Here is a 113755-nt window from a genome sequence, read left to right on the forward strand (position 1 = left end):
GGCGAGCACCCGCCGTACCCGTTCCGCGCGCTCGTCCTTGCCGAGTCCGCTGCGGCGCAGGGAGAACGCGACGTCCTCCGCGACGGTGGGCATCACGATCTGATGATCGGGATCGGTGAAGACGAATCCCACGCGCCGGCGCACCTCGCGGGCCTTGCGGGCGGTGTCGAGGCCGTCCACCGTCACCGTGCCGGAGGTCGGGACCACCAGTCCGTTGATCATGCGGGCCAGAGTGGACTTGCCGCTGCCGTTGGCACCGACGATCCCGACGCGGCGCTCGGTGAGGGTCACGTCGATGCCGTCGAGGACGGTGCGCTCCCCGTAGGCGTGCCCCACCTGCCGGAAGCGGATCTCGCTCATGCGGTCGTGCCCGGCGCGACGTCTACTGCGCGGGATCGACGGCCGGGCGCGCCGGTGCGCTCGGGCTCGACAGGGCGGGGTAGGCGCGGTGCACCTGCGCGGCGACGACCGCCGCCACGACGGCCTTGAGCAGGTCACCGGGCAGGAAGGTGGCGTTCGCGCTCAGGGCCGCCCACAGCGTGAGATCGGTGCGCGCGAGCATGCCGGCGATCCCGAACACGTAGAGCACGACGATGCCGCCGAGCACGTTGACGGCGATGCCCGGCAGCACCCGGTAGCGGGGCAGCATGCGCGCCGAGAGCCAGCCGATCACCGCGACGGCGGGCAGCCAGCCGAGCAGGAAGCCGACCGTGGGACCGGCCAGCGCGGTGAGGGTGGTGCGTCCCCCCGCGAGCACCGGCAGCGCCAGGCCCAGCACGATCACCGTCGCCACCGACAGCACGCCCTTGCGGACGCCGAGCAGAGCGCCGGCAAGCATGACGCCCAGTGTCTGCAGCGTGATCGGCACGCCCGACGAGCCCACGGTGATCTGTCCGGGCAGGCCCAGGGCGATGATCAGGGCGGCGAACACGGCGATCTGCGCCAGGTCGCGGGCGGGCGTGCTGCGGGTCGAGGACACGATTCTCAGCCTTCTGACGAGGGGACCGAACCTGTCGAGGGTATGCCGCCGCGGCGTGCTCCTTGTCACCACCCCGCTCCGGGCCGGGCCCCCAACGGTGCCGCCCCGGCCTCGGGGTAACCACCCATCTTTCCCTGATCTCTGCGTTGACCTGGTGTTTTTCGATGCGGGGAGTGTCAGGATCGACCTCGAACGGCAACGAGGCAAGGAGTAGGCGATGTTCTGGAAGATCGTGGGTGTGGTGGCGCTGGTGTGGATCGCTCTCGTGGTGATCGGGGCGCTTGCGGAGCACCTGTTCGGAATTCTCGTGGTGAGTGCGCTGATCTTCGGCGGCTACATGGTGTACAAGGCCGTGAGCGGCAGCAAGGACGATCACATCACCCGCGTGTGAGGTGACGCCGGCTCATCTGCGCAGCAACTGTGCGACCAGCCGGCGTCCCTGCCCGAGCGACACGTCGGGCAGATACGCATGCCCGACGGCGAGTCCGATCGTGGGCAGTGCTGCAGCGTCGGGGAAGACCATGTACATGGGCCGGTGCTGCGGCTGGAACTTCGCCTTGAAGGCGAGCAGGGACCGGAATCCGTAGACCGGTTCGAGGGTGCGGCCCAGCAGATCGAGCAGCGCGTCGAGTGCGCCGCGGTCGAATGCGTCGGCGGCCGGGTCGGTTCCGGCGAGCGGCGCGCCGGACAAGCTGAGGAACTCGAGACCCTCCTCCTGCGCGGACATCGCGGCGGAGGCGATGAGGAATTCCATTGCGGGACGGAATCCGTCCGAGCGGCGGCGCATGAAGTCCAGCGTCAGACCGACCAGGGCGCCGTCCCGGTAGACCGGCAGCCACGAGGTCACCGCGTGCACGCGGTCGTCCGCGTCGATCGCCAGGAGCAGCCGCACCTCGGGGTCGCGCAGTTCTTCTAGCCCACCGAGGGTGAAGCCCATCTCGGGGAGGCCCTTGTCGGCGACCCACTCCTCGGAGATCTCCACGATCTGTTCCGTCACCGCCAGCGGAGCCTCCGTGAACGTCGTCCACCGTGCCTGCACTCCGTCCTTGACGGCGCGGTTGAGCGCGGTGCGCACGTCCTGGAACTTCTTGCCCTTGAAGGCGAGGTCGGGCAGCGCCACGACCGTCTCCTCGGCTACCCGCAGGCAGCTCCAGCCGTGGTCCCGGGCGATCGCGGCGGTGCCCTCCCCGACGGAGTAGAAGCACGGGGTCCAGCCGTTGCCGAGACAGTACGTGGCGAACTCGTCGACCGCCCGCTCGAGGTCGGCCGGATCGCCCACGGGGTCACCGGTGGTCAGCGCGACACCCGAGTGCACCCGGTAGGCGACGGCGTGCCGGCCGTCGTCGGTGAACCAGTACCGGTTGCCGCTCCACGTGGTCATCCACGACAGGGACCCTCCCCCCGGGTGGTGCAGCAGCGCGCGGACGCGAAGCTCGTCGCGGGGATCGTGCCCGACGGCCGGGACCACGAAGCTGCGCAGCATCAGCAGGCAGAACGTGACCCACACGAGGACTCCGACCCACTCGAACAGCAGCGTGGCGGGCGACGTCAGCGGCAGCACGGGCGGTTCGAACAACTGCAGGTACACCGGCGGGACGAGCCGCCGCGGCGCGTCGCGCAGCAGCGTGCCCATGCCCGGATCGCGGTCGAAGTCGTCGGAGAGCAGAGTTCCCAGCGCCACGTAGGCCACGAGGGCGACGCCTGCGGCGGCTCCGGTGCCCAGCCACACGCGAGGATAGGTGCCGCGCGGTGCCCGCACGCCGAACAACCGCCGGGTCGCCAGCAGCAGCACGAGCACCGCGACGAGGGCGAGCAGCGGGGCGAGTTCCATGGAGACCGAGCTGCTGCGGCGTGCGCCGTACAGCAGCGAGCGGGTCTCGTCCTGCTCGGTGATCTGCACGATCACGCTCACTGCGGCCACGGCGATCAGTGCGACGTGTCCCCACACCGACAGCAGCCAGGCCGCGCGGCGCCCGCGGCGCAGACCCTCCGCTCCGACCAGCAGCACCGCCGACGGCATGAGGTTCATCACCAGGGGCCCGATGCCCGACAGGCGCAGCGCCTGCTGCCCCTTGCGGCACTCGTCGCGCAGCGCCGGGTCCGCGCAGACGTCGACCAGCTCCCGTGCGGTGTAGGGGACCTGGTCGAACAGCTCGCGCAGCGCGGACAGCGGGCCGATGGCGTGGGGGGAGAACGCCGCGAGGACGGGCCCGAGGACGCTCGCCGCCACGACGAGCGCCACCAGGGTGCGGCGCTCCCGCACCGTGCCGCCGAGTGCCGGACCGCGGGCGGCCCGCCCGAACAGCACCGGACCGAGGAACAGCCCCGTCAGCGCCGCACAGAGGCGGGTGACGTCCTGCAGGTGGCCGGCGAACAGCGCGGTCGTGACGAGGAACGCCAGCAGCAGGGTGCGAATACGGCGACGCCACAGTGTGCCCATGGCCGCGGTGGCCGCGAGCAGGGTGCCCAGGATCCACGGCAGCGGGTCCTCGATCAGGTGACCGTGCAGTGCGAAGCCCCACGAGTTCGGCACGGAGGACGCGAGCAGCGCCACGACGAGCGCGAGCGCGGCCCCTGTGCCCTGCGAGACGACGGCGGCCACCGCGAACCTGCGGGCACCGATCCGGTTCTCGACGGGCACGGCCACCGCGAGGATCGCCGCAGTCGCGAGAATGTACTCGCCGAGACCGGAGGCGAACAGCCCGGAGGTCCACAGCACCCACACGCGGCCCTCGCCGATGCTGCCGGTGCCCAGCGAAATCTGGAGGGCCAGCTCGCGCGACGGGCCGTGCAGCACCGAACCGGTGACGAGTCCGGCCACCCAGATCACCGCGAGCAGGGTCAGGGACACCGGAGCCCGGCGCAGCACCCGGCCGGCACGCGCCGTCATCGAGCGACGAGGCCGAGTCGTCGGCTGAGCCACGGCAACTCCTTCTCCAGTCCGGCGGACCACACCGCGAAGCTGTGTGCGCCGGGCAGCTCCGTCAGGTGGACGTCCATTCCGGCGGCCGCGGCCGCTGTCGTCAGTTGCTCCAGTCCGGAACGATATTCGCGGTCGTCGAGACCGACGACGAAGGCACCCGCCGATCCGGGGTACCGGTTGCGGGTCAGCAACTCGGCCGGGTTGTTGCGTGCGAAGGCGGCCGCGTCGCCGCCGAACACCTCCCGGACGGTGCGGTCCCGGTCTCCGATGGTGGGTTCCGCCTGTCCCGACAGGTCGAGGAAGGTCGGGTAGACGTCGGGCCGGGTGGTCGCCAGCTGCAGGGCGCACGTCCCGCCGTAGGAGAAGCCGCCGATCGCCCATCCGGACGGATCGGGGTCGACCTGCAGCTGCCCGCGCACCCAGGCCGGCACGTCGACGGTCAGGTACGTCGCGACGTTGCCGAGATGCGAGTCGACGCACAGCGGGTTGTCGAACTGCCCGCCGGTTCCGTCGGCCAGCACGACGACGGGTGCGAGGCCGTCGTGCTCCGCCGCGTAGGCGTCCATGATCTGTGTCAACCGTCCGCCGACGAGCCAGTCCTCGGTGCCACCGGGCTGGCCGGCCAGCAGCACCAGTACGGGCAGCTCGGGTCGCGGGTCGGCGAAGTATGCCGGGGGGAGGTAGATTCGCGCGTCCCGCGCACGGAATCCGGAGACAGCCCCCGGTATCCGTGCGGTCGTCACGGCCCCGGTTTTCGGCAGGTCGCCGGGCGGTGTCCAGTTCTCCGACAGCGGTCGCCGGTCGATCGTCGCCGTCGCCGGGCCCAGGGCCTCGGCGAGCGGCACCGTGCGGTAGTTGCTCAGACCGAGGGCCGCACGCACCGTCGGATAGGCGTCGTACACCGCGTTGACCTGACCCGCGGCGGCCACCACCACCGCCACGACGGCCACGACGAGACCGGCCGCGGCCAGCGGTCGCCGGTCCCGGTGCCGGACGACCCACCGGCCGGCGCCGAGCGCGATCGCGAGGACCGCCAGGCCGGACCACACGTACACCGAGCGTGGCAGTCGGTCCGGAAACGGTCGCCACACCTCCTCCACGAGCACGGCCGCCACGAGCACGAGCACGACCGCGGACGCGACGGCCGCGGGAACCCACACGACGAGCCATCGGCGGCTCCGGCGTGCGAGGAGCGCGGTGAAACCGCCGACGGTGAGGACGACGAACACCACGGCGGCGGCCGTCGTGGTCAATCGCACGTCGAGCGCTGCCTCGACGAGTCCGGACCACGACACGACTTCCAGTATGCGCGAGGCTCCCACCGGCGCACCGGGATCGGCGATAGTGGAGCAATGGAACCGGTACCCGAGGACTGGCAGCGTGCGCTCGTGATCGCCGCGCACCCGGACGACATCGAGTACGGTGCGGCGTCGGCGGTGGCGCGGTGGACCCGCCAGGGCAAGGACGTGCGGTACGTGCTGGCGACCAGCGGTGAGGCCGGCATCGCAGGTCTGCCACCGGCCGAGTGCGGGCCGCTGCGTGAGCAGGAGGAGCGGGCTTCGGCTCGCGTCGTCGGAGTCGAGGTGGTGGAGTTTCTCGGGCATCCCGACGGCCGCCTGGTGGCCGGACCGGAACTGCGTCGCGATCTTGCGGCGGCGATCCGGCGCCACCGTCCGGAGATGGTGGTGACCGGCCATTTCGGGCTCACGTGGTTTCCCGGTGTCCTCAACAGTGCCGATCACCGGGCCCTGGGACTGAGCGTGCTCGACGCGGTCGCCGACGCGGCGAACGAGTGGATCTTCCCGGAGCTGACCGAGCAGGGACTGCCGCCGTGGCCGGGAGTGCGGTGGGTCGCGGTGAGCACGACGTCACCTACTCACGCGGTGGACGTCACCGACACGGTCGAGGCCGGTGTCGCGTCCCTGGCCGAGCATCGTCGCTACCTCGAAGCACTCGCGCCCGACCCCGTGATCGACCAGGCCCGGGCGCAGGTGGAGTCGGCCACCGCGGCGCTGCCCGGCTTCGACCGGGCCGCCGGCTTCGAGCTCTACACGTTCGGGGGCTGAGCAGCGGGCACGAGGACGACTCCGGCGCCGGGTACGGCCTCCACGTCGACGGGCAGCGGGCCGAGCGGCTCGCCGTCCGCGTAGGCGGAGATGCCGGGACATTCGAGCCGGACTCGCCGGGTGCGGCGTACGGTCACCTCGTCCAGCTCGACATGGGTGCCGCGATAGACGGTCGGGAACAGGCGCAGCAGGCGGGTCCTGTTGGCCGAGGTCACGATCACGATGTCGAGGAGGCCGTCGTCGAGACGTGCGTCCGGGGCGATGCGCATGCCGCCCCCGTAGGTCGAGGCGTTGCCCACGGCCACCATCGTCGCCGCCACCTCGAGGTCGTCGTCGTCCAGCGTGATGCGGTACGGGAGCAAGCGCAGATGTGCCAGTTCCGCGACCATCGCGACGTTGTAGCGCAGCCGGCCGCGCGGCCGCCGCATCCGGTTGGCGCGGTCGGTGACCAGTGAGTCGAAGCCGCTGGCGAGCACGGTGCCGAACCAGTAGTCCGGCCGGCCGGCGGCCCGGACCCGGCCGAGATCGATCGTCCGCGTGGACCCGTCGGCGACCACGTCGGCCGCGGCCACCGGATCCGACGGCAGATGCAGGACGCGGGCCAGATCGTTGCCGGTTCCGGCCGGGACGATGCCCAGCGGTATGCCGGTCTGCGCGAGTGCCTGCCAAGCGAGCCAGACGAGCCCGTCCCCGCCGACCGCGACGAGTGCCCCGGTACCGGCGGCCACGGTGTGCCGTACCAGTTCGAGCGAGTGATCCGGGGTGTCGCCCGCGATCTCGGTGACGTGCAGGCCCCGTTCGTGCAACCGGGCCGTGGCAGCCCTCGTCGCGCGCGCGGTACGCGGACCCGCGGCCGGATTCGTCAGGACGGTGACGGATTCGATCACGGCAGCAGCTTTCCAGGGTTGAGGATGCCTCGGGGGTCGATTGCGTCCTTGACCGCACGCAGCAGGCCGGTGCCGAGTGTGCCGATCTCCTCTGCCATCCAGGGCCGGTGGTCCCGGCCCACGGCGTGATGGTGGGTGACCGTTCCGCCGGCCGTCACGATCGCGTCCGTCGCGGCACGCTTGGCTGCCGACCACTGCGTGAGGGGATCGTCCGCCTGTGCGCACACGACGGTGAAGTACAGGGATGCTCCGGTGGGGTAGGTGTGCGAGATGTGACACAGCACCAACGGTGGGGTGCCCTGGTCCTGCAGTGAAGCGGTGAGCGCGTCGGTCACCGCGGTCCGCAACCGCCCCAGATTGCTCCAGGTGGTGGCGGTTTCGAGGGTCTCGGCGAGTGCCCCCGCCCGCAGCAGCGCGTCGCGCAGGTGCGGTGCGTCGAATCTGCCGTGCTCCCAGGTCCGGGCCGGTTCCTCGCCGAGGTCGGTGCCGCCGGTGGCTGCAAGCAGCGCATCGATCTCGGCGGCGCGGGCCCGCACGTGGTCGGCGGTGCCCTCGACGGTGGTCACGGCCAGGCAGCCGGTAGGGGCGGTCGAACCGATGTGTTCGTGCATCGCGAGGTTGACCGCGGTCTCGGACTCGTCCGACAGACGCAGCACGGTGGGGACGGCGCCGGTCTGCACCAGGGTGCGCAACGCGTCTGCACCCGTGGCGAAGTCCGGGAACGACCAGGCGCGACGGGCGACCGCGGCGGGGATCGGGTGGATGCGCACGCCGACCTCGGTGACGATGCCGAACAGTCCCTCGGAGCCGAGGAACAACTGCCGCAGGTCCGGCCCGGCGGCCGAGGCCGGGGCGCGGCCTGCCCGCACGGTACCGCTCGGCGTGGCGACGACGAGATGCTCGACCATGTCGTCGAATCGGCCGTAGCCCGCAGACGCCTGGCCGGAGGACCGGGTCACGGCGAATCCGCCGACGGTCGCGTGGCGGAAACTCTGCGGGAAGTGCCCGAGCGAGAAGCCGTGGGCGCCGAGCAGTTCCTCGGCCTGTGGTCCGGTCGCGCCGGCCTGCAGCGTCGCCAGACCGGAGACCGGATCGAGATCGGTGAGCGCGTTCATTCGTCGCAGGTCCACTGCGACGACGGTGTCGAATCCGCCGCGCACCGGGTCCAGTCCGCCGACGACGCTGGTGCCGCCGCCGAACGGAACGACGGCGATCGCCTCGCCGGCGCAGTAGTCGAGTACGGCGAGTACCTCGTCGTGGCTGCCGGGGCGCACCACCGCGTCGGGGGCTTCCTGCGGACCGGGGTCCTGTCGTCGCAGCAGGTCGAGGGTGCTCTTGCCGCCGGCGTGGCGGAGCCGGGCCGCGTCGTCGTCGGCGACCTGCCCGGGACCGACGATGCGTTCGAGGCTGTGGTGGTGCCGGGTGTCCAGCCGGGAGGGGAGGAGCCGCACCGCGGTTTCGGGCAGGGACGGGGCCCGGCGGGTGTCCACGCCGAGGGCCTGTTGCAGCAGGGCGCGGACGCCTTCGCCGAGTTCCTTCCGGCGATCCGCCGTACCCCACGCGTCCCACTCCATCTCGGTGGCAGCGGACGGATGTCTGGGTGTGAAGCTCGCAGTCATGCGTTACAGTGTTACACACAATGTCTATCCGTAACGAAGAATTCCGGTCGTCGGGCGCGCCGGCGACGACCGTCGAGAATCAGATCCTCGACGCCACCCGCTCCTGCCTGCTCGACTTCGGGCTGCGGCGCACCACCCTCGCCGAGGTGGCGCGCCGCGCCGGTGTCAGCCGCCCCACGGTCTATCGCCGCTGGCCCGACACCCGTGCCCTGGTCGCGGACCTGCTCACCCGGGAAATCCGCGCCGTCCTGCCGGATCTCGGCGGCGAGGGACCCGTCCGCCCGCGGATCGTGCGGGCCGTCGTGACGGCCGTCGACGAGATCGGCACGCACCCGCTGTTCGAGAAGATCCTGCGGTCGGATCCGGACCTGCTCATGACGTACATCGTGGATCGGCTCGGCACCAGCCAGCACGCGGTGCTCGAGGTGCTGACCGGTGCGCTCACCCGCGGTCAGCGCGACGGCACCGTCCGCGCCGGGGACGCCCGTACGCTCGCCGCGTTCGTACTGCTCACCGCCCAGTCGGTCGTACAGTCCGCCGGAATGATCGCCGAGGTGGTCGACCGGGAGGCGCTGCTGACCGAGCTGGCGCACGCCGTGGACACCTACCTGGCCCCTGCCGGAGAGGATCGACCGTGACCGGACCTGCCTCCAGCGCCCTCGACGCCGCCCGCCGACGGCGGGAACTCGACGACCTCGCCGCCCACCCCTCCGTCGACGTGCTCGTCGTCGGCGGCGGGGTCACCGGCACGGGCGCCGCCCTCGACGCGGCGGCACGCGGCCTGAGCGTCGTCCTCGTCGAACGTCACGATCTCGCCTTCGGCACGAGCCGGTGGAGCTCGAAGCTCGTCCACGGCGGACTGCGCTACCTCGCCACCGGGAACATCGGCATCGCCCGCGAGAGCGCCGTCGAGCGGGGCATCCTGATGACCCACACGGCGCCGCACCTGGTGCGGGCGATGCCGCAGCTGGTACCGCTGCTGCCGTCGGTGGGCCGCGGCGAGGCCGCACTCGTGCGCACCGGGTTCCTCGCCGGCGACGCCCTGCGCGTCTCCGCGCACACGTCGTCCGCGGTGCTGCCGCGCTCGCGTCGCATCGGCGCGGGACGCGTCGCCGACCTGGTGCCCGCCGTCCGGCGCGACGGGTTGCGCGGGGGACTGCTCGCCTACGACGGCCAGCTCGTCGACGACGCCCGGCTCGTCGTCGCTCTCGCCCGCACCGCCGCCTCGCACGGTGCCCGCATCCTCACCCGCATCGACGCGCATTCGGTCACCGCCGGCGGTGCCGTCCTGCGTGACACGCTCACCGGCACCGAGATGCGGGTGACGGCCGCTGCCGTGATCAATGCGGCCGGCGTGTGGGCCGGACAGGTGGATCCTTCGATCCGGCTGCGACCCAGCCGCGGCACGCACCTCGTCCTCGACGCCGCCGCCCTCGGCAACCCGACCGCCGCGCTCACCGTGCCGATTCCCGGCGCCACCAACCGATTCGTCTTCGCGCTGCCCGCGCAGTCGGGCCGGATCTACCTGGGTCTGACAGACGAGGCGGCGCCCGGTCCGCTGCCGGACGTCCCGCAGGCCACCGACAGCGAGATCGATTTCCTCCTCGACACCGCCAACACGGCCCTCGCCACGCCCCTGACCCGCAACGACGTCCTCGGGACCTTCGCGGGACTGCGGCCGCTGCTCGACTCGTCTGCACCGGGCACCGAGACCGGGGATGCCACCGCGGACCTGTCACGCCGGCACGCAGTCGTGCGGTCCGAAGCCGGTCCGATCGGCATCGTCGGGGGCAAGCTCACCACCTACCGGCGGATGGCGCAGGACGCCGTCGACGCGGCCGTCGAGACGGCCGGGCTGCGTGCCGGGCCGTGCCGCACCACCCGGCTCGCCCTCGTCGGCGCGGCCCCGCCCGGCGTGCTGCGCACCGTCGCGGCCCCGCCGAACCTGGTGCGGCGCTACGGCACCGAAGCTGCGCGGCTCGCCGTGGGCCCGCATGCACTCGAACCGATCGCCCCCGGACTCGACGTCAGCCGTGCGGAACTCGAGTTCGCGGTCACCCACGAGGGCGCCCTCGATGTCGACGACCTCCTCGACCGCCGCACCCGGATCGGACTCGTACCCGGTGACCGGGCCCGGGCGCTCCCCGCCGCCGGTGACGTGCTGAGCGACGTACCGGACTGACCCCGGCGGCGACCGGTGTGACGCCCGCCGCACTCCCGCCGATCGGGAATCGCAGGTGTGCCCGCGCCCGTTGCCCCTGCCATGGACTTGTTCACACCCGTCACTCTCGGAGATCTCGAGCTCGCCAACCGGGTCGTCATGGCCCCGCTGACCCGGCTGCGGTCCGGACCGTCCGGTGTTCCCGGCGACCTGGTGGTCGAGCACTACCGGCAGCGGGCGAGTGTCGGGCTGATCATCACCGAAGGCACCTACCTGAACCACGAGTCGCAGGCCTTCGTCGGCCAGCCGGGAATCGTCACCGACGCGCAGGTGGCCGGTTGGCGAAGGGTGGCCGAGGCGGTGCACGCCCGCGGCGGCCGCATCGTGATGCAGGTGATGCACGGCGGACGTGTGACCCACCCCGACGTGAACGGCGGACGGCGGGTCGTCGCTCCGAGCGCGATCGCGATCGACGGCGTGGGGCACACCGAGAAGGGCAAGCAGACGTATCCGGTACCGCACGCGCTGAGCGCCGACGAAGCGCGGGGGATCGTCGAGGAGTTCGTCGCCGCGGCGCGCCGGGCGATCGAGGCCGGGCTGGACGGCGTGGAGATCCACAGCGCCAACGGTTACCTGCTGCACGAGTTCCTATCGCCCGCCGCCAATCAGCGCACGGACGAGTACGGCGGCTCTCCGGAGAACCGGGCTCGCTTCGTCGTCGAGGTGGTCACGGCGGTGGCGTCGGCCATCGGCCCCGGCCGGGTCGGACTGCGGATCTCGCCCGAGCACAACATCCAGGATGCCTACGAGACCGATCGCGACGACGTCCTCGCCACCTACGGCGCCCTCCTCGACCGGCTCCGTCCACTGGGCCTGGCATACCTCTCCGTGCTGCACAAGGATCCGGCCGGCGAGCTGGTGCAGGAGCTGCGCCGGCGGTTCGGCGGCAAGCTGATCGGCAACAGCGGCTTCGGCTCGCCGACCACCCGGGACGAAGCGGTGGAGCTGATCGAGGCCGCCCATGCCGACGCCGTGGCCGTGGGCCGGGCGGTCCTCGCGAACCCGGACCTGGTCGAGCGCTGGGCGGGGGAGCACCCGGAGAACCAGCCGCAGCCGTCGTTGTTCTACTCGTCGGGCGCCGAGGGCTACACCGACTACCCCTTCCTGCACGCGGGCTGAACACCGCGGCTCTGCCCGGCTCCGGCAGCCGGGCAGAGCCGGCCGGGTGGCCGCGCGCCTCGTGGTCACCTGCCGCCGACCAGGCCTCCGGCGCCGGGGTGCGTGCGATCCTCCCGCGCCTCGGACGACGTCGGCTCGCGCCTCGATCCGATTCGGAGCATTCGGCTGCGGGGCCTACGTCGGTGCGCGATAGTCTGAGAGAGTGTTGTGGAACCCTGTGCGGACGCGGCGTGTCGGCCGTGGTATCCGAACGTGATCGATGATCGTCTCGGTACGTGTGTCCGTGTGTGTGCAAGCCCGCCTACGACTCGTCGCTGACCGATGCGCAGTGGGCGGTGATCGAACCGCTGCTGCCTCGACCGAGTCCGCGGCTCGGGGGCCGGCCGCCGGTGCACCCGCGCCGACTGGTCGTCGACACGATCTTGTACGTGCTGGCCACCGGCTGCGCCTGGCGGCTGGTCCCGCACGATCTGGCCCCGTGGAGCACCGCCTACCGGATCTTCGCCGCCTGGAGCGCGGACGGCACCTGGGCGCGCATCCACGACACCCTGCGAGATCGGTTGCGTGCCAACGACGGACGTGATCCGCAGCCATCGGCGGCGGTGCTGGACTCGCAGTCGGTGCGCAGCAGCGAGGGCGGCGAGCAGATCGGCTACGACGCCGGCAAACGCGTCCGGGGCCGCAAGCGTCATCTGCTGGTCGACACCCTCGGGTTGATGTTGGTCGGGCTGGTGCACTCGGCGTCGGTGCAGGACCGGGCCGGGGCCCGGCTGGTGCTGGCCGGGGCCCGGACCCGGTTCCCCGGCTTGGGGCTGGTGTGGGTCGACGGCGGGTACGTCAACTCGGTCGATGCGGGCCTGGTCGACTGGGCGGCCCGCACCGAGAATCTCGAGGTCGTGGTGGTACCTCGCAACGCGGACGTGAAAGGCTTCCAGGTGCTGCCCCGGCGGTGGGTGGTCGAGAGGACCTTCGGATGGTTGACGAGGTGTAGACGGTTGGCACGGGACTACGAACGCAAGACGGCACATGCCGAGGCCATGATCCAGGTCGCGATGATCAGGCTCATGGCGGCCCGCCTGGCCGGCGAAGACATCGAGCCCCGCGGTCCGATCGAAGCCGAAGCGGCACGCCGGCTAGCAGAGGACCTCACCGACTGACAGCGCGGGTTCCACAACACTCTCTGAGGCGGCAGTCGGGCGGGCGCCCGCGACGGACTCGGGAGTGGACGACACCGTGGGAGAATTGCAGCCCGGTTCCGTGTTCGCCGGGTACCGCATCGAACGCCGCCTCGCGACCGGGGGCATGGGCAGCGTCTACCTGGCGCGGCATCCCAATCTGCCGCGTTTCGTCGCACTGAAGCTGCTCGACCTGTCGGCGACCGCGAACCCCGGCAACCGCAGCCGGTTCCTCCGGGAGGCCGACCACGCGGCGCGGCTCGAGCATCCCAACATCGTCACCGTGTACGACCGCGGCAACGTCGGCGACCAGTTGTGGATTGCGATGCAGTACGTGGACGGCACCGATGCGGTGGGTGCGCTGCGAGAGGGTCCGATGCGTCCGGCGCGCGCCGTGCACATCGTGTCCGAGACCGCTCGGGCACTCGATCACGCGCACGCGCACGGTGTGCTGCACCGCGACGTCAAGCCCGCGAACATCCTGCTCGCCCCGAGTAGTGGCAGTGAACCGGAGCGCGTCCTGCTCGCGGACTTCGGGATCGCCAAGGGTCTCGGCAGCACGGCGGTCACCGAGACCGGCATCCTCGTCGCCAGCCTGCAGTACGCCTCCCCGGAACAGATCGAGGGACGGCCGCCCGGTCCTCGCACCGACGTCTACGCCTTGGGCTGCACGCTCTATCAGCTGCTCACGACCCGGCCCCCCTTCCCGGGAACCGAGGCGGCGCATCTGGTTCACGCACATCTGCACTTGGCCCCGCCGCGTCCCACCGTGGCGCGGCCGGAGCTGCCACCCGCGCTCGACGCGGTGATTGCCCGTGCGATGGCCAAGCGACCCGAGGACCGCTTCCCCACGTGCGGCGCGCTGGCCGCCGCCGCGCGCGCCGCTCTCGACGAGCCGGTCACCGAGCCGACGCGGACGGTCGCCGCCGCATCGACCCCCGCCCCGCTGCATCCCGGGCCCACCGCCGCGTCCGAACCTCCGACGGCGCGTTCCCTGCGGCCGTTGTTCGTACTGCTGGGCGTGGTGGCGGCTGTCGCTCTGGCCGGGGCGCTGACCGGGATTCTGCTTGCCCGCGACGGCTCGCCGGACGCGGACGTACGGGCCGGCGCCTCGGCCACCGGACAGGCCGCCACTCCCGGGCCGGCTACGCCTCCGTCCGCGTCCGCTCCCACCACGGCCGAAGTCACCGACCTCACGATCCCCTCCCTCGCACCGACGACCACCGCCGTGCCGCAGAGCCGCCCGGACCGCATCCCCGTCGCGCAGGCAGGTATCCGGGGCTTCGACGACGACATCGGGCCGCGCTGCAACGCTGCCGACGAGGCGGTCGCGGTGGCGCGCACCTCGGAGTCGCGGGTGCTGGTGTGCCGCAACGGGTTCGACGACCTGTACTACAAGGGTCTACGGCTCAGTGACGGCGCCGACATCGAGCTGGCCGATGCCGTCCCGGATGCCACCGGATTCACGGTCGTCTCGGGACCCGTGCGGTACACGTTCGACCGGAACGAACTGCTGATCATCGAGAACGGAACGGTCACCACCCGCGAACAGGTGCTCCAGTTCTGGTCGGCGTCTCCCTGACGGTCGCCCGGGACGACGGGATCGGCACGAGCGGGGCGCCCCCCGCCGGTGACGGCCTCGGGCGCCGGGCCGACCCTCGCCGCTCGCAGAGTGCGAGATCCCGGTGTGGCAGTCTGAATCGATGCGAGTGGCAGTGGTTGCCGGGCCGGACGCCGGGCATGCGATCCCCGCGATAGCCCTGAGCCTGCGGCTGGCCGAGGCGGGCGACGACCCGGTCCTGTTCACCGGCGAGCGGTGGCTGGGCCTGGACCTCGACGGCGTGACCCTCGCGCCGCTCGCCGGCCTGGCGCCGCGTCCGGAGGACGACGACGCCGATGCCGGTGCCCGCATCCATGCCCGCGCCGCGCACATCGCGTCGGAGATGCTGCCCGGGCTCAGCGCCCTGCTGCCCGACCTCGTCGTCTCCGACGTCCTCACCGCCGGCGGCGGCATGGCCGCGGAACGTCTCGGCATCCCCTGGGTGGAGTTGTCGCCCCATCCGCTGTATCTGCCCTCGCGGGGGTTGCCGCCCGTCGGCAGCGGTCTCGCCCCCGGCACCGGCCTGCGCGGCCGGGCGCGGGACGCGGTGCTGCGGGCGGCGACCGCCCGCTCGATCCGGCAGGGGGAGCGCGAACGGGCGCAGGCCCGCGTCGGGATCGGCCTGGCCGCGCGGGACCCGGGGCCGGCAGCCCGGCTCGTCGCCACCCTGCCGGCCCTCGAGGTGCCGCGACCGGACTGGCCCGTGCAGGCGCACGTTGTGGGCCCGCTGCTGTGGGAACCCACCCGCGAGGTCCTGGAGCCGCCCTCCGGTGACGGACCTCTGGTGATGGTGGCGCCGTCCACCGCGGCCACCGGGGTGCCCGGCCTGCTCGACGCCGTGTGCACGGGTCTCGGCGGCTCCAGGATTCGGATCGTCGTCGCGATGCTCGAACCGCCCGAGCGGACCTGGCCGGACGGTATCGTGGCGGGGCACGGCCGGCAGGATCTGCTGCTTGAGCAGGCCGACGTGGTGGTGTGCGGCGGCGGGCACGGGATGCTCGCCAAGGCACTGGGTGCCGGGGTGCCCGCGGTGGTGGTGCCGGGCGGCGGCGACCAGTGGGAACTGGCCAATCGGGCCGCCCGGCAGGGCAGCGCGGTCGTCGTGCGGCCGCTCGACCCCGGCGCGCTGCGGGCGGCCGTGGACACCGTGCTGGCCGAGCCGCGCTTCGCCCGGGCGGCACGCCTGGCCGCCGCGACGGCAGCGCAGGTCGAGGACCCGGTGAAGGTCTGCCGCGGCGTCGTGCGGTCGGCGCGGTGACGCGTGGGTGTTTGTGAGGTGCGCGCGGTGACATGGGCGCGGCGACGTGGGGCCCTGGGCGCTGCGCCGGGGCAGGTGCCGGAAGCGACTACCGTGGCACAGGTGCGATTGACCGAATTCCACGAGTGTGTCCGCAACGAGTTCGGGCAGATGCGTGGCGATGCCCTGCTCCGTGACCACGTACTGCTCTCCCTCGGCGGGTGTACCGCGGCCGAGGCCATCGAGGCCGGGCAGGAACCTCGCGAGGTGTGGCGGGCCCTGTGCGACGAATTCGACGTCCCGCCCGCGCGGCGGTGAACCGCACCGTTCCGTTCGAACAATTGTTCGCCTATGCTGGGGCGCGGGTGGTGGAGAAGTAGTCCACAGGCGTCCGATTCATCCACAGATCCGGCCGCTCGCCGGTCGGGACGGCGAACTTGTCGGTGCCGGACTCTAACGTCATCGGCAAGTAAGACGAGACTCGAAAAGGGGACCACGATGGCACCACAGGCACACGATCGCGACAAGGCGCTCGAACTGGCGCTCGCGCAGATCGACAAGAGCTTCGGCAAGGGCTCGGTGATGCGCCTGGGGGAGGAGTCCCGCCAGCCCATCGCCGTGATCCCGACCGGCTCGATCGCACTCGACGTCGCGCTCGGCATCGGTGGCCTCCCGCGCGGACGGGTCGTCGAGATCTACGGCCCGGAATCCTCGGGTAAGACGACGGTCGCGCTGCACGCGGTCGCCAACGCCCAGGCCGCCGGCGGCATCGCCGCCTTCATCGACGCCGAGCACGCTCTCGATCCGGAGTACGCCCGCAAGCTCGGCGTCGACACCGACGCCCTGCTCGTATCGCAGCCGGATACCGGTGAGCAGGCACTCGAGATCGCGGACATGCTGATCCGTTCCGGCGCACTCGACATCATCGTGGTCGACTCGGTGGCGGCGCTGGTGCCGCGCGCCGAGATCGAGGGCGAGATGGGCGACAGCCACGTCGGCCTGCAGGCCCGGTTGATGAGCCAGGCGCTGCGCAAGATGACCGGCGCGCTCAACAACTCCGGCACCACCGCGATCTTCATCAACCAGCTGCGCGAGAAGATCGGCGTCATGTTCGGCTCGCCCGAAACGACCACCGGCGGTAAGGCTCTGAAGTTCTACGCCTCGGTGCGACTGGACGTGCGGCGCATCGAGACCCTCAAGGACGGCTCCGACGCGGTGGGCAACCGCACCCGCGTCAAGGTCGTCAAGAACAAGGTGTCGCCGCCCTTCAAGCAGGCCGAGTTCGACATCCTCTACGGCCAGGGCATCAGCAAGGAGGGCTCGCTCATCGACATGGGTGTCGAGCAGGGCTTCATCCGCAAGTCCGGCTCCTGGTACACCTACGAGGGCGACCAGCTCGGTCAGGGCAAGGAGAACGCCCGCAAGTTCCTGCTGGAGAACACCGACATCCGGGACGAGATCGAGAAGAAGATCAAGGAGAAGCTCGGTATCGGGGCAGACGTCACCGCCGAGCCCGCCGACGAGCCCGCCGACTTCTGAGTCGGGCATTGGACGGCGACTCCCGTCGCGGTGACCGGCGCGGCGGCGACCGGCCCGGTGGCGGAACGGAGGCACAGGCCAAAGACCTGTGCCTCCGTCTGCTGACCGACCGGGCTCGCAGCCGCGCCGAACTCGCCGCGAAACTCGAACAGAAGGGTTTCGCCGCGGACGTCGCCGAGCGGACCCTCGACCGGTTGACGGAGGTCGGTCTCGTCGACGACGCCGAGTTCGCCCAGCAGTGGGTGCGCTCCCGCCACCTGTACGCAGGGAAGGGCAAACGCGCCCTGGCCCTGGAACTGCGCCGCAAGGGAATCGGGCAGTTCGAGGCCGCGGAGGCGCTCGAGCAGATCGACGGCGACGACGAACGCGCCCGCGCCACCGAACTGGTGCGCAAGAAGCTGCGCACCCAACCTCCGCTGCCCACGGAGGGCGACCGGCGCGAGATCGCCGCGGAGCGGGACAGGGTGGTGCGACGGCTGGTCGGCATGCTCGCCCGCCGGGGGTACCCGCAGGGCCTGGCCTTCGAGGTGGTGCGCAACGAACTCGCCGGGCACGATCCCGGGCCCGGCGAGTTCGCCACCGACTGACGCGTTACCGGCGCTTGTCGTGCTCGCCGGTGATGTCCACCCCGGGCACGGTCATGCCGGACAGGACGTTGTCGGGCGCGTTCTCGTCGGCCTCCGGCATGGCGGCCCGGTTCTTGCGCCCGGTCCGCAGGCGACGCTCGAGCCGGGTCGCGAGGACCGTCAACGCGCCGTTGAGCACGATCATGATCGCGGCCACCACGAGCAGCGACGGCAGGTAGTTGCCGAAGAACGCGCCGAGCTGCTGACCGGACCGCACGACTTCGACGTAGCCGATGAGATAACCGAGTGCGGAGTCCTTCAGGGCCACCACCATCTGCGAGACGATCGCCGGCAGCATCGCGGTGACGGCCTGCGGTAGCAGGATCAGACGCATGATCTGGCTCTTGCGCATGCCCAGCGCCGCGGCGGCCTCGGTCTGCCCGCGGGGCAGGGACCGGATGCCGGCACGCACGATCTCGGCGATCACCGAGCCGTTGTAGAGGGTCAGACCGGTGACCACCGCAGCCAGTGCCAGATACTTCGACTGGAAGACCTGGTACTCGGCGAACAGCTGGTAGGCGAAGATCATCAGGATCAGCACCGGGATGGCCCGGAACAGTTCGACGACGAACCCGCACACCGCGCGCACGGGCCGGTGATCGGAGAGCCGGCCGATCCCCAGTGCGGCCCCGAGGACCAGGGCGAGCACGATCGATATCGCCGCGGCGACGAGGGTGCCGCGGATGCCGGGGATCAGGTACGTGGTCCACGAACTCGATTCGAGGAACGGGTCCCACTTCTCGCTGGTGAGCTGCCCCTTCTCGTCGAGAGCCCGGTAGACGAAGTAGCCGACGGCGACGAGCAGCACGGCAACCGCCGCCGAGGCGATGTGGTAGAGGGTTCGCGCCCGGGGACCGGGAGCGTCGTAGAGGACGGTTGCGCGGCCGGTGCTCACCGGGACACCTCGAATCGCGTGCTCAGCCAGCCGAACAGCAGGCCCGTGGGCAGGGTCAGGATCACGAAGCCGAGGGCGAAGATACCGCCGATGAGGAAGATCTGCGCCTCGTTCTCGATCATGGTCTTCATCAGCAGGGAGGCCTCCGAGACGCCGATGACGGACGCGATCGTCGAATTCTTGGTCAAGGCAATCAGCACGCTACCGAGAGGGGCGATCACCGCACGAAACGCCTGGGGCAACACGATCAGGCGCAGATTCTGGCCGAAGGTCAACCCGAGGGAACGGCCCGCCTCGGCCTGCCCCACGTTCACGGTATTGATGCCCGAGCGCAGCGACTCGCAGACGAACGCCGCGGTGTACACGCTCAATCCCAGCACGGCGAGCCGGAAATTGTTGTCCACCAGGAAGGTCGGCGACGACTGCGGCGCCAGGCTGATGCCGAGCGTCTGCGACAAACCGAAGAGACAGAAGATGATGATCAGCGTCAGGGGGGTGTTGCGGAAGATCCCCACGTACACGGTGCCGACCGCCCGCGCCACCGGCACGGGGGACACGCGCATCCCGGCGAGGATCGTTCCGAGGATCAGCGCGCCGATCGCCGAGAGCACCGTCAACTGCACGGTGGTCCAGAAGGCGTCGATCAACTCGTCGCCGTACTTGCTCAACAGATCCACAGGTCAACTCCACCGATCGGGGACTGGGATCCGGCCGGCCCGCGACGAGTCGTCGCACGGGCCGGCCGGACGGCATGGGACGGTCAGTAGCGGTCGACCTGCGGCGGCTCCGGCAACGGGTAGCCGGACGGACCGACCGTGGACTCGAGGGCCGCCTGCCAGGCACCGCTCGCGATCATCTCTTCGATCGCGTCGTTGAGCTGATTGCGGGACTCGGTGTCACCCTTGGCCAGGCCGATGCCGTAGCGCTCCTCCGTGAACGGCTCGCCCACGACCTTCAGCTGGCCCGGGTACTGAGCCGCGTAACCGGCGAGGATGATGTCGTCGGTGGTCACGGCGTCGACCGCGCCGTTGCGCAGCGCCTCCACGCAAGCGGAGTACGTGTCGAACTCCTGCAGCTGCACATCCTGCGCGTAGGTGTCCTTGACGTTCTGTGCGGGCGTGGAACCGGCCACCGAGCACAGCCGCTTACCACCGCTGAGCGACTCCGGTCCGGTGATGTCGGTGTTGTCGGCCCGCACGAGCAGCGACTGGCCCGCGATGAAGTACGGCCCGGCGAAGTCGACCTTCTCCTTGCGCGCGTCGGTGATCGAGTAGGTGGCGACGATGTAGTCGACCTCACCGTTCTCGATGAGGGTCTCGCGCTGCGGCGACGGAGCCTCCTTGAACTCGATGTTCTCCGGCGCCACCCCCAGCTGCTGCCCGACGTACTTCGCGACCTCGACATCGAATCCGCTGAAGGTGCCGTCGGGGTTGCGCAACCCGAGTCCGGGCTGGTCGAACTTGATGCCGACGACGAGGGAGCCGCTCTCGGCGGACTGCGACACACTGCGCTGCTCGTCTCCGCCACACGCGGTGGCGAGCACAGCGACGGCTACAGCGCCGATGCCCAGGCGAACCGAGCGGGTGATTCTCATCGAGTACCTCCGTGTTGTGGGTGGTGCCGCCCCGGATCGGGTGCGGCGGCGACGCCGGGTCAGTGACTGAGGATCTTGCCGAGGAAATCCTGGGCGCGGGCGGACTTGGGTGCGGTGAAGAACGTGTCGGGATCGGTGTCCTCGACGATCTGCCCGTCCGCCATGAACAGCACGCGGTTGCCGGCCTTGCGGGCGAAACCCATCTCGTGGGTGACGACGAGCATCGTCATGCCCTCCCGGGCCAGCGACGTCATGACGTCGAGCACCTCCTGGACCATCTCGGGATCCAGCGCCGACGTCGGTTCGTCGAACAGCATGACCTTCGGGCTCATCGCCAGGGCCCGCGCGATCGCGACGCGCTGCTGCTGCCCGCCCGAGAGCTGGGCGGGATACTTCTCCGCCTGGTTGGCGATGCCGACACGGTCGAGAAGCTGCAGGGCCTGCTCCTTGGCATCGTTCTTGCCCTTGCGTCGCACCTTCACGGGGGCGAGCATGACGTTCTCGAGGATCGTCTTGTGCGCGAACAGGTTGAACGACTGGAACACCATGCCCACGTCGGCTCGCAGCGCCGCGAGCGCCTTGCCTTCCGCGGGAAGTACCTTCCCGTCCACCCGGATCTCGCCCGAGTCGATCGGCTCGAGCCGGTTGATGGTCCGGCACAGGGTGGACTTGCCCGACCCGGACGGCCCGACCACGATCACGACCTGCCCCGCAGGTACCTCCAGATTGATGTCCTGCAGCACGTGCAGGGCTCCGAAGTGCTTCTGCACCTCCGACATCGAGATCATCGGGGGTGCGCCGCCCGCCGAGCCGGAGGGCTTCTCGGATTCGACCGCCGCTGGTGTCATGGACAGAACCCTATGCTGCCCGTGCCGCCGTGCAGCAACTTTCGGAAGCCGAGTTCGGACTGCGTAATGGAAAATTTACGGTCGGCGCCGAAAGACCGGAGCCGGTTCGCCCCGCGGCGACCGGCGATGGACTAAGTTGTTTCCCTTGGCGTTGTTTCCCTCGGCCCATTTCGGGCCCGGCCCGGCCCGTGAGCTAGGCTGAGACGTGTCATCGATCGACCGTGAACCCAGCGCCCCGGCCGCCCTCGACGCGACCGTCGAGGCCGGCGCCCGCACCTACGAGGTGCGCACCTATGGCTGCCAGATGAACGTGCACGACTCCGAGCGCCTGTCCGGCTTGCTCGAGGACTCCGGATTCGTCAAGGCCGGGCCGGGTGCGGCCGCCGACCTCGTGGTCTTCAACACCTGCGCGGTACGTGAGAATGCCGACAACAAGCTCTACGGCAACCTGAGCCATCTGCGGCCGGTCAAGGACGCCAATCCGAACATGCAGATCGCCGTCGGCGGGTGCCTCGCCCAGAAGGACCGCGAGGTCGTCGTGAAGAGGGCGCCGTGGGTCGACGTCGTGTTCGGCACGCACAACATCGGCAGTCTGCCGGCACTGCTCGACCGTGCCCGGCACAACCGCCGCGCCGAAGTGGAGATCCTCGAATCCCTCGAGGCGTTCCCCTCGACCCTGCCCGCCCGACGCGAGTCCAGCTACGCCGGGTGGGTGTCGATCTCCGTCGGCTGCAACAACACCTGCACCTTCTGCATCGTCCCGTCGCTGCGTGGCAAGGAGGTGGACCGCCGGCCCGGTGACATCCTCGCCGAGGTCCGTGCGCTCGTCGACGAAGGTGTGCTCGAGGTGACTCTGCTCGGGCAGAACGTCAACTCCTACGGCCGCTCGTTCGCGGACCCCGAACAGCCCCGTGACCGCGGCGCGTTCGCCGCGCTGCTGCGCGCGTGCGGCGACATCGAGGGCCTCGAACGGGTCCGGTTCACCTCCCCGCACCCCGCGGAGTTCACCGACGACGTCATCGAGGCGATGGCCGAGACCCCCAACGTGTGCCCGCAGCTGCACATGCCGCTGCAGTCGGGTTCGGACCGCGTCCTGCGCGCAATGCGACGGTCGTACCGCAAGGAGCGGTTCCTCGGGATCATCGAGAAGGTGCGTGCGGCCATGCCGCACGCGGCGATCACCACCGACATCATCGTCGGATTCCCCGGCGAGACCGAGGACGACTTCCAGGAAACCCTCGACGTCGTCGAGAAGGCCCGATTCACCAGCGCCTTCACGTTCCAGTACTCCAAGCGCCCCGGCACCCCCGCCGCGGAGATGGACGGCCAGCTGCCCAAGGCCGTGGTCCAGGAACGGTACGAACGGCTCATCGCTCTGCAGGAGCGGATCGCCCTCGAGGGAAACCGCGCACTCGTGGGTACGGAGGTCGAACTGCTCGTCGCCGCCGGGGAAGGCCGCAAGGACGCCGAGACCGCCCGCATGAGCGGTCGCGCCCGTGACGGCCGGCTCGTACACTTCCGGCCCGCGGGGAACGTCGACCGTGCGGTCCGCCCCGGGGACATCGTCACCGTCGTCGTCAGCGACGCGGCTCCCCATCATCTCGTCGCGGACACCCCGATCCTGACCCACCGGCGCACCCGCGCGGGCGACCGGTTCGAGCAGGGCCGCACACCCAAGACACCGCCCATCGGTGTCGGGCTCGGCCTCCCGCAGATCGGTGCGCCCGAACCGCTGCCGGCCCCGACGGGATGCGGCGCATGACGGCGGGCGGCCCCGACGAGGGTAGAACCCCCGGCGACGGCGCCGGGAACGACGGAAGGGATCCGATGGACGAAGTCCGTGCCGACCTCGAAGCGGCCGAACGCAAGATCGCCGGTGAGATCGACCCGGGCGCCCGGGCGCTCGTCGTCGCGGTCGCGGTGCTCGTGCTGCTCGGCTCGTTCAGCCTGCCCCACGCCGGGGCAGCGAACGCGTGGGAGGTGCTGTCCTTCGCCCCCGATGCGACCGCCGAGTCCATCGCCCTGCCGTCCCGCATCTTCGTGTGGCTCGCCCTGGTCTTCGGCGCGATCTTCGCCATCCTGGCGCTCGTCACCCGCCGATGGGTGCTGGCGTGGCTGGCGCTGGCCGGCTCCGCGGTGTCGATCGTGTTCGGCATGCTCTCGATCTGGACGAGGCAGACCCTGCCCGTCGGCGACCAGGGAGCAGGACCGGGCATCGGGCTGATCCTGGGCTGGTTCGCCCTCATGGTGCTCACCTTCCACTGGGCGAAGGTGGTGTGGACGCGCACTTCGCTCCAGCTCGCCGCCGAGGCGGAACTGCGTGACGCGGCGGCCCGGCAGGAGAACAAGGGCCTGCTCGACGACTGACCGTCCCCCGGCATCCGACGGTGCCCCGGCTCGAACGAGCCGGGGCACCGTCGTGTCCGGGGTTCAGTCGTGTCCGGGGTTCACCGCTCCCCGACGGCGCCCTCCGCGGCGTCGGCCCATTCCCGCCACTGCTGCGCCTGCGCGAGCGCGCTCTCGGCGTCCTTCGGGCGGCCCGCCGCGGTGGCCTTGGCCGCCTGCTCCTCGAACTGGCGCACACGCTCCCGGAACTGGGCGGCCCGGGCCAGTGCCTCCGGGTCGGTACGCCGCCACTCGGACTCGGCGGCCTCGCGGACCCGCTTCTCGATCGCCCGCAGCCGGCCCTCGAGGTCGTGCATGCGTTCCCGCGGGACCTTGCCGATCTCCTCCCACCGGTCCTGCAGTTCGCGAAGCCGGGCCCGGGCGGCGTCGATGTCCGCCGACGGATCGATCGACGCCGCCGACTGCAGCAGCGCCTCCTTCGCCCGTGCGTTCTCCTCGAACTCGGCGTCCCGCTCCGAGGCGGCGGCGTTGCGGGCGGCGAAGAACACGTCCTGGGCGCCCTTGAACCGCTTCCACAGCTGATCGTCGGCCTCGCGCGGGGCGCGGCCGGCCGCCTTCCACTCCGCCAGCAGTTCACGGAAGGCGGCCGCCGTCGCGCCCCAGTCCGTCGAGTCCTGCAGTTCCTCGGCCCGCGCCACGAGTTCCTCCTTGCGGGTCCGGGCCGCGGCACGCTCACGGTCCAGTTCGGCGAAGTGCGCGCCCCGCCGGCGGTTGAACGCCTCCCGGGCCTTCGAATAGCGCCGCCACAGGGCGTCGTCGACCTTGCGGTCCACGCCGCGGATCGTCTTCCACTCCTCGAGGATTTCGCGCAACCGGTCACCGGCGGCCTTCCACTGCGTCGACTCGGCGCCGATCTGCTCGGCCTCCGCCGCGAGCGCCTCCTTACGGGCGGTGGCCGCTGCCCGCTGGTGCTCCTTCTCCTGCTTCGCGGCGACGGCCGCCTTCTCGGAGTCCGCCACGATCGCCGCAAGCCGTGCGGCGAGGGTGTCGAGGTCACCGATCACGGCGGCGGTGGGAAGGGACTCGGCGAGCGACTGGGCGGCCGCCCGGGTCTTCTTCGCATCGCCGGTGCCCGAACTCAGACGCGACTCGAGGATCGCCACCTCGGTCGCAAGGTCGTCGTACCGGCGGCCGAAGTGAGCCAGACCTTCGGCGGCATCGCCCGCCTGCCAGGACCCGATGCACCGCTCGCCCCCGGCGGTCTTCACCCACGCCGTGCCGTCCTCGTCGACGCGGCCCCACCGGCTCGGATCGCTGGCCGGAACGGTGGGCTGCGGGTGGGGATGAGCGGCCGGGTGTGGTTTGGGAGCGGAGGTCTCGGCGGCCGGCCGCTGCCGACCCGGTTTGGGGGCGCCCGGCTTCGGAGCGCGGGATTCCTGGGTTGCGTTCGGGTCGGTCATCGGTCCTCATCTCTGCCGCGCGGCACGGCTGCCTGGTCGCACTGGTTCGCGTGGTCGGGCCGCGGAGGTCGCTCCGAGACCACGCCCGCCCACTATTGAAACAGGTCGCACGGCCGCGAGGCGGCGGGTCGGGTCGACTACGGTGGCCCGTGTGTTGATCGCCGCGGCGTTCGTGCCGTCCCCACCCCTGCTCGTTCCCGAGCTGACCGGCTCCGCGGCCACCGAGACCGCCGACCTGCGCGCCGCCGTGCTCGCCGTCGGGGCGGAACTGCGTGCCGCCGCGCGGTGGGTCGTCGTCGGTGCGGGCACGGACGCGTCGGACGTTCCGGACACGGCCGTCGGAACGTTCCGTGGCTTCGGCGTCGACCTGGTCGTCGCGCTCGGGCCGGCGGCCACGGGGACCCCCGATCCGCAGCTGCCGTTGCCGGCGCTCATCGCAGGCTGGCTGCGCGACCGGACGGCGCCGGTCGTGCGCGCCACCACGCACGTCGTGCCGGCCGGGACGAGCCCGCAGGACTGCGCCCGGCTCGGGCGACGGCTGCGCAGCACCCTGGACGCGGACCGCACCCCGACGGCGCTGCTCGTGGTGGCCGACGGCCCCGCCACGCTCACCGCGAAGGCCCCCGGCGCCTACCATCCGGAGGCGCAGAACCTGGACGAGGCGCTCGGCGTCGCCCTGGCGGTCGGCGACGTCGCCGCCCTCGCCGCGCTCGACCCGGCACTGTGCGCCGAGACGGTCTGCGACGGCCGCGCGGCCTGGCAGGTGCTGGCCGCCGTGTTCGGTCCCGACGGACCGGCGTCGGCCGCCACGACCCACTGCAGCGCACCGTACGGGGTCGGATACCACGTGGGGATGTGGCGGCCGTGAGCGCCTACTCCATCCGCCCGGTCGCCGTCGTCGGCCCGACGGCCACCGGAAAGTCCGACCTGGGCCTGGATCTCGCCGAGGAACTCGGCGGGGAGATCGTTAACATCGACGCCATGCAGCAGTACCGCGGCATGGACATCGGCACCGCCAAGCTGGCCGTCGGCGAGCGTCGCGGCATCGCCCATCATCAGCTCGACGTCCTCGATGTCACCGAGACCGCCACGGTCGCCCGGTACCAGCAGGCCGCGACCGCCGACGTCGAGGCGATCCGGGCGCGGGGCGCCGTGCCGATCATCGTCGGCGGCTCGATGATGTACGTCCAGGCGCTCCTGGACGAGTGGCAGTTCCCCGCCACGGATCCGCAGGTCCGGGCCAAGTGGGAGGCGCTGCTCGCCGACGAGGGGGTGGGCGCGGTGCACGACGCGCTGCGCCGGGCCGACCCGGTGGCCGCGGCGACGATTCTGCCCACCGACGGCCGCCGCATGGTTCGCGCACTCGAGGTGGTCGAGCTCACCGGGGCGCCGTTCGCGGCGTCGCAGCCGCAGATCGGCGAACCCCGATGGGGGACGGTCGTGATCGGGGTGGACCGGGACACCGTGGCGCTCGACGACCGGATCGCGCGGCGCACGGACCGGATGTTCGAGCAGGGACTGGTCGACGAGGTCGCGGCCCTGTGCGACCAGGGGCTGCGCGAGGGTGTCACGGCCCGCCGGGCGATCGGGTACGCGCAGGTGCTCGAGTACCTGGCCGGGGACTGCGACCTCGCACACGCGCGAGAACGCACCTTCATCGGGACCCGGCGCTATGTGCGCCGGCAGCGCTCGTGGTTCCGCCGGGACCCGCGGGTGCACTGGATCGACGGCGCGGATCCCGGGCTGCGGGACGTGGCGCTTCGAGTTCTCGCCGGGGCGGACCGTCGATAAGGTGGCGGGCATGGACTTCAGCAAGGGCCACGGCACCGAGAACGATTTCGTGATCCTTCCCGATCCGGAGGTGCGGATCTCCCTCGAGCCGAAGCGGGTGGCGGCGTTGTGCGACCGTCGTCGCGGTCTCGGCGCCGACGGCGTCCTGCGCGTCGCGCGGGCGGGGGCGCTGGTCGACGCCGGGGTCCTGCCCGCGCTGCCGGAGGGGACGGCCGCCGACGACTGGTTCATGGACTATCGCAACGCCGACGGGTCGATCGCGGAGATGTGCGGCAACGGAGTGCGGGTGTTCGCCCACTTCGTCACGGCCGGCGGGTTGGAATCCCGCGACGCGTTCGTCGTCGGCAGTCGCGCCGGCGGCAAGCCGGTGCAGGTGCACAGCGCCGACGCGACGCACGGCGAGGTCACCGTCGACATGGGCGTGGTGCGCGAGCTGGGCGAGTCGACCGCCACCATCGAGGGCCGGGTGTACCGCGGTCTGGGCATCGACGTCGGGAACCCCCATCTGGCCTGCGTCGATCCGCACCTGACCGCGGCGACCCTGGCGGCCCTGGACCTGTCCGGTCCGGGTTTCGACCCCGGTTTCTTTCCCCAGGGCGTCAACATCGAGTTCCTCACGCCGATCGCCGCGGGCGCGGTGGACATGCGGGTGTACGAGCGGGGCGTGGGGGAGACCCGGTCCTGCGGCACCGGCACGGTCGCGGCCGCCGCAGCGGCGTTGCGCTTCGACGGTGCCGACTCCGGAACCGTCCGGGTGCACGTCCCCGGTGGGGCGGTGCAGGTGCGCATCGAGGACGGCCGGGCCGCGCTGCGCGGCCCCTCGGTGCTGGTCGCATCGGGCACGATCGGCGACCACTGGTGGGACGGTCTGGGCTGACTGTCACTGCGACACCGCGACGTCGCCGGGTTTCGCCCTGCGCGGACACCCGGAAAGTCGCATGCGTCGGCGCGCCCGAAGTGGGACGATGGTCGTGTATGACGAACACACCACGAAACGAATCGGCCACCGACGACACGGACCGTGTCCCCGGCTGGGCCGCCGCCGACCCGTCGGTCGGCGAGATGCAACTCGAGGACCGCAGCGCCCTGCGCCGCGTCGCCGGGTTGTCCACCGAACTCGAGGACATCACCGAGGTCGAATACCGGCAGCTGCGCCTCGAGCGGGTCGTGCTCGTCGGGGTCTGGACCGGAGGCACCGCGGTCCAGGCCGAGGCGAGTCTCGCCGAGCTCGCCGCCCTGGCCGAGACCGCCGGTTCCCAGGTGCTCGAGGGCCTGATCCAGCGCCGGGACCGTCCCGACGCCGCGACCTACATCGGTTCCGGCAAGGCCGAGGAACTGCGCCAGGTGGTTCTGGCGACCGGCGCCGACACCGTCATCTGCGACGGCGAGCTCACCCCCGCGCAGCTGACCGCCCTGGAGAAGATCGTCAAGGTCAAGGTCATCGACCGCACCGCGCTGATCCTCGACATCTTCGCCCAGCATGCGACCTCCCGCGAGGGCAAGGCACAGGTGTCGCTCGCGCAGATGGAGTACATGCTGCCGCGGCTGCGCGGGTGGGGCGAATCGATGTCGCGGCAGGCCGGCGGCCGTGCCGGCAGCAACGGGGGCGTGGGTCTGCGTGGTCCCGGTGAGACGAAGATCGAGACGGACCGTCGCCGTATCCGCGAGCGGATGGCCAAGCTGCGCCGCGAGATCAAGGCGATGAAGTCCGTTCGGGACACCAAGCGCACCCGGCGGATGCGCAACCGCATTCCTTCGGTCGCGATCGTCGGCTACACCAATGCCGGCAAATCGAGCCTGCTCAACAAGCTCACCGGTTCCGGAGTGCTGGTGCAGAACGCGTTGTTCGCGACGCTCGATCCGACCACCCGCCGCGCCGAACTCCCGGACGGGCGCGAGTACGTGCTCACCGACACCGTCGGGTTCGTGCGGCACCTGCCGACCCAGCTCGTCGAGGCGTTCCGTTCGACCCTCGAGGAGGTCACGGACGCGGACCTGCTGCTGCACGTCGTCGACGGGTCCGACCCGCTGCCGACCGACCAGATCAAGGCGGTGCGCGAGGTGATCACCGACGTGCTGCGCGAGTCCGACGCGCCGCCGCCGCCCGAGCTGATCGTGGTGAACAAGGTCGACGCCGCAGACCCGTTGACCATCACCGAACTACGTGCCCTGCTCCCCGACGCGGTATTCGTCTCGGCGCGCAGCGGTGCGGGACTCGACGACCTGCGCGAGCACCTCGCTGCGCTGCTCGAACACCCGGACGTCGAGGTGAAGGTGCTGCTGCCGTACACCCGGGGCGACCTGCTCGCGCGGATCCACTCGGACGGGCAGGTCCTGACCTCCGCGCACGAGGTGGACGGTACGCGCGTACACGCCCGCGTGCCGCTGGCCCTCGCGTCGGCCCTGGTCGAGTACGCCGCCTAGTGCGCGGCGCCCTCGTCGCTCTGGCGGTCGCGGCGGTGTCGGCGCCGGTCGCCACGGCACAGACCACGACGGCCCCGGCCGCCGAGGTCGACGGGGGTGTGCTGTGCACTCCCACCGACCCTGCCCTCGCGGAACTCTCGGGCCTGGCCGTCGCCGGGGGGCGGCTGTTCGCGGTGCCGGACGCCGGCGCCGACGAGGCCGTCTTCGAGCTGGGGGACGACTGCGCGGTGCTGCGGCGCATCCCGCCGGCCGTCGACCCGTACGACGTGGAGGACCTCGCCGCGGGTCCGGACGGCCGGCTCTGGCTCGGCGACATCGGCGACAATCGCGCCGCCCGCGAGACCGTCGCGTTGATCTCGGTCGACCCGGATACCGGCGCGGGGAGTCTGCACCGCCTCACCTACCCCGACGGTCCGCGCGATGCGGAGACGCTGCTCCTGCCCCGCGACGGGGTGCCGCTGATCGTCTCCAAGCCCCTGTTCGGCAGCGCCGGCATCTACCGGCCGGCCGGCGGACGGAGCGTGGACGAGCTGCCGGAGCCGGGGCCGGTCCCTCTCGAACGCATCGGGACCCTCACCCTCGGTCCCACGGACACCCCCGGCGGACCCGTCGGCGGGGCGTCCTCCACGCTGGTCACCGGTGGCGCGGTCGGTCCCGACGGCACCGTCGCCGCTGTGCGCACGTACACCGACGTCCACCTCTTCCACGCTCCCGACGGCGACGTCGTGGCGGCGCTCGCGGCGGGACCGTCCCTGCGGGTGCCGGTGCCCGGCGAACCCCAGGGCGAGGCGGTGGCCTTCACCGCGGCCGGGGATCTGCTGACCGCGTCCGAATCCGCCGGGGGTGCCCTGCCGGCGGTGCGGGTGTGGCGTGATGTGGTGACCCTCTTCCGGCCCGCGGCCGCGCCGGAGCCGGCGCAGACCCCGCAGGGCGCGATGCCCGCGGCGATCGCCGCGGGCATCGTGGTGGTCGCCGCCGCTGCCGGCGGGCTGTGGCGACGGTCCTCGCGCCGGCGCCGGGGCTGAGGTCAGGCGTCGAGGTCCGCGGCCACCAGCTCGGCGATGCGGGCGAGCACGTCGGCGTCGTCGCTGGTGACGGTGACCTCGGTGCCCTGGGTGGCGCCGAGCGTCATGACGAGCAGCGCCGAGCCCGCGTCGACGGGTTCGCCGCCGTCCACGGCGAGGGTCACCGGGACGCCGGAGGCGACCACGGCTTCGGCGATGATCCCGGCCGGCCGCGCATGCAGGCCGATGGACGAGCCGACGGTGACGGTGGTGCTGGGCATGAGAACTCCTTCGGGGTAGGGACGGTCGTCGATCGGATCGGGCGACGTCGGATCAGGCGACGGCGGGCTGGGCCGCGGTGTCGCTGCTGCGCAGGTGGGCGGGTCGGTGCACCTCCTTGGCCAGGGTCACGCAGAGCGCACCCACGACGGTGCCGGCGGCGAGGGCGACGAGGAACCACAGCAGGTTGCCGATGGCGAAGAACACGAAGATGCCGCCGTGCGGGGCGCTGAGGGTTGTCCCGGTGGCCATCACGATCGCACCGGTGACGGCGCCGCCGGCCATCATGGACGGGATCACCCGAAGCGGGTCCGCCGCCGCGAACGGGATCGCTCCCTCGGAGATGAACGAGGCGCCGAGCAGCCAGGCGGCCTTGCCGTTCTCCCGCTCGGCGGTGCTGTAGATTCCCGGCCGCAGAGTCGACGACAGCGCCATCGCCAGCGGCGGCACCATACCGGCGGCCATCACGGCCGCCATGATCTGCAGCGAGGCGTTGTTCGAGACGTCGAGCCCGGCGACGGCGAAAGCGTAGGCGGCCTTGTTGACCGGGCCGCCGAGGTCGAAACACATCATCAGGCCGAGGATCACGCCCAGGATGACGACCGAGGTCCCGGACAGGCCGTTGAGCCAGTTCGTCAGGCCCGAGGTGATCGCGGCGAGGGGCTTGCCGAGGACGAGGAACATCAGGGCGCCGACAGCGAGGGTCGCGAACAGCGGGATGATCACCACCGGCATCAGGCCGCGGGCCCACACCGGGACGGGGATGCGACCGACCCACAGCGCGGCGAAACCGGCGATTATGCCGCCGACGAGGCCGCCGATGAATCCGGCGCCGACGAACACGGCCACCGCACCGGCGGTGAAGCCGGGTGCCAGGCCGGGCCGGTCGGCGATGGCGAAGGCGATGTAGCCGGCCAGTGCGGGTACCAGGAACGAGAACGCGAGCGAGCCGAGCTGGAAGAGCACGGCGCCGAGGTAGGTGGGCAGGCCACCGGCCGGCAGGTCGGCGAGCGAGTTGTTCACCACGATGTCGGCGGCGGAGTCGGTGATCTCGTATCCGCCGAGCAGGAAGCCGAGGGCGATGAGCAGGCCGCCCGCGGCGACGAACGGAATCATGTAGCTCACGCCGGTCAGCAGGATCTGCCGCAGCCGGATCCCCCAGCCCACCTCGCCGGAGGAGGGTTCGGCGGCGGCGGCAGCAGCGGCGGCGGCCGCGTCGACGGTACTCGCGGATGGATCCTTCGCCGCGCGGACGGCCTCGGCGACCATCACGTCGGGCTCGTTGATGGCTCGTTTGACGCCCGAGGCGATGACCGGTTTGCCCGCGAACCGTTCCCGGTTCTTCACACCGACGTCCGTGGCGAAGATGACGGCGTCGGCGCCGGCGATCACGGACGCCGGCAGCGGGGTGCTGCCGCTCGAGCCCTGGGTCTCGACCCGCACCGTGACCCCGGCACGCTCACCCGCGGCCTTGAGGGCATCGGCGGCCATGTAGGTGTGGGCGATCCCCGTCGGGCAGGCAGTGACAGCGACGATGGTGCGCTCGGCGGTCGCGGGGGCCGGCGTGGGTTCGGTGACGGGAACGGGTGGGGCAGGTTCGGCCGCCGCATCGGCAGCCGCAGTGGTGGTCGGCGCGGGCTTCGGCAGCACTCCTTCGACCAGCGCGATCACGTCCGCGGCAGTGGCGGCCTCGCGCAGCGACCCGACGAAGTCCGGCCGCACGAGCGCCCGGGCGAGCGACGAGAGCAGCTTCATGTGCTCGGCACCGCCCCCTTCCGGGGCGGCGATCAGGAACACGAGGTCCGCGGGTCCGTCCGGGGCGCCGAAGTCCACCTTGGGGGACAGCCGCGCGAAGCCGAGCGATGCGGTGACGACGGCGTCCGCGCGGCAGTGCGGGATGGCGATCCCACCCGGCAGGCCGGTGGCCGACTTGGCCTCCCGGTCCAGGGCGGCGGCCGTCAGTGCCGCCGCGTCGGTGGCGCGGCCGGCGTCGGCGAGCCGCGCGGCCAGCGCGGCGATGACCGACTCCTTGTCGGCGCCGAGGTCTGCGTCGAGTGCGATCAGGCCGTCGTCGATGATCGCGGGCCCGGAGGCGGGGCCGGAGGCGAGGTCTGGCATGGCGTGTCCTTACTGGTGGTGAGGGAGGGCCGGGGAGGGGGTGCCGAGGGGGCGGGGACGGATCGGGGTGACCTCGACGGCGCCGGTGTCGACGTCGTCGGGTCCGGGCAGCGTGGTGCCGGGGAGGGCCACGGCTGCCGAGCCGTATGCGACAGCGTGGCGGAGCCGCTCGGCGGGATCGAGTCCGGCCAGCTCCGCGACGAGATATCCGGCGAGGGAGGAGTCGCCGGCGCCGACGGTGCTGCGGGCGGTGACGGGGCCGGGTACGGCGTGCCAGGCACCGTCGGCGGTGACCAGGACCGCGCCGGCCGCACCGAGTGTGGCCAGTACCGCCCCCACGCCACGTTCGACGAGCCGGCGTCCCGCGGTGACGACGGGTCCGGTGTCACCGGCGGCCGCCGCGGATTCCAGGGTGGTGGCGTCCGCGCCGGTGAGTTGCGCGAGCTCGTCCGAGTTCGGCTTGAGCAGATCGGGTGCGGCATCCGGGAACCCGGCCGCGAGCGACAGCAGGGGAGCCTCGGAGGTGTCCACGGCGATTCGGCAGGCCGACCCGTCTACGGCGGCACGAACGGAGCGGACGAGGTCGGCGTACCAGTCGGCGGGCACGCCGGGCGGAAGAGATCCGGACATCACCAGCCAGTGAGCGGCGGCGGCGGTGTCGACGACGGTGTGGCGCAGCGACTCCAGTGTGCCGTCGGTGTACGCGGGCCCGGGTTCGTTGAGTTTGGTGGTGGTGCCGTCGGGCTCGGCGACGGTGATGTTGCTGCGGGCGGGACCCCCGGTCGGCACGGCGCGGTAGCCGATGCCGTGGTCGTCGAGTGCGGTGAGCAACGGGTCGCCGGTGTTTCCCGGCAGGACGGCCAGGACCGGTCGTCCGGCCGCGCGGAGCACCCGGGCGACGTTGACGCCCTTGCCGCCCGGGTCCACGCGGGTGGCGGCGGCGCGGTGCACGGCACCGCGGACGAGCGGGCCGGTCAGCGCGACCGTCCGGTCCAGGCTGGGGTTGGCGGTCAGCGTGACGATCATGCCGTCACCACCTCGATTCCGTTGTCGGTGAGCTCTTTGCAGTCGGTGTCGTCGATCTCGGTGTCGGTGACGAGCACGTCCACGGCGTCGACCGGGGCGAAGCTGATGAGGTGCTGTCGGCCGATCTTGGAGGAGTCGGCGAGGACCACGACCCGGTCGGCGCAGCGCACCATCGCACGTTTTACGGCGGCCTCGTCCGGGTCGGGAGTGGACAGGCCGTGGCCGACGCTGAACGCGTTCGTGCCGATGAAGGCGACGTCGACGTGCAGCGCGCGGAGGAACCGCAGCGCGTCCTCGCCGACCGTGGCCTGCGTGATCCCGCGGACCCGGCCGCCGAGCATGTGCAGATGCACCGATCCGAGGCCGGCGAGCCGTGCGGCGATGGGAACCGAGTTGGTGACCACCTCGAGGTCGACGTCGGCGGGCAGGGCCGCCACCAGGCGGCCGGTGGTGGTGCCGGCGTCGAACACCACGCTGCCGCCGGCGGCGGGGAGGTACCGGGCTGCCGCGGCCGCGATCCGGTCCTTCTGTGCGGCGTGGGTGTGCTCGCGCTCGTTCAGCGCGGGCTCGGTGACGGTGAGTGCGGCGGTGGGGATTGCGCCGCCGTGCACGCGGCGCACATGTCCGAGCCGTTCGAGCAGGGCCAGATCCCGGCGGACGGTCTCGGTGGTGACGCGGAAACGGGTCGCGAGATCGGCGACGGACATCCGTCCCCGTCGGCCGATCAGCTCGGCTATCGCCTGCTGCCGTTCCTCCGCGTACACACCGGGCTCCTTGCTGCTGAATGTTGTTTCATGTTGTTTTACGCCCGTATGTGTTGACATGTCAATGGTTCGGAGTAATCTCGATCACAGAGTTACCCCGGACGCACATCCCGACACACCGGGCGGCGAGGAGGAGACATGGAGAAGGTGATCCCCGCAGCGGCGGCGATCTCGATCGTGCGGGGCACGCCGGTCGTGCCCGGGGTTGCCTACGGGCCGGTCGTACGCCCCGCGCCGCGGCCGCAGATTCCCACCACGTTCGAGCGCATCCCGGACACCGCGCGCGACGCCGAGGCCGAGCGCTTCCGGGTGGCTGCCGCCGCGGTCGCGGATCGGCTGCGCGGTCGCGCCGGCCGGGCCTCGGGCGCCGCCGCCGAGGTCCTGCTCGCCAACGCCCAGCTCGCCGAGGACCGCGGGTGGCTCGGCGCCGTCGCCGCGAAGATCCGCAACGGAGCCGGCGCGATCGAGGCCGCGGTCGGCGCCACCGATCAGTTCGCCGACATGTTCACCAAGCTCGGCGGGCTGATGGCCGAGCGCGTCACCGATCTTCTCGACATCCGCGACCGGGTGATCGCCGAACTCGCCGGCCATCCGGAACCGGGTCTCGACCTGCCCGACGAGCCGTCCATCCTGCTCGCGGAGGATCTCGCCCCCGCCGACACCGCGGGCCTCGATCCGACCCGGGTGATCGGACTCGCCACCACCCTCGGCGGGCCCACCAGCCACACCGCGATCATCGCCCGCCAGCTCGGTATCCCCTGCGTGGTCGCGGCGGCCGACCTCGACACCGTCCCCGCCGGCACCCGCGTCCTGCTCGACGGCGCTGCCGGTGAGCTCCGCCTCGACCCCGACCCCGACGAGGCAGCGGCCGCCGTCGCCGCGGACCGCAGCGAGCAGGCGCGCGTCGCGTCGTGGGCCGGTCCGGGCACCACCGAGGACGGGCATCGCGTCGAGATCCTCGCGAACGTCCAGGACGGTGCCGGTGCCCGCGCGGCCCGCGCGACCCCCGCAGAGGGGGTCGGGCTGTTCCGGACCGAGCTGTGCTTCCTGGACCGGGAAACCGAGCCGACCGTCGAGGAGCAGGCGGAGATCTACGCCGAGGTGTTCGGCGCCTTCGCCGGCCGCAAGGTCGTCCTGCGGACCCTCGACGCGGGCTCCGACAAACCGCTGCGCTTCGTCAACCATCCCGACGAGCACAACCCGGCACTCGGCCTGCGCGGTATCCGGATTGCGACCGCCACCGAAGGTCTGCTCGACCGGCAGCTCGACGCCGTCGCCGCCGCGGCCGAGCGCACGAGCACCGAGCCCTGGGTGATGGCACCGATGATCGCGACTGTCGCCGAGGCCGCGCACTTCGCCGCCGCCGTCCGTGCCCGCGACCTCGTGCCCGGGGTGATGGTGGAGGTGCCGGCCGCCGCGCTGCTCGCCGAACGCCTCCTCGAACACGTCGACTTCCTGTCGATCGGCACCAACGACCTCGCGCAGTACACGATGGCCGCGGACCGCATGTCGCCCCACCTCGCGTCCCTCACCGACCCGTGGCAACCGGCCGTGCTGGCCCTGGTCGCCCGCACCGCCGCCGCCGGACGCGCCGCCGGCAAGCGAGTCGGGGTGTGCGGGGAGGCGGCCGCAGACCCGTTGCTCGGCTGTGTCCTGGCCGGCATGGGCGTCACCTCGTTGTCGTGTGCCGCCGCGGCCGTCGCCGGTGTCGGGTCCCGCCTGGCCGCGGTGACCCTCGACCGCTGCCGCGAGGCCGCGGACGAGGTCCTTCGCGCCGTCGACCCCGGCGAGGCCCGCGACGCGGCGGCCCGCGTACTCGCCTGACGCACGTGATCGGCGCCGGGAGCCACCGACGCGACCGGACCGGGGACGCCTACCATTCCCCGTTGTGAAGGAACAACTGAGGACGCGGACGGCCGGATTCGGCTGGACCCTGCACGGCGACGGGCGTCGCGTTGCCGACGGCGAGGTCGTCGCCCCGGACGAACGGCTGTCCTGGCCCCGCACCGTGGGCATCGGCATGCAGCATGTCGTCGCCATGTTCGGCGCGACACTGCTCGTGCCGACGATCACCGGCTTCCCGGTCACCACGACGCTGCTCTTCTCCGGCATCGGCACTGCCCTGTTCCTGCTGATCACCCGCGGGCGGGTACCCAGCTACCTCGGCTCGTCGTTCGCGTTCATCGCACCGCTCACGGCCTCGGCCGGTGCGGGCCCCGCCGCCCAGCTCGGCGGCATCGTCGCCGTGGGCCTCGCTCTCGGGCTCGTCGGGCTCGTCGTCAAGGCGTCGGGATCCCGCGTCGTCGACGCACTGATGCCCCCGGTGGTGACCGGCGCGATCGTCGCGCTCATCGGCTTGAATCTCGCGCCGGTCGCGGTCGGGTCCTTCGAAGCGCAGCCGCTCGTCGCGGCGATCACGCTGACCGCCATCCTGCTGGTCACCGTGCTCGGCCCCGGCCTCCTCGGTCGCCTCGGCATTCTCGTCGGTGTCGTCATCGGCTGGGTGTTCGCCGCCGTCACCGGCGGACTCGCCGAGGAACGCGTCACAGCCCTCCGTGACGCCGCGTGGTTCGGCCTGCCCGAGCTGCGCGCCCCGGCGTTCGAGTTGTCCGTCGTACTGCTCGCCCTGCCTGTCGTGGTGGTGCTCGTCGCCGAGAACGTCGGCCACGTCAAGGCCGTGGCGGCCATGACCGGACGAAACCTCGACGACGTCGCCGGCGACGCCCTGCTCGCCGACGGCCTCGCCACGACCCTCGCCGGAATCGGAGGCGGGTCGGGCACCACCACCTACGCGGAGAACATCGGCGTGATGGTCGCGACGCGGGTGTACTCGACCGCGGCGTACTGGGTGGCCGCCGCAACCGCCGTGGTCCTCGCCTTCTCGCCGAAGTTCGGTGCCCTCGTCTTCACCGTCCCCGACGGGGTGCTCGGCGGCGCCACCCTGGTGCTGTACGGCCTGATCGGCATTCTCGGCGTGCGGATCTGGATGGAGGCCGATGTCGACTTCACCGATCCGGTCAACCTCACGGTGGCCGCCGCCGCGCTGGTGGCCGGGATCGGCGATCTCACCCTCACCGTGGGCTCCGTCGAGCTCGGCGGCATCGCGTGGGGCTCGATCGGCATCCTCGTCGCCTACCCGATCCTGCGCCGGGCGGCGGATCTGCGCCGTCCGGCGCCCGGCGCGTCCGGTCACAAATAACGCTCGTTCCTGTCAGCGTCAGACGGGCCTTCCGATGTCTACCGTGAGCGTGACGTACGTCATCGGATACAGGAGCGCACATGGAACGCACCCTCTTCGAGCCCGAGCACGAACTCTTCCGGGAGTCGTACCGGAAGTTCCTCGAGCAGGAGGTGGCTCCCTTCCACGAGCAGTGGGAGCAGGACAAGATCGTCGACCGTGAGGTCTGGAAGAAGGCCGGCGCGCAGGGCTTCCTGGGCATGGCAGTGCCGGAGGAGTACGGCGGCGGCGGTGTCGAGGACTTCCGCTACAACACGATCGTCACCGAGGAGACCACCCGCGGAGGATTCAGCGGCATCGGTTTCATGCTGCACAACGACGTCGTGGCCCCGTACCTGCTGAAGCTGGCGGACGAGGAGCAGAAACGGCGCTGGCTGCCGGGATTCTGCTCCGGTGAGATCATCACTGCGATCGCGATGACCGAGCCCGGCACGGGCAGCGATCTGCAAAGCATCAAGACCCGCGCAGTGCGGGACGGCGACGAGTGGATCCTCAACGGTTCCAAGACCTTCATCACCAACGGCATCAACGCGGACCTGGTGATCGTCGTCGCCTGCACCGATCCGGAGAAGGGCGCGCAGGGTTTCTCGCTCCTCGTCGTCGAGCGCGGGATGGCGGGCTTCGAGCGGGGCCGCAACCTCGACAAGATCGGCCTCGCGGCGCAGGACACTGCCGAACTGCACTTCACCGACGTGCGGGTGCCTGCCGCCAACCTCCTCGGCGAGGAGGGCATGGGCTTCATCTACCTGATGCAGAACCTGCCCCAGGAACGTCTGTCGATCGCGGTGGTGGCGGCGGCGGCCATGGAAGCGGTGCTCGAGGACACGATGCAGTACTGCCGCGACCGCAAGGCATTCGGCAAGTCGATCGGCAGCTTCCAGAACACCCGGTTCGAGCTGGCCGAGCTGGCCACCGAGACCACCCTCGCGCGCGTCTTCGTGGACAAGTGCATCGAGCAGCTCAATGCCGGCACCCTGAGCGTGCAGGAGGCGGCGATGGCCAAGTACTGGACCACCGACAAGCAGGTCGAGTTGATCGACCGCTGCCTGCAGCTGCACGGCGGATACGGCTACATGCGTGAATACCCGGTCGCGAAGGCGTATCTCGACGCCCGCGTGCAGAAGATCTACGGCGGCACCAACGAGATCATGAAGGACATCATCGGCCGCGGTCTGAACCTCTGATCCCACCCGGGAACGAGCAGGGCGGCGCCGCGGATCGCGGCGCCGCCCGTGCATGTTCGGCGGAAGTGGCGAGGTCAGATCTTGCGGATCACGGTCACGACCTTGCCGAGGATCACCGCGTCGTTGCCCGGGATCGGTTCGAACATCGGGTTGTGCGGCATCAGCCACACGTCGTTGTGTACGCGCTTGAACGTCTTCACGGTCGCTTCGCCGTCGAGCATCGCGGCGACGATGTCCCCGTTGTCCGCGACGTTCTGCTGGCGCACCACGACCCAGTCGCCGTCGCAGATGGCCGCGTCGACCATCGATTCGCCGACGACCTTGAGCAGGAACAGCGAACCCTGCCCCACCAGTTCTCTCGGGAGCGGGAACACGTCCTCGACGGACTCCTCCGCCAGGATCGGCCCGCCCGCGGCGATCCTGCCCAGCACGGGGACCATGGCAGCCGACGTGGGGGACCCGGCGGCGACGTCGACTCCGTCCACCGGCTGTCCCTGCGGCGCCGGCGGCTGCGAATCGTCGAGGCCGCGCACGTCTACCGCGCGGGGACGGTTCGGATCGCGCCGGAGGAAACCCTTGCGCTCGAGGGTGCGCAGCTGGTGCGCCACCGACGAGGTGGAATTGAGGCCCACCGCGTCGCCGATCTCGCGGATGCTCGGCGGGTAGCCGCGCTCGGTGACCGATTCGCGGATCACCTCGAGGACGCGGCGCTGGCGTTCCGTCAGGCCGACGGCCGGATCCGCGGTGGTCGTCCGGCTCCGCCCGGCCGGGGGATGGCCGTCCGTCATGTCGTGACCTCCGTGCGTCGTGGGTCGGATGTGCTGGATGTGATGGAACGAATCTAGCTCTCCGCGGCCCGGTTATCAAACATCTGTTCGACGTTTTCCGCCCGTTGTGCTGACTTTGCCGGGCCGACGTGGTACACATCGAACATACGTTCTTTCGAACACGTGATCGAACAAACGTCGACCGAGCGATAACCGAAGTTCCGCCGCGGGTGCTGTCCCGCGGACGAGTGACACGCGCGAGTGACACGGAGGCCTCGATGAGGACATCAGCAGTGCGCCGGACCGAACGGAACGACCCGCAGTTCGACGACCCCGGGCCGCACGACACCGGCGGCGGGGCACGCCGTGCCGGGACGACGCATCTCGTGCGACGCCCGCACGAGGCGGCAGACCGCCGGCTCCCCGTCCGTCCGGACGCGGGGATCGTGGACTACCGGCGCGTTCCGGTCCGGGTCTCACGCGTTCCGCACCGGCCGGCCGAGGTCACGCGCACCCGCCCGGGCGCCGTACTGGCGACGGCGCTGCTGACCGCGCTCGTGACTGCGGGACTGCTCGGCATCGCGCACCTGCGCACCAGCCAGGTCGCGGCCGGCGCCGCACGCACCGAGGTCACCGTCGTCCAGGCGGGCGAGTCGCTCGGCGACGTCGCGGCCCGGGTGGCTCCGGGTGTGTCCCGGTCCGAGGCGATCGAGCGGATCCTCGACCTCAATGCCATGCCGGACGGCCGCCTCCGCACCGGCCAGACCCTGCTCGTCCCGGCGTCCGCGCCGCGGTGACGTGGCATGGGCAGGCAGGCACCGGGTTCGGCCGACGACCCGGGTATGCAGGTATTGTCGACTCTTGTCAGTGACACCACCTCGTGTGGTCGCGCCGAGAGCGATTCGCCTGCCGGTGGGTCCGGTCTCGGGAGGACGGCATCGGTTCCACGCCGACGTCGCGGCCAGCACGGCTACGACGAAGGAATCGACATGTACTGCCCGTATTGCCGGCACCCCGATTCCCGCGTCGTCGATTCCCGGGAGGCCGACGAGGGTGCTGCGATCCGGCGCCGGAGAGCATGCCCCCAGTGCGGCAGGCGGTTCACGACGGTCGAGACGGCGGTGCTGTCGGTCGTCAAGCGCAGCGGCGTCACCGAACCTTTCAGCCGGGAGAAGGTGGTGCGCGGCGTAGCTCGGGCCTGTCAGGGGCGAGACGTCGACAACGATGCCCTCAACCTCCTCGCCCAGCAGGTCGAGGACGCGGTGCGGGCCAAGGGGTCCCCGGAGATTCCGAGCAACGAGGTCGGTCTGGCCATCCTCGGACCCCTGCGCGACCTGGACGAGGTGGCGTACCTGCGATTCGCCTCCGTCTACCGGTCCTTCAGCTCTGCAGAGGATTTCGAGCGCGAGATCAAGGAGTTGCGCGAGCACCAGCACCGGCGCGAGACCGGGTCCGAGGACTGATCGCCCGGCGGGACACGGTGCCGCTCAGCGAATCGCCGCGACGGCCTTGAGGATCCGCTGCTCCGAAATCGGCCCACGGGTCCCGAGGTGCTGGGCGAACAGGCTGACCCGCAGCTCCTCGATCATCCACGAGATCGCCACCACATCGGGGGCGGTGGTCCGCTCCTGCGGCAGTCGTGCGAGCAGGCGGTCGTACTCGGCGTAGACCCGGTCCAGCACGTCCATGCCCTGCCGGTCGCGGTGCGCGCTCGCCGGCAGCGCTTCGAGCCGGTATGCCGCCGCGGCCAGATAGCGGGGCAGGTCGGCGAGCCGGGCACTGCCCAGCTCGGTGACGAATCCCTGGAAGAGTAGTGAGGCCAGCTGTTCCCGCACGTCCTCGGCAGCCTCGCCGCGCACCTTCTCGAGCAGTACTTCCACGTCGTGTGCACGCGCCAGGGCGGGCACGACGAGTTTCAGGAGCGCCGCGACCCGGTCCGGCAGCTGGGCCCACACCACCTTCACCAACGCGGTGAACTCGTCGGGTGTGCGTACCGGCTTGCCGTGCCGGACGATCGACTCGTCCACCGCACAGGCCCGGCAGTCCTCGAGCAGATCCTCGAACGAGCCGTCGGGGTTGCGTCCGAGCGCCAGCCGCTCGCTGTTGCTCAGACCCGTCGCCGCAGCGCGCGCCTGCACGGGGACCGCCTCGAGGAGCAGTGCCCGCAACCCGGTGCGCATCGCGGCCTGCTGCGCCTGCGGGGTGCTGAGCACCCGGACCGCCACGCCACGATCCTCGGAGACCAGCGTCGGGTATCCCGTCACGCGCTGACCGGCCACCGTGCGTGTCACCGTGGGTTCGAGGGTGCCGAGGGTGTCGGCTGTCCAGACCAGTGCCGGCGCACGTTCGGTGCTCGACGCCGCCCGCGAAACCTCGGCCTCGACGCGGGTTTCCAGCCGTCTGCGCAGGTCGGTCAGGCTCTTGCTGCGCGCGAGAACCGACCCTCGTTCGTCGACGGCGGCGAACGTCATCCGCAGGTGGTCCGGCAGCGCGGCCGGGTCGAAGTCGCCCGGCTCGATCCGTGTCGCACCGAGCCGCGACAGCTCCCGGGCCATCGCGTTGACGAGGGGCTCGGATCGGGCCCGGACCGACGCGAGGGCCGCCGCGGCGAAGTCCGGTGCCGGAACCACTTGGCGGCGAAGATGCTTGGGGAGTGTCTTGATGAGGGCAGTGACGAGCTCGACGCGCATGCCGGGCACCGACCAGTCGAAGCCGACGGGCCGGACCCCGGCGAGCAGTGCCACGGGAATGCGGACGGTGACGCCGTCCTCTTCCGTGCCGGGCTCGAATTGGTAGGTGAGGGGGAACTGCAGATCGCCCTGCCGCCACGCGTCGGGGTAGTCGCCGCCGAGGATCGCGGCGGCGTCCTGGTTGACCACCGTGTCCGGGGTGAAGGTGAGCAGTTCGGGATTCTTCTGCCGCTCCTTCTTCCACCACGTGTCGAAGTGCCGCGCCGACACGACTTCCGGTCCGACGCGCTGGTCGTAGAAGTCGAACAGGGTCTCGTCGTCGACGAGGATGTCACGCCGGCGGGCCCGGTGCTCGAGCGCCTCGACGTCGTCCAGCAGCGCGCGGTTGGCATGGAAGAACTTGTGACGCGTCCGCCACTCGCCCTGCACGAGGGCGTGCCGGATGAACAGCTCGCGGGAGGCCTCTCTGTCGATCGCCCCGTACTGCACCGGCCGTTGCGCCACGAGGGGGATGCCGTAGAGCGTGACCCGCTCGTAGGCCATCGCCGCCTCGCGCTTGGTGGACCAGTGCGGTTCGGAATAGGTGCGTTTGACCAGGTGCGGCGCAAGCTTCTCGGCCCACTCGGGCTCGATACGCGCCGCCGTCCGGGCCCACAGCCGCGACGTCTCGACGAGCTCGGCCGCCATCACCCAGCGCGGCGGCTTCCTGGCCAGCGACGAACCGGGGAAGATCCCGAACCGTGTTCCGCGCGCGCCGAGGAAGTCCCGCTTCTCGCCCTCGCGCAGGCCGACGTGCGAGAGCAACCCCGCCAGCAGCGACTGGTGGATCGCGTCGGGCCCCACGTCCTGGTGCCGGGTCTCCCAGCCGAGGTTCAGGGTGATCTGACGGAGCTGGCCCTGCAGGTCCTGCCATTCCCGGATCCGCAGCCAGTGCAGGAACTCGTCGCGGCACATCTTGCGGAACCTGCTGGACGACAGCTCCTTCCGCTGCTGCTTGAGGTAGTCCCACAGTTGCAGGTAGGCGAGGAAGTCCGAGCCCTCCACGGCGAACCGGGCGTGCTTCTCGTCGGCCACCTGCTGGAACTCGGCCGGGCGCTCGCGCACGTCCTGGATCGACAGGGCGGCGACGATGATCAGGACCTCGCGCAGGCATCCGTTGCGGTGCCCCTCCACGATCATCCGGGCCATGCGCGGATCGACCGGCAGCAGCGCGAGTTCGCGCCCGGTCCCGGTGAGCCGGGGCAGTTCGTCCTTCGCTGCCCGTTCGAGCGCCCCGAGTTCCTCGAGCAGCGCGATGCCGTCGCGGACGGCGCGCGGGTCGGGGGCTTCGACGAAGGGGAACGAGGCGATGTCCCCGAGTCCGAGCGCCGTCATCTGCAGCACGACCGAGGCGAGATTGGTGCGCAGAATCTCCGGCTCGGTGAACTCGGGGCGGGCCTCGAAGTCCTCCTCCGAATACAGCCGGATACAGATGCCGTCGGCGACACGGCCGCAGCGTCCGGACCGCTGCCGCGCCGAGGCCTGCGAGATCTCCTCGATCGGCAGTCGCTGGACCTTGGTGCGCACCGAGTAGCGGGAGATTCGCGCGGTGCCGGGGTCGACGACGTAGCGGATGCCCGGCACGGTGAGCGAGGTCTCGGCGACGTTGGTGGACAACACCACTCGCCGGCCGGTGTGCGGGGTGAACACCCGGTGCTGCTCGGCGGCCGACAGCCGCGCGTACAGGGGCAGGATCTCGGTGCCCCGGAGTTTGCGCTCGCGCAGGGCATCGGCGGTGTCACGGATCTCGCGTTCACCGGAGAGGAAGACGAGGACGTCCCCGTCGCCCTCGGCGGCGAGTTCCTCGACGGCCTCACAGACGGCGTCGACCGGGTCGCGGTCGACCAGTGTGTCGCCCACCTCGACCGTCAGTGGCCGGTAGCGGATCTCGACCGGATAGGTGCGGCCGGAGACTTCGACGATGGGCGCGGGCGTGCCGTCGGCCGCTGCGAAGTGGTTCGCGAACCGCTCGGGGTCGATCGTCGCCGAGGTGATGATCACCTTCAGGTCCGGTCGGCGGGGCAGCAGTTCCTTGAGGTAGCCGAGGATGAAGTCGATGTTGAGGCTGCGTTCGTGCGCCTCGTCGATGACGAGGGTGTCGTATCGGCGCAGCAGCCGATCGCGCTGGATCTCGGCGAGGAGGATGCCGTCGGTCATCAGCTTGATCAGGGTGGCGTCCGACACCTGATCGGTGAAGCGGACGGTGTAGCCGACGGTGTCGCCGAGCTCGGAGTCGAGTTCCTCGGCGATGCGCTCGGCGACCGCGCGCGCGGCGATGCGGCGCGGCTGCGTGTGCCCGATCAGGCCGCGCACCCCGCGGCCCAGTTCGAGGCAGATCTTCGGGATCTGGGTGGTCTTGCCGGATCCGGTCTCCCCGGCGACGATGACGACCTGGTGGTCGCGGATCGCGGCGGCGATGTCGTCCTTGCGCTGCGAGACCGGGAGGTTCTCGGGGTAGGTGACGGTCGGCGCGGCGGCCACCCGCGCGGCGAGCCGCAGTCGGGCCTGCTCGATCTCGTCGGCGATCTTCGCCAGGTCCCCGGGCCGGCGGGCACGGTCGAGCCGTCGGCGAAGGCGATGCTCGTCGCGCAGCGACACGTGGTCGAGGGCCGACTTCAGGTCACGGCGTGTCGGCCCGGGCGGGGTAGGGGAGCGCGGAGTCTCGCGTGAGGTGGACATGCTGGATGTACAGCCTAGCGAAGCGCGCGTTCTCGCTGCGCGCCGCCCGGCGCATAGGATGGCGGTTTCATCGCCGTTCGTGGAACAGGAGCAGATCGTGGGCGCGTTGTGGCACGGGTTCGCAGACATGGGTGTCGTCGAGCGGGACGGTGCGTTCGTCGTCGCGCGCGGCGAAGGCGCCTACATCTGGGACCGAGCCGGCACCAGGTATCTCGATGCCACCGCCGGCCTCTGGTTCGCGAACGTCGGCCACGGCCGCTCCGAGATCGGTGACGCGGTGGCAGCGCAGCTGGCGAAGGTCGCGCACTACTCCAACTTCGGTGACCTCGCCGCGGAGCCGACCGTCGAACTGGCGGAACGGCTCGCCACGATCGCACCCGTACCCGGCAGCAAGATCTTCTTCACCTCGGGCGGTTCGGATTCGATCGACACGGCGGCCAAGCTGACGCGCCGCTACTGGCAGGAGATGGGACGGCCGGAGAAGACCCTCGTCGTCAGCCGGGAGAAGGCCTACCACGGCATGCACGTCGGGGGCACGTCCCTCGCCGGGATCCCGGTCAACGCCGAGGGGTACGGGAGCCTCTGGGACGACGCCGCCAAGGTGTCGTGGGACGACGCGAAGTCGCTGCTCGCCCTCATCGAACGGGTCGGCGCCGACCGGATCGCGGCGTTCTTCTGCGAGCCCGTCATCGGCGCGGGTGGTGTCTATCTGCCGCCGGAGGGCTATCTTGCCGAGGTCCGCGACATCTGCCGCGAGCACGACGTGCTCTTCGTGGTCGACGAGGTTGTCACCGGATTCGGCCGCATCGGCGGCTCGTGGTTCGCCTCGGACCGGTTCGGTCTGGAACCGGACCTGATGACCACAGCGAAGGGCCTCACCTCCGGGTACGTGCCGATGGGCGCGGTCTTCGTGGCCCCGAAGGTCGCCGAACCGTTCTTCGCCGGCGGGGTGTGGTGGCGACACGGCTACACCTACGGCGGGCATGCCGGTGCCGCGGCGGCGGCCCTGGCGAACCTGGATATCCTCGAGCGCGAGAACCTGCTCGCCGAGTCGGCGCGACTGGAGCGGACCCTGCACGAGAAGCTGTCCCCGCTGGCCGAGCACCCGCGCGTCGCGGAGGTTCGCAGCGGACTCGGTGCCGTGGCCGCAGTGCAGCTCGCCGACGCGTCCGAGGCGCTGCAGTTCGTGAAGACTCTTCGGCAGCACGGGATTTCGAGCCGTGCGGCGGGGCAGGGGGCGCTACAGATCTCGCCGTCCTTCGTGATGACGGACGAGCAGGTGCAGGACCTCGCGGACGGGTTCGCCTCCGCCCTGGGGTGATCGGTGGCCGACGTGGCCGCCTCAGCGACGGACCCGGACCCGTCGGAGCCCGGTGCGGATCCGCGTGCACAGTCCCGTCGTCACCTCGTCCAGGGGCACCGCGCTCTGCGTGTCGTGCGTGGCCGCGACGCGGGCGTAGCGGTCGTGCAGCTTCGTGCGTACCTCGTCGGCGGTGTACGCACGCCGCCTGCGCTCGTCGCGCATGACGACTGCGCCCGTCGCGGCGACGCCGACCGCACCGGCCAGGCCGACGAGCTTCCACCACTGCCTGCCCTTCAATGCCATGCGCGCGAGCCTAGACCGCGCGAGATCGGGCACTCGCTGCACGGGTCTCTCTGTCCCGCCGGCGCGCAACGGACGGTGAGCCACGACGGTTCCACATGAGAGGCTGTCGCACATGCCGCAGCCGAGCCCGCCGAAGTCCAGGATCACCCTCGACGAGGCGGTGGCGCTGACCCGCACCGGGGACCTGTGGATCTTCCGCGGCACCAGCAATGCCGACCGGGCGATCCAGACGCTGACCAACGCCCCCGTCAACCACGTCGGCATGGCCGTGGTGCTCGACGACCTGCCACCACTGATGTGGCACGCCGAGCTGGGCAGGAGCCTGCCGGACATGTGGACCGGCCGGCACCACCGCGGTGTGCAACTGCACGACCTGCGCGCGGCGGTCCAGGTGTGGAGCGCCCGGTACGGCCAGCGTGGCTGGCTGCGCCAGCTCGACGTCGAGGTGACGCCGGCGCAGGAGGACCAGTTGCTGCGCACCGTAGCCCGGCTGGACGGCACGCCGTTCCCGTCGACGGGCCGGCTGGCGAGTCGCTGGTTCGCGGGCCGGCTGCCGTGGCGCACCCGTCCGGATGCGAGTCTCGAGCGCGCGTACTGCGCCGAGGTGGTGGGCGCGACTCTCGAGGCGATGGGCCTGCTCGAGCAGCGCGGACGCGGCAGCAATTGGTACGACCCCGGACGGTTCTGGAGCGGAGACCGGCTTCCGGCCGCACCCGGCGTCTCGTGGGGGCGTGAGATCGAGGTCGTGCCTCCCAGGAACGGGTGAGGGGCGCACGCTCTGGGTCGCCGCCGGGAGCCTGCGCCGCCGAATCACCCCGTTCCCCGGCCTCGCACGGTGACTTCGCGGGATCATGAGCCCATGTCACGTCCCGCCATCGCCCTGCAGGTCTACGTCCTCGACACCCCGGATCCGTCCGGGCTGGCCTCGTTCTATTCTGCGCTGCTCGGCTGGGACATCGACGACGCCGCCACCGACGACGACTGGGTCCAGTTGCGTGCCCCGGCCGGCGGAGGCCTGGCGTTCCAGCTGGCACCCGGATTCACCCCGTCCACGTGGCCGGACGGCAGGGTGGGGTTGCAGGCGCACCTGGACCTCGAGGTCGACGACCTCGAGGCCGCGGAGGCGTGGGCCCTGCGGCACGGCGCGACCCGCGTCCCGGGTCCCAACCCCAGCCCTACCTTCCGCACCTACCGTGATCCGTCCGGTCACGTGTTCTGCCTCGTGCGTTCGGGGTGAGCGGACGCACGCCGGGGCCCTGCGCGGGGCGTCCCGCGGTCTCCCCGCACCGCGACCGGTCACCCCGCCGGATCCGCTATCGGCGCCGCCGCGCACGTCCGGCGCTCTTCGGGCGTCCCGCATTGCCGCGGCGGGTCTTCGGCTTCTTGTCGCCGACGACCTTCTTCGGTTGCGAACCCTGGCGTTCCCCGCGCCGCTTCTGCTTCGGCTGGGACTCGTCCTGCCGGCCCCGCGAGCTGTTGGCGGTGCGACCCCGCACGATCCCGACGAACTCCTCGACCAGCTCGGTGGTCCGCTCCGACAGCCACACCAGTCCCACCTGCGACTGCGGGGCATCGGTCACCGGCCGATACGTCAGATCCCTGCGGTGGTACAGCCGCGCCAACGACTGCGGCACGACCAGCACCCCCACCTCCGAGGCGACGTACGATACGGCCGTCTCCGTCGTAGGCGGTCGCTCGAACGCCTCCTGTCCCGGCAGGTGCGCCCAGTCCAGCACGTCGTCGCGCGGATGCAGCACTGTTTCCTCTGCGAGATCCGCGACGTCCAGTTCCTCGACTGCCGCGACCGCATGCTCTTCGGGCACGACCACCACCGACGTCTCGGTGTACAGATTGATCACCGACAGTCCCTCGCGAGGCAGCGGCAACCGCAGCACCGCGGCGTCGACCGTGCCGTCGCGCACCGCGCTCTCGCCGGCGGCGGCCGCCACCGGCACCAGTTCCAGGGGGACGTCGGGTATCCGTTCCGCCCACACCCGCGCCCATTTCCCGGGGGTGACGCCGGGGACGTAGCCCAGCCGGAACGCCGGGGCGGACTTCTCGCTCACCCGCTCAGGCTAGCGGCCCGTGCGTCCAGCGGCCGCCGAGCATCGTGCCCCACACCGCCGTCGCGGCCAGCTCCGCGCCGGAGCGCGGCAGCGTGTCCGCGTCGAGCACCACCAGATCGGCGACGTCGCCGCCGGTGACGCGGGTCCGGCCGCCGGTGGACGCTGCCAGCGCGACGTGCAGTTCCAATTCCTGTTCGCGGTGCCAGACCCGGCCGTCGGGCAGGGTGCGGTCGATCGCGGCGGCCAGCGTCCGCCACGGATCGAGCGGCGCGACCGGTGCGTCGGAGCCGAGGACGAGGCGCGCACCCGCCGCGTGGAGCGTCGCGTACGGGAACGAACGATGCGTCCGGCCGGGCCAGTACCGCTCGGCCAGGTCCACGTCGTCGTACACGTGTGCCGGCTGGATGCTCGCCGCGATACCGGACCGCGCGAAGCGGGGGACGTCGCGTTCGGCCACGAGCTGGGCGTGTTCCACGCTGCCGTGTGCCCCGGTGGCGGCGAACGCGTCGAGCACGTGCTCGCATGCGTGGTCGCCGATCGCGTGGACAGCGCTCTCGAACCCGTGGTCGTGGGCGTGGCGCATCAGCGGCTGCAGTTGTTCCGGGGGCACCGACAGCACCCCGCGCTCTCCGTCGGGATACGGCTCGTGGCAGTAAGCGGTGCGAGTGCCCAGCGATCCGTCGACGATCACCTTCACGGGACCGACCGTCGCCAGACCTGCCGTGCCGGGTACCGCGTCGCCGGTACGCATTCCCGCCGCGATCGCAGCGCCGAGCCACCGCGGCCAGATGCCGCACCGGACCCGCAGATACCGCGTCCCGGCGCCGATGCGGCGTGTCCATGCGGCGAGATTGTCGGCGATCTCGAAGTCGACGACGCCGACGACACCGCGGGCCGCGGCCGCCCGGGCCGCGGCGTCCACGAGGCGGTCGCGCACCTCGGGGTCCACGCGCTGGATGTCGTTCATCAGCGGCATGAACTCGCTCTCGCGTAGCACACCCGTGGGGTGTGGATGCAGCGAGAAGTGTTGTAGCGCATAAGTATTGAACCAAGCGCAGTGCAGGTCCGCGCTCAGTGCGACAACCGGCCGGCCGGGGGCGATCGCGTCGAGCGCCGCCGCGGTGGGTGCATCCGGCCACAGCCCGTCGCGGAATCCGCGGGCGACCAGGACGGGAGTGGAGTCGACGGCCAGCCGGGTGGCCACCAGCGCGACCGCGTGCGCGGCCGACGTCGCGCCCGACAGGTCGAGCGCGGCCTGCGCGAGGGCCCACTGGTCGAAGTGCACGTGCGCGTCCCACAGCCCCGGCAGCACGAGTCGCCCCTCGACGTCGACGATCTCGGCGCCGCCCGTGGGATCCGCGTCGATGCGGTCGCCGCTGATCGGCAGGTCGACCGGGTCGGCGCCGGGGGCCGTGCGGGCATTGCGCAGGACCAGAGGCGACGGCACAGCTCAGCCCTCGACGATCTCGAACTCGTCGAACACGACCTCGCCGGCCGCATCGGATTCGGCGAGGTTCACCTCGCCGAGTAGCGCCCAGCCGTGGTCGCCCTCGGGGTCGGCCAGGGTCTGCCGGACCCGCCACAGGTCCTTCTCCTCGACGACGGTGAACAGCTGCGGGCCCCGCGCGTCGGGACCGGTGCCGATCTCGTCGTACTCCTCGAAGTACAGTTCGAGCAGATCGGCCCAGTCCTGCGCTTCGAGCCCGTCACCGAGGTCGGCGAGGGCGTCCCAGCGTCGGCGCGACGCCAGTTCCACCCGCTTGAACATCGCATTGCGCACCATCACCTTGAACGCCCGTGGATTCGCCGAGATCGGTTTGGGCACATCGGCGCCGAAGGCCACCTGCTGGTCGTCGGATTCGATGCCCGGGTTGGTCAGCGACTCCCACTCGTCGAGCAGGCTCGAATCGACCTGGCGGATCAGCTCGCCGAGCCACTCGGTGAGGTCTTCGAGTTCCTCGGTGCGGGCCGCGTCGGGAACCGTCTGACGCAGGGCCCGGTAGGCGTCCGCGAGGTAGCGCAGCACCAGCCCCTCCGAGCGCGCCAGCCCGTAGTGGCCGACCAGTTCGGCGAACGTCATGGTGTGCTCGACCATGTCCCGCACGACCGACTTGGGGGACAGGGGGAACTCCGAGACCCACGGGTGCCCCGCGCGGTACGTTTCGAAGGCCGGCTCGAGCAGATCCGCGAGCGGCTTCGGCCAGGTGATCTCCTCGAGGAGCTCCATCCGCTCCTCGTATTCGATGCCGTCGGCCTTCATCTGCTGCACGGCCTCACCCCGGGCGGCGTGCTGCTGGGCCATGAGGATCTGCCGCGGATCGTCGAGCGTGGACTCGATCACGGACACCACGTCCAGCGCATACGTGGGGGAGTCGATGTCGAGCAGTTCGATCGCGGCGAGCGCGAACGGTGACAGCGGCTGATTCAGCGCGAAGTCGCGCTGCAGGTCCACCGTCAGGCGCGCCGTCCGGCCGAACTCGTCGGGCTCGTCGAGCTGCTGCACCACGCCGGCCTGCACGAGCCCCCGATACAGCGAGATGGCCTTGAGGATGTGCCGGCGCTGGGCCGCGCGCGTTTCGTGATTGTCCTCGAGCAGATGACGCATCGCCTCGAAACAGCTGCCCGGCCGGGCGATGACGTTCAGCAGCATGGAATTGCTCACGGAGAAACGGGACGTGAGCGGCTCGGGCGAGGCGGCGACGAGCTTGTCGAACGTCCCCTCGCCCCACGAGACGAACCCCTCGGGCGGCTTCTTGCGCTGCACCTTGCGGCGCTTCTTCGGGTCGTCACCGGCCTTGGCGAGGGCCCGCACGTTCTCGATCTCGTGCTCGGGGGCCTGCACCACGACGGTGCCCATCGTGTCGAACCCGGCGCGGCCGGCGCGACCGGCGATCTGATGGAACTCGCGGGCCTTGAGCTGCCTGGTCCGGGTGCCGTCGAATTTCGTCAGGCCCGTGAGCAACACCGTGCGGATGGGCACGTTGATGCCCACGCCCAGCGTGTCGGTGCCGCAGATGACCTTCAGCAGGCCGTCCTGGGCCAGCCGCTCGACGAGTCGCCGGTACTTCGGCAGCATCCCGGCGTGGTGCACGCCGATACCGTGGCGCACCAACCGTGAGAGCGTCCTGCCGAAACCGGTGGAGAACCGGAACGCGCCGATCGCCTCGGCGATCGCATCCTTCTCCTCTCGGGAGCACATGCTGACGCTGGTCAGGGCCTGCGCTCGTTCCAGGGCGGCGGCCTGGGTGAAGTGGACGACGTAGACGGGGGCCTGGTGGGTGGTGACCAGTTCCTCGATCTCCTCGCCGATCGGCTTCTGGGAATAGGTGAACGACAGCGGCACGGGGCGCTCGGAGCCGGACACCTCGGTGGTGGGGCGGCCGGTGCGGCGGGTCAGGTCCTTCTGCAGGAAGGTGACGTCACCGAGGGTCGCCGACATCAACAGGAACTGCGCACGGGGCAGTTCGACGAGGGGCACCTGCCAGGCCCATCCGCGGTCCGGCTCGGAGTAGAAGTGGAACTCGTCCATGACCACCTGGCCGATGTCCGAGTCGGCGCCCTCGCGCAGCGCCAGATTGGCGACGATCTCGGCGGTCGCGCAGATGATCGGGGCACCGGGGTTCACCGAGGCGTCACCGGTCATCATCCCGACCCGATCGGCGCCGAACACCTCGCACAGTGCGAAGAACTTCTCGCTGACGAGTGCCTTGATCGGAGCCGTGTAGAACGTGCGCTTCCCGGTGGCCAGGGCGAAGAAGTGCGCACCGAGTGCGACCATCGACTTGCCCGAGCCGGTCGGCGTCGCCAGGATGACGTTCGACCCGGAGACCAGTTCGAGCAGCGCCTCCTCCTGCGCCGGGTACAGCGAGAGGCCGCGCCCGGTCGTGAAGGCGGTGAAGGCGTCGAACAACGAGTCCTCGTCGACGATGTCGGGGATCAGTTCCGGAAGCAGCACCGCTCCAGGCTAGTTGTTGCCGGCGGGACCGCGCCGACGCGCCGGACGACGGCGCTCGTCCGGTCGGCCGGTCGCGCGGGTGAGCGGGGCGCTCAGGTGGCGCTGCGTTCGTCGGCGCCCATTGCACCGAGCACAGCCTGCCGGGTGGCCGGACTGCCGGTGATCTGGTTCTCGCTGACGCCGTTGATCAGCAACTCACGCCAGCGTTGCTCGTCGAACACGAGAGGCGCGGTCGAGTCGAGGAATTCCTCGACGACCCGCAGGAACCGGATGGGATCGTCGCGGAACGGGAAGTGACCGGCGCCGCGGAAGATGTCGAGCCGGGAATTCGGCATCGCCGAATGCGCCAGGTAACCGTGGCTCACCGGGATCACGCTGTCGTGATCTCCCCAGATCAACTGCACGGGCAGGTTCTCGGTCAGGTAACAGCGGTCGAGCATCGTCACCACCTGGCCGCGCCAGTCCACGACGGCCCGCAGTGTGCGCAGGAACGCCTCGTAGGCGGTCGGATCGGGCAGTCCGCTCAGGACGCGGATCAGATCCGACGTGTCGTGCAGGAAGACACCGGGACGTAGCGGCGTGTCGTGCAACTGCCCCAGCAGGTCGCCGGCGACGCGTACCGCCGGCATCGCGCCGGGCAGCCGCAGCAGCTTGAGGACCTCGCTCAGGCCTGGCATGGACAGCAGGCGGAGGGCAGGGTGGACGTCCTTGGTGACGCCGCCCGAGGAGACGAGGATCAGCCGGTCCACCATCTGCGGGAACTGGTACGCGAACTGCATCGCGACGCCGCCGCCGAGGGAGTGCCCGACCACCGTGACGTGCTCGATGCCCAGCACCGACAGCAGATCTCGGACACCGTTGGCGTATGCGGCGACCGAATAGTCGGCGCGGGGCTTGTCGGAGCGTCCGTGGCCGAGCAGGTCGGGGGCGATGACCGTGTACTTGCGGGCCAGGTGCGGAATGACCTCTTGCCAGGTCGAGGAGTTGTCGCCGATCCCGTGGATCAGCAGCAGGGCGGGCCCCTCACCGGCGAGCCGGAACGCGCGGCGGTAGCCGTGGATGGTCCGGAAGACCACCCGCGTCTCCGCATCCGGTACCGGCCGGAGCGTACGTGTGCGTGATGAACCCATATGCGTCTCCTGACCGCCGGATCCTCGTCGACCTGTGGTGTTCGAGGCGCCGGACCGTCACCGGCCCGACCCTTCAGCTCAACTCGTCGAACCGAGCGTACTGACTGTATGTGACCTGCACAACGCGAAGGGTAACGAGAGAGTAATGATCCGGGGTCGGACCGGCGGCGATTCGAACCCGGTCAAGCGGGCGGTTCCGCCTCGCCCGGCCCGTTTCCGCCGCGATCGTCGTACTCGGCGAGGAAACGTTCGAACTCGGCGCCGATCTCCTCGCCGGTCGGCAGATTCTCGTCCGTCGGCAGCTGGGCGGCCTGCTGCTCCTGCGCGGCGACATAGCTGTCGTACTGCCGCTCGAGTCCCCGGACCACCGCCTGCACTTCCTCGTTCTGGGCGATGTGCTCGTCGATCTGCTCGCGCACCCGTGCGGCGGCTTCGCCGAGCGCGGCCAGGGGCAGCGCGAGCCCCCCGGCTTCGGCGACGTTCTCGAGCAGCGTCTCGGCGGCACCCGGGTAGTCGGTCTGGGCCAGATAGTGCGGCACGTGGACCGAGAACCCCACCGACTCGTGCCCGTGCTGAGCCATCCGCAGCTCGAGCAGGGACGACACCCCCGCCGGCACCTGCAGTTCGCCGGTCCAGCGGTGGTGATCGGCGATCAGGTCCTTGTTCGTCGAGTGCGCGGTCACGCCCAGTGGACGGGTGTGGGGGATCGCCATCGGGATCGCGCTGATCCCGATCGTGCGCCGGACGCCGAACTGCTCGGCCAGCAGGCGCACCGCCGTGATGAACCGCTCCCATTTCAGGTCGGGCTCCGCGCCGGCGAGCAGCAGGAAGGGAGTACCGGCGGTGTCGATCAGGGCGTACAGGTTGAGTTCCGGGGCGGCGTAATCCGAGAAGTGATCGGCCTTGAACGTCATGGTCGGGCGCCGGGACCGGTAGTCGATCAGCTCGTCCACGGCGAACGACGCCACGAGCTCGCTTTCGAGGCTCTCACGCAGGTGCGTGGTGGCGAGCCGTACCGCATGCCCCGCGTCGGCGAACCCTTCGAGGCCGTGCACCAGGACCGGGCCCTCGCCGTCCGCAGACGTCAGCCGGGGAGCAGGGAACTCGAGCTCGTACATGCGGGACTGATCGTCCATGCGAACATCCTCCGTTCGATCCGGGGCGCCGTGGTACCGCCGGGTCACCGGCGTGGCATGGTGGAGTTCGAGTCTAGTTGAACTGATGATCAGCCTCCGCCGGGGCGCGACCCGGCGGAACGCGACAGCGGAGGTCCGGTGGCACCCCACAGCGCAGGAGACGACGTCCGGCCGCCGCGCCGTCCCCCGACCCTCGGTCGCCGGCTGGGCACCGCCGCGTTCGGCGCAGCGCTGTTGCTCGTGGCCGGGTGCTCGTCGACCGTCGGCGGGACACCCCAGCCCGAGCCGGCCGCGCTGGCCACCACGGGCGACGCCGCCACCGCGAGCCGGCCCCTCGCCGAACTACTGCTGCCCCCCGAGGAGTTCCCCGAGCCGTACGACGCCGTGGTACTTCCGCCGCAGGCGGTCGCCCAGGCCGCTCCCGATCTCACGGGCGTGCCGGAGGGTGCCAAGGTGGATCCGCCGGGATGTCTGCCACCACCGCAGAACTTCGGCCCGGACGGGACCGCGATGGTGGTCGGCACGGACAACGACAGCCGGGCCACGATCTCGGTGGAACTCGTCACCGTCACCGACGGGCTGGCCGTCTACCGTGAGCGTCTCGCCGAATGCCCGGTCGTCGCGGCGACCCGCCGGGGCGTCACCGCCACGGTGACCACCACGATCGACCCGTCGGCACCCCCGGCGGCCCCGGGGGTCGAGACCTTCGCATTCACCCGGACCGTCCGGTCGGGGGAGGGCCGGGAGGTGGTCACCCAGTCGATGACCAGCCGCATCGCCCAGATCGGCGACGTTCGGGTACTGGTGACCTACATGTCCTTCGGTGCCGGGCCCGCCGACACCGACGGCCTCACCCAGGTCTTCGATGCGAGCGTGGAGCGCGTGCGCGCCGCGTGAGCGCAGCACGCTACCAGCGCCCACCGACACCGGGTGGTGTGGACTCCCGCAACCGCCGGAGTTGTCCACAAGCGGAGGACTCGTCCCCAGATTCGGCGAATGCGGGGCTCACGGTCCCCGGGGGGCGCCGACCGTCGGGGACAGTCGGGCCATGACCACATCGACTTCCTCGTCCCGGCCGCTGCGACTCACCGATCCGGGCGATCTGATCGCCGCCGTGCCGGCGATGCTCGGCTTCCTTCCCGCCCGGTCGCTGATCGTGCTCAGTCTCGCGTCCGACGCCGGCGGCGGATGCGACGGCGTCCGGTCCGCGGCCGTCGGCGCCGTCATGCGCCACGACCTGATCCTGCTTCCCGGCGAGGACGATCCGGTGCCGGCCGCGATGCGTGACGTCTTCGAGCGATTCGGTGCGCTCTGCGACCGGGAGGGCGCCGACGCCGTGCTCGTCGTCCTGGTCGACGACCGCCTCGACCATCCGGACGCCCCCGCCGTCGCCGCAGCCTGCCGGCTGCTCGACGACTTCGCCGTCCGTCTCGATCGTCACGGGATCCGTATCGCCGGCGCACACGCCGTCTCCGAAGTCGCCTGCGGCAGAACATGGTTCGCGCTCGTCGGCGGCGTGCGCGGGACGGTGCCGGACCCACAGGCCTCACCCGTCGCCGCCGCGCGCGTCTTCGAGGGCGGAGCCATCCGACGGTCCCGCGCCGAACTCGCCGACCTGCTGGCCCCCGTGCCGATGCCCGGACGGATGCAGGTCGCCGACCACATCGACGAGGCGATCGACACCCGCGACCTCGCCTACGAACTCGCCGTCCGCGCCGGCGGCCGCGATCGCGCCGACCGGCAGGAACTCGAGGCCGTCCTGAGCCACATCGCCCGGCACGGCGACGGCGCGGAGCTGCTCGCCCCCGAACTCGCCGAACTGGCAGTCCTGCTGTCCAATTCGACCGTGCGAGACGCCGTGATGGCCCTCGCGACGGGCGCCGAGGCCGACGCTGCCGAACGATTGTGGATCGCGCTCACCCGGCGTCTTCCGGATCCGGAACGAGCCGAGGCCGCCGCCCTCGTCGGCTACAGCGCATACGTACGCGGCGACGGACCGCTCGCCGGGGTCGCGCTGGGTGTGGCACTCGAATCGAACCCGCGGCACCGGCTCGCCGACCTTCTCGACCAAGCCCTGCAGGCCGGGTTGCGGCCGCACACCGTACGCGGACTCGCCGACACCGGCTACGAGATCGCCGCGCGACTCGGGGTGCGAATGCCCCCGCCGGAGCCCGCGGCGTGACCTCGGCGGCTCAGCGCCGCGCCGCGTGCGACCGGTCGCCGAGATCCTGCAGGTAGGCCCAGGCGTCGGCGACGATCTCGTCGAGGCTCGTGTGCTGCGGCTTCCAGCCCAGCTCCTCGACGGCGCGGCGGCTCGATGCAATCAGCACCGCCGGGTCCCCGGCACGCCGGGGTGCATCGACCACCGTGATCGGCAGCCCCGTCACCCGGCGGCACGCCTCGATCACCTCCCGGACGGTGAAACCCTCACCGCTGCCGAGGTTGTAGACGGCGTGTTCGCCGGGACGGGCGGCCTCCAGTGCCAGGAGATGGGCGTCGGCGAGGTCCTTGACATGGATGTAGTCCCGCACCGCCGTGCCGTCCTTGGTCGGCCAGTCGGTGCCGAACACCGAGATGTGCTCGCGCTGGCCGAGGGCCACCTGCAGCACGAGTGGAATCAGGTGGGTCTCGACCACGCGGTTCTCCCCGGCGCCGCGGTACGCGCCCGCGACGTTGAAGTAGCGCAGGCTCGTCGCGGCCAGCCCGTACGCCCGGGTGTAGGACGAGATCGCATGGTCGATGGCGAGTTTCGTGGCGCCGTACGGGTTGGTGGGCCGGGCCGGGGCGTCCTCGGTGATCGGGACCCGCTCCGGTTCGCCGTACGTCGCCGCCGTCGACGAGAACACGAGCCGCGGAGTTCCCGATCGCCGCATCGCGTCGAGCAGGGCGAGGGTCGCGACGACGTTGCCGTGCCAGTACTTGTCCGGCTGCTCGACGGACTCGCCGACCAGGGACTGCGCCGCGAAGTGCAGCACCCCGTCGAACCGGGAGCGGGCGCCGTCGCCGAGCACCGCCGCGGCGGCGGTGGCGATGTCGCCCTCGACGAACTCCACGCCGGCCGGCACGGCGTCGGCGTTGCCGGTGGACAGGTCGTCGAGGACCACCACCTCGTGCCCCTGCTCGAGCAGCACCGTGCTGCAGACGCTACCCACATACCCGGCGCCGCCGGTCACCAGAAGCCTCACGCTGTGCGCCCTTCTTCGCCGGCCCGCGCAGGGCCGGCGAAGGGTCCTGTCTCAGACCTGCTTCACCTGCACCGCGTGGGCCATTTCGTCGGAAAGTTCGAAGCCGTCGTGGCCGGGCACGTTGATGATCACCGACCCAGGCTTCGTCTCGACTGTAACGCGTGCGTCGGGCACGATCCCCGCCTCACGCAGCCGGCCGATCACCTCGTGATCGGACTGCACATATTCCGCGAGCCGACGCACGACCACGGCGGTCGGCTTACCCGGCGGGATCTCGGTGAGCCGGACCAGGGGCTCGTCCGCCGCGGCCGGCCGGTCCAGACCGAGCTGGTCCAGGCCGGGGATGGGGTTGCCGTAGGGCGACGTCGTGGGGTTGTGCAGCACCTCGACGAGGCGGCGCTCGACCTCCTCGCTCATCACGTGTTCCCAGCGGCAGGCCTCGGCGTGCACGTTCTCCCAGTCGAGGCCGATCACGTCCACGAGCAGCCGCTCGGCGAGCCGATGCTTGCGCATGACCGACACCGCCAGATCGCGGCCCTTCTCGGTCAGCTCGAGGTGCCGGTCGCCCGCCACACGCAGCAGTCCGTCCCGTTCCATCCGGGCGACGGTCTGACTCACGGTCGGACCGCTCTGCTCCAGGCGTTCGGCGATGCGCGCACGCAGCGGCACGACGCCCTCTTCCTCCAAGTCGTAGATCGTCCGGAGGTACATCTCCGTGGTATCGACCAGGTCTTTCACTCTCACACCCCTTCGTCTGCGGCCGATTCTAACCGGGCGAAACCCCCGACGGGTGAACCCCGAGCGGCCCCGCCCGGCGTGGTGGGTGGTGGGCGCGCCGGGGTATTCCGGCACTCGCGTCCCCCAGGGCGGCGCAGTAGCTTTGTGGCCATGACCACGACCTCCGCCGCGACGGGCGATCCGACACATCCGAGCGGCGACCGAGTGGTGGTGTGGAGTCCGGACTTCCTCGACTACCGGTGGGGTCCGACCCATCCGATGAACCCCACCCGGCTCGATCTCACGATGGCGTTGTCCCGAGGGCTCGGCCTGCTCGAGGGGGTGGAGACCCTGCGTCCGCCCGCCGCGACCGACGCCGATCTGCTGCGCATCCACACCCCCGCCTATGTCGAGGCCGTCAAGCACGCCGGCAACCTGCCACCCGGCTCGAGCGCCGGACCGGAGGCACCGCACGGTCTCGGCACCGAGGACAACCCGATCTTCCCGCGCATGCACGAGGCGAGCGCCGTCCTCGCGGGCGGCACCCTTGCGGCTGCCCGCGAGATCGCCGCCGGCCGCACCCGGCGGGCGGTGAGCATCGGCGGCGGGATGCACCACGCGATGGCCGACTGGGCCGCCGGATTCTGCGTCTACAACGACGCCGCCATCGCGATCTCCTGGCTCCTCGACCACGGCTTCGACCGGATCGCCTACCTCGATGTCGACGCCCATCACGGCGACGGAGTGCAACACGCGTTCCTCGGCGATCCCCGGGTGCTCACCGTCTCCATCCACCAGCACCCCGCGACGCTGTGGCCGAACACCGGCTGGTCCAGCGAGATCGGTACCGGCGCCGCCGAGGGCACCGCGGTCAACCTGCCGGTTCTGCCCGGCACCGTCGACGCCCTGTGGCTGCGCGCGTTCCACGCCGTCGTCCCCGCGGCGGTCGCCGCGTTCCGGCCGCAGATCATCATCAGCCAGTGCGGCGCCGACAGCCACCGGGAGGATCCGCTGGCCGACCTCTCGTTGACCGTCGACGGTCAGCGCGCGGCGTACCTGGCCATGCGTGAGCTCGCGGACCGGCACTGCGAGGGCCGGTGGCTCGCCGTCGGGGGTGGTGGCTACGGACTGGTGCGGGTGGTGCCGAGATCATGGACCCACCTGATCGCCGCCGTGCTCGACCGCGAGATCGACCCCGCCACCCCGATCCCCGGCGAATGGCGGGAGCGGGTCGCTGCGATGGCGCCGGGGATCGATCTGCCGACCGTGATGGGAGAGGGCGGTGACGTGGCGTATCTGCCGTGGGACGGTCCCGGCGGCACCCCCGAGACCGGCGTCGCCGCGTTCGATCGTGCCCTCAGCCGCGTCGACTCGGCCATCGTCGCCACCCGTCGGGCCTGCTTCCCGCTGCTCGGCCTGGACCCGGAGGACCCGCGTGACTGAATCCGAGAGCACGGCACCCGAGAGCACGGCACCGGAGAACACGGCACCGGAGAACACGCCACCCGAGGGCACGCCGCCCGGTCGCGCGGGACAGACGCCCGACGGCGACGCACCCGCCGGCACGCAGACCGACGCCGCAGCGCGCGCCCAGGCGGAGAAGGACGCCGCCCGCGAACGGGCACTCGCCGTCGCGCGGAACTACCCCAAGCACTGGGTGGCGGACGTCCTGGCCTCCGACGGCAAGGCCGTGCACCTGCGGCCGATCGTCCCCGAGGACGCGGACCTGCTCGTGGACTTCCACAGCAAACTCTCCGAGCGCACTCGCTACCTTCGCTACTTCGGTCCCTACCCGACGATGTCGAAACGGGACCTGTTCAACTTCACCGTGGTCGACCACCACCGCCGGGTCGCGTTCGTCGCCCTGCTCGGCGGGGAGATCATCGCGGTCGGCCGCTACGAGGGTCTGCCCGAGGACGACGGCCTGTCCGCCGAGGTCGCCTTCACCGTCGCCGACGCGCACCAGGGTCGCGGCCTGGGCCCCATCCTGCTCGAGCACCTGGCCGGCGCCGCCGCCGAGAACGGCATCCACACCTTCGTCGCGGAGGTGCTGGCCGAGAACCGCAACATGGTCACCGTGTTCCGCGAGGCCGGATACCAGGTCAGCCGAAGCTTCGAGGGCGGCGTGGTGCGGCTCGAGTTCGCCATCGACCCCACCGAGGCGCTGGTGTCGGTCCGCAATGCCCGCGAACGTGCCGCCGAGGCTCGAAGCGTCCGCAACCTGCTCAGCCCGGGCAGCGCCGCCGTCATCGGCGCGTCCACCGACAGTCGCAAGGTCGGCAACGCGGTCCTGGTCAACATGCTGCGCAGCGGCTTCACCGGCCCGGTCTATCCGGTCAACGCCGAGCACCGCTCGGTGCGCGGTGTGCGCGCCTATCCGACCGTCCGCGACATCCCCGACGACATCGACCTCGCGATCGCGGCGGTCCCGGCCGAGGCCATCGACGCGGTGCTCGACGACTGCCTCGCCAAGGGCGTCAAGGCGCTGCTCGTCGTGTCGTCCGGCTTCGGCGAGACCGGTCCGGAAGGCCGGGCCGCGGAACGCCGCCTCGCGCATGCGGCGCGGGCACACGGCATGCGGCTGATCGGTCCGAACGCCCTCGGTGTCGCCAACAACGACCCGGATATCCGACTCAACGCGACCCTCGCGCCCGTGCTGCCGGCGGCCGGCAACGTCGGCTTCTTCTGTCAGTCCGGCGCGCTGGGTATCGCCATCCTCGACGAGGCCGCCAAGACCGGCGTCGGCTTGTCCTCGTTCGTCTCCGCCGGCAACCGCGCCGACCTTTCGGGCAACGACCTGCTGCAGTACTGGGACACCGACCCGGCCACCGAGGTGGTGCTGCTGTACCTCGAGAGCTTCGGCAATCCGCGCAAGTTCTCGCGCATCGCCCGGCGCGTGGCTCGCAGCAAGCCGATCGTCGCCGTCAAGAGCGGCCGGCACGCCGTACCTCCGGTCCTGGCCGCCCGCACGGGGGAGATGGACGACACCATCGTGCGGGACCTGTTCGAGCAGGCCGGGGTCGTGCAGGTGGGTTCGATCTCCCAGTTGTTCGATTCGGCCCTGTTGTTCGGCTATCAGCCGCTACCGGCCGGTCCGCGCGTCGCGGTGGTGGGCAACTCCACGGCCCTGGGTGTGCTCGCCGTCGACGCCGCCCGGAGTGAGGGTCTGCACGTCGGCGAACCCGTCGATCTGGGGGCGACGGCGTCCCCGCAGCAGTTCGCGGCGGCCGTCGCCCACGCACTCGAGTCGGCCGATGTCGACGCGGTGATCGCAGTGTTCGTACCGCCGGTCGCCGTGACGGTCGAGCCGTACGCGCAGGCCCTGCGTGACGCCGTCGCCGGCACCGACAAGCCGGTGCTCACCACGTTCCTCGCCACCGAGGGCCTGCCCGACGTCCTCGCGGTGCGCGGACCCGACGGCCATCCCACACGGGGGTCGGTGCCCTCGTATCCGGGTCCCGAGCGGGCGGCCCTCGCGCTGGCCCGGGCATGGCGGTACGCCAAATGGCGCAGCCGTCCCGCCTCGCAGGTCGTCCGCCCGGCGGGCATCGACGCAGAGAAGGCCCGCACCCTTGTCGAAGGGTGGCTCGCGACGTCGCCGGACGGACGCTGGCTCTCGGACACCGAGGCCGCACTCCTGCTCGCGTGCTACGGCGTGCACATTGCCGAGTTCCGCGCGGTGACCACGGCCGAGGAAGCCGTCGCCGCCGCGGAGGAGATCGGGTTCCCCGTCGCGGTGAAGGCGACCGGCGCCCACTGGCGGCACCGGCCGGACCTGAGCGGCGTTCGGCTGGACCTGCTCGGACCGGAGGCGGTGCGGATCGCCTACCGCGACCTCGCCGCGGTCTCGGGGGAGCCGTTGCTGCACGTACAGAAGATGGCCACCAAGGGCATCGGATGCGTCGTGCAGGTCCAGGACGACCCGTCGTTCGGGTCGCTGATCTCGTTCGGGCTGGCCGGAGTCATCTCGGACCTGCTCGGCGATCGCGCCTTCCGGGTCCTGCCGGTCACCGAGGACGAGGCGGTCGAGTTGATAGACGCCCCCAAGGCGGCGCCACTGCTGTCCGGCTACCGCAACACCGAGCCGGTCAGCAAGGCGGCGCTCGTCGACCTCGTCCAGCGCATCTCCGCCCTCGCCGACGACCTACCGGAGGTGCGGGAGATCGCGTGTGAACCGGTCCTCGCGTCCCCCACCGGCGCCGAGCTCACCGACGCGCATCTGCGGATCGGTCCCGAGCCGCATCCACTCGACCTCGGTCCCCGCCGGCTGCGCTAGACGGGCCGCCGAGTCCCGCGGCTGTGCCGAGGGGCCGCGGCGTCCCGCGGCTGTGCTGGACGGGCCGCGGCGTCCCGCGGCTGTGCCGACAACCACAGAGAAAGAGATCCCCGAGAACCCAGCCCGGTTCTCGGGGATCGTCCGGCCGACTGCCCGGTCAGCTGGCGTAGGCGCGGAGGCGTTCGGCGCGGTCGCCCTCGCGGAGCTTGCCCATGACCTCCCGCTCGATCTGGCGGACTCGTTCACGGGAGAGGCCGAAGAGCTTGCCGATCTGGTCGAGGGTGCGGGGCTGGCCGTCGTCGAGGCCGTAACGCAGGCGGATCACCTGCTGCTCGCGCTCGTCCAGGGTGGCCAGGACGCTGCGCACGTCGCTGTGCAAGAGCCCGGCGATCACCGCGTTCTCCGCGGACGTCGCCTCGGCATCCTCGATGAAGTCGCCGAGCGGGGCCTCCTCGTCGTTGCCGACCGGCATGTCCAGGCTCACCGGGTCGCGGCTGTGGTCCAGCAGATCACCGATCTTCTCGACCGGGATCCCGGACTCCGCGGACAGTTCGTCGTCGGTGGCCTCCCGGCCGAGCTGCTGGTGCAGTTCCCGCTTGATCCGGGCCAGCTTGTTGACCTGCTCGACGAGGTGGACGGGGAGCCGGATCGTGCGGCTCTGGTCGGCCATGCCGCGGGTGATGGCCTGACGGATCCACCAGGTGGCGTAGGTCGAGAACTTGAAGCCCTTGGCATAGTCGAACTTCTCCATGGCGCGGATCAGTCCGAGGTTGCCCTCCTGGATCAGGTCCAGCAGCGGCATGCCACGACCGGTGTAGCGCTTGGCCAGGGACACGACCAGCCGCAGGTTCGCCTCGAGCAGGTGGCTGCGAGCGGCCTGCCCGTCGCGTACCAGGATCGCAAGGTCGCGCTTCTTCGCTGCGGTGAGCCGCTTCTTGGTCTCCAGCAGGTGCTGGGCGTACAGGCCGGCCTCGATCCGCTTGGCCAGTTCCACCTCGTCCGCAGCGCTCAGCAGGGCCGTGCGGCCGATCCCGTTCAGATAGACGCGGACCAGGTCTGCGGCCGGGCTCTGGCTGTCGAGGTCGGAATCGACGCGGGCGGTGGTATCGGGGCGTGCCATGACGTGCCTCCTCATCGGTGGTGTCTCGAAGCGTTCAACGCGCAAGACCCCTGGGAAAGTTCCCGGGGTTCCATCGCCGGAACTGCTCTGACCTGCGTAAACGGCGCCGAGGTCCTGAGAAGTTGCTGAGAACACACCGCTGAGGGAACCGGCCGGTAACTTCCGGCCCGTCCGGAGCGTCCTACCGGACCGGCTCGACGAGCCCGTGCCGAACGAGCGCCTGTACCAGCACCACCGCCCGTTCGGCCAGCGCCTGTTCGTCCTCGTCGTGCGCGACGGCGAGCAGCGCAACCAGCTCCGCCAGCGGCAGACCGTCGGCCCGCATCCCGGCCAGCAGCGCTGCCGCCGGCTCGTCCACTTCGTGCTGCCAGTTCGGGCCCCCACCGCGGTGCACACGCGTCACCACCTGCTGCCAGCCGTCCGCTCCGGGGAGGTACACCCGTTCGAGGGCGGTGTCGGGTCGGACGACGAACCGCGCTTCGAGGACATCGTGGTCGCGCAGCCAGGCCAGCCGCTCGAAGTACGCGACGGCTTCCGCCCCCAACGGATCGGTGAAACCGTGCCGCAGGTCCTCGGCGAGGACGTCGCTCGGCGCGTCGGTGCGCCGCAGGTAGACGAATCCGAAGCCGATGCCCTGAACCTTGTGTCGCGCGAAGTGGTCGAGCCAGTCCTCGGCGCGCGCCGCCACCGCCGGATCCCGCGGGTCGGCATCACCGTCGCGCAGCCACGTGCCGACGTAGAGAGCCGGATCGGCGACGTCGCGCTGCACGATCCACGCGTCTACGCCGTGGGCGGGAAGCCAGGACGCGATCCGGCGTCGCCAGTCCTCGTCCTCGAGGTGCACCCACGAAGCCAGCATCGCAGCGGTCCCGCCCGGGTTCAGGTGCTCGGCAGCGCGCGAGATCATCAGTTCGCTCGCGCCGTCGAGGTCCAGGCCCGAGTCCCGGTAGGTGTGCTCGACCCGTCCCGTACTCACCACGAACGGCGGGTTCGCCACGATCCGGTCGAAACGGCGGCCGATCACCGGTTCGAACCACGACCCCTCGAGCAGTTCGATCTCGACCTCGTTGAGTGCGGCCGTGGCGGCAGCCAGTGCCAGTGCCCGGGCGTTGACGTCGGTGGCGGTGACGGTGCGGGCGAAGTCGGTCGCGCGCACGGCCTGCACGCCGCAGCCGGTGCCCAGGTCCAGTACCGAACCGACCGGGTCGGTGGGCATGGCCTGCAGCAGCGACAGCGAGGCGTGTCCGACGCCGAGCACATGATCCTCGCGGGTCTGCCGGGGACGCATCGCCCCGTCGAGGTCCGACAGCATCCAACGGGTGCCGGTGCCGGCGTCGAGTGGTCGCAGATCCAGTGCTGCGCGCACACCGTCGCCGTCGCGTTCGAGGAGCCCCGCCGCGATCGCCGTCGCCACGTCGAGCGGTGCGAGCGCGTCGGCCACCTCGGCGGCGGGAAGCGTGTCGCACACGAGGAACAGGCGCACGAGGGTGCCGAGATCACCGCCGCCCGCCGTGGCCCGTCGCACCGGCACAGGCTCGCCGCGTCCCAACGCGGCGTGCGCGTCGGGACCGAGGAGCTCGAGCATCGTGTCGGTGTCGAACCGTGCGCGAGTGAGTGCCGTGCGCAGCGCGGGACAGATCGAAAGCAGCAGGTCGCGGTCCATCCACGCATTGTGGCAGCACCCTGCTGCCGCGCCCGGGGCCGGGGAACCGGGTCAGCCCTCGATGATGCGCGGCTGTGGGCCCTCGAGCGCAGTGGTGTCGTCGGCGCGACCGTCCCAGCGGCTGGGCTCGTCCTTCGACCGCGGAGGGCGATCGTTGGCGATGAGCACCGCCACCCACGGAAGCGGGACCGACAGAGCGAGGATGCCCACCGAGAGCCACGGATTGGCGAACGCCGCGTATGCGAGCGCGGCGAGGATCATGGCGGGGATGCGGAAGGACATGAGCGTGAGGTACTTGCGGACCCTTGCTCGGTGCTGCTCCTCCAGCGACGACGCCGCCTCGGTGATCAGAACCGGTTTCTCGGGTGACCCGTCGTCGTAGCCCCCATGGAAACCCGGAGTTCTCGACATCCTTCTACTGTCCCACTCGCGTCCGCGGAATGCACATACACATCCGCACCCGGGGTGCGGCATCATGTAACGGTGAGCACCGACATCAAGGAACGGCCGGATACCACCACCGACGAAACCACCGACGACGACACTCCCAAGTTCTTCCACTACGTCAAGAAGGACAAGATCGCCGAGAGCGCGGTCATGGGGACCCATGTCGTCGCCCTGTGCGGCGAAGTCTTCCCGGTGACGCGCTCCCCGAAGCCGGGGTCGCCGGTGTGCCCGGAATGCAAGAAGGTCTACGAGGGTCTGCGCAAGGGCGACTGATCGACCGTCTCGTCCGGGGTCGCCGGCGCGGGTTCGCCGACGGCGTCCTCCGCTGCGGGTGGGTGCGGCGCGTCCACGGGGCACGACTCGGGTTCCCGCTGCCCCGGCCGCATGATGTCCGGTAGCCGGATCGGGATCGGTGCCGTTCCCAGCCGCCGGGTCAGGCCGGTCACCGCGGCCGGTGCGGGCGCTGCGGCCGCCCGATCGGCCAGCCACCGGCGCACCTGTTCGATGCGGGTCTCGCGCGCCGGCCAGAATTCCTGCACTGTCGCGTTGAACTCGGCTCCCAGCACGACGGCGAAGCCGAGGAAGAAGGTGAACAGCAGGAACGCGATCGGGGTGGCGAGCGCTCCGTACGTGTATCCGGTCCCGGACACCCATCGCAGGTACCAGCGCAGAGCCGCGCTCGATGCCATGAAGAACGTGCCCGCCAGGATCGCACCGCCCAGCAGGCGGTGCCACGGCAGGGACCGCGGCAGGGCCACCTTGTACAGCGTCGTCAGGCCCACGAGCAGCAGCAGCGCCACGCCGGGGTAGTAGAAGGTATCCAGCAACCGGGACCCGACGTCGTACCACGCCTCCGGCAGCGCCCGTCCGATCATGGTCGGCCCGAGCGCGACGAGCGGCAGCGTGAACACCGCCAGGACGAGGAACACCACGTACAGCAGCAGGGCGAAGAACCGCTGCCAGACGGGATGACGGTGGTCGTGCTGGTCGTGTGCCTCGTCGATGGAGTCGACGAACGTCGAGATCGCCGACGACCCCGCCCACAGCGACAGCAGGAATCCGAGGGACATCACGTCGGCGCGGCCCCGCAGCAGCACGTCCTGGACCGTGGGCCCGATGATGTCGTCGACCACGTTCTCGCTGAACATGGTGCGGCTGAACGTGACGATCTTGGACTGGATGATCTCCACCGTGTCGGGCCCGAACCACCCCGCCACGTAGCCGAGACTGCCCAGCAGGCCGAGCAGGAGCGGGGGCAGCGACAGCGTCTGCCAGAAGGCGGCCGCCGCGGCCTTGCTGAAGATGGAGTCGTCCCACGCCTTGACCGCTGTCCGGGCGAGCACCTGCAGCCCGCGGTGCACCGGCCGCCGCCGCGGGCGCGGTGCGGCGGTCGATCCGGCTGGAGGAGGTGTGTCGCTCATGGGTACTTCCAGCATTCCTGACGACACGCCGCAGTGCTCGGCGGCGGGCCGACGACACCGCGAATTCTGACATGATCGTCTCCTGTCGCCCGCGTCACGGCCGGCGGCTCGGATGCGGGCGGGCCCGGCGGACCGGGATAGGCTGCTCGACGGCCGTCGTCCGTCCGGCGACCGCACGGCGGATTCCGTACGCCCGACGGCGGGCCGCAGAGCGAGACCACCCGCACGACCGGAGAAGGAGCACGAGTAGCCGGTGAGCACCGAGACCGTCGGAACAGCGCCCTCCGCCCCCGCCGGACAGCTGCGCGCCTGGCAGCGCCGAGCCCTGACGAAGTACCTCGCGACGAGCCCGCGGGACTTTCTCGCCGTCGCGACCCCTGGCGCCGGTAAGACCACGTTCGCGCTTCGTGTCGCGGGCGAGCTGCTGCGCGACCGCACCGTCGACCAGGTGACGGTCGTCGCCCCCACCGAGCACCTCAAGCACCAGTGGGCCGCTTCGGCTGCGCGCTCCGGCATCGCCCTGGACTCGAACTTCACCAACTCCACCGGCCAGACGTCGAGCGACTTCCACGGGGTCGTGGTGACCTATGCGCAGGTGGCCTCGCACCCGTTCAAACACCGCGTCCGCACCGAGGCCCGTCGCACCCTGGTGATCCTCGACGAGATCCACCACGGCGGCGACGCCAAGAGCTGGGGTGAGGGAATCCGGGAGGCGTTCGGCGACGCCACCCGCCGCCTCGCCCTGACCGGTACCCCGTTCCGCAGCGACGACAGCGCCATCCCGTTCGTGACGTACGAACCGAACGGCGACGGCTTCATGCAGTCCAGGGCCGACCACGCGTACGGCTATGCCGATGCCCTCGCCGACGGTGTCGTGCGTCCGGTGGTCTTCCTCGCCTACTCCGGTGAAGCCCGATGGCGCAACAACGCGGGGGAGGAGTACTCGGCGCGACTCGGTGAGCCGCTCAGCGCCGAGCAGACCGCACGCGCGTGGCGGACCGCTCTCGATCCGGCCGGCGACTGGATCCCGGCCGTCCTCACCGCCGCGAACACGCGGCTCGAGCAACTGCGCCAGGGCGGGATGCCCGATGCGGGCGGACTGGTCATCGCCAGCGACCAGACGGTGGCCCGCGCGTACGCCAAGATCCTCGAGCAGCTCACCGGCGAGACTCCCGCCCTGGTCCTGTCCGACGACCCGACCGCGTCGCGGCGCATCTCGGAGTTCGACGCGAGCACCCAGCGCTGGATGGTGGCGGTGCGCATGGTGTCCGAAGGTGTCGACGTTCCTCGGCTCGCGGTGGGCGTGTACGCCACCAGCGCCTCGACGCCGCTGTTCTTCGCCCAGGCCATCGGCCGGTTCGTGCGGTCGCGACGCAAGGGCGAGACCGCGAGCGTGTTCCTGCCGTCCGTGCCGGTGCTCCTCGACCTGGCCAGCCAGCTCGAGACGCAGCGGGACCACGTGCTCGGCAAGCCGCACCGCGTGAAGGAGGGCTTCGACGACGACCTGCTCGCCGATGCCAACCGGACCAAGGACGAACCCGGCGAGGAGGAGAAGGCGTTCACCGCACTCGGCGCGGACGCCGAACTCGACCAGGTGATCTACGACGGCTCCTCGTTCGGCACGGCGACGTTCTCCGGCAGCGAGGAAGAGGCCGACTACCTGGGCCTGCCCGGGCTGCTCGACGCCGAGCAGATGCGGGCGCTGCTGCGCCGCCGCCAGCAGGAGCAACTGGACAAGCCGGCCTCCGCCCCCGCACCCACCCCGCCGCCGCAGGTGGCCGAGCGGGTGGCGACCGCCGACTCGCTGGCCCGGCTGCGCAAGGAACTGAACTCGCTCGTCGCGATGCACCACCACCGGACCGGTAAGCCGCACGGGGTCATCCACGGGGAGCTGCGGCGGCAGTGCGGTGGTCCGCCGACCGCGATCGCCACGGCCGAGCAACTCGGCGACCGCATCGCGCTGCTGCGCCAGTGGTGAACCCGCCGCCGGCGCACCCCCGGAACGGCGAAACGGGCGACCACTCGCGGTGGTCGCCCGTTTCGGCTCGGGTCTCGGAGTCGTACGGCTCCGGAACGGTGGATCAGACGGCAGCTTCGGCGTCGGACTCGGTCACGATCGTGGCACCGAGTTCACGCAGCCGGTCGGTGTGCTCCTTGGCGTGGTGGCCGCAGAAGAGCAGCTCGCCACCGGTGGCAAGGACGGCACGGACGCGAGCGGCTGCACTGCACCGATCGCAGCGGTCTGCGGCGGTCAACTTCGGGCTGGTCAACGTTCCGGGCATGACTCCTCCAAACTGGCCACCACTGTCGTCGGTTGCCTGGGGTCTGGTCCGCCGCACCGGGCCGGCGCGGTGGAACTACTGTGTCAGACGATTCCCGTTCACGCGTTGTTCCAATCCTCCGAAAATCGTGTCGAGTTTCACCCCCGAACCCGCCGAATGCCCACGACGTGCGGTTTCGGGGCCGCGGGTGTTCGCTCACAGCGCAGAGCCTCCGGCGGTGTCGCGGGCCCGGAACGGCCACCGGGAGGGGCTGCGGTGACGAATCGGCTGGTCCACATCTGCACGCGAGCCGACTGGGAGCGGGCACAGCGCAGGGCGGCACAGCGCACGGGGGTGCTGGTCCCCGACTCGCTCGCCACGCACGGGTTCGTACACCTGTCGACGCCGGAGCAGGTGCACCTGCCGGCGAACCGGTTGTTCGCCGGCCGTACAGATCTGGTGCTGCTGCACATCGACCCGGCCCGGCTCGCGGACGAAGTGCGGTGGGAGCCGGGCGTCCCGGACGATCCTGCAGGGATGACGTTCCCGCACCTCTACGGCCCGTTACCGGTCGCTGCGGTCACCGCGGTGGTGGACTACCTCCCCGGCGATAACGGGCTTTTCGGACACCCCTGAGGGTGCGCCGCCACCCAGGGGGGCCGCGAGTCCTACTCTGACGGCATGAACGTCGAAGTGACGCCGCTTCCCGGAATCGGTGTGCGCAAAGACTTCGAGCTGGCGTCGGGTCGTCGGATCGGGGTCATCACGCATCGGGACGGCCATTCGGACCTGATCGTCTCGAAGGCGGACGATCCCGATGCCTGTGCGGCCTCCCTGCCGTTGACCGTCGAGGAAGCAGCCACCCTGAGCAACCTCCTCGGTGCGCCGCAACTCGTCGCCCAGCTCCAGGAGGACCACCGGGAACTGCCCGGGATCATCACCCGGCAGCTGCACATCCACGACAGCTCCCGCTTCGACGGGGCGGTGCTCGGAGACACGGCGATGCGTACCCGCACGGGCGTGTCCATCGTCGCGGTGATGCGCGCCGGGCAGGTGACGCCCTCGCCGGGGCCGGATTTCGTACTCACCGGGGGAGACATCCTCGTCGCCGTCGGCACGGCCGACGGCCTGGACGCCGCGGCCAGGATCCTGCGCAACGGCTGACCGATGAACTCGACCACGCTCGCCCTGATCGAACTGGGGGCGGTGTTCTTCGCCCTCGGGGTGCTCGGACGGGTCGCCGCACGTTTCGCCATGTCGCCGATCCCGTTCTACCTCCTCGGCGGTCTCGCGTTCGGCACCGGCGGGTTCATCCAGCTCGGTGACATCAGCGAGTTCAGTCACGTTGCCAGTGAGATCGGCGTGGTCCTGCTGCTGCTCCTCCTCGGCCTGGAGTACACGGCCTCCGAACTCGTAACCGGGCTCAAACGGTCCCGCGCGGCGGGCCTGCTCGACCTCGTGCTCAACGCCGCGCCGGGAGTGGTGATCGCGCTGCTGCTCGGTTGGGGCGCGACGGCGGCGTTCGTCCTCGGTGGCATCACGTACATCTCGTCCTCGGGCATCATCGCCAAGACCCTGACCGACCTCGGTCGTCTGGGTAACCGGGAGACTCCCGTGGTGTTGTCGATCCTCGTCTTCGAGGACCTCACGATGGCGGTGTACCTACCGATCCTGACCGCCGTGCTCGCGGGGGTCAGCCTCATCGGTGGGCTCGAGGCCGTCGCGATCGCGCTGGGCCTGGTCACGGTCGTGCTCGTGCTGGTGTTGCGCTACGGACGTTACGTCTCTGCGGTGCTCGACAGCCCGGACAGCGAGACGTTGCTGCTCAAGCTACTCGGCGCCGCGCTGCTGGTCGCCGGTGTCAGCTCGGCGATGCAGGTGTCGGCGGCGGTGGGCGCGTTCCTGCTCGGCATCGCGATCTCCGGATCGACCGCTCACAACGCGGCCCGCGTCCTCGAGCCGCTGCGGGACCTCTTCGCGGCGATCTTCTTCGTGTTCTTCGGCCTCAACACAGATCCGACCGCCATCCCTCCCGTACTGGGATGGGCGGCGCTGCTCGCCGTCGTCACAGCGCTGACGAAGATCGTCACCGGCTGGTGGGCGGCACGGCAACACGGCATCGCCACCATGGGCCGCGCTCGCGCGGGCGCCGCCCTCATCGCCCGGGGTGAGTTCTCCATCGTCATCGCCGGACTCGCCGTCACCTCCGGTCACGTGGACGCCGAGCTCGCGGCTCTCGCATCGGCGTACGTCCTGATCACAGCGGTGCTCGGCCCCGTGGCGGCGCGCGTCGTCGAGCCGGTGACCCGGGCCGTGGTGCCCCGGCTACGCGAACGGCCGCCGGCTGCAGAGCCGACGGCCGATCGCCGTGAAGCGGAAGAGTTCTAGGTCGATCCTCAGTCGAGGTAGTCGCGCAGCACCTGCGACCGCGACGGGTGCCGCAGCTTCGACATGGTCTTCGACTCGATCTGCCGGATCCGTTCGCGAGTGACCCCGTAGACCTGCCCGATCTCGTCGAGGGTCCGGGGCTGACCGTCGGTGAGGCCGAACCGCAGCCGGACCACACCGGCCTCACGTTCGGACAGTGTCTCGAGTACCGACTGCAGCTGATCCTGCAGCAGCGTGAACGACACCGCGTCCACCGCCACCACGGCCTCACTGTCCTCGATGAAGTCGCCGAGCTGACTGTCGCCCTCGTCGCCGATGGTCTGATCCAGCGAGATCGGCTCCCGGGCGTACTGCTGGATCTCCAGCACCTTCTCCGGGGTGATGTCCATCTCCTTGGCCAGCTCCTCCGGAGTGGGCTCGCGCCCGAGGTCCTGGAGCAGCTCACGCTGGATGCGGCCGAGCTTGTTGATCACCTCGACCATGTGCACCGGGATGCGGATGGTGCGGGCCTGATCGGCCATGGCGCGGGTGATGGCCTGCCGGATCCACCAGGTGGCGTACGTGGAGAACTTGTAACCCTTGGTGTAGTCGAACTTCTCCACCGCGCGGATCAGACCGAGATTGCCCTCCTGGATGAGATCCAGGAATGCCATGCCCCGGCCGGTGTAGCGCTTGGCGAGTGAGACGACGAGCCGCAGGTTGGCCTCGAGCAGGTGGTTCTTGGCGCGATTGCCGTCGCGGCAGATCCAGTTCAGGTCGCGGCGCTGCGCGACCGGCAGCTTCTCGCCCTTGTCGGCGTATTCCTGCAACCGGTAGGTGGCGTACAGGCCGGCCTCGATGCGCTTGGCGAGCTCGACCTCCTCCTCGGCGTTCAGCAGGGCAACTTTGCCGATCTGCTTGAGGTAGGCGCGCACCGAGTCGGCGGAGGCGGTCAGCTCGGCGTCCTTGCGGGCCTGCCGCAGCGCCTCCGACTCCTCCTCGTCCCAGACGAAATCGCCCGACGCCTTGTCCTTGTCGCTGGGCTCGTCGTCGGCGTCCGCCTCCACGACCACGTCCTCGGCACCTTCGAGATCGGCCTCGGCGACGTCGATGTCCTCGAGCGCGGCTTCCTCACCCTCGAACTCGTCGCCGGCCGGCTTGCCCGCCTTCTTGGCGGCGGCCTTCTTCGCCGTGGTCTTCTTCGCGGCGGCCTTCTTCGCCGGGGCTTTCTTGGCCGCGGCCTTCTTCGCCGGGGCCTTCTTGGCCGCGGCCTTCTTCGCCGGCCGCTTCGTGGCGGGTGCGGTACCGGTCGCGGATTCCGCGGCGTCCGCGGAGGCTGCCGATTCGTTGGGGGAATCAGCCGTGTGGATGTCGGTGGCTGCCACGTACGCCCTTTCGTGACGAGGTAGTGCGGCGTCGCGCCAGAGGGGTTCCGGCGGAGAGGTCTGTCGGGATCAGGCCGGTTCGCAGCCGGCTGTGCACCATTGTAACGATCGCCGTCACGCGCGATGTGCAGGACTCAGGGGTGGACGCCTGTTTTCGCAGCCCAGGCGGCCCCGATGATGCCGGCCGCGTTGCGCAACGCGGCCGGAACGACGGGCGTGCGGTTGGTCAGCAACGGGATCCACTTCTCGTGCTTGCGGCTGATGCCACCGCCGGCGATGAACAGGTCGGGCCACAGCAGGGCCTCGAACCGCGAGAGCACCAGCGAGACCTCCTTGGCCCACCGCTTGTACGACCACTCGTTGTTCTCCTTGACCGACGACGCCGCGCGGTGCTCGGCTTCCATCCCGTCGACCTCCATGTGCCCGAACTCGGTGTTCGGCAACAGGACGCCGTTGTGCAGCACCGCCGAGCCGATGCCGGTTCCGAACGTGAGCAGGACGACCACTCCGGACGCGTCCCTGGCCGCACCGAAGCGGTCCTCGGCGAGACCGGCAGCATCCGCGTCGTTCAGCACACTGACCGGACGGTCGCCCAGCACCGAGGCGAACAACGCCCGGGCATCGGTGCCGATCCATGCCGGATCGATGTTCGCGGCCGTGCGCGCCACCCCGCCGGTCACCACACTGGGCAGGGTGACACCCACCGGTCCGGTCCACTGCGCCTGTTCCACGATTCGGGCGACCGTGTCGGCGACCGCCTGTGGAGTCGACGGCTGGGGAGTGAGGATCTTGATGCGCTCACCCACCAGGACACCCGTGGACATGTCGACGACCCCGCCCTTGATGCCGCTGCCCCCGACGTCGACACCGAATCCCAGAAGGTCCGGATCCGGCGTGGCCGGCTGGGTCGTCTGCGTCATCTCGCGCTCCCTCTCGTCACCGGAACAGTCACCGCGGGCAACCGCTGTCGTGACGTCACCCTAATGCGAATGCGACGGCCACGCGGGTGGTGCCGTACCGCGTAGTGTGTTCGGATACCCGGGTGCCCGACACCCCGGATCGCCACCCTTGCACCCTTTCCCGCGACGCCACCACGGACCCGGCCCGGCTGCGGGAGATCGCCGTGGACGTCGCGGTGGCGGCCGCCGCCCACGTGCGCGCCCGGCGGCCCGAACTGTTCCCGGCCGCCGACCCGGGTGCTCGCACAGCCGGCGCGGTGCGATCGAAGAGCACCGAGACCGACCCGGTGACGGTGGCGGACACCGAGACCGAGGACCTGATCCGGCGACTGCTGACCCGGTCGCGGCCGGGCGACGCGATCCTGGGGGAGGAAGGCGGCGCCGACGCCGGGTCGACCGGTGTCCGATGGGTGGTCGACCCCATCGACGGCACGGTGAACTTCGTGTACGGCATCCCCGCTTACGCGGTCTCGGTAGCGGCCCAGGTCGGTGGGAGATCCGTGGCGGGAGCGGTGGTCGATGTCGCCGCAGGAGACGTCTACTCGGCTGCGCGCGGAGGTGGCGCCACCCGCACCGACGCCGGGGGATCGGTGACGCGTCTGCGCTGCAACCCGGTCGGCGACATTGCCCATGCACTCGTTGCGACCGGCTTCTCCTACGCGCCGCACCGGCGCGAACGGCAGGGTGCTCTGGTGGCGGAGCTGCTGCCCAGGGTGCGGGACATCCGCCGGATCGGTGCGGCCGCCCTGGACCTGTGCATGGTGGCCTCGGGCCGCGTCGACGCCCACTACGAGCACGGGCTGCAACCGTGGGACTGGGCCGCCGGTGCGCTGATCGCCGCGGAGGCGGGCGCCTGGGTGCGGCTACCGACCGGCGGGGGCGACGACGGCGAGATCACCGTCGCCGCTGCGCCCGGCGTCGCGGCACAACTCGCGGACCTGCTCGCCACGTTCGGCGCCGACGCACCGATCCCGGCCTGACGGTCCGCGGCACTCAGCAGCGGGCGTCGCGGGCCGCCGACAGCAGGTCGATGTCGAGCGGCGCGGCGGCCGCACCCACCGGAGCCTCCCGCAGCGACTGCAGCACCTCCTCGGCGTCGGCATTGGGTGCGATCTCCTTGGAATAGGTGCCCAGGGCGAGGTCGACGGTGTCGTCGGCACGGTCGTCGCGGACGAGCTCGGCGCACGGTGCGACCAGCCACACCGTGCTGGCCGCCGCGGTCCCGGCCGCCCCGAACCTGATCTGACCGTGGCACTGCAGGTTCTGGTCGACGTAGACCGGGTCGTTGCCGGCCTGGACGTCCGGTGCGCTCGCAAACCCGTATTCGGCCAACTGGGTGGCCACATGGGTGGCTTGGCCACGTTCACCGTTGGCGTTGAACACCCGCACCCGCGTCGCCGCCAGGGGAGCAGGCTCGACGTCGAGCAGGACGGACCGGTCGACCACTTCGCCGAGCGGGGCCGGTTGCGGTCCTCCGGGCTCCGACGGCACGGTCGGCGGGGCGTTGCATGCCACGGTCCGCGATACCGGGTCGGAACCGGCGAACACCGATGCCCACACCACGATCCCGATCGTCGCCAGAACCGCGAACAGGGCCGCGGCCGGCACCAGGCGGCGGCGGGGGAACGGCCGGCCGCGTTCGTCACGCGCCCGGCCTTCGGTGATCAGGGAAACCACGGCGCCCTGCCTCTCGCATCTCCAAGGGGTGTGTGCGACCACTGTAGAGGGCATCCCGATGGGGTCCGCGAAGGCGGGCGAACGGTGGAATGTCTCGAGTTGCTGTGGTGTTGGTGACAATTGACCGACATTTCCCCGGACCGCGTGCATCGGTTACGGCTTCTGTGGGTACTTCCGCTATTGTTCGGCGGCCCAGGTCGTCGAAGATTCGACGATCGGGCCTTCGACAGGGGAGGCCCGGGTCGTGTCCGGGACCCGGATACGGTCGGCGGGAACTTCCGGAGACGGTCGGGCGTTGCCCCCGCCGAAGGACATGAACAGTGTCCTTCGGCAGGGCACCTGCACGAGGACTAGAGGTAGAGGAAATGGCGACTGACTACGACGCACCGAGGCGAACCGAAACCGACGAGGTGTCGGAGGATTCACTCGAAGAATTGAAGGCGCGACGCAACGAGGCGCAGTCCGCAGTCGTGGACGTCGACGAGTCGGATACCGCGGAGTCCTTCGAGCTGCCCGGCGCCGATCTGTCCGGTGAGGAGCTGTCGGTTCGGGTGGTGCCCAAGCAGGCCGACGAGTTCACCTGCTCGAGCTGCTTCCTGGTACACCACCGCAGCCGACTCGCCAGCGACGAGAACGGCGTGATGATCTGCCGGGACTGTGCAGCCTGAGTCCCGGCGGGACTGTGCAGCCTGAGTCCCGGCGGGACTGAGCAACCCCGGGACTGTGCAGCCTGAGCTCCGGAACATTCCGCTGACCGGCCGTCCTCGGTTCAGCCTTCGGATTCGTCGGCACAACCCAGGGCGGCCAGCAGCTCCGCGGGCCGCCTCGTGCTGATCAGCCAGTACGGGGTGGGGTCGTCCGGATCGTCCAGTACGACGAGCACCATCGTCCCGATCCACGGGCGGTGCTGGACGTACGCCGCCGGGTCGAGCTGGCGTCCCAGGGCGGCGCTCTTCGCCGATGCCGGCACCACGACGGCCCGGGAGATCACCTCGAGCGGCAGGTGCGCCCGGCCGACGATCAGCTCCCCGGCCGTCACCTCCAACCGCAGACGGGACAGCCACACGAGCGCCCAGACAGGGAACGGCAGCAGCAGCACGTACGGCAGCCAGGCGTACAGGCCGGGCGCCCCCATGTGCAGTTCCGCGGCCAGCAGTGCGGCCACGCCCAGGCCGAGGGGCCACCACCACAGCGGCACCCACATCCGTTCGGAGTAGACCGGCACGTCGGTCGTCTGCTGCGCATCCGCATCGGGTCGAGAGGTTCGAGACACGTCCATCAGAGTAGTCTCGGTGCACGTGACCGATCTTCCAGCCGTCCCTCTGCTCCGTCTGGACCCGGGGATTCCCATGCCCGCCCGCGCACACACCGGCGACGCCGGCGTGGACCTGTGCACGACGGTGGACGTGACCCTCGAGCCCGGGCGGCGAGCGCTGGTGGGGACCGGCATCGCGGTGGCCCTGCCCGTCGGCACGGTGGGTCTGATCCATCCGCGTTCCGGCCTGGCCGCGAAGTTCGGGCTCTCGGTGGTCAATACCCCCGGGACGGTGGATGCGGGCTACCGCGGCGAGATCAAGGTGTGCCTGATCAACCACGATCCCGACCGCGTGGTCGAGCTGCGTCGTGGCGACCGCATCGCTCAGCTACTCGTGCAGAAGGTGGAACTCGTCGACTTCGTCGAGGTCGACTCTCTCGACGACACCAGCCGCGGCGCCGGAGGATACGGATCGAGCGGTGGGCACGCCGGTCTGGTGAAGGAAGGTTCCTGACATGTTCGGACGACGCCGGAAGAACCGGGACGCCGAAGCGCCCGGACTCGCGGACGACGGTGAGTTCGCCCCCACCCCCGGGGAAGACGAGACACCGGTGCCGCAGGGCGGCCCCTACGACATCGACGACATCGGTGAGGACGCGGTCGGCAGCCGGCTCGACCTCGGGTCGGTCCTCGTGCCGTTGCCGCCGGGCGGGCAGATCCAGGTGGAGATGGCGCCGAACGGTCAACCCCAGGCCGTGCACCTGGTGACCCAGCACGGACGGATCACGATCTCCGCGTACGCGGCGCCGAAGTCTCCGGGGCAGTGGCGGGAGGTGGCTGCCGAGCTGGCCGAATCGCTGCGCCGCGACAATGCGACGGTCAGCATCGAGAGCGGACCGTGGGGCCGGGAACTGCAGGGCAGCACCCCGAACGCGGATCTGCGCTTCCTCGGTGTCGACGGCTACCGGTGGATGATCCGCTGCGTTGTCGCCGGGCCGGCCGGTTCGGTGACGGGTGACTCGCCGCTGGTGGAGACCGCACGCAGCATCGTCGCCGAAACCGTCGTGCGTCGCGGCCAGGATCCGCACCCGGTGCGTACGCCGTTGCCGGTGGTGCTCCCGAAAGCTCTTGCGGAGCAACTGGCCGCCGCACAACAACAGCAGCAGGCAGCCGCGCAGCAGGCGTCCCAGCAGCCGGCACCGTCCCAGCAGCCGGCACCGCCCCAGCAGCCCGCACCGCCCCAGCAGCCCGCGCCCCAGTCGCGCCCACGCCACGGTGAGTCGGGGTCGGCGATGCAGCAGCTCGGTTTCTGACGGACCGACCCGTCAGTCCCGGGCGCGCCGCAATGCCTCCAGGGAGGCTGTCCCGAGTACGGACGGGTCGGTGCCGATCTCGGCGAGAGTGACCGTGCCCAGCGCGGCGCGCACCAGGTGCGAACACCACTCCTGCGCGACCGCGAGGGGATGCACCGCGTCGTCCACGGCGGCGGCGATGCCGACCGGCACCTCCACGGCCTGCAATTCGTGCAGGTCCAGTGCCCGGTACCGGGACGCCTCGTCGAGCGCCGCCGGCAGGTCCGGCCACTGCGACCGCCAGGACCGGGCCAGCTCCGTCCCGAGCCACGCGGGACTGGACTCCACCATCGCCGCGGTCACCGCGGCCAGCCCGTGCGCGCGCAACTCCCCGGCCGTCCAACGAGCGCTCGCCGCCGCCGGGGCGGCGTCCGGCGAGCCCGTCCACGCCGGCAGCGCGGCCAGCACACCGACGGCGCGCCCGGGATGCTCGGCCGCCCACCGCAGTGCGACGGCAGCCCCGAGCGACACACCACCCACCAGCACGGGACCCTCGGCCGCGGCACGGTCGAGGGCATCGACGTAGCTGCCCACCACACGCGCCGGATCCGGGTCGACCGCGACGGTGCGTACGCCGGCAGCGGCGAGCGGACCCGCGAACGCACGCTCGGCGAAGTGCGCGTCGGAGCCCGTTCCGGGCAGGACGACAGCGACGACAGTGCTGGTCCCGCGGTGTTCCGGGGAGCTGTTCGCGGAGCGCATGCCACGATCCTGCCGGACCCGTCCGCGCAGGTGGGAACCGGAGTGGTTGCCCCGTCCCGATAGGTCTACAGTGGCCCTCAGGAAAGCCCCATGCGCGGCCCGAGACCCGTGCCGCGCCCGTTCCAGGAGCACGCTATGGCAACCGCCGCAGCCGGTTACTTCCGCCGACTCACCCGTCGGCTCACGGAGGATCTCGAGCAGCTCGACGCCGAGGAGATCGCCGAAACCGCCCAGGCGACCGGGGCTCGACGCGCCTGCGACTGCGCACGCGGTGAGGAAGTGACCATGTTCGGCCGCCTCCGCAGCGTCGAGGCGTGCCCGAAGGCCGCCAGCGCCGCCGTCGAAGCCGAACTGTTCGACGGCACCGAAGCCGTCAAGCTCGTATGGATCGGCCGTCGCCGCATCCCGGGCATCGAGCCGGGCAAGACGCTGCTGGTGCGCGGCCGCGTCGGTGAGCGCGACGGCGCGAAGGTCCTCTACAACCCGTATTACGAACTGCGCGAGCGAGCCTGAACCCCGGCGCCGCCGCGCCCGTTCCCGGCGCCACCCGCCCTCGCGCGCGGCTGTGGCACCCTCGTAGGAGTGAGCGAGAAGCAGCAGACGGTCCTGGAACAACTCGGTGGACTCAGCGGGTTGGTCTCGTCGACCGTGCCCGTGCTGGTGTTCGTTCCGGTCAACAGCGTCTGGGGTCTGACCGCCGCGATCTGGGCGGCCCTCGCCGCAGCCACCGCCGTGCTCGTGTGGCGACTCGTCCAGCGCACCCCCGTCCAGCCCGCCGTCTCGGGCTTTCTCGGTGTGGGCGTGTGCGCCTTCATCGCCTACCGCACCGGCGACGCCAAGGGTTACTTCCTCTTCGGCATCTACACCAGCCTGCTGTACGCCGCCGGCTTCGTCCTGTCCATCCTGGTGCGGCGGCCGCTGGTCGGTGTGATCTGGGGCATGCTCAACGGGCAGGGATCGTCCTGGCGGCGCCACCGTGTCGCCGTGCGCGCCTACGACATCGCGACGGCGGCGTGGGCGCTGGTGTTCGCGGCTCGCTACCTCGTGCAACACGAGCTGTACGACGCCGACCGGACCGGCTGGCTCGCAGTGGCCCGCATCGGCATGGGATGGCCGCTGACGGCGGTGGCGTTGCTGGTCACGTTGTGGGCGGTGCGCCGCGCCGACCGGGTCGTCGAACCGGCGCCCGAGACGGTCGACGAGCCGATCGAGACCGAGCCGGGTCGGACGGCCGACGGTCCCGAGCAGGACGTCCGCTGACCCGTCAGAGCCCGAGCGCTGCGCGCAGTTCCTGTTCCACCTCGGTCGCGGCGACGAACAGCAGCTCGTCGCCGCCCTCGAGGGGGTCGTCGGGCTGTGGGACGATGACGCGGCCCCCGCGCAGGATCGTCACCAGGGCCGCATCCCGGGGCAGCTGCAGTTTGCGTACCGGTTTCCCGGCGAGCGCGGTGGTGTCCGGCAAGGTGATCTCGACCAGGTTCGCGCCCTTACGCAGCGTCATCAGCCGGACCAGATCACCGACCGAGACGGCCTCCTCGACCAGCGACGCCAGCATGCGCGGTGTGGAGACAGCAACGTCGACCCCCCACGACTCGTCGAACAGCCACTCGTTGCGCGGGTCGTTGACGCGGGCGACGACCCGCGCGACGCCGAACTCGGTGGTGGCGAGCAGGCTCAGCACCAGGTTCGCCTTGTCGTCGCCGGTAGCGGCGATCACCACGTCGTACTGCTCGAGTTGTGCGGCCTCGAGCAGGCTCAGCTCGCAGGCGTCGGCGTGCACCCACTTGGCATCGGGCACGGAGTCGGGCTCGACGTGCTCGAGCTTGCGTTCGAGCAGCATGACGTCGTGGTGGTTGCGGATCAGTTCGCGCGCGATGGAGCGTCCGACGGCTCCCGCTCCCGCGATGGCCACCTTCATCGGCGTTCCTCTCGGTGATGTCCGGGTCGTGTGTTCGGCTGCGTCTGCAGGCACCGGACGGTCAATCGTCGGCCGCAGGGGGCTGGCCGGCGAGGGCGATCGCCTCGGCGACGGTGCCCGAGACGGCCGCGATGTATACCTGATCGTCGGCCTGCAGCACCGTCTTGCGGTCGGGCAGGACCCCCGTGCCGAAGCGGATGACGAATGCGACCCGGGAATGGGTGGCGGCCTCGAAGTCGGTGACGTTGCGGCCGATCCAGTCCTCGTGCAGCGACACCTCGGCGACGGCGACGGTGCCGGTCGGGTCCCGCCACTTGGCCGTCTGGCTCTCGTAGGTGAGGTTGTGCAGAAATCGGTCGGTCGTCCACGGCACGGTGGCGACGGTGGGGATCCCGAGTCGTTCGTACACCGCGGCGCGCTTGGCATCGTAGATGCGGGCGACGACCCGTTCGACGCCGAAGGTCTCCCGGGCGACCCGGGCGGAGATGATGTTCGAGTTGTCCCCGGAGGAGACCGCGGCGAACGCGTCGGCTCGCTCGATGCCGGACCGCACCAGCACGTCCCGGTCGAAGCCCATTCCCACGATCGTGTGTCCCGGGAAGTCCGGGCCGAGCCTCAGGAACGCGCTCGGGTCGCGGTCGATGACGGCCACTTCGTGGCCCAGCCGGACGAGCGCCGCAGCCAGGGAGGAACCCACCCGGCCGCAACCCATGACCACCACGTACACCGTTCGCTCCGATTCTCTTCCTTGCCGTGTCGCCCGGTCGCGACGTGCAGAACCGAACCGTACCGCTCGCGCGGGGCCGGTGTGCGGTGCCGGGCGACGGTACCCCCGCAGCGGTGCATTTCGGACACGGCCACGGGTGCCCGGCGGGTGGCCGGCGGGACGGCTTAGGCTTTGCGAGTGTCCAAGCTCTCGACCGCCACGAAGCGGTTGTTGTTGGGTAGGCCGTTCCGCAGCGACACGCTCGGTCACACGTTGCTGCCCAAGCGAATCGCCCTGCCGGTGTTCGCATCCGACGCGTTGTCGTCGGTGGCGTACGCTCCGGAGGAGATCTTCCTCGTCCTGTCCGTCGCGGGTCTGTCGGCGTACGTGTTCACACCGTGGATCGGCGTCGCGGTGGCGCTCGTCCTCGCGGTCGTCGTCGCGAGCTACCGGCAGAACGTGCACGCGTACCCGTCGGGGGGCGGGGACTACGAGGTCGCGACCAAGAACCTGGGGCCCACCGCCGGCCTGACCGTCGGCAGCGCCCTGATGGTCGACTACGTGCTCACCGTCGCCGTGTCGATCTCCTCGGCTGCGGCGAACATCGGCTCGGCGGTCCCGTTCGTGGCGCACCACAAGGTGCTCTTCGCCATCGCCGCGATCGTCTTGCTGACTGCGGTCAATCTGCGTGGCCTCCGCGAGGCCGGCACGGCGTTCGCGATTCCCACCTACGCCTTCATGATCGGCATGGTCGTGATGCTGGGCTGGGGACTGGTGCGCATCTTCGTGTTCGGCGACGACGTCCGGGCCGAGTCGGCCGGTTTCGAGCTGGTCGCCGAGCAGTCCGGTCTGACCGCGATCGCGTTCGTGTTCCTGATCGCCCGCGCGTTCTCGTCCGGGTGTGCGGCCCTGACCGGGGTCGAGGCCATCAGCAACGGGGTGCCCGCGTTCCGCAAGCCGAAGTCCCGGAACGCGGCCACGACCCTGCTCATGCTCGGTGGGATTGCGATCGTGCTGCTTCTCGGCATGATCCTGCTCGCGAACAAGGTGGGTGTGGTGATCGCCGAGCATCCCGAGACCCAGCTGCGCGGCGCGCCGGACGACTACCGGCAGAAGACACTCGTCGCGCAGTTGGCGCACGCGGTCTTCGAGGGCTTCCCGCTCGGCTTCGTGCTGATCACCGTCGTGACGGCGCTGATCCTGGTGCTGGCCGCCAACACGGCGTTCAACGGCTTCCCGGTGCTGGCTTCGGTGCTGGCGCAGGACCGCTACCTGCCCCGGCAGCTGCACACCCGCGGCGACCGGTTGGCGTTCAGCAACGGCATCCTGTTCCTGTCGGGTGTGGCCATCGTGTTCGTGTGGGCCTTCGACGCGGAGGTCACGAAGCTGATCCAGCTCTACATCGTCGGTGTGTTCGTCTCGTTCACCCTCAGCCAGACCGGCATGATCCGGCACTGGACGAGGCACTTGGCGTCCGAGACCGACCCCGAGCAGCGCAAACGCATGCAGCGGTCGCGGATCGTCAACACGATCGGCCTGGCCATGACCGCATCCGTGCTGGTGATCGTGCTGGTGACGAAGTTCGCGGCGGGCGCGTGGATCGCGATCGTGGCGATGGTAGCGATCTTCGGCGTGATGAAGGCCATCCACCGTCACTACGACAGCGTGGCCGAAGAACTGGAGAACACCGAATGGGACGGGGTGCTGCCCAGCCGCACCCATTCGATCGTGCTGGTGTCCAAGCTGCACATGCCGACCCTGCGAGCGCTGGCGTACGCGCGGGCGACCCGTCCGGACACGCTCGAGGCGGTCACCGTCAACGTCGACGACGCCGACACGCGGATGCTGGTGCGCGAGTGGGAACGTAGCGACATCACCGTCCCGCTGAAGGTCGTCGAGTCGCCGTACCGGGAGATCACCCGCCCCGTCCTCGAGTACGTCCGGCGGGTGCGGCGGGATTCACCGCGCGACGTGGTGACCGTGTTCATCCCGGAGTACGTCGTAGGTCACTGGTGGGAGCAGATCCTGCACAACCAGAGTGCGCTGCGCCTGAAGAGCCGGCTGTTGTTCCAGCCCGGTGTCATGGTGACCAGCGTCCCGTGGCAGCTGAGTTCGTCCGCCCACGCCCGCGCGGAACGTCTGGATTCCGCGCCGGGATCGGTGCGTCGGGGTTTCGAGGAGGAACGGTGAGTATCGACTGGTCCGGACGCCGGCTCGAGGTGACGCTGGGCAACCCGGCGCACGGGGGGTTCTGCGTCGCGCGGCACGAGGGCCGGGTCGTGTTCGTCCGGCACGGTCTGCCCGGCGAGCGGGTCGTCGCGTCGGTGACGGAGGACCGTGGCGGCTCGTTCTGCCGCGCCGACGCCGTCCATATCCTGGAGGCCTCGCCGGACCGGAGGGAACGGGTGTGTCCGATCGCCGGGCCCGGCGGCTCGGGATGTTGCGACCTGTCCCACGCGACGGTGCCGGCCCAGCGGGCATTCGGGGCCGCGGTGGTCGCGGAGCAGTTGCGCCGTCTCGGCGGCGTCGAGCGGGACGTGCTCGTCGAGGAGTTGCCGGGTGGGGCAGCGGACGGCACCCGTTGGCGCACCCGGGTGCGCCTGGCGGTCGACGCCGCGGGCCGAGCGGGGTACCGGCGGTACCGGAGCCATGAGATCGAGACCGAACTGGCCTGTCCGCAGATCGAGGCACGGGCCTACGAGGGGTTGGCCGAACGGGTGTGGCGTCCTGGTTCCGAGGTCCAGGTGGTCCTCGATGCCGACGGGACGCGGCACGTGATCGAGATCGCACCGCCGCCGGTGTCCCGCACGGGGCGTCGCAGCCCGGGCCGGCGGGGAGCGGCCGCCCGGCGTGCGGCGGCCGGGGCGCCGCGCGCCGAGAAGGTGGTCGAAGGTTCGGGGCGGGCGGTCGAGCGCGTCGGCGACCGCGAATGGCACCTGGCCGCAACCGGCTTCTGGCAGGCGCACCGTGGGGCAGCGCAGGCCTATTCGGACACCGTGGGGGAGTGGGCGGCGGTGTCGCCGGGTGCGACGGCGTGGGATCTCTACGGCGGGGTGGGAGTGTTCGCCGCCGTCCTGGCCGATCAGGTCGGCACCGGCGGCCGGGTCGAGTCGGTGGAACTGTCCCGCCGGGCGGTGCAGGACGGGGCCGAAGCGCTCGCGGATCTGGGGCAGGTGCGGTTCCATGCGGGCCGGGTGGAGCAGCTGCTCCCGGACCTTCCCGCCCCGCAGGTCGTGGTGCTCGACCCGCCGCGGGCCGGCGCCGGGCGGGATGTGGTGGCTGCCGTCGCGGCGGCCGGGCCGGAACGCGTCGTGCACGTCGGATGCGATCCGGCGGCGTTCGGCCGCGATGTCGGCCTGTACCGGGACCACGGCTTCGAACTTGCCGAGCTGCGCGTCTACGCGGCATTCCCTTCGACGCACCACGTGGAGTGTCTGGCCTTGTTCACCCGCTGATCGAGGCTGCCGACGCCGTCCGGGCCTTCGTGGTTGCTTGCAGCATGCAACTAAATATATAGTTGCGTGTTGCAAGCAATTAATATCGATTCGGAGGCGATCCGTGGCCGTCCAGCCCGACACCGCGCACGCGCTCGTCGACGCGATTTTCCTGTTCGGTCGCACGCTGCGCACGACCCTGGACAATTCGACGGGCGACGCGCTGCCCAACGCCCTGACCGGGGTCCTGTTCGTCCTGTGGCGAATGGGGGAGTGCCGTCCCAGCGAACTCGCTGCGGAACTGTGTATGAGCCAGTCCGCGTTGAGCCGGCAGCTGGGCGAACTCGTCGAACGGGGAATGGTGGACCGTCATCGCGACCCCGACGACCGGCGGGCCCACCGCGTCAGCGTGTCGGAGACCGGGCGCAAAGCCCTGCGCGAGATCCGCGACCGTCGCGCCTCCCGATTGCACGAGCTGCTCGGCGGCTGGGACCAGGCGCAAGCCGAATCCGTCCTCGGCGCGCTCGCGCACCTGAACGACACCCTTTCCGTCCACGACACCACCGGAAGGAACTGCCTGTGAGCGCCGCACCTGTCAGTCCGCCCTCCTCGGTGAGCGCCCCCGGTGCCGCCGAGACCACCATGACCCACCGCGAGATCCTCGAGGCTCTCGCCGGGCTGCTCGCCGCCCTCTTCACGGCGCTGTTGAGCAGCACCATCGTGGCGGTTGCGCTCCCGACGATCATCGCGGACCTGAACGGGTCCCAGACCCAGTTCGCCTGGATCATCACCACCGCGCTGCTCGCCAACGCGGCCTCGACACCGATCTGGGGCAAGCTCGCGGACCTGTTCAACAAGAAGCTGCTGGTCCAGGCGGCGATCCTCGTCTTCGTGGCGGGCTCGATCATCGCCGGCCTCGCCACCGACGTGCCCGTCCTGCTCGCCGCCCGCGTGATCCAGGGCATCGGAATGGGCGGTCTCACCGCGCTCGTCGTCGCGGTCATCGGCAGCATCATCCCGCCCCGCGAACGCGGCCGGTACTCCGGTTACATGGGCGCGGTGATGGCCGTGTCCATGTCGGGCGGGCCGATCCTCGGTGGCGTCATCGTCGACAGCCCGCTCGGCTGGCGCTGGTGCTTCTTCATCTCCATCCCGATCGCCGTCGCAGCCATGGTGTTGCTGCAGCGCACCCTGCACATCGTGACCGAGCGCAAGCAGGACGTGAGCATCGACTGGCTCGGCGCCACACTGCTGACCGCCGGTGTCAGCGTCCTGCTGATCTGGGTGTCCTTCGCGGGCAAGGCCGGCTACTACGAGTGGCTGTCGTGGGAGACCCTCGCGTACGTCGGCGTCGGCCTCGCACTGCTCGCCGCCACCGTCGTCGTCGAGTCCAAGGTCGCCGACCCGATCATCCCGCTGAAGATCGTCACCGAGCGCACCACCGCGCTCGCGATCATCGCGTCCGTCGCCGTCGGCGTCGGGATGTTCGGCGCCACCGCCTTCCTCGGCCAGTACTTCCAGACCGCACGCGGCTACAGCCCGACGGCCGCCGGCCTGCTCACGATCCCCATGGTGTTGGGTTCGCTCGTGGCCTCGGTGGTCTCCGGTCAGCTCATCACTCGCTTCGGCCGGTGGAAGCCGTTCCTGGTGCTCGGCGCGGTCCTGCAGGTGGTCGGCTTCGGTCTGCTCGGCTTCCTCGACCACGCCACTCCGATGTGGCTGATCGGGGTGGACATCGCGATCGTCGGCCTCGGCACGGGCATGCTCATGCAGAACCTGGTGCTCGCGGTGCAGAACACCGTCAGCGTCCGCAACATCGGAGCCGCGAGCAGTTCGGTCGCGTTCTTCCGCACCTTCGGCGGCGCGATCGGGGTGTCCGTGCTCGGATCGATCCTCGCCACCCGGGTGACCACGCTGTCCGCGGACGGCTTCGCCGCCCTCGGCATCGACACCGGCTCGGCCGGCGGTGGCGGCAACCTCGACCTCGCGGCCCTGCCCGAGCCGGTCGCGGAGATCATCCGCCACGCCTACGGCGACGCCACCGGGCTGCTGTTCCTCGTCGCCGCGATCATCGCGCTGGTCACCGTCGCCGCGGTCGTGTTCATCCCGAACCGCCCGCTGCGGAAGACCATCGACATCGTCACCGAGGAGCAGCCCGCTGCGGCGGAGCGCTGATCAGGACCGGCGGTTGTACAACCACATCGTCGCCGGGCCGAACAACACGACCAGCGCCGCGCACCACCCGAACACCATCGCGAGGTGCGCGGCGTCCGGTGTACCCGCCGTCAGGTCCCGGACGGCCGTGACGAGGCGGCTGATGGGATTGACCGTCACGAATCCCTGCAGCCAGCTCGGCATCGTCGCGGGATCGACGAACACGTTCGACGCGAAGGTGAGCGGGAACAGGATGGTCATCGACACACCCATGACCGCCTGTTCGGTGCGCAGCAGCATCGCCAGCATCGTCCACACCCACGAGAGACTGAACGCGAACAGCAGCACGAGCGCCACCGCCGCAGCAGCGCCGACCGGACCACCCGTCGGCCGGAAACCGAGCACGACCCCGAGCGTCAGCACGATCACCGACGCCAGCGTGTAGCGGGCGAGATCGCCGAACAAGGCGCCGACGAGCGGAGCGGGCCGCCACACCGGCATCGACCGGAACCGGTCGAACACCCCCTTCTCGATGTCGCGGTTGAGGGTCATCCCCGTGTACATCGTGATGGTGCACACCGTCTGCACCAGGATCCCGGGGATGAGGAACTGCACGTACGCCTCGGTCGACCCGGCCAGCGCCCCGCCGAACAGGAACGTGAACAGCAGCGTGAACATCAACGGGAACACGGTCACGTCGAACAACTGCTCGGGGACGTGCTTGATCCGCAGCAGCGCCCGCCACCCGAACGACAGCGACGCGGCGAACGCGGACGCCGGAGTGGGACGCGGCCCGGTGATGTGCAGGACGTCCACGACGGCGGCCGGGGTGCCCGCCCGTCGGTCGGCGGTCGAGGTCACGACGCGATCTCCTCGTCTTCGTCGGGAACTTCCGTGGGATGACCGGTGAGGGCGAGGAAGACCTCGTCGAGGCTCGGCTGCCCGAGGGCGAACGTCGTGACCGCGATGTCCGCGGTGTCGAGGGCGGTCAGGGCCGCCGCCGCGGCTCGCGGATCGTCCACCCGCGCGGTCAGCGCCGCCGGGTCCGAGCCGGCCGTCACCGCCACCCCCAGCACCGCGCCCAGCACGGCTGCCGCATCGTCCCGGCGCGCAGGATCGGCCAACCGCACGTGCAGCGAACCGGATCCGACGGACGCCTTGAGCTCGCCCGGGGTGCCTTCGGCGATCACCCGGCCCCGGTCGATGACTGCGATCCGATCGGCGAGCTGGTCCGCCTCGTCGAGGTACTGCGTCGTCAGCAGCACCGTCGTCCCGGCTGCGACCAGGGCTCGCACGATCTCCCACACCTGATTGCGGCTTCGCGGGTCGAGTCCCGTCGTCGGCTCGTCCAGGAAGATCAGTTCGGGTGCGACGATGATGCTCGCGGCGATGTCGAGACGGCGCCGCATACCCCCGGAATACAGCTTCACCTGGCGGCCCGCGGCCGCTTCCAGGTCGAACGCGGCCAGCAGCTGTGCGGCCCGGGATCGGGCGCCGGCCCTGGAGAAACCCAGCAGCCGCGCGAGCAGCATCAGGTTCTCCGACCCGGTCAGATCCTCGTCGAGCGAGGCGAACTGACCGGTGAGCGAAACCCGGCGGCGAACCCGCTCGGGTTCGAGGCGCACGTCGTGCCCGAGGACGGTCGCGGTGCCGCCGTCCGGTGCGAGCAGTGTCGCGAGCATCCGGATCGTGGTCGTCTTCCCGGCGCCGTTCGGGCCGAGCACGCCGTAGACGCCGCCGGCGGGCACGGCGAGGTCGATGCCGTCCACGGCGGTCTCCGCGCCGAAACGCTTGATCAGGCCCGAGGTCTCGATGGCCAATGCAGGGGGCATGGCTCCAGCCTTGCCCACGGTGCCGGGCGCGGCAATCGGTTTTGTCGGATTCGACCGGCCGCCGTCGCCGCGCATGGTGGGCACCCCCGGCGACGAGGGATCCCGCGACCGGCTCCGCGAGCCGGGTGTGCAGCGTCACAGCACCGGCATAATGAGGTGAGGGACACGGTGTGAGACGGGCCGGCGGCGCGACGTGACGAGTCGACCACCTCCGACGCTCCGTAGACTGAGGAGAACCGCCCGCGCGGAAACGCACGGGTCCGAGCCGGAGGGAGCAATACCAGTTGGGTGTCCTGTCCCGCATCGAGTCGCCCGAGGACCTGCGCCGGCTCAGCCAACCCGAGATCCGGGAACTCGCCGAGGAGATCCGGCGGTTCCTGGTGGAGAAGGTGGCGGCGACCGGGGGACACCTCGGCCCCAACCTCGGCGTCGTCGAACTGACCATCGCAATGCACCGGGTGTTCGACTCACCCCACGATCCGATCATCTTCGACACCGGCCATCAGGCCTACGTCCACAAGATCCTGACCGGCCGCAAGGACGGCTTCGACACGTTGCGCAAGCAGGGCGGCCTGTCGGGGTACCCCTGTCGCGCCGAGAGTGAGCACGACTGGGTCGAGTCCTCGCACGCCTCGGCGGCCCTGTCCTACGCCGACGGCCTCGCCAAGGCCTACGAACTGACGGACCAGCAGGACCGGACCGTGGTCGCCGTGGTCGGCGACGGCGCGCTCACCGGCGGAATGTGCTGGGAGGCGCTGAACAACATCGCAGCCGGACGGGACCGCCCGCTCGTGATCGTCGTCAACGACAACGGCCGCTCCTACGCGCCCACGATCGGCGGGCTCGCCGAGCATCTGGCGGCGCTGCGGCTGCAGCCCGGCTACGAGCGGGTCCTCGACAACGGCCGCCGATTCGTGAAGAGGCTGCCGTGGATCGGGGCGGCCGCGTACTCCGTGCTGCACGGGATGAAGGTCGGTATCAAGGACGCGGTCAGCCCGCAGGTACTGTTCACCGATCTAGGCCTGAAGTACCTCGGACCGGTCGACGGTCACGACGAGGCCGCTCTCGAGGCGGCTTTCCGCCGGGCCAAGTCGTTCGGGGGACCGGTGATCGTGCACGCCGTCACCCGTAAGGGCGCCGGATACGCGCCGGCCGAGAACCACGTCGCCGATCAGATGCACGCCACCGGCGTCATCGACCCGGTCACGGGCCGCGCCACCGCGGCAGCGTCGGCCCCGGACTGGACGTCGGTGTTCTCCGACGAACTGCTCGTGCAGGGCGGTCGCCGCAAGGACGTCGTGGCTATCACCGCCGCGATGCCGGGGCCCACGGGCCTCTCGGCCTTCGGTGAACGCTACCCGGACCGGATGTTCGACGTCGGCATCGCCGAACAGCACGCCGTCACCTCCGCCGCAGGCCTGGCGCTCGGCGGGATGCACCCGGTGATCGCGGTGTACTCGACGTTTCTCAACCGTGCCTTCGACCAATTGCTGATGGACGTGGCGCTGCTGAAACTCCCGGTGACCGTCGTGCTCGACCGAGCGGGCATCACCGGTGCCGACGGCGCCAGCCACAACGGCATGTGGGACTTCTCCCTGCTGGGCGTGATCCCGGGGATCCGCGTGGCCTCGCCGCGCGACGGCGCGACCCTGCGCGAGGAGTTCGACGAGGCGCTCGCCGTCGCGGACGGCCCGACCGTACTCCGGTTCCCGAAGGGCGCGGTCGGTCCCGACATCCCCGCGGTGGAGCGCATCGACGGCACCGTCGACGTACTGCGGATGCCGCCCGGACGCCGCGGCGACGTGCTGATCGTCGCGGTCGGAGCCTTTGCGGGCCTGGCACTCGACGCGGCGGAGCGGCTCGAGCAGCACGGCCTCACCGCCGCCGTCGTCGACCCGCGCTGGGTGCTGCCCGTTCCGGCGGCCCTCGCTCGATTGGCGCGGGACTTCCGGCTCGTCGTCACCGTGGAGGACAGCGGCATGCACGGCGGCGTGGGTTCGGCGGTCTCGTCGGCCCTGCGCTCGTCCGGCGTGGACCTTCCCACCCGCGAACTCGGTGTGCCGCAACGGTTCCTGGATCACGCATCGCGGGAGCAGATCCATCGCGAGCTGGGTCTGACCGCGCAGGACGTCGCCCGTCAGGTCACCGGCTGGGTGGTCGGGCTCGGGGCCGCGCAGAAGGCGGAGCCGGCCGTGGACGGATCGGCCGGTGAGGAGTCGGCGGGCGACGTCGTCGTCCGTCGCGACCCCGGCCGCTGACGCTGAACCGAGGGGCCGGTCCACCGCGTATGCGATGGACCGGCCCCTCGACTGCTCAGCCTGCTTCCTCGAGGGTGCGCCCGCGCGTCTCCGGCACGAACTTGAGCACCAGTGCGAGCGAGAGCGCAGCCATCAGCGCGTATCCGGCGTAGGTGAAGGACAGGTTCCAGTCGGCCAGGGCCGGGAACGTCGCCGAGACGAGGAAGTTCGCCACCCAGTTGGACGCGGTCGCGATGCCGACGGCGACGGCGCGCACCCGATTCGGGAACATCTCGCTGATGAGGACCCACACGACCGGGCCCCACGAGAGGGCGAAGAAGAAGACGAAGGCGTTGGCGGCCAGCAGGGCGATCGTGCCGTTGGTGTCGGACAGGGTCGCGACCCGCTCACCGTCCTCGTTGACGACGAACGTCGCCGAGTGGAAGCACACCGCGGCAGTGCCCAACGAGAGCGCCATGCCCACCGAGCCGACCAACAGCAGCGGCTTGCGGCCGATCTTGTCGATCACGGCGATGGCCACGAAGGTGCCGACGATGTTGACCAGCGCGCTGACGACGCTGATGAGCAGGGACCGATCCTCACCGAAGCCGACCGCCTGCCACAGCGTCGACGAGTAGTAGAAGATCACGTTGATGCCGACGAACTGCTGCAGAGCCGCCAGCGCGATGCCGACATAGATCAGCCCGGCCACGCCCAGCCGCCGGGTGAACACGTCCCGTACTCCCGGCCGGGCGGCCTCGAGGTGCAGGGTCTCGCGGATCGTGGCGATCCGCTCGGAGACGGCGACCTCGTCGCCGCCCTCGACCGTGGCGATGATGCGACGCGCCGTGTCCTCCCGGCCGATCCGAACCAGATACCGCGGAGACTCGGGGATCGGGAACGTCATGATCAGGTACAGCGTCGCCGGGACCGCGCCGAGCGCGAGCATCCACTGCCACGCCTCGATACCGAGCAGTTCTTCGCGGGCACCCCCGGCCGCCGCGGCCAGCGCATAGTTGACGAGCTGGGAGACGGCGATACCGAGAACGATCGCGAGCTGGTACATCGAACCGAGCCGGCCGCGAATGGCAGCGGGCGAGATCTCGGCGATATAGGCCGGGGCGATGACCGAGGCGAAGCCGACGCCGACGCCGCCGATGGTGCGCCAGAAGGTCAGGTCGTAGATGCTGAACGGGAACGCCGACCCGAGCGCCCCGACGAGGAACAGGACCGCGGCGATCTGCATGACCCGGATCCGGCCGAGCCGGTCGGCGACGCTGCCGGCAATCCACGCGCCGATCGCCGCGCCGACCAGCGTCAGCGACACGGACAGGCCGATGGCGCCGGCTCCGACCTCGTAGCGGTCCCGGATGGCCCCGACGGCGCCGTTGATGACGGCGGTGTCGTACCCGAACAGGAATCCGCCGAGCGCGGCCACGGCAGCGAACAACACCGCGCGCGCCACCGTGTGCTGCTGTTCGAGCCTCGAATGGGGGAGGTGGGAACTGTCGGTCACAGGCTGGACGGTACGCCTGACGGTGCACCGAGGGGGCCGCTTCGGCGGGCACCGTGGCCGGGGCGATACGCACGGACACGCCCCGCGGTCCGCAGCGGAGTGCGCGGACCGCGGGGCGCCGTGACGAACAACCGGGTGTCAGACGCTCGCTACTCCCGGGGCGAGGAAGCGTGCCCCGTTGACGGCCTCCGAGGTGCCGGTGCGATCCAGGTACGGCGTGATGCCCCCGTTCCAGAATCCGAAGCCGCCACCGAGGATCAGGCACAGATCGATGTCCTCGGGAGCGGCGACGACGCCCTCCTCGAGCATGATCCGGATCTCCTCGGCGAACGCGCGACGGGTCCGCTCGAGCACCTCCTCGGCGGTGGAGGGCCGGTCGCCCTGCGGCCACAGCGCGGCGACCTCCGGGTCGACGACCTGCTTGCCGTCGACGTACGTCCACACCCCGGGCTTGCGGGCCTCGACGAGTGCCTCGAGGCCGGGGGAGGAGACGAAGCGCTCGGGGTAGGCGGCCTGCAGGGTCTCGCCGGTGTGCAGCGCGACGGCCGGGCCGACGAGCGCGAGCAGGGTGAACGGGCTCATGGGCATGCCGAGTGCGCCGACGGCGTTGTCCGCCACCTCGAACGGGGTGCCCTCGTCCACGGCGGTCATGACCTCCCCGAGGGTGCGGGTGACGAGGCGGTTGAACACGAATCCCGGCTTGTCCGCGCACAGCACGGCCGACTTCTTCAGCGCCTTGGCGGTGGCGAAGGCCGTGGCCAGGGTCGCATCGTCCGTCTGCGCCCCCTTGATGATCTCGAGCAGCGGGAGCACAGCGACGGGGTTGAAGAAGTGGAAGCCGACCACGCGCTCGGGGTGCTTCAGGTCCGCAGCCATCTCCGTGATCGACAGGGAAGAGGTGTTGGTCGCGAGAATCGTCTCGGGCGAGAGGTGCTGCTCGAGGTCGGCGAACACCTGCTTCTTGACGTCCATGTTCTCGAACACGGCCTCGATGACGAAGTCGGTGTCCGCGAACGCCGCCTTGTCCAGCGAGCCGGACACCAGTGCCTTGAGACGGTTCGCCGCGTCGGGCGAGAGCCTGCCCTTGCCCTGCAACTTGTCGATCTCGGTGTGGACGTAGCCGACGCCCTTGTCGATGCGCTCCTGGTCGATGTCGGTGAGGATCACCGGCACCTTCAGCTGCCGGACGAACAGCAGCGCGAGCTGGCTGGCCATCAGGCCCGCACCGACGATGCCGACACCGGTGACCTTGCGGGCCAGCGACTTGTCCGGGGCGCCCGCGGGACGCTTGGCGCGCTTGTTGACCAGGTCGAACGCGTACAGTCCGGCCCGCAGCTCGTCGGACATGAGCAGGTCCGCCAGCGCCTCGTCCTCGGCGGCGAAGCCGGCCGACAGCGACTGCGGGTCACCGATGTCGGTGTTGCGGGCGAGCTCGAGCAGCTCGATCGCCCGAGCGGGGGCAGGCGCGAAGCCGCGGGTCTTGGCCGCGACGAGCGCCCTCGCCCGTTCGAGAGCACTGTCCCAGCCGGCGCCGCGATCGATCTCGGGCCGGGCGGGGGTGATCTGCCCGGCGAGCACCTTCGCGGCCCAGGCCAGGGACTGCTCGAGGAAATCCGCCGATCCGAACACCGCGTCGGCGAGGCCGATCTGCTCGGCCTGCTGCGCGCGGATCACCTTGCCGTTGTCGAGCGGGTTCTGGAGGATCAGGGTCACGGCCGCGTCGGGGCCGATGAGGTTCGGCAGCAGCTGCGTGCCGCCCCAGCCGGGGACCAGGCCGAGCATGGTCTCGGGCAGACCGAGCGCGGGCACGTTGTCGGCGTAGGTGCGGTAGTGGCAGTGCAGCCCGACCTCGAGGCCACCGCCGAGCGCGAGCCCGTTGACGAAAGCGAAGGTCGGGACGGCCGACTCGCGCAGCCGCCGGAAGACCCGGTGGCCGAGCCGGCCGAGTTCGACGCCCTGCTCGCGGGTGGTGATCGCGGGCACGCCCTTGAGATCGGCACCCGCGGCGAAGATGAAGGGCTTACCCGTGACGGCGACGGCGGCAGGCTCCGCGGCGAACGCCTCGTCGAGCGCGGCGTCGAACGCCGCGAGGCCGGCAGGGCCGAACGAGTTCGGCTTGGTGTGGTCGAACCCGTTGTCCAGCGTGATCAGCGCGACGGGACCGTCGATGCCGGGCACCCGGAGGATCTTGGTGTAGGCGTTCGTGACGACCTCGTCGGCGAACAGGGACGAAAGCTCGCTCATGACTACTTGTCTCCCTCGAAGTTGGGGTTCTCCCAGATCACGGTGCCGCCCATGCCGAGGCCGATGCACATCGTGGTCAGGCCGTAACGCACCTCGGGGTGCTGCGCGAACTGCCGGGAGAGCTGGGTCATCAGGCGCACGCCGGACGAGGCGAGCGGGTGACCGCAGGCGATGGCACCGCCCCACTGGTTGACCCGCGGGTCGGCGTCGTCGATGCCGAAGTGCTCGAGGAAGGCGAGGACCTGCACGGCGAAGGCTTCGTTGATCTCGAACAGACCGATGTCATCGATGGTCAGGCCGGTGCGGGCCAGGACCTTCTCGGTTGCCGGCACCGGGCCGATGCCCATCACGGCCGGATCGACACCATGGAAGGCGAACCCGACCATGCGCATCCCGATCTGCAGGCCGAGTTCGCGGGCGGTGTCCTCACCGGCGAGGATGCAGGCCGTCGCGCCGTCGTTGAGGCCGGCGGCATTGCCGGCGGTGATGCGGCCGGCGGGACGGAACGGGGTCTTGAGCGTCGCGAGATCCTCGAGCGTGGTGCCCGGACGCGGCGGCTCGTCCTCGGTGGCCAGGCCCCATCCCGTCGTGGACCGGGTCGCGACGGGCACGAGGGTGTCGGCGAGGTAGCCGGCCTTCTTCGCGGCGTCGTACTTGTTCTGGCTGGCGACGGCGTACGCGTCGGTGCGGGCCTTGGTGATACTCGGGAAGCGGTCGTGCAGGTTCTCCGCGGTGTTGCCCATCACCAGGGCGCTGGGGTCGACGAGCTTGTCGGCGAGGAAGCGGGGGTTCGGGTCGGCGCCCTGGCCCATCGGGTGGCGGCCCATGTGCTCGACGCCGCCGGCGACGACGACGTCGTACTGGCCGAAGCCGATTCCGGAGGCGGTGGTGGTGACCGCCGTCATAGCGCCCGCGCACATCCGATCGATCGCGAAGCCCGGCACGGTCTCGGGCAGACCGGCAAGGATCGCGGAGGTGCGTCCGATGGTCAGGCCCTGATCGCCGGTCTGGGTGGTCGCGGCGATGGCGACCTCGTCGATGCGCGCGGGGTCGAGCTGCGGGTTGCGGCGCAGCAGTTCCCTGATGGTCTTGACGACGAGGTCGTCGGCGCGGGTCTCCGCGTAGATGCCCTTCGGGCCCGCCTTCCCGAACGGGGTGCGTACGCCGTCGACGAAGACGACAGTGCGTTGAGTTGTGGTGGTTGACGCCACGCGTATTCCTCCCGATGGAGCGATGCTCGCCGACGTGGGCGAGGCCAGGGTTCCGGGAACATCCGGCGCCGGGCAGCCCGGACGCCAACGTGTTACCGACCGGTAACTTACCACCTGTGTCCGCGGCTGCGGGAGGGGTGCGCCGAGGGTCGTCGGTCTGCGGGCACGACCGCACGGCCGAGGGGCGTGGATGGTCGTGACCGGCGATCCGGCCCGTGGCAGCCCTCGGCGCCGATTCCGGGCGGCTACGGCGGCGGCGTGCGCGCGCTCGGGTACGAGACGGACGGCGACGATCGCGGCGGCGCCGAGCTCGACCGTCGCGAAGGAGGGATCCGGGGGTCAGTCCGCGGACAGCGCCTTCGCCAGCCGCGGCACCGTCAGTTCCCGTTGCCAGGGCCGTGCCCCGTCGGCGGCGAACCGTTCCTCGATGTACGCGACGACGTCCGCATCGGTCGGCACCTGCCACTCCCAGCACAGCCGGCGCACCATCTCGGGGCCGACCAGATTCTCCACCGGCACCTGCACCTGCTCGCTCAGCTCGGCGAGCGCGGACCGGGCCGCGGCGAGCCGCGCCGCGGCCTCGGGGTCGTGCCGGGCCCAACGGTTGGCCGGCGGCGGACCTGTGAACGGCTGGGTGACCGGGGGCAGCTCCGATTTCGGCAGTGCCCGGGCCCGTTCGATCGCGCCCAGCCATATCCGCGACGACCGGCGCTGACGGGGGCCTCCGAACACCGGCAGGGCGCGCAGCTCCTCGACCGTGCGAGGTGCGGCCTCCGCTGCGGCGACGATCGCGGAGTCCGGCAGTACCCGTCCCGGTGCTATGTCTCGCCGTGCCGCGAGTTCGTCTCGCGCAGTCCACAATTCACGCACGATCGCGAGCCGGCGCGGATCCTTGAGGGTGTGGATCCGGGAGGTGCGGCGCCAGCGGTCCGGCTTGGGGGCGGGGGGTCCGGCGCGACGGATGTGCTCGAACTCCTGCGCCGCCCAGTCCGACTTGCCCTGCCGCTCGAGCTCGTCCGCCATCGCGTCCCGGAGCTCGACGAGGATCTCGACGTCGAGTGCCGCATAGTTCAGCCAGGCATCGGGGAGCGGCCGGGTGGACCAGTCCGCCGCCCCGTGCCCCTTTCGCAGTTCGAAGCCGAGGGTGCGTTCGACGATGGCGGCCAGCCCCACTCGATCGAAGCCGGCCAGTCGTCCGGCCAGTTCGGTGTCGTAGAGCACCGCAGGCCGCAGCCCGAGCTCGTCGAGGCCGGGTAGGTCCTGGTCGGCGGAGTGCAACACCCACTCGAGATCGTTGATCGCCGATGCGAGCGGGGTGAGCGCGCCGGCCGTCGGGATCGGGTCGAGCAGTACCGTGCCGGCGCCGGCGCGACGCAGTTGCACGAGGTAGGCCCGCGCGGAGTAGCGGAATCCCGAGGCGCGTTCGGCATCGACGGCCAGCGGTCCCCGGCCCGCGGCGAGCGCCTCCGCGGCCGCGGCCACTCCGGCGGCCGTGGTGACGACCTCGGGGACACCGTCCCGTGGGGTCAGCAACGGGACCGTTGCCCGCGCGGGCTCGTGCTCGTTGGCTACCGACATGCTTCGTGACTCTATCCGGATGGCGGAAACAGGGGCGTCGACCCGGTCAACGGCGCGGTCCCCGCGTCGATTCCCGGGGTGACGAAAGGCACAGGGCGGGTCATCGTGAGTTCTCGAGTTCCTCGAGCGCCGAGGGGAAGCCGTCGACGAGTGCCCAGAGGTCGGGAACCAGCTCGGGGCACGCGAGCACGCCGACATCGAGCGTGCCGGACAGGGACATCACGGTGACGTTGAGTCCGACACCGTGGAAGATCGGCCCCAGCGGATACATGGCCCGGATCCGCGCGCCCAGAAAGTACAGGGGCACGGCGGGGCCCGGCACGTTCGACACCACCAGGTTGTGCACCACGGGGTGGCGTTCCGCCAGCCGCAGCGACGCGTACATGCGCATCGCGGTGCCGAACACCGCCGGCGCCATGAACTGCGTCCAGTCCTGCAGCAGGCTCACGCCCAGTGCCGAATTATGTTCTTTGGCAGAGGCATTCGCATCGGCAATCGCGTGCAATCGCTCGATCGGATCCACGATGTGGGTGTGCAGGCTCGCGAACATCGGCGAGACCTGATTGCGCCCGGGCCGGTCCGACGTGCCGCGCACCGACACCGGGACCATGCCGATCAGCGGGGAGTCGGGAAGTTCGTCGCGCTCGGTGAGGTAGCGGCGCAACGCCCCGGCGCACACCGCCATGACGACGTCGTTGACCTTCACGCCGTGCTCGTCCTTCACGGCCTTGACCCGGCCCAGATCGAATTGCGTGAACCCGACACTGCGGTGGCCGGTGATGGTGCCGTTGAAGGATGTGCGCGGCGCGGTGAACGGCGCCGGCATGGCCTCGCCCCGCCGGGCCCGGGTGATCCACCGGGGCAGCAGTTCCACGGTCTTGGGCAGTGCTCGTACCAGACCCAAGGGGCGGGTGGCGACGTTGAACAAGCCGCCGAGGGCGATCTCGAGCGCCGACCCCCCACCGGCACCGTCGGCGACCGGATCGGGGCGCGGTGCATCGGGTTCGAGACTGCACAGCTGGGCCACGAGTTCGGCGCCGGTGACGCCGTCCGCGCCCGCGTGGTGGATCTTCGTCATGACGGCGACCGATCCGTCCTCGAGCCCCTCGATCACTGTCATCTCCCACAGGGGCCGGGAGCGGTCGAGCGGCTGCGCAGCGATGTGTCCGCACAGTTCCGCGAGTTCCTCCCGGCGCCCGGGCGCCGGGACCGCGACCCGGTGCAGGTGCCGGTCGAGGTCGAAGTCCGGATCGTCCACCCACACCGGATGGTCGAGATTGAACGGGCTGTCGGCGATCTTCTGCCGGAACAACGGCACGGCCGGAACACGGGCGGCGAGTCCGGCGCGGAGCGTCTCGAAGCGGTATCCGCCCGGGACCGTGGTCGGGTCGAGGACGATCAGTCCGCACACGTGCAGCAGCTGCGTCGGCGTCTCGAGGTACAGGAATCCGGCGTCGAGGCCGCTGAGTCGATGCATGCCCTCATGGTAGAACGAGTTCTAGAATCTGCACGGGAACGATCGCTCCACGTGCGCGTACCCCCGGGCGGCCGGTGCTCCGCGGGTTCCCGGGCGGCGGTCAGCCCGGCGAGGCGAGCGGGGCAGGCGGCGTGCCCGGCGCCCGGTCGGCCAGCTCCGCGAGCGCGGCCGGGAAGCCGCCGGCCAGCTGCCACAGGTCCGGGAGCAGGTCCGGGCACGACTGCAGACCGAAGTGCAGGCCGCCGTCGAGCGACATGACGGTGATGTTCAGACCTGCGCCGTGGTAGATCGGCCCGAACGGGTAGAGCGCGGTGATCCGCGCGCCCAGGTAGTACAGCGTGTCCTTCGGGCCGGGGATGTCGGAGACCACGAGGTTGTTGAGCACGGGGAGCACGTCGGGCAGCCGCAGCGCCGAATACAGCCGCAGCACTGCACCGAATGCCGCTCCCGGGGTCACCTGGCCCCAGCTGCCGAGCAGATCCGGGTCGAACGTGGCCTGATGCGCCTTGGCCGCGGTCTGGTCCGCCGCCACGGCGTGCAGCCGCACCACCGGGTCGGCGATCTCGGTGTGCAGCCGCCCCATCAGTACCGAGATCTGGTTGCCGGCGTCGCCCCGGGCGCGTCCGTGCACCGAGACCGGGACGGCCGCCAAGAGGGGAGAGGCCGGCAGCTCACCGCGGCCGTCGAGATACCGGCGCAGAACCGAGGAGCACAGCGCCAGCACGACGTCGTTGACCGTGACGCCGAACGCCCGCTTGACCGCCTTCACGGCCGCAAGATCCAGCGTCACGAACGCGACGTTGCGACGGCCGGTCACGCGGCGGTTGAACGACGTCCGCGGCGCCGTGAGCGGAACCGCCATCGCCTCTCCCCGCCGGGCCCGGCCCACCCAGCCGGGCACCAGGGCGGCGCCGGACCGCACCGCCCGGGCCAGGTCCAGCGGCCGGGCGGCGAGATCGGCGATGCCGCCCGCAGCGACGCTCAGGCGGTTGCCCCCGCCGACGCCGGGCGACTCGGGTTGCGGGGGCGGCGCCCCCGGTTCGAGGTCGCACAACTGCGCCAGCAGGGTCGCTCCGGCGAGGCCGTCCACCACGGCGTGGTGGATACGTGTCAGCACCGCGACCGAGCCGTCGGCCAGTCCCTCGAACACCGCGGTCTCCCACAGCGGCCCGGACCGGTCGAACCGCCGGGCGAAACGCTGCCCGCAGAGCACGGCCAGTTCGGCGGCGGTGCCCGGTTGCGGCACGGTGAACCGGCGCAGATGCCTGCCGACGTCGAAAGAGGGATCGTCCACCCACACGGGGTGGCCGGGATTGAACCGGGAATCGACCACACGCCGGCGCAGCAGCGGCACTGCCGCGACCCGCGCCGCCAGGTCGGATCCCAGCCGTTCGAAGGAGTAGCCACCCGGCACGGTGGAGACGTCGAGCAGGGCGAGGCCACCGATCTGTACCGGCAGCCCCGGTGAGTCGGTGTAGAGGAGCGCGGCGTCGAGCCCGCTGAGCCGCCGCATGCCTCGATCATAGGACCGCGAAGTGCCCGGTACATCCGTTCCAGGCCCGTCGGGGACCCCGGTGCCGATGGTGAGGGTTCAGTGCTGGAGCCGCGTCACACCCGCCGGGGGCAGCCCCGCCGCATACGCGAGCACCTCGCAGAACGCCTCCACGTGAGGGCCGAGTTCGGCGGACTGCGCGGTCCACGAGGCCCGCAACTCCAGCTGATGCGCCCGGGCCGGGCCGGCGATGTCTCCGAAGCGCACCGAACTCGTCGACGTCACGGTGCCGCCGAGCGCCGTCAACGGCTCGCCGTGCGCGTCGAGCGCATCGACCAGCCAGCTCCAGGCCACCTCCGGAAGCAGAGGATCGGCAGCCAGGGTGGCGTCCACGTCCGCCTGGATGTAGGCGACGAGCCGCATGGTGCCGTTCCAGGCCTCGTCGCCCTCCGGATCGTGCAGCAGGATCAGCCGGCCGAACGCGTCGCCCTCCGACTGCTCGGGCACCAGGTCGGTGTCCGGATGAAGCACCTCCGCGCCCAGCGCATAGCTGTACGGAGCCAGCCGCTGCGGCGGCCGGATCGGACCAACCTCGATCTCCGGCCGCACGGTGGCCGCGTTCATCGAGTCGATGGCCGCGCGGAACTGAGCCGGCTCGGCGGGCGAGGTGGTCACGACAGCGGACGTTAGACCGGGTGACCGGGGCCACGCGGGAGGCGCGCCGATTCCGGCGGGGTGGCCGGGCGTGGCAGCATGGGCGGCGACCTGTGCCCCTGGACGAACGAGGATCGATGACCGGCCTGGAGAACACGAACGTCGGCTCCACCCCGCGTGTGGAGTACCCGACGCGGCGCCAGCTCCCGCAGGCGCCCCTGCTCGCCGCTGCGCGGGGACTCGAGCCGGCACACCGGCCCGTGTGGTTCATGAGGCAGGCCGGTCGCTCGCTTCCCGAGTACCGGGAGATCCGGGCGAACATCGGCATGCTCGAGTCCTGCTTCGATCCCGAGCTGGTGTGCGAGATCACCCTGCAGCCGGTGCGCCGCCATCGAGTCGATGCCGCGATCCTGTTCTCGGACATCGTTGTTCCGCTCAAAGCCGCGGGAATCGACCTCGACATCGTAGCCGGGACCGGACCGGTGATCGCCGACCCTGTGCGCACCGCGGCGGACGTCGCGAAGCTGCCGGTCCTCGAGCACGACGAGGTCGGTGCCGTCTCACGGGCGGTCGGGCTGCTCACCCGCGAGCTCGGCGACGTTCCGCTCATCGGTTTCGCCGGGGCGCCGTTCACCCTCGCCTCCTACCTCGTCGAGGGTGGTCCCAGCCGCAACCACGAGCGCACCAAGGCGCTCATGCACGCCGAGCCGCGCACATGGCACGCCCTGCTGGGGCGGCTCGCCGACATCACGATCGCGTTCCTGCAGGCCCAGCTGCACGCCGGCGTCGACGCGATCCAGCTGTTCGACTCGTGGGCGGGCGCGCTGTCGCTGGCCGACTACCGCGAGTTCGTGCTGCCCCATTCGGAACGGGTGTTCGCCGAGGTCGAGTCCGCGGGCGTGCCGCGCATCCACTTCGGCGTCGGCACCGGCGAGCTGCTCGGCGCGATGGGCGAGGCCGGCGCCGACGTGGTCGGCGTGGACTGGCGGGTACCGCTGGACGTCGCCGCCACCCGGGTGGGGGCCGGAAAGGCATTGCAAGGCAACCTCGATCCCGCGATCCTGTTCGCCGGACCCGACGTGGTCCAGGCCGAGGTGCGGCGCATCGTCGCCGAGGGGGACCGCGCGCGTGCCGCGGGCGCCACCGGGCACATCTTCAACCTCGGGCACGGCGTCCTCCCGGACACCGACCCGGACGTCCTCACCGCGGTCGTCGACCTGGTGCACTCGTTGTGAGCGGTGCACCGAGCGTCGCCGTCGTCGGGGGCGGGATCACCGGTCTCGTCGCGGCGTACCGGCTGCGTCGCCTGCTCGGCGCGCACGCCCGGATCGTCCTGCTCGAGGGCGCGGAGCGGCTCGGCGGAAAGCTGCACACCGTGCCGCTCGCCGGCAATCCGGTCGACGTCGGGGCGGAAGCGTTCATCGCTCGCCGCCCCGAGGTCCCGGCGCTGCTCGAGGAGCTGGGCCTGAGCGACCGGATCGTCCACCCGTCCGGGGCCCGGCCGCTGATCTACGCCGGCGCCGCGCTGCACCCGTTGCCCGCCGGCACCCTGATGGGTATCCCCGCCGACGCCGGGTCGCTCACCGGTCTCGTCGACACCGAGACCCTCGCGCGAATCGCGGCCGAGCCCACCGTCCCGCTGCGCTGGGACCGCACCCGCGACGTCTCGGTGGCCGACCTGGTGGCCGACCGGTTCGGTGAACAGGTGGTGCGCCGCTCCGTCGACCCCCTCCTCGGCGGCGTCTACTCCGGACTCTCCGACACCGCAGGCGTGCGGGCCACCCTGCCGACCCTGGCCGCGGCCCTCGACGCGGGGGCCCCGAGCCTGAGCGAGGCGGTCGCCCGAGCCCTGCCGGAGCCTTCGGACACGCCCGTGTTCGGCACCCTGCGCGACGGCTACGGCACGTTGCTCGACGCGCTCGAGAAGGCCGCCGACGCCGAGGTCCGGCACGTTACCGCGGTCGGTCTGCGCCGCAGCGGCGACCGCTGGGACCTCGACCCGATCGGATCCGTGGACGGCGTCGTCCTCGCGGTGCCCGCCGACCGCGCCGCCGAACTGCTCACCGACGCCGTCCCGGCGGCAGCCGCCCAGGCCGCCCGGATCCCGCTCGCGTCGTCGGCGGTGGTCGCGCTGGCACTGCCAGACGATGCCGCACTGCCGCAGAACTCGGGGATCCTCGTGGCCACCGGCGAGGATCTGTCCGCCAAGGCATTCACCTTGTCGAGCCGCAAGTGGCCCCACCTGGCCGGGCGCGACGTCGCGCTGGCTCGCGCGTCGTTCGGCCGCTACGGCGAGGCCGCGATCGTCGACGCACCCGACGACGAGCTGATCGCCCGCGCGCGCGTCGACCTCGCCACCGTCACCGGTGTCACCGACGAACCCGTGGCCGCGTTCGTCCAGCGCTGGCACGGGGGCCTGCCGCAGTACCGGGCGGGGCACCTCGACATCGTCGCGGCGCTCGAGGACGCGGTCGCCGCCGTCGACGGCCTCGAGGTCGCCGGCGCGATGCTCCACGGCGTGGGCGTGCCGGCATGTGTCGCATCAGGCACGACGGCCGCGACGCGCCTGGCAGCCCGAGTGGCAGGATGAACGGTATGGCACGTCTCGACTACGACAAGCTCAATTCCACCCTGCGCTACGCGATGTTCTCGGTGTTCCGGGTCCAGCCCGGTGCCCTCGGCGACGACCGCTCCGCGGCGATCGAGGACGCCCAGAAGTTCTTCGCGGCCTACGACGGCACCGATCTGGTCGTGCGCGGCATCTACGACGTCGCCGGGGTGCGCGCCGACGCCGACTTCATGATCTGGACGCACGCCGAGCGGCTGGAGGATCTGCAGAAGCTGTACGCCGATTTCCGCCGTACCACCGTCCTCGGCCGCACCACCACCCCGGTGTGGTCGAACGTGTGCCTGCACCGGCCGGCCGAGTTCAACAAGAGCCACCTGCCCGCCTTCATCGCCGGTGAGGAACCCGGCAACTACGTGTGCGTCTACCCGTTCGTGCGGTCGTACGAGTGGTACCTGCTCCCCGACGCCGAACGCCGCCAGATGCTGGCCGACCACGGCAAGGCCGCCCGTGGCTACCCGGACGTGCGGGCCAACACCGTGCCCGCATTCGCACTGGGCGACTACGAGTGGATCCTCGCGTTCGAAGCTCCCGAACTCGATCGCATCGTCGACCTCATGCGCGACCTGCGTGCCACCGAGGCCCGCATGCACGTGCGCGAGGAGACCCCGTTCTTCACCGGTCCGCGCGTCGACCTCGACAAGCTGATCACCGCGCTGCCCTGACGCCCGCCGTCACCCCCGGATGTGCCGTCCCCGCACGGACTCCGGGGGCGCCTTCGGCTCGCCGGAAGGACGTGATGCACCCCCTGGCAGACTGTGCACCATGAGTTCTCGGACCGTGCGGTACCAGCACATGGCGCACTGGGGGATGTTCGAGGTCGAGACACACGACGGCGACGTCAGCGCCGTGCATCCCTTCCGAGGCGACGCAGATCCGTCACCGATTCTCGACAACGCCGTGGGCTCGGTGCGGCACCGCTCGCGGGTTGCGGGACCAGCGGTGCGCCGCGGCTGGCTCGAGCACGGGCCCGGGCCGAGCGATCGCCGCGGCAACGACGAATTCGTCGCGGTGTCCTGGGACGAGCTGACCGAACTCCTGGCCGGGGAGCTGCAGCGCGTGGTCGACACGCACGGCAACCGGGCGATCTTCGGCGGTTCGTACGGGTGGTCGTCGCCGGGCCGGTTCCACCACGCGCAGAGTCAGGTGCACCGATTCCTGAAGATGCTCGGCGGCTACACCCGCTCGGTGCACAGCTATTCGCTCGGCGCGACCGGCGTGATCATGCCGCGCGTGGTCGGCACGCACTGGAAGCTGTTCGCCCGCGCGACCCACTGGGACGTCATTGCCCGCGACACCGACCTGATGGTGTGCTTCGGCGGGGTGCCGCTCAAGAACACGGCCGTCAACGACGGCGGCACCAGCAACCATCCCACCCGGGGGGCGCTCGACGCGCTGCGCGCCCGCGGCGGGACGGTCGTGTCCGTCAGCCCCCTGCACGACGATCTGCACGGCGCCGCCGAACGCCTCGCGCCGCGGCCCGGAACGGACGTCGCGATCATGCTCGCCCTCGCCTACGTGCTCGCCACCGAGGGCCTCGCCGACCGCGACTTCCTCGACCGCTACTGCGTCGGCTACGACAAGTTCGAAGACTATCTGCTCGGCCGTACCGACGGCATCGCCAAGACACCGCAGTGGGCGGCCGCCCTGTCCGGGCTGCCCGCCGAGACCCTCGCCGCGCTGGCGCGGCGCATGGCAGCCGGCCGCACCCTGATCACCGTCACCTGGTCGCTGCAGCGGGTCCGGCACGGTGAGCAGGCTCCGTGGGCGGGCGTGACCCTCGCCGCGATGCTCGGCCAGATCGGGCTGCCCGGCGGCGGGTTCGGTCACGGCTACGGCTCGATGAACGAACCCGGCATCGCGCCCGTCCCGTACCCGCTCCCGACCCTGTTCCAGGGCGACAATCCGGTCGGCGACCTGATTCCCGTGGCCGCGATCTCCGACCTGCTGCTGCGGCCGGGACAGGAGTACGACTTCGACGGCCGGCGCCTGACGTACCCCGACATCCGGCTCGTGTACTGGGCCGGCGGCAACCCGTTCCACCACCACCAGGACCTGGGCCGGCTGCGCCGCGCCCTGACGCGCCCGGACACGATCGTCGTGCACGACCCGTACTGGACGCCGACGGCCAAGCACGCCGACATCGTCGTGCCGTCCACCACGTCCCTCGAACGTGAGGATCTCAGCTGCACCCGCAACGACCCGCTGCTGGTCGCGATGCACGCCGCCGCCCCACGCTTCGCCGACGCCCGCGACGACTACGACACGTTCTCCGCGCTTGCGCACCGTCTGGGCTTCGGGGACCGGTTCACCGAGGGCCGCACCGCCCGGCAGTGGCTCGAGCACCTGTACGAGCAGTGGCGTGGATTCGTCCTCGCCGACGACGCCCGCGTCGAATCCCCTCCGGAGTTCGACGAGTTCTGGGTGCGCGGACACGTGCGGATGCGCACCGAGGACGAGCTGACACTGTTCGAGGAGTTCCGCGCCGACCCCGAGCGCAACCCCCTGCGTACCCCGAGTGGGCGCATCGAGATCTTCTCCGCCGACATCGACGGCTTCGGTTACGACGACTGCACCGGGCACCCTGCGTGGTTCGAGCCGGAGGAGTGGCTCGGCGGCCCTCGCGCGCAGCGTTACCCCCTGCACCTGATCGCGAACCAGCCCAAGACCCGCCTGCACAGCCAGCTCGACCACGGCGGCGTCAGTCAGGCCTCGAAGATCCGCGGGCGCGAACCGGTCCGGATGCATCCGGACGATGCGGCGGCCCGCGGTGTGGCGGACGGCGACGTCGTGCGGGTGTTCAACGACCGCGGCGCGTGCCTGGCCGGCGCCGTCCTCGACGACGGTCTGATGCCCGGGGTGGTGCAGCTGGCCACCGGCGCCTGGTACGACCCACTGGACCCGGCCGATCCCGGCTCGATGTGCGTGCACGGCAATCCCAACGTGCTCACCGCCGACGTGGGCACTTCGAGTCTGGCCCGCGGCTGCACGGGCCAGCATGTGCTCGTGCAGATCGAACGCTTCGACGGAGACCTGCCACCGATCCGCGCCTACGACCCGCCGGTGATCCGCACCCGCTGAGCCGCCGGTTTCCGCCCGACCGACCGGGTTCCCGTACGCCGAGCGTTCCCGCGCCGAGCGAATGTATCCCTCGCTCCGAGGAGCTGGACGATACATCCGCTCGGAGGCGGGCCCGTAGTCACATCCCCAGCGAGCGCTGCACCTCCCGCAACGTCTGTGCCGACGCCCGCAACCCGTCGGCCTCGTCGGGCGCGAGGGGAATCTCGAGTACCCGGTCGGCGCCGCGGCCGTCGACGATCGTCGGCAGCGACAGGCACACCCCTTCGACCCCGTGCACGCCGCGCTGCAGCGTCGAGACCGGCAGCACCCGGTGCTGATCCCGCAGCACCGCCTCCACGATCCGGGCAGTGGACAGGCCGATGGCCAGGTTCGTGGCGCCCTTGCCCTGGATGATCTCGTACGCGCTGCGCACCACCTGGGTGGAGATCCGCTCCCGGACCGCCGCGTCGAACACCGCCACACCGTTCTCGTCGCGGTACTCGGTGGCCGGAACCCCGCCCACCGTCGCGCTCGACCACAGGGTGATCTCCGAATCGCCGTGCTCGCCGACGATGAGCGCGTGCACGTTCTCCACCGCGATGCCGACGTGCTGCGCGACGAGGAAGCGCAACCGCCCCGAGTCGAGGACCGTGCCGGACCCGAGAATCCGCCCGCCGGGGGCGTCCGTTGCGCGGATCGCCGCATACGTCACCACGTCGACGGGGTTGCTGACGAACAGCACCACCGCGTCGGGGGACAGCGCGAGCAGCGCCGGTGTGAGTTCCTGGGCGAGGCGCACGTTCGCGGCCGCGAGCTCGAGCCGTGACTGGCCCGGCTTCTGCTTGGCGCCCGCCGTCACGACGATCAGATCGGAGCCGGCGGTGACGGCCGGGTCGTCGGCGCCGTCGATGCGGCACGCGGGGGCGAACTGGGTGCCGTGGTTCAGGTCGAGCACTTCGGCCCGCACCTTGGCGGTGTTCGGATCGAACAGGGCCAGCGAATCCGCCGAACCCCGGATCAGGCACGCGTAGGCGACGGCGGTGCCGACGCTGCCGGCGCCGACGATCGAAACCTTGGACTTGGACGCACGGGTCGTCGACATGGACTCGATCCTCGTCGCTCCGCGCTCGATCCGCAGCCCGACCGTGCAGCCGTTAGCCTTCGAATCATGAGCGCTCAACCGTTCGACGCCGTGCTGTTCGACTTCTCCGGCACGTTGTTCCGGCTCGAGGAGGACGAATCCTGGCTGGCCGACATCACCGACGAGCGGGGCGAGCCCTTCGACGTGCACCGGCAGGCCGAGCTGATGCGCCGGATGACCGCCCCGACCGGCCAGCCCGTCGAGATGGACGCCGCCGAACATCACGCCTGGATCAACCGCGACCGGGACCCCCGCTGGCACCGGGACGCATACCTGACGGTGCTGCGCCGTTCCGGAGTCGCCGACGAGGAACAGGCCCTCGGCCTGTACACCAAGCTGACCGATCCCCGCTGCTGGACGGTCTACCCGGACACGGTGCCGGTGATCGAGGCGCTCGCCGGCGAGGGCCTCGCGATGGCCGTGCTCAGCAACATCGCCTTCGACATCCGGCCGGCGTTCGCGGCGCTCGGTATCGACGATCTGGTGTCGGAGTTCGTGCTCTCGTTCGAAGTCGGCGCGGTCAAACCGGAGCCGGAGATCTTCCGGCACGCCACCGAGGCGCTCGGGGTGTCCCCGGAGCGCACCCTGATGGTGGGCGACAGCGAGGAGGCCGACGGTGCGGCCCGCCGTATCGGGTGCTCCTTCGCCCTGGTCGAGCCGCTGCCCACCGCCGAGCGTCGCCGGGGACTGTGGCGAGCCCTGTTCGCGGCGGGCCTCAGTCCTTCGGAACCAGGCGCAGGGAGATCGAGTTGATGCAGTACCGCTGATCGGTCGGAGTCGGGTACCCCTCGCCCTCGAACACGTGCCCGAGATGGCTGTGGCAGGACGCGCACACGACCTCCACCCGGCGCATGCCGAGGGACGTGTCGGAGCGCAGGATCACCGCGTCGCTCGACGCCGGGTCGAAGAACGAGGGCCACCCGCAGTGCGAATGGAACTTCTCGGTGCTGCGGAACAGTTCGGCGCCGCAGGCGCGGCACTCGTACACACCTTCGGTCTCCGTGTCGGTGTACTCGCCGACGAAGGGCCGCTCGGTGCCGGCCTGCCGCAGCACCGCGTACTCCGCGGGGGTGAGGCGGGTCCGCCATTCGTCGTCGCTGAGGGATACCTTCGGCGCGGGTTCGGTGGGGACAGCGTCAGCCATGCGCTCCACGCTAGCCGTCACCGCGGTTCGTCGCCACGAGCTCGGCCTTCCGCGCAGGTTCGTGCTCCGGCAACAGGAACGACGGTTCGATGCCGTCCGCCAGCCGGCCCTCCCGCCGGGCGGCCAGGTAACGGTCGAGCAGCACCGCGAAGATCACGATGAGCAGCAGCGACCACCCGAACGTCGTCTTCATGTACTCGGCAGCGCGACCGGCCTCCGGCCACCGTCCCGACAGCCAGCTGTCGTAGCTCATGAAGCCGTAGACCGCCAGCCAGGCCGGCCAGTTCCGCATCACCGAATTGCGCAACACGACCGTCATCAGCAGCGGGAACAGCATCATCGAGTAGTACATCTGACCGAGCGAACCGAGCAGGAACGACGCGGTGAGCAACACCCCGCTGCTCGTACCGACGAAGAAGAGCTCGTCGTGGCGGCAGTACCGGTACAGCAGCCACAGCGAGACGACGACCATGAGACCCAGGACGACGCGCAGCGCGAGGGTCAACCAGGCGGGTAAGCCGTAGTACATGCCGTTGCCGACGATGGCGCTGTTGAAGTAGTCGCGTGCCTCGAACAGGTACGGCGTGGTGCGCTCGACGAACGCCCAGGCGTCCACCGAGAGCGGCCACGCGACGAGCGTCAGGCCGAGCGGCACCGCCGCGGCGGTGACGAACACCTTCCACTGCCGGCGCACGAACGGAATCAGCAGCAGGGGCGCGAGGATCGGCTTGACCGCGAACGTCAACCCGATCGCAACGCCCGCCCACAGATCCCGCCGGCGCAGCAACAGCGTCAGGAAGGCGACCTCGCCGAGCAGGACGAGGCCGTTGATGTTGGTGAAGACCAGGGTGTTCGTCACGGTCTCGGAACCGAACGCCGCCAGCAGGAGGATCGGCGCGAGCACCGAGTCGAGACCGTAGCCGAACATCCGCAGCAGCAGGTACAGCGCCACGATGATCGCGATCGCGTTGGCGATGATGAACAGCCACCGGGAGCGCTCCGGGTCGATCACCGCGATCGGGGAGATCAGCAACGTCCCGGACGGGGGATACAGGTAGTGCGGGTCCACCCACTCGAAATTCGCGGTGTACACCGGCCGGCGGTTGAGAAACGCCAGGGCCGCGTTGTAGACGGGAGTGAAGTCGTCGGTGCGGAACCCGTTGACGGCTTTGACCACCACACGGTGCAGCACCGTGAGCACGGCCAACGGCCACACAACGCACTTGACCACCTCCGCGGCGGTGCGGGCGGTGCGGGGCTCGAGGCGGCTGAGGAACACTACGGCACGGTACACCGAGAGCCGGGGGCGGCCACCCACCGTCCCCACCCGGCGTCGGGCCCGGGCCGCGGCGGACGCCGGTTCACGCCGGGCACAGGCTGCCGTTCGGCGGCAGGGCGCCGGTGTCGAGGTAGGCCGCCAGGCGTGCCTGGACGCAGCCGGAGTGCAGGACCGCGGAGTAGCCGGCACCCTGCCAGGACAGCGCCGCCCACCGGGCGGAGACGGCGGTGAGGGCTCCGGTGACCGACTCGAGCCCGGCGCTGCCGACGAGCGGATCGGCGGCACCCGTCGTCACCAGCACAGGCACGCGCACCTCCGCCGGCAGCGGTGGTGTCGGCATGCTCGGCCAGGCGCTGCACGCGGTGAGACCGATCGCGCTGTCGCCGCCGAACAGGGGGTAGTTCGCCGACCACGTCTGCTGCAGCTCGGTGGCCCGGGCCGTCGTGGGCCACCGCTGACCGTCGCTGCAGCGGGAGACGAACTGCCCGTCGGACGACAGCACGGCCTCGGCGGCGCCGACGAGTTCGAGCATCGGTGTCACGTCTCCCGCGCCGGCGGCGGCCAGTGCGTCGGACAGCTCGCGGACCCGGGCCTGCGCGTCGCTACGGGGGGTTCCCAGGAACCACGTCACCGCAGTGAGCAGGGCGTTCGACGAGAGCGGTGCAAGAGTGCCGGCCGCGGCGCGGGCGTGCAGGTCCTCGAGCGCGGCCCGCGGGTCGGGGCCCAGCGAGCACGCCAGCGCGACGCACTGGCGGGCGAACGCGTCGACCGCCGACTCCGCGCCGCGCACCCGGCTCTCGGCCAGCAGCTCGGCGTCGGCCGTCGCGGCGGCGGGGGAGTCGAGGACGAGGCGGCCGACGGTGGTCGGGTACTTCGACGCGTAGGCGAGGGCGACCGTGGCACCGTTGCCGATGCCGAGCACGCCGATCCGATCGACGCCCCAGGTGGTTCGCAGCTGCTCGAGGTCGTCGGCGGCGTGGGCGGCGTCGAACAGCAGTTCCTGCGGCTGCAGGTAGTCGGTGCATGCGATGGTGGCTTGCCGGCCGAGCTCGGCGACCCGCTCCGGACCGTCGCCGGTGCGGCCGAACTGCCCGTGGTCGGCCAGGGCGCGCCGGTCCGCTCCGAAGATGCACTCGATCGGCTGGGAGGCGCCGAGGCCGCGCCGATCCACCGCGACGATCGGCCGCGAGGCCGCGAGTTCGGCGAGCGAGCCGGTCGACAGTGCGGCCAGCGCCCGTGAGGAGGGCATGTCCGCACCCGTCGTCATGACGAGCGGGGCCGCCTCGGTGGGGGTCTGCGCCAGCCGGGCGCGCAGCACATCGAGTGGAAACGAACCCGGCACGATGCCTGTCGCGTCGATCGCGGCGGGAATCTGGGCGCACTCGAGGACGAGGCCTGTCGGTCCTGGCGGCAGCGTCTGGGCGGCGAGGGTCTCGGCGGTGCAGTCGCGCCAGTCCAGGTCCCGGGCGGGTGCCGGCAGTTCCGGGGCGAGGGCAGGGTCCTCGCCGGTGGGAGTGGCCCGGCCGTCCGCCTCCTGCACCACCGCGACATCGGGGCGTACCGAGGGGCCCGCCCCGCACGCGGCGGTCATCGCTCCGAGTACGACGATGCCCACGGTGAGCACACGGGTTCTGCGCATGCGCACAGCCTGCCAGGTCGGTACGCGGGCCCGCGCACACGACCGGATCGCCCGATCTGCCGGATGTGACGATCACGTGTACGGGATGTGAAGTAGGTCGCAATCTGCCCTGGGTGTACCGGTCGCCTCGAGCTGCGGCCCTACCCTGGAGAAATGCACGAACGTCTCGTCGATCGCAATCCCGTGGTGCCGTCCGACCAGCTGGTGGCCCAGATGGTTCCGCCCGCGATGTTCGACGACGTGAGCTTCGCGTCCTACATTCCCGATCCGAACGAGCCGAGCCAGGCGACCGCCGTGGCGACGGCGGAGGAGTTCGCCCACAAGATCGCGAAGATCCGGGGTGGCGGCCGGCGGGGCCTGTTCGGGCGGAAGGCGCCGTCCACCGGCGCCGGTCTCTATCTCGACGGCGGCTTCGGCGTCGGTAAGACCCACCTGCTGGCGTCGATCTTCCACGCGGCCCCGTCGCCGAAGGCGTTCGGCACCTTCGTGGAGCTGACCCACGTCGTCGGTGCGCTCGGCTTCAACAAGGCGGTCGAAGAGCTGTCCAGCCACAGCGTGCTGTGCATCGACGAGTTCGAGCTCGACGACCCGGGCGA

General features: G+C 70.9%; 102 protein-coding genes (2 of these 102 running past the window's edge). 52 read left to right on the forward strand and 50 right to left on the reverse strand.

The genetic code is table 11. The features are described 5' to 3' along the window. Positions 1–360, reverse strand: the 5' portion of a protein-coding gene (locus tag ACM26Y_RS10870) for an energy-coupling factor ABC transporter ATP-binding protein (RefSeq protein ID WP_289377910.1). Its footprint begins 321 nt before the window's first position; the window shows 360 of its 681 coding nt (coding positions 1–360); the start codon lies at positions 358–360; the stop codon falls past the left edge of the window. A 22-nt stretch (positions 361–382) separates the two neighbouring features. Continuing rightward, on the reverse strand, positions 383–979 hold the full coding sequence (locus ACM26Y_RS10875; RefSeq protein ID WP_371383056.1) for a biotin transporter BioY: 597 nt from the start codon (positions 977–979) through the stop codon (positions 383–385). 217 nt (positions 980–1196) lie between these two features. Here ACM26Y_RS10875 and ACM26Y_RS10880 point away from each other — a divergent pair, with 217 nt between their 5' ends. Beyond that, positions 1197–1370, forward strand: coding sequence for a hypothetical protein (locus ACM26Y_RS10880; protein WP_003935645.1), 174 nt, complete (start codon positions 1197–1199; stop codon positions 1368–1370). 12 nt (positions 1371–1382) lie between these two features. On the opposite strand, the gene ACM26Y_RS10885 is transcribed toward ACM26Y_RS10880, so the two are convergent. Both ACM26Y_RS10885 and ACM26Y_RS10890 read right to left on the reverse strand, forming a co-directional pair. After that, on the reverse strand, positions 1383–3869 hold the full coding sequence (locus tag ACM26Y_RS10885) for a phosphatidylglycerol lysyltransferase domain-containing protein (RefSeq protein WP_416063656.1): 2487 nt from the start codon (positions 3867–3869) through the stop codon (positions 1383–1385). Further along, positions 3866–5197: an alpha/beta hydrolase gene (locus ACM26Y_RS10890; RefSeq protein WP_416063420.1), complete on the reverse strand. Its 1332-nt coding sequence runs from the start codon at positions 5195–5197 to the stop codon at positions 3866–3868. The genes ACM26Y_RS10885 and ACM26Y_RS10890 overlap by 4 nt, the downstream gene beginning before the upstream one ends. A 57-nt stretch (positions 5198–5254) precedes the next feature. On the opposite strand from ACM26Y_RS10890, the gene ACM26Y_RS10895 reads away from it, so the two are divergent. After that, the gene (locus tag ACM26Y_RS10895) at positions 5255–5968 is read left to right on the forward strand and encodes a PIG-L deacetylase family protein (RefSeq protein ID WP_003935642.1); all 714 of its coding nucleotides are present in this window, start codon (positions 5255–5257) and stop codon (positions 5966–5968) included. Here the strand turns inward: ACM26Y_RS10895 and ACM26Y_RS10900 are convergent. Further along, positions 5950–6855 (reverse strand): diacylglycerol kinase, encoded by a 906-nt coding sequence (locus ACM26Y_RS10900; RefSeq protein WP_416063421.1) that lies wholly within the window; start codon positions 6853–6855, stop codon positions 5950–5952. The two genes, ACM26Y_RS10895 and ACM26Y_RS10900, sit on opposite strands and share 19 nt — an antisense overlap. Then, positions 6852–8474, reverse strand: coding sequence for an FAD-binding oxidoreductase (locus ACM26Y_RS10905; RefSeq protein WP_416063422.1), 1623 nt, complete (start codon positions 8472–8474; stop codon positions 6852–6854). Before ACM26Y_RS10905 ends, ACM26Y_RS10900 begins: the two co-directional genes overlap by 4 nt. 20 nt (positions 8475–8494) lie before the next feature. Here ACM26Y_RS10905 and ACM26Y_RS10910 point away from each other — a divergent pair, with 20 nt between their 5' ends. From ACM26Y_RS10910 to recX, 9 genes are all read left to right on the forward strand, one after another. Further along, entirely contained in the window at positions 8495–9112 is a 618-nt protein-coding gene (locus tag ACM26Y_RS10910) for a TetR/AcrR family transcriptional regulator (protein WP_416063423.1), read from the forward strand. After that, the gene (locus ACM26Y_RS10915; protein ID WP_416063424.1) at positions 9109–10656 is read left to right on the forward strand and encodes a glycerol-3-phosphate dehydrogenase/oxidase; all 1548 of its coding nucleotides are present in this window, start codon (positions 9109–9111) and stop codon (positions 10654–10656) included. The genes ACM26Y_RS10910 and ACM26Y_RS10915 overlap by 4 nt, the downstream gene beginning before the upstream one ends. A gap of 81 nt (positions 10657–10737) precedes the next feature. Further along, positions 10738–11814 carry an alkene reductase gene (locus tag ACM26Y_RS10920; RefSeq protein ID WP_416063657.1) on the forward strand — a complete coding sequence of 359 codons (1077 nt, stop codon included), beginning with the start codon at positions 10738–10740 and terminating at the stop codon, positions 11812–11814. A 287-nt stretch (positions 11815–12101) separates the two neighbouring features. Next, complete coding sequence (locus ACM26Y_RS10925) at positions 12102–12971, forward strand: IS5 family transposase (protein ID WP_235431173.1); 870 nt, start codon at positions 12102–12104, stop codon at positions 12969–12971. Between the two features lie 64 nt (positions 12972–13035). Next, on the forward strand, positions 13036–14571 hold the full coding sequence (locus tag ACM26Y_RS10930; RefSeq protein ID WP_416063425.1) for a protein kinase domain-containing protein: 1536 nt from the start codon (positions 13036–13038) through the stop codon (positions 14569–14571). A 121-nt stretch (positions 14572–14692) separates the two neighbouring features. Next, positions 14693–15847: a glycosyltransferase gene (locus tag ACM26Y_RS10935; protein WP_416063426.1), complete on the forward strand. Its 1155-nt coding sequence runs from the start codon at positions 14693–14695 to the stop codon at positions 15845–15847. Between the two features lie 102 nt (positions 15848–15949). Then, positions 15950–16144 (forward strand): DUF3046 domain-containing protein, encoded by a 195-nt coding sequence (locus ACM26Y_RS10940; protein WP_054373281.1) that lies wholly within the window; start codon positions 15950–15952, stop codon positions 16142–16144. A gap of 180 nt (positions 16145–16324) precedes the next feature. Further along, on the forward strand, positions 16325–17365 hold the full coding sequence (gene recA, locus ACM26Y_RS10945; protein WP_003935633.1) for a recombinase RecA: 1041 nt from the start codon (positions 16325–16327) through the stop codon (positions 17363–17365). An 8-nt stretch (positions 17366–17373) separates the two neighbouring features. Then, positions 17374–17952 (forward strand): recombination regulator RecX, encoded by a 579-nt coding sequence (recX, locus tag ACM26Y_RS10950; protein WP_003935632.1) that lies wholly within the window; start codon positions 17374–17376, stop codon positions 17950–17952. A gap of 4 nt (positions 17953–17956) precedes the next feature. Here the strand turns inward: recX and ACM26Y_RS10955 are convergent, their stop codons facing one another. The 4 genes from ACM26Y_RS10955 to ACM26Y_RS10970 all read right to left on the reverse strand — a co-directional run bounded on the left by ACM26Y_RS10955 (position 17957) and on the right by ACM26Y_RS10970 (position 21268). Next, positions 17957–18886 (reverse strand): amino acid ABC transporter permease, encoded by a 930-nt coding sequence (locus tag ACM26Y_RS10955; protein ID WP_416063427.1) that lies wholly within the window; start codon positions 18884–18886, stop codon positions 17957–17959. Beyond that, positions 18883–19563, reverse strand: a complete 681-nt coding sequence (locus ACM26Y_RS10960) for an amino acid ABC transporter permease (protein ID WP_003935630.1) — start codon at positions 19561–19563, stop codon at positions 18883–18885. The genes ACM26Y_RS10955 and ACM26Y_RS10960 overlap by 4 nt, the downstream gene beginning before the upstream one ends. A gap of 83 nt (positions 19564–19646) precedes the next feature. Next, entirely contained in the window at positions 19647–20480 is an 834-nt protein-coding gene (locus ACM26Y_RS10965) for a glutamate ABC transporter substrate-binding protein (RefSeq protein WP_003935629.1), read from the reverse strand. 59 nt (positions 20481–20539) lie between these two features. Further along, positions 20540–21268, reverse strand: coding sequence for an amino acid ABC transporter ATP-binding protein (locus ACM26Y_RS10970; RefSeq protein ID WP_203011861.1), 729 nt, complete (start codon positions 21266–21268; stop codon positions 20540–20542). Positions 21269–21542: 274 nt separating this feature from the next. On the opposite strand from ACM26Y_RS10970, the gene miaB reads away from it, so the two are divergent. Continuing rightward, positions 21543–23090 carry a tRNA (N6-isopentenyl adenosine(37)-C2)-methylthiotransferase MiaB gene (gene miaB / locus ACM26Y_RS10975; protein WP_416063658.1) on the forward strand — a complete coding sequence of 516 codons (1548 nt, stop codon included), beginning with the start codon at positions 21543–21545 and terminating at the stop codon, positions 23088–23090. Next, positions 23087–23695 (forward strand): hypothetical protein, encoded by a 609-nt coding sequence (locus ACM26Y_RS10980; protein WP_040781726.1) that lies wholly within the window; start codon positions 23087–23089, stop codon positions 23693–23695. Before miaB ends, ACM26Y_RS10980 begins: the two co-directional genes overlap by 4 nt. Before the next feature lie 80 nt (positions 23696–23775). Here the strand turns inward: ACM26Y_RS10980 and ACM26Y_RS10985 are convergent, their stop codons facing one another. After that, complete coding sequence (locus tag ACM26Y_RS10985; protein WP_416063428.1) at positions 23776–25134, reverse strand: DUF349 domain-containing protein; 1359 nt, start codon at positions 25132–25134, stop codon at positions 23776–23778. Between the two features lie 151 nt (positions 25135–25285). Here ACM26Y_RS10985 and ACM26Y_RS10990 point away from each other — a divergent pair, with 151 nt between their 5' ends. From ACM26Y_RS10990 to ACM26Y_RS11010, 5 genes are all read left to right on the forward strand, one after another. Then, a complete protein-coding gene (locus ACM26Y_RS10990) occupies positions 25286–26002 on the forward strand; it encodes a hypothetical protein (RefSeq protein ID WP_416063429.1) in 717 nt (238 codons plus the stop codon). After that, positions 25990–26925, forward strand: a complete 936-nt coding sequence (gene miaA, locus ACM26Y_RS10995) for a tRNA (adenosine(37)-N6)-dimethylallyltransferase MiaA (protein WP_416063430.1) — start codon at positions 25990–25992, stop codon at positions 26923–26925. The genes ACM26Y_RS10990 and miaA overlap by 13 nt, the downstream gene beginning before the upstream one ends. 10 nt (positions 26926–26935) lie before the next feature. Then, the gene (dapF, locus tag ACM26Y_RS11000; RefSeq protein WP_371383044.1) at positions 26936–27802 is read left to right on the forward strand and encodes a diaminopimelate epimerase; all 867 of its coding nucleotides are present in this window, start codon (positions 26936–26938) and stop codon (positions 27800–27802) included. A 98-nt stretch (positions 27803–27900) separates the two neighbouring features. Next, complete coding sequence (gene hflX, locus ACM26Y_RS11005; protein ID WP_003935621.1) at positions 27901–29349, forward strand: GTPase HflX; 1449 nt, start codon at positions 27901–27903, stop codon at positions 29347–29349. Continuing rightward, complete coding sequence (locus tag ACM26Y_RS11010) at positions 29349–30374, forward strand: hypothetical protein (RefSeq protein ID WP_416063431.1); 1026 nt, start codon at positions 29349–29351, stop codon at positions 30372–30374. The genes hflX and ACM26Y_RS11010 overlap by 1 nt, the downstream gene beginning before the upstream one ends. Positions 30375–30376: 2 nt before the next feature. Here ACM26Y_RS11010 and ACM26Y_RS11015 read toward each other — a convergent pair whose 3' ends face one another. Genes ACM26Y_RS11015 through ACM26Y_RS11030 form a run of 4 tightly spaced genes read right to left on the reverse strand, consistent with a single transcriptional unit; the run spans position 30377 to position 34540 of the window. Then, positions 30377–30634 carry an HPr family phosphocarrier protein gene (locus tag ACM26Y_RS11015; protein ID WP_003935619.1) on the reverse strand — a complete coding sequence of 86 codons (258 nt, stop codon included), beginning with the start codon at positions 30632–30634 and terminating at the stop codon, positions 30377–30379. A 52-nt stretch (positions 30635–30686) separates the two neighbouring features. Continuing rightward, positions 30687–32750 carry a fructose-specific PTS transporter subunit EIIC gene (locus tag ACM26Y_RS11020; protein ID WP_371383042.1) on the reverse strand — a complete coding sequence of 688 codons (2064 nt, stop codon included), beginning with the start codon at positions 32748–32750 and terminating at the stop codon, positions 30687–30689. A 9-nt stretch (positions 32751–32759) separates the two neighbouring features. Beyond that, positions 32760–33776, reverse strand: coding sequence for a 1-phosphofructokinase (gene pfkB / locus ACM26Y_RS11025; protein WP_003935617.1), 1017 nt, complete (start codon positions 33774–33776; stop codon positions 32760–32762). After that, positions 33773–34540, reverse strand: a complete 768-nt coding sequence (locus tag ACM26Y_RS11030) for a DeoR/GlpR family DNA-binding transcription regulator (RefSeq protein WP_416063432.1) — start codon at positions 34538–34540, stop codon at positions 33773–33775. The genes pfkB and ACM26Y_RS11030 overlap by 4 nt, the downstream gene beginning before the upstream one ends. Positions 34541–34678: 138 nt before the next feature. Here ACM26Y_RS11030 and ptsP point away from each other — a divergent pair, with 138 nt between their 5' ends. The 3 genes from ptsP to ACM26Y_RS11045 all read left to right on the forward strand — a co-directional run bounded on the left by ptsP (position 34679) and on the right by ACM26Y_RS11045 (position 38962). Next, on the forward strand, positions 34679–36364 hold the full coding sequence (ptsP, locus tag ACM26Y_RS11035) for a phosphoenolpyruvate--protein phosphotransferase (RefSeq protein ID WP_416063433.1): 1686 nt from the start codon (positions 34679–34681) through the stop codon (positions 36362–36364). A gap of 64 nt (positions 36365–36428) precedes the next feature. Beyond that, a complete protein-coding gene (locus ACM26Y_RS11040) occupies positions 36429–37739 on the forward strand; it encodes a uracil-xanthine permease family protein (protein WP_416063434.1) in 1311 nt (436 codons plus the stop codon). Positions 37740–37819: 80 nt separating this feature from the next. Continuing rightward, positions 37820–38962, forward strand: coding sequence for an acyl-CoA dehydrogenase family protein (locus ACM26Y_RS11045; protein WP_416063435.1), 1143 nt, complete (start codon positions 37820–37822; stop codon positions 38960–38962). A 74-nt stretch (positions 38963–39036) separates the two neighbouring features. Here ACM26Y_RS11045 and lexA read toward each other — a convergent pair whose 3' ends face one another. Then, on the reverse strand, positions 39037–39750 hold the full coding sequence (gene lexA, locus ACM26Y_RS11050; protein WP_371383037.1) for a transcriptional repressor LexA: 714 nt from the start codon (positions 39748–39750) through the stop codon (positions 39037–39039). Positions 39751–40007: 257 nt separating this feature from the next. Here lexA and ACM26Y_RS11055 point away from each other — a divergent pair, with 257 nt between their 5' ends. Together ACM26Y_RS11055 and nrdR are read left to right on the forward strand one after the other, a co-directional pair. Next, entirely contained in the window at positions 40008–40526 is a 519-nt protein-coding gene (locus ACM26Y_RS11055) for a LysM peptidoglycan-binding domain-containing protein (RefSeq protein WP_416063436.1), read from the forward strand. A gap of 192 nt (positions 40527–40718) precedes the next feature. Continuing rightward, on the forward strand, positions 40719–41192 hold the full coding sequence (gene nrdR, locus ACM26Y_RS11060) for a transcriptional regulator NrdR (RefSeq protein ID WP_003935610.1): 474 nt from the start codon (positions 40719–40721) through the stop codon (positions 41190–41192). Positions 41193–41216: 24 nt separating this feature from the next. On the opposite strand, the gene hrpA is transcribed toward nrdR, so the two are convergent. Continuing rightward, complete coding sequence (hrpA, locus tag ACM26Y_RS11065; protein ID WP_416063437.1) at positions 41217–45137, reverse strand: ATP-dependent RNA helicase HrpA; 3921 nt, start codon at positions 45135–45137, stop codon at positions 41217–41219. A 58-nt stretch (positions 45138–45195) separates the two neighbouring features. Here hrpA and ACM26Y_RS11070 point away from each other — a divergent pair, with 58 nt between their 5' ends. After that, complete coding sequence (locus ACM26Y_RS11070; RefSeq protein WP_416063438.1) at positions 45196–46458, forward strand: aspartate aminotransferase family protein; 1263 nt, start codon at positions 45196–45198, stop codon at positions 46456–46458. A gap of 21 nt (positions 46459–46479) precedes the next feature. Here ACM26Y_RS11070 and ACM26Y_RS11075 read toward each other — a convergent pair whose 3' ends face one another. Then, positions 46480–46743, reverse strand: coding sequence for a hypothetical protein (locus ACM26Y_RS11075; protein WP_416063439.1), 264 nt, complete (start codon positions 46741–46743; stop codon positions 46480–46482). Between the two features lie 112 nt (positions 46744–46855). On the opposite strand from ACM26Y_RS11075, the gene ACM26Y_RS11080 reads away from it, so the two are divergent. Together ACM26Y_RS11080 and ACM26Y_RS11085 are read left to right on the forward strand one after the other, a co-directional pair. Then, a complete protein-coding gene (locus ACM26Y_RS11080) occupies positions 46856–47509 on the forward strand; it encodes a hypothetical protein (RefSeq protein WP_416063440.1) in 654 nt (217 codons plus the stop codon). A gap of 93 nt (positions 47510–47602) precedes the next feature. Continuing rightward, the gene (locus ACM26Y_RS11085) at positions 47603–47980 is read left to right on the forward strand and encodes a VOC family protein (RefSeq protein ID WP_003935605.1); all 378 of its coding nucleotides are present in this window, start codon (positions 47603–47605) and stop codon (positions 47978–47980) included. 76 nt (positions 47981–48056) lie between these two features. Here the strand turns inward: ACM26Y_RS11085 and ACM26Y_RS11090 are convergent, their stop codons facing one another. From ACM26Y_RS11090 to ACM26Y_RS11110, 5 genes are all read right to left on the reverse strand, one after another. Continuing rightward, the gene (locus ACM26Y_RS11090; protein ID WP_416063441.1) at positions 48057–48809 is read right to left on the reverse strand and encodes a LysR family substrate-binding domain-containing protein; all 753 of its coding nucleotides are present in this window, start codon (positions 48807–48809) and stop codon (positions 48057–48059) included. Positions 48810–48813: 4 nt separating this feature from the next. Then, positions 48814–50256 (reverse strand): amidohydrolase, encoded by a 1443-nt coding sequence (locus ACM26Y_RS11095; RefSeq protein ID WP_416063442.1) that lies wholly within the window; start codon positions 50254–50256, stop codon positions 48814–48816. Positions 50257–50259: 3 nt separating this feature from the next. Further along, the gene (locus tag ACM26Y_RS11100) at positions 50260–52764 is read right to left on the reverse strand and encodes a DEAD/DEAH box helicase (protein ID WP_416063443.1); all 2505 of its coding nucleotides are present in this window, start codon (positions 52762–52764) and stop codon (positions 50260–50262) included. 92 nt (positions 52765–52856) lie between these two features. After that, the gene (locus ACM26Y_RS11105; protein ID WP_003935601.1) at positions 52857–53894 is read right to left on the reverse strand and encodes an alpha/beta fold hydrolase; all 1038 of its coding nucleotides are present in this window, start codon (positions 53892–53894) and stop codon (positions 52857–52859) included. Between the two features lie 182 nt (positions 53895–54076). Next, positions 54077–55030 (reverse strand): proteasome assembly chaperone family protein, encoded by a 954-nt coding sequence (locus tag ACM26Y_RS11110; protein ID WP_003935600.1) that lies wholly within the window; start codon positions 55028–55030, stop codon positions 54077–54079. Between the two features lie 138 nt (positions 55031–55168). Here ACM26Y_RS11110 and ACM26Y_RS11115 point away from each other — a divergent pair, with 138 nt between their 5' ends. Both ACM26Y_RS11115 and ACM26Y_RS11120 read left to right on the forward strand, forming a co-directional pair. After that, positions 55169–55927 carry a sensor domain-containing protein gene (locus ACM26Y_RS11115; protein ID WP_416063444.1) on the forward strand — a complete coding sequence of 253 codons (759 nt, stop codon included), beginning with the start codon at positions 55169–55171 and terminating at the stop codon, positions 55925–55927. Positions 55928–56078: 151 nt separating this feature from the next. After that, a complete protein-coding gene (locus ACM26Y_RS11120; RefSeq protein ID WP_416063445.1) occupies positions 56079–57212 on the forward strand; it encodes a DUF4192 domain-containing protein in 1134 nt (377 codons plus the stop codon). A gap of 10 nt (positions 57213–57222) precedes the next feature. Here ACM26Y_RS11120 and galE read toward each other — a convergent pair whose 3' ends face one another. Together galE and ACM26Y_RS11130 are read right to left on the reverse strand one after the other, a co-directional pair. Then, positions 57223–58215, reverse strand: coding sequence for a UDP-glucose 4-epimerase GalE (galE, locus tag ACM26Y_RS11125; protein ID WP_416063446.1), 993 nt, complete (start codon positions 58213–58215; stop codon positions 57223–57225). Between the two features lie 51 nt (positions 58216–58266). Further along, positions 58267–58953: a metal-dependent transcriptional regulator gene (locus ACM26Y_RS11130; RefSeq protein WP_054373252.1), complete on the reverse strand. Its 687-nt coding sequence runs from the start codon at positions 58951–58953 to the stop codon at positions 58267–58269. Between the two features lie 150 nt (positions 58954–59103). Here ACM26Y_RS11130 and ACM26Y_RS11135 point away from each other — a divergent pair, with 150 nt between their 5' ends. Further along, positions 59104–60375 carry an acetoin utilization protein AcuC gene (locus tag ACM26Y_RS11135; RefSeq protein ID WP_416063447.1) on the forward strand — a complete coding sequence of 424 codons (1272 nt, stop codon included), beginning with the start codon at positions 59104–59106 and terminating at the stop codon, positions 60373–60375. Then, the gene (locus tag ACM26Y_RS11140; RefSeq protein WP_416063448.1) at positions 60368–63208 is read left to right on the forward strand and encodes a GNAT family N-acetyltransferase; all 2841 of its coding nucleotides are present in this window, start codon (positions 60368–60370) and stop codon (positions 63206–63208) included. Before ACM26Y_RS11135 ends, ACM26Y_RS11140 begins: the two co-directional genes overlap by 8 nt. Positions 63209–63365: 157 nt before the next feature. Here the strand turns inward: ACM26Y_RS11140 and ACM26Y_RS11145 are convergent, their stop codons facing one another. The 3 genes from ACM26Y_RS11145 to ACM26Y_RS11155 all read right to left on the reverse strand — a co-directional run bounded on the left by ACM26Y_RS11145 (position 63366) and on the right by ACM26Y_RS11155 (position 66402). Then, complete coding sequence (locus tag ACM26Y_RS11145) at positions 63366–64328, reverse strand: sigma-70 family RNA polymerase sigma factor (RefSeq protein ID WP_003935593.1); 963 nt, start codon at positions 64326–64328, stop codon at positions 63366–63368. A 181-nt stretch (positions 64329–64509) separates the two neighbouring features. Continuing rightward, positions 64510–65991, reverse strand: coding sequence for a methyltransferase (locus tag ACM26Y_RS11150; RefSeq protein ID WP_416063449.1), 1482 nt, complete (start codon positions 65989–65991; stop codon positions 64510–64512). Positions 65992–66042: 51 nt separating this feature from the next. Beyond that, complete coding sequence (locus ACM26Y_RS11155; protein ID WP_054375097.1) at positions 66043–66402, reverse strand: DUF3099 domain-containing protein; 360 nt, start codon at positions 66400–66402, stop codon at positions 66043–66045. Between the two features lie 72 nt (positions 66403–66474). Here ACM26Y_RS11155 and ACM26Y_RS11160 point away from each other — a divergent pair, with 72 nt between their 5' ends. Then, positions 66475–66711 carry a DUF3039 domain-containing protein gene (locus ACM26Y_RS11160; RefSeq protein ID WP_003935590.1) on the forward strand — a complete coding sequence of 79 codons (237 nt, stop codon included), beginning with the start codon at positions 66475–66477 and terminating at the stop codon, positions 66709–66711. Here ACM26Y_RS11160 and ACM26Y_RS11165 read toward each other — a convergent pair. Next, positions 66684–67859, reverse strand: coding sequence for a YihY/virulence factor BrkB family protein (locus ACM26Y_RS11165; RefSeq protein ID WP_003935588.1), 1176 nt, complete (start codon positions 67857–67859; stop codon positions 66684–66686). The two genes, ACM26Y_RS11160 and ACM26Y_RS11165, sit on opposite strands and share 28 nt — an antisense overlap. A 253-nt stretch (positions 67860–68112) precedes the next feature. Between ACM26Y_RS11165 and ACM26Y_RS11170 the strand changes: the two genes are divergently transcribed. After that, positions 68113–69837: a DEAD/DEAH box helicase gene (locus tag ACM26Y_RS11170; protein WP_003935587.1), complete on the forward strand. Its 1725-nt coding sequence runs from the start codon at positions 68113–68115 to the stop codon at positions 69835–69837. Between the two features lie 103 nt (positions 69838–69940). Here ACM26Y_RS11170 and ACM26Y_RS11175 read toward each other — a convergent pair whose 3' ends face one another. Next, positions 69941–70141 carry a hypothetical protein gene (locus ACM26Y_RS11175; RefSeq protein ID WP_003935586.1) on the reverse strand — a complete coding sequence of 67 codons (201 nt, stop codon included), beginning with the start codon at positions 70139–70141 and terminating at the stop codon, positions 69941–69943. Between the two features lie 255 nt (positions 70142–70396). On the opposite strand from ACM26Y_RS11175, the gene ACM26Y_RS11180 reads away from it, so the two are divergent. The 3 genes from ACM26Y_RS11180 to ACM26Y_RS11190 are packed head-to-tail and all read left to right on the forward strand — an operon-like array spanning position 70397 to position 72508. Continuing rightward, complete coding sequence (locus ACM26Y_RS11180; protein ID WP_371383025.1) at positions 70397–70756, forward strand: DUF952 domain-containing protein; 360 nt, start codon at positions 70397–70399, stop codon at positions 70754–70756. Between the two features lie 45 nt (positions 70757–70801). After that, the gene (locus ACM26Y_RS11185; protein ID WP_003935584.1) at positions 70802–71284 is read left to right on the forward strand and encodes a cation:proton antiporter regulatory subunit; all 483 of its coding nucleotides are present in this window, start codon (positions 70802–70804) and stop codon (positions 71282–71284) included. A 3-nt stretch (positions 71285–71287) separates the two neighbouring features. Next, positions 71288–72508 carry a cation:proton antiporter gene (locus ACM26Y_RS11190; RefSeq protein ID WP_371383024.1) on the forward strand — a complete coding sequence of 407 codons (1221 nt, stop codon included), beginning with the start codon at positions 71288–71290 and terminating at the stop codon, positions 72506–72508. An 8-nt stretch (positions 72509–72516) separates the two neighbouring features. Here the strand turns inward: ACM26Y_RS11190 and ACM26Y_RS11195 are convergent, their stop codons facing one another. Together ACM26Y_RS11195 and ppgK are read right to left on the reverse strand one after the other, a co-directional pair. Next, complete coding sequence (locus ACM26Y_RS11195) at positions 72517–73872, reverse strand: RNA polymerase sigma factor (RefSeq protein ID WP_054375093.1); 1356 nt, start codon at positions 73870–73872, stop codon at positions 72517–72519. 134 nt (positions 73873–74006) lie between these two features. Then, complete coding sequence (gene ppgK / locus ACM26Y_RS11200; RefSeq protein ID WP_371383022.1) at positions 74007–74792, reverse strand: polyphosphate--glucose phosphotransferase; 786 nt, start codon at positions 74790–74792, stop codon at positions 74007–74009. A 122-nt stretch (positions 74793–74914) separates the two neighbouring features. Here ppgK and ACM26Y_RS11205 point away from each other — a divergent pair, with 122 nt between their 5' ends. Further along, the gene (locus ACM26Y_RS11205) at positions 74915–75811 is read left to right on the forward strand and encodes an inositol monophosphatase family protein (protein ID WP_289380707.1); all 897 of its coding nucleotides are present in this window, start codon (positions 74915–74917) and stop codon (positions 75809–75811) included. 13 nt (positions 75812–75824) lie between these two features. Here the strand turns inward: ACM26Y_RS11205 and cei are convergent, their stop codons facing one another. After that, a complete protein-coding gene (gene cei / locus ACM26Y_RS11210) occupies positions 75825–76508 on the reverse strand; it encodes an envelope integrity protein Cei (RefSeq protein WP_054373624.1) in 684 nt (227 codons plus the stop codon). A gap of 365 nt (positions 76509–76873) precedes the next feature. Here cei and ACM26Y_RS11215 point away from each other — a divergent pair, with 365 nt between their 5' ends. Then, positions 76874–77176, forward strand: a complete 303-nt coding sequence (locus tag ACM26Y_RS11215) for a DUF4193 domain-containing protein (RefSeq protein WP_003935578.1) — start codon at positions 76874–76876, stop codon at positions 77174–77176. A gap of 101 nt (positions 77177–77277) precedes the next feature. On the opposite strand, the gene ACM26Y_RS11220 is transcribed toward ACM26Y_RS11215, so the two are convergent. After that, entirely contained in the window at positions 77278–77787 is a 510-nt protein-coding gene (locus ACM26Y_RS11220) for a DUF3093 domain-containing protein (protein ID WP_052033932.1), read from the reverse strand. Between the two features lie 19 nt (positions 77788–77806). On the opposite strand from ACM26Y_RS11220, the gene dut reads away from it, so the two are divergent. Both dut and ACM26Y_RS11230 read left to right on the forward strand, forming a co-directional pair. Beyond that, positions 77807–78277, forward strand: coding sequence for a dUTP diphosphatase (dut, locus tag ACM26Y_RS11225; protein WP_052033941.1), 471 nt, complete (start codon positions 77807–77809; stop codon positions 78275–78277). Position 78278: 1 nt separating this feature from the next. After that, the gene (locus ACM26Y_RS11230; protein ID WP_416063450.1) at positions 78279–79076 is read left to right on the forward strand and encodes a DUF3710 domain-containing protein; all 798 of its coding nucleotides are present in this window, start codon (positions 78279–78281) and stop codon (positions 79074–79076) included. 12 nt (positions 79077–79088) lie between these two features. Here ACM26Y_RS11230 and ACM26Y_RS11235 read toward each other — a convergent pair whose 3' ends face one another. Beyond that, on the reverse strand, positions 79089–79817 hold the full coding sequence (locus ACM26Y_RS11235; RefSeq protein ID WP_289380705.1) for an alpha/beta fold hydrolase: 729 nt from the start codon (positions 79815–79817) through the stop codon (positions 79089–79091). A gap of 135 nt (positions 79818–79952) precedes the next feature. Here ACM26Y_RS11235 and ACM26Y_RS11240 point away from each other — a divergent pair, with 135 nt between their 5' ends. Beyond that, positions 79953–80330, forward strand: coding sequence for an OB-fold nucleic acid binding domain-containing protein (locus ACM26Y_RS11240; RefSeq protein WP_003935573.1), 378 nt, complete (start codon positions 79953–79955; stop codon positions 80328–80330). A 69-nt stretch (positions 80331–80399) separates the two neighbouring features. Further along, the gene (locus tag ACM26Y_RS11245) at positions 80400–81077 is read left to right on the forward strand and encodes a DUF3159 domain-containing protein (RefSeq protein WP_003935572.1); all 678 of its coding nucleotides are present in this window, start codon (positions 80400–80402) and stop codon (positions 81075–81077) included. A 4-nt stretch (positions 81078–81081) separates the two neighbouring features. Here ACM26Y_RS11245 and ACM26Y_RS11250 read toward each other — a convergent pair whose 3' ends face one another. Then, positions 81082–81735, reverse strand: a complete 654-nt coding sequence (locus ACM26Y_RS11250; protein ID WP_003935571.1) for a potassium channel family protein — start codon at positions 81733–81735, stop codon at positions 81082–81084. Positions 81736–81796: 61 nt separating this feature from the next. Beyond that, on the reverse strand, positions 81797–82462 hold the full coding sequence (locus ACM26Y_RS11255; protein ID WP_289380704.1) for a potassium channel family protein: 666 nt from the start codon (positions 82460–82462) through the stop codon (positions 81797–81799). Positions 82463–82639: 177 nt separating this feature from the next. Between ACM26Y_RS11255 and ACM26Y_RS11260 the strand changes: the two genes are divergently transcribed. The 4 genes from ACM26Y_RS11260 to ACM26Y_RS11275 all read left to right on the forward strand — a co-directional run bounded on the left by ACM26Y_RS11260 (position 82640) and on the right by ACM26Y_RS11275 (position 88050). Continuing rightward, the gene (locus ACM26Y_RS11260) at positions 82640–84631 is read left to right on the forward strand and encodes an APC family permease (protein ID WP_371383020.1); all 1992 of its coding nucleotides are present in this window, start codon (positions 82640–82642) and stop codon (positions 84629–84631) included. Continuing rightward, positions 84628–85896 (forward strand): class I SAM-dependent RNA methyltransferase, encoded by a 1269-nt coding sequence (locus ACM26Y_RS11265; protein ID WP_416063451.1) that lies wholly within the window; start codon positions 84628–84630, stop codon positions 85894–85896. Before ACM26Y_RS11260 ends, ACM26Y_RS11265 begins: the two co-directional genes overlap by 4 nt. 103 nt (positions 85897–85999) lie before the next feature. Beyond that, positions 86000–86458: a MarR family winged helix-turn-helix transcriptional regulator gene (locus ACM26Y_RS11270; protein WP_416063452.1), complete on the forward strand. Its 459-nt coding sequence runs from the start codon at positions 86000–86002 to the stop codon at positions 86456–86458. Between the two features lie 59 nt (positions 86459–86517). Next, positions 86518–88050 (forward strand): MDR family MFS transporter, encoded by a 1533-nt coding sequence (locus ACM26Y_RS11275; RefSeq protein WP_416063659.1) that lies wholly within the window; start codon positions 86518–86520, stop codon positions 88048–88050. Here ACM26Y_RS11275 and ACM26Y_RS11280 read toward each other — a convergent pair whose 3' ends face one another. Beyond that, complete coding sequence (locus tag ACM26Y_RS11280) at positions 88051–88890, reverse strand: ABC transporter permease (protein ID WP_003935565.1); 840 nt, start codon at positions 88888–88890, stop codon at positions 88051–88053. It abuts the gene before it with no gap. Continuing rightward, complete coding sequence (locus ACM26Y_RS11285; protein WP_416063453.1) at positions 88887–89861, reverse strand: ATP-binding cassette domain-containing protein; 975 nt, start codon at positions 89859–89861, stop codon at positions 88887–88889. The genes ACM26Y_RS11280 and ACM26Y_RS11285 overlap by 4 nt, the downstream gene beginning before the upstream one ends. Before the next feature lie 284 nt (positions 89862–90145). Here ACM26Y_RS11285 and dxs point away from each other — a divergent pair, with 284 nt between their 5' ends. Next, positions 90146–92119, forward strand: a complete 1974-nt coding sequence (gene dxs / locus ACM26Y_RS11290; protein ID WP_416063454.1) for a 1-deoxy-D-xylulose-5-phosphate synthase — start codon at positions 90146–90148, stop codon at positions 92117–92119. A gap of 55 nt (positions 92120–92174) precedes the next feature. On the opposite strand, the gene ACM26Y_RS11295 is transcribed toward dxs, so the two are convergent. From ACM26Y_RS11295 to ACM26Y_RS11325, 7 genes are all read right to left on the reverse strand, one after another. Then, positions 92175–93614 carry a sugar porter family MFS transporter gene (locus ACM26Y_RS11295; RefSeq protein ID WP_371383015.1) on the reverse strand — a complete coding sequence of 480 codons (1440 nt, stop codon included), beginning with the start codon at positions 93612–93614 and terminating at the stop codon, positions 92175–92177. 138 nt (positions 93615–93752) lie between these two features. Continuing rightward, positions 93753–95858 (reverse strand): 3-hydroxyacyl-CoA dehydrogenase NAD-binding domain-containing protein, encoded by a 2106-nt coding sequence (locus ACM26Y_RS11300; RefSeq protein WP_416063455.1) that lies wholly within the window; start codon positions 95856–95858, stop codon positions 93753–93755. Between the two features lie 2 nt (positions 95859–95860). Further along, positions 95861–97069: a thiolase family protein gene (locus tag ACM26Y_RS11305; protein WP_416063456.1), complete on the reverse strand. Its 1209-nt coding sequence runs from the start codon at positions 97067–97069 to the stop codon at positions 95861–95863. A gap of 339 nt (positions 97070–97408) precedes the next feature. Continuing rightward, a complete protein-coding gene (locus ACM26Y_RS11310) occupies positions 97409–98647 on the reverse strand; it encodes an HRDC domain-containing protein (RefSeq protein ID WP_416063457.1) in 1239 nt (412 codons plus the stop codon). A gap of 100 nt (positions 98648–98747) precedes the next feature. Continuing rightward, on the reverse strand, positions 98748–100124 hold the full coding sequence (locus ACM26Y_RS11315; RefSeq protein WP_416063458.1) for a WS/DGAT/MGAT family O-acyltransferase: 1377 nt from the start codon (positions 100122–100124) through the stop codon (positions 98748–98750). A gap of 100 nt (positions 100125–100224) precedes the next feature. Next, positions 100225–101637, reverse strand: coding sequence for a WS/DGAT/MGAT family O-acyltransferase (locus ACM26Y_RS11320; RefSeq protein WP_371383010.1), 1413 nt, complete (start codon positions 101635–101637; stop codon positions 100225–100227). Between the two features lie 78 nt (positions 101638–101715). Then, positions 101716–102291 (reverse strand): DUF3000 domain-containing protein, encoded by a 576-nt coding sequence (locus tag ACM26Y_RS11325; protein ID WP_003935556.1) that lies wholly within the window; start codon positions 102289–102291, stop codon positions 101716–101718. Between the two features lie 116 nt (positions 102292–102407). Between ACM26Y_RS11325 and hemE the strand changes: the two genes are divergently transcribed. The 4 genes from hemE to ACM26Y_RS11345 all read left to right on the forward strand — a co-directional run bounded on the left by hemE (position 102408) and on the right by ACM26Y_RS11345 (position 107977). Further along, positions 102408–103505: a uroporphyrinogen decarboxylase gene (gene hemE / locus ACM26Y_RS11330; RefSeq protein ID WP_416063459.1), complete on the forward strand. Its 1098-nt coding sequence runs from the start codon at positions 102408–102410 to the stop codon at positions 103503–103505. Further along, positions 103502–104860 (forward strand): protoporphyrinogen oxidase, encoded by a 1359-nt coding sequence (locus tag ACM26Y_RS11335; RefSeq protein ID WP_289379339.1) that lies wholly within the window; start codon positions 103502–103504, stop codon positions 104858–104860. Before hemE ends, ACM26Y_RS11335 begins: the two co-directional genes overlap by 4 nt. A 5-nt stretch (positions 104861–104865) precedes the next feature. Next, the gene (hemQ, locus tag ACM26Y_RS11340) at positions 104866–105561 is read left to right on the forward strand and encodes a hydrogen peroxide-dependent heme synthase (RefSeq protein ID WP_003935553.1); all 696 of its coding nucleotides are present in this window, start codon (positions 104866–104868) and stop codon (positions 105559–105561) included. Positions 105562–105691: 130 nt separating this feature from the next. Beyond that, complete coding sequence (locus ACM26Y_RS11345) at positions 105692–107977, forward strand: molybdopterin guanine dinucleotide-containing S/N-oxide reductase (protein ID WP_416063660.1); 2286 nt, start codon at positions 105692–105694, stop codon at positions 107975–107977. A 118-nt stretch (positions 107978–108095) separates the two neighbouring features. Here the strand turns inward: ACM26Y_RS11345 and ACM26Y_RS11350 are convergent, their stop codons facing one another. Next, positions 108096–109058 (reverse strand): L-lactate dehydrogenase, encoded by a 963-nt coding sequence (locus tag ACM26Y_RS11350; RefSeq protein ID WP_416063460.1) that lies wholly within the window; start codon positions 109056–109058, stop codon positions 108096–108098. A 66-nt stretch (positions 109059–109124) separates the two neighbouring features. Here ACM26Y_RS11350 and ACM26Y_RS11355 point away from each other — a divergent pair, with 66 nt between their 5' ends. Next, entirely contained in the window at positions 109125–109850 is a 726-nt protein-coding gene (locus ACM26Y_RS11355; RefSeq protein WP_416063461.1) for an HAD family hydrolase, read from the forward strand. On the opposite strand, the gene msrB is transcribed toward ACM26Y_RS11355, so the two are convergent. Genes msrB through ACM26Y_RS11370 form a run of 3 tightly spaced genes read right to left on the reverse strand, consistent with a single transcriptional unit; the run spans position 109813 to position 113159 of the window. After that, positions 109813–110241: a peptide-methionine (R)-S-oxide reductase MsrB gene (gene msrB, locus ACM26Y_RS11360; RefSeq protein WP_289379342.1), complete on the reverse strand. Its 429-nt coding sequence runs from the start codon at positions 110239–110241 to the stop codon at positions 109813–109815. The two genes, ACM26Y_RS11355 and msrB, sit on opposite strands and share 38 nt — an antisense overlap. A 10-nt stretch (positions 110242–110251) precedes the next feature. Further along, on the reverse strand, positions 110252–111559 hold the full coding sequence (locus ACM26Y_RS11365) for a glycosyltransferase family 87 protein (RefSeq protein WP_416063462.1): 1308 nt from the start codon (positions 111557–111559) through the stop codon (positions 110252–110254). A 43-nt stretch (positions 111560–111602) separates the two neighbouring features. Beyond that, positions 111603–113159, reverse strand: a complete 1557-nt coding sequence (locus ACM26Y_RS11370; protein ID WP_416063463.1) for an alpha/beta hydrolase — start codon at positions 113157–113159, stop codon at positions 111603–111605. A 153-nt stretch (positions 113160–113312) separates the two neighbouring features. Here ACM26Y_RS11370 and zapE point away from each other — a divergent pair, with 153 nt between their 5' ends. Then, positions 113313–113755 carry the beginning of a cell division protein ZapE gene (gene zapE, locus ACM26Y_RS11375; protein WP_003935546.1) on the forward strand. The gene runs 574 nt beyond the window's last position, so the window shows 443 of its 1017 coding nt (coding positions 1–443); its start codon is at positions 113313–113315; its stop codon lies off the right edge, out of view.

Origin of the sequence: Rhodococcus indonesiensis (assembly GCF_047782815.1) — a bacterium.
Classification (GTDB): Bacteria; Actinomycetota; Actinomycetes; order Mycobacteriales; family Mycobacteriaceae; genus Rhodococcus; species Rhodococcus indonesiensis.

What these genes read in the sequence shown, in the direction of transcription:
- ACM26Y_RS11185 (WP_003935584.1), top strand. Translation starts at nt 70,802, where the DNA reads ATGAACGTCGAAGTGACGCCGCTTCCCGGAATCGGTGTGCGCAAAGAC.
- ACM26Y_RS10910 (WP_416063423.1), top strand. Translation starts at nt 8,495, where the DNA reads ATGTCTATCCGTAACGAAGAATTCCGGTCGTCGGGCGCGCCGGCGACG.
- ACM26Y_RS11085 (WP_003935605.1), top strand. Translation starts at nt 47,603, where the DNA reads ATGTCACGTCCCGCCATCGCCCTGCAGGTCTACGTCCTCGACACCCCG.
- ACM26Y_RS11055 (WP_416063436.1), top strand. Translation starts at nt 40,008, where the DNA reads ATGAGGACATCAGCAGTGCGCCGGACCGAACGGAACGACCCGCAGTTC.
- ACM26Y_RS11070 (WP_416063438.1), top strand. Translation starts at nt 45,196, where the DNA reads ATGGCGGTTTCATCGCCGTTCGTGGAACAGGAGCAGATCGTGGGCGCG.
- ACM26Y_RS11240 (WP_003935573.1), top strand. Translation starts at nt 79,953, where the DNA reads ATGGCAACCGCCGCAGCCGGTTACTTCCGCCGACTCACCCGTCGGCTC.
- hemQ (WP_003935553.1), top strand. Translation starts at nt 104,866, where the DNA reads ATGGCACGTCTCGACTACGACAAGCTCAATTCCACCCTGCGCTACGCG.
- ACM26Y_RS11300 (WP_416063455.1), bottom strand. Translation starts at nt 95,858, where the DNA reads ATGAGCGAGCTTTCGTCCCTGTTCGCCGACGAGGTCGTCACGAACGCC.
- ACM26Y_RS11155 (WP_054375097.1), bottom strand. Translation starts at nt 66,402, where the DNA reads ATGTCGAGAACTCCGGGTTTCCATGGGGGCTACGACGACGGGTCACCC.
- ppgK (WP_371383022.1), bottom strand. Translation starts at nt 74,792, where the DNA reads ATGACGCAGACGACCCAGCCGGCCACGCCGGATCCGGACCTTCTGGGA.
- ACM26Y_RS11145 (WP_003935593.1), bottom strand. Translation starts at nt 64,328, where the DNA reads ATGGCACGCCCCGATACCACCGCCCGCGTCGATTCCGACCTCGACAGC.
- ACM26Y_RS10880 (WP_003935645.1), top strand. Translation starts at nt 1,197, where the DNA reads ATGTTCTGGAAGATCGTGGGTGTGGTGGCGCTGGTGTGGATCGCTCTC.
- ACM26Y_RS11175 (WP_003935586.1), bottom strand. Translation starts at nt 70,141, where the DNA reads ATGCCCGGAACGTTGACCAGCCCGAAGTTGACCGCCGCAGACCGCTGC.
- ACM26Y_RS11350 (WP_416063460.1), bottom strand. Translation starts at nt 109,058, where the DNA reads ATGTCGACGACCCGTGCGTCCAAGTCCAAGGTTTCGATCGTCGGCGCC.
- ACM26Y_RS11320 (WP_371383010.1), bottom strand. Translation starts at nt 101,637, where the DNA reads ATGCGGCGGCTCAGCGGGCTCGACGCCGCGCTCCTCTACACCGACTCA.
- ACM26Y_RS11190 (WP_371383024.1), top strand. Translation starts at nt 71,288, where the DNA reads ATGAACTCGACCACGCTCGCCCTGATCGAACTGGGGGCGGTGTTCTTC.
- ACM26Y_RS11150 (WP_416063449.1), bottom strand. Translation starts at nt 65,991, where the DNA reads ATGGACCGCGACCTGCTGCTTTCGATCTGTCCCGCGCTGCGCACGGCA.
- hemE (WP_416063459.1), top strand. Translation starts at nt 102,408, where the DNA reads ATGACCGGCCTGGAGAACACGAACGTCGGCTCCACCCCGCGTGTGGAG.
- ACM26Y_RS11220 (WP_052033932.1), bottom strand. Translation starts at nt 77,787, where the DNA reads ATGGACGTGTCTCGAACCTCTCGACCCGATGCGGATGCGCAGCAGACG.
- ACM26Y_RS11275 (WP_416063659.1), top strand. Translation starts at nt 86,518, where the DNA reads ATGACCCACCGCGAGATCCTCGAGGCTCTCGCCGGGCTGCTCGCCGCC.
- ACM26Y_RS11110 (WP_003935600.1), bottom strand. Translation starts at nt 55,030, where the DNA reads ATGGACGATCAGTCCCGCATGTACGAGCTCGAGTTCCCTGCTCCCCGG.
- ACM26Y_RS11230 (WP_416063450.1), top strand. Translation starts at nt 78,279, where the DNA reads ATGTTCGGACGACGCCGGAAGAACCGGGACGCCGAAGCGCCCGGACTC.
- recA (WP_003935633.1), top strand. Translation starts at nt 16,325, where the DNA reads ATGGCACCACAGGCACACGATCGCGACAAGGCGCTCGAACTGGCGCTC.
- ACM26Y_RS10935 (WP_416063426.1), top strand. Translation starts at nt 14,693, where the DNA reads ATGCGAGTGGCAGTGGTTGCCGGGCCGGACGCCGGGCATGCGATCCCC.
- nrdR (WP_003935610.1), top strand. Translation starts at nt 40,719, where the DNA reads ATGTACTGCCCGTATTGCCGGCACCCCGATTCCCGCGTCGTCGATTCC.
- ACM26Y_RS10980 (WP_040781726.1), top strand. Translation starts at nt 23,087, where the DNA reads ATGACGGCGGGCGGCCCCGACGAGGGTAGAACCCCCGGCGACGGCGCC.
- pfkB (WP_003935617.1), bottom strand. Translation starts at nt 33,776, where the DNA reads ATGATCGTCACGCTGACCGCCAACCCCAGCCTGGACCGGACGGTCGCG.
- ACM26Y_RS11075 (WP_416063439.1), bottom strand. Translation starts at nt 46,743, where the DNA reads ATGGCATTGAAGGGCAGGCAGTGGTGGAAGCTCGTCGGCCTGGCCGGT.
- hflX (WP_003935621.1), top strand. Translation starts at nt 27,901, where the DNA reads ATGACGAACACACCACGAAACGAATCGGCCACCGACGACACGGACCGT.
- ACM26Y_RS11310 (WP_416063457.1), bottom strand. Translation starts at nt 98,647, where the DNA reads ATGTCGGTAGCCAACGAGCACGAGCCCGCGCGGGCAACGGTCCCGTTG.
- ACM26Y_RS11250 (WP_003935571.1), bottom strand. Translation starts at nt 81,735, where the DNA reads ATGAAGGTGGCCATCGCGGGAGCGGGAGCCGTCGGACGCTCCATCGCG.
- ptsP (WP_416063433.1), top strand. Translation starts at nt 34,679, where the DNA reads ATGGAGAAGGTGATCCCCGCAGCGGCGGCGATCTCGATCGTGCGGGGC.
- ACM26Y_RS11165 (WP_003935588.1), bottom strand. Translation starts at nt 67,859, where the DNA reads ATGAGCGACACACCTCCTCCAGCCGGATCGACCGCCGCACCGCGCCCG.
- ACM26Y_RS11135 (WP_416063447.1), top strand. Translation starts at nt 59,104, where the DNA reads ATGACCACGACCTCCGCCGCGACGGGCGATCCGACACATCCGAGCGGC.
- ACM26Y_RS11215 (WP_003935578.1), top strand. Translation starts at nt 76,874, where the DNA reads ATGGCGACTGACTACGACGCACCGAGGCGAACCGAAACCGACGAGGTG.
- ACM26Y_RS11355 (WP_416063461.1), top strand. Translation starts at nt 109,125, where the DNA reads ATGAGCGCTCAACCGTTCGACGCCGTGCTGTTCGACTTCTCCGGCACG.
- msrB (WP_289379342.1), bottom strand. Translation starts at nt 110,241, where the DNA reads ATGGCTGACGCTGTCCCCACCGAACCCGCGCCGAAGGTATCCCTCAGC.
- hrpA (WP_416063437.1), bottom strand. Translation starts at nt 45,137, where the DNA reads ATGTCCACCTCACGCGAGACTCCGCGCTCCCCTACCCCGCCCGGGCCG.
- ACM26Y_RS11105 (WP_003935601.1), bottom strand. Translation starts at nt 53,894, where the DNA reads ATGGGTTCATCACGCACACGTACGCTCCGGCCGGTACCGGATGCGGAG.
- ACM26Y_RS10920 (WP_416063657.1), top strand. Translation starts at nt 10,738, where the DNA reads ATGGACTTGTTCACACCCGTCACTCTCGGAGATCTCGAGCTCGCCAAC.
- ACM26Y_RS11120 (WP_416063445.1), top strand. Translation starts at nt 56,079, where the DNA reads ATGACCACATCGACTTCCTCGTCCCGGCCGCTGCGACTCACCGATCCG.
- dapF (WP_371383044.1), top strand. Translation starts at nt 26,936, where the DNA reads ATGGACTTCAGCAAGGGCCACGGCACCGAGAACGATTTCGTGATCCTT.
- ACM26Y_RS10985 (WP_416063428.1), bottom strand. Translation starts at nt 25,134, where the DNA reads ATGACCGACCCGAACGCAACCCAGGAATCCCGCGCTCCGAAGCCGGGC.
- ACM26Y_RS10905 (WP_416063422.1), bottom strand. Translation starts at nt 8,474, where the DNA reads ATGACTGCGAGCTTCACACCCAGACATCCGTCCGCTGCCACCGAGATG.
- ACM26Y_RS11370 (WP_416063463.1), bottom strand. Translation starts at nt 113,159, where the DNA reads ATGCGCAGAACCCGTGTGCTCACCGTGGGCATCGTCGTACTCGGAGCG.
- ACM26Y_RS11345 (WP_416063660.1), top strand. Translation starts at nt 105,692, where the DNA reads ATGGCGCACTGGGGGATGTTCGAGGTCGAGACACACGACGGCGACGTC.
- ACM26Y_RS11045 (WP_416063435.1), top strand. Translation starts at nt 37,820, where the DNA reads ATGGAACGCACCCTCTTCGAGCCCGAGCACGAACTCTTCCGGGAGTCG.
- ACM26Y_RS11315 (WP_416063458.1), bottom strand. Translation starts at nt 100,124, where the DNA reads ATGCATCGACTCAGCGGCCTCGACGCCGGATTCCTGTACCTCGAGACG.
- ACM26Y_RS10885 (WP_416063656.1), bottom strand. Translation starts at nt 3,869, where the DNA reads ATGACGGCGCGTGCCGGCCGGGTGCTGCGCCGGGCTCCGGTGTCCCTG.
- ACM26Y_RS10965 (WP_003935629.1), bottom strand. Translation starts at nt 20,480, where the DNA reads ATGAGAATCACCCGCTCGGTTCGCCTGGGCATCGGCGCTGTAGCCGTC.
- ACM26Y_RS10970 (WP_203011861.1), bottom strand. Translation starts at nt 21,268, where the DNA reads ATGATCTCGATGTCGGAGGTGCAGAAGCACTTCGGAGCCCTGCACGTG.
- ACM26Y_RS11285 (WP_416063453.1), bottom strand. Translation starts at nt 89,861, where the DNA reads ATGCCCCCTGCATTGGCCATCGAGACCTCGGGCCTGATCAAGCGTTTC.
- ACM26Y_RS11015 (WP_003935619.1), bottom strand. Translation starts at nt 30,634, where the DNA reads ATGCCCAGCACCACCGTCACCGTCGGCTCGTCCATCGGCCTGCATGCG.
- ACM26Y_RS11235 (WP_289380705.1), bottom strand. Translation starts at nt 79,817, where the DNA reads ATGCGCTCCGCGAACAGCTCCCCGGAACACCGCGGGACCAGCACTGTC.
- ACM26Y_RS11020 (WP_371383042.1), bottom strand. Translation starts at nt 32,750, where the DNA reads ATGCCAGACCTCGCCTCCGGCCCCGCCTCCGGGCCCGCGATCATCGAC.
- ACM26Y_RS10895 (WP_003935642.1), top strand. Translation starts at nt 5,255, where the DNA reads ATGGAACCGGTACCCGAGGACTGGCAGCGTGCGCTCGTGATCGCCGCG.
- ACM26Y_RS11080 (WP_416063440.1), top strand. Translation starts at nt 46,856, where the DNA reads ATGCCGCAGCCGAGCCCGCCGAAGTCCAGGATCACCCTCGACGAGGCG.
- lexA (WP_371383037.1), bottom strand. Translation starts at nt 39,750, where the DNA reads ATGACGGACGGCCATCCCCCGGCCGGGCGGAGCCGGACGACCACCGCG.